Annotated in this window: 107 protein-coding genes and 1 tRNA gene (2 of these 108 cut by a window edge); 36 read left to right on the top strand and 72 right to left on the bottom strand. The window is 56.7% G+C overall.

What is annotated here, in order from left to right; all coding sequences use genetic code 11:
- The 3 genes in view from hpxO to RTM13_RS04705 are tightly spaced (at most 38 nt apart) and all read left to right on the top strand, a layout consistent with a single transcriptional unit that may run on beyond the window.
- Positions 1-1,000, top strand: partial view of an FAD-dependent urate hydroxylase HpxO gene (hpxO, locus tag RTM13_RS04715; protein ID WP_312210549.1) — the 3' portion only. Its footprint begins 155 nt before the window's first position; only the last 1,000 of its 1,155 coding nucleotides appear in the window; its start codon lies off the left edge, out of view; it ends in the stop codon at positions 998-1,000.
- A 38-nt stretch (positions 1,001-1,038) separates the two neighbouring features.
- The gene (gene hpxD / locus RTM13_RS04710; protein ID WP_312210547.1) at positions 1,039-2,076 is read left to right on the top strand and encodes a molybdenum cofactor-independent xanthine hydroxylase subunit HpxD; all 1,038 of its coding nucleotides are present in this window, start codon (positions 1,039-1,041) and stop codon (positions 2,074-2,076) included.
- A gap of 13 nt (positions 2,077-2,089) precedes the next feature.
- Complete coding sequence (locus tag RTM13_RS04705; protein ID WP_312210545.1) at positions 2,090-3,058, top strand: PDR/VanB family oxidoreductase; 969 nt, start codon at positions 2,090-2,092, stop codon at positions 3,056-3,058.
- A gap of 28 nt (positions 3,059-3,086) precedes the next feature.
- Here RTM13_RS04705 and RTM13_RS04700 read toward each other — a convergent pair whose 3' ends face one another.
- Positions 3,087-3,638, bottom strand: a complete 552-nt coding sequence (locus RTM13_RS04700) for a recombinase family protein (RefSeq protein ID WP_312210543.1) — start codon at positions 3,636-3,638, stop codon at positions 3,087-3,089.
- Positions 3,639-4,126: 488 nt separating this feature from the next.
- Between RTM13_RS04700 and RTM13_RS04695 the strand changes: the two genes are divergently transcribed.
- Entirely contained in the window at positions 4,127-4,555 is a 429-nt protein-coding gene (locus tag RTM13_RS04695) for a tail fiber assembly protein (RefSeq protein ID WP_312210541.1), read from the top strand.
- Here the strand turns inward: RTM13_RS04695 and RTM13_RS04690 are convergent.
- The 23 genes from RTM13_RS04690 to RTM13_RS04580 all read right to left on the bottom strand — a co-directional run bounded on the left by RTM13_RS04690 (position 4,527) and on the right by RTM13_RS04580 (position 20,283).
- Positions 4,527-4,946 carry a tail fiber assembly protein gene (locus RTM13_RS04690; protein ID WP_312210539.1) on the bottom strand — a complete coding sequence of 140 codons (420 nt, stop codon included), beginning with the start codon at positions 4,944-4,946 and terminating at the stop codon, positions 4,527-4,529. The genes RTM13_RS04695 and RTM13_RS04690 overlap by 29 nt on opposite strands.
- Positions 4,947-4,948: 2 nt before the next feature.
- A complete protein-coding gene (locus RTM13_RS04685) occupies positions 4,949-5,581 on the bottom strand; it encodes a hypothetical protein (RefSeq protein WP_312210537.1) in 633 nt (210 codons plus the stop codon).
- Complete coding sequence (locus tag RTM13_RS04680) at positions 5,581-6,261, bottom strand: DUF2612 domain-containing protein (RefSeq protein WP_312210536.1); 681 nt, start codon at positions 6,259-6,261, stop codon at positions 5,581-5,583. The genes RTM13_RS04685 and RTM13_RS04680 overlap by 1 nt, the downstream gene beginning before the upstream one ends.
- Entirely contained in the window at positions 6,258-7,457 is a 1,200-nt protein-coding gene (locus RTM13_RS04675; protein WP_312210534.1) for a baseplate J/gp47 family protein, read from the bottom strand. The genes RTM13_RS04680 and RTM13_RS04675 overlap by 4 nt, the downstream gene beginning before the upstream one ends.
- Positions 7,457-7,810, bottom strand: coding sequence for a hypothetical protein (locus tag RTM13_RS04670; RefSeq protein WP_312210532.1), 354 nt, complete (start codon positions 7,808-7,810; stop codon positions 7,457-7,459). Before RTM13_RS04670 ends, RTM13_RS04675 begins: the two co-directional genes overlap by 1 nt.
- Positions 7,810-8,565, bottom strand: coding sequence for a Gp138 family membrane-puncturing spike protein (locus tag RTM13_RS04665; RefSeq protein WP_312210530.1), 756 nt, complete (start codon positions 8,563-8,565; stop codon positions 7,810-7,812). Before RTM13_RS04665 ends, RTM13_RS04670 begins: the two co-directional genes overlap by 1 nt.
- 66 nt (positions 8,566-8,631) lie before the next feature.
- Positions 8,632-9,591, bottom strand: coding sequence for a baseplate hub protein (locus RTM13_RS04660; protein ID WP_312210528.1), 960 nt, complete (start codon positions 9,589-9,591; stop codon positions 8,632-8,634).
- A gap of 5 nt (positions 9,592-9,596) precedes the next feature.
- Entirely contained in the window at positions 9,597-9,899 is a 303-nt protein-coding gene (locus RTM13_RS04655; RefSeq protein ID WP_312210526.1) for a phage baseplate plug protein, read from the bottom strand.
- A gap of 2 nt (positions 9,900-9,901) precedes the next feature.
- Positions 9,902-10,459 carry a phage baseplate protein gene (locus RTM13_RS04650; protein WP_312210524.1) on the bottom strand — a complete coding sequence of 186 codons (558 nt, stop codon included), beginning with the start codon at positions 10,457-10,459 and terminating at the stop codon, positions 9,902-9,904.
- Complete coding sequence (locus tag RTM13_RS04645) at positions 10,459-12,114, bottom strand: lytic transglycosylase (protein WP_312210523.1); 1,656 nt, start codon at positions 12,112-12,114, stop codon at positions 10,459-10,461. Before RTM13_RS04645 ends, RTM13_RS04650 begins: the two co-directional genes overlap by 1 nt.
- On the bottom strand, positions 12,104-12,280 hold the full coding sequence (locus tag RTM13_RS04640) for a DUF6889 family protein (RefSeq protein WP_072015259.1): 177 nt from the start codon (positions 12,278-12,280) through the stop codon (positions 12,104-12,106). Before RTM13_RS04640 ends, RTM13_RS04645 begins: the two co-directional genes overlap by 11 nt.
- Before the next feature lie 11 nt (positions 12,281-12,291).
- A complete protein-coding gene (locus RTM13_RS04635; RefSeq protein ID WP_312210521.1) occupies positions 12,292-12,744 on the bottom strand; it encodes a phage tail assembly chaperone in 453 nt (150 codons plus the stop codon).
- Between the two features lie 3 nt (positions 12,745-12,747).
- Entirely contained in the window at positions 12,748-13,188 is a 441-nt protein-coding gene (locus tag RTM13_RS04630; RefSeq protein ID WP_312210519.1) for a DUF3277 family protein, read from the bottom strand.
- A gap of 11 nt (positions 13,189-13,199) precedes the next feature.
- Positions 13,200-14,345 carry a DUF3383 family protein gene (locus RTM13_RS04625; protein WP_312210518.1) on the bottom strand — a complete coding sequence of 382 codons (1,146 nt, stop codon included), beginning with the start codon at positions 14,343-14,345 and terminating at the stop codon, positions 13,200-13,202.
- Between the two features lie 3 nt (positions 14,346-14,348).
- Positions 14,349-14,894, bottom strand: coding sequence for a hypothetical protein (locus tag RTM13_RS04620; protein ID WP_312210517.1), 546 nt, complete (start codon positions 14,892-14,894; stop codon positions 14,349-14,351).
- A gap of 161 nt (positions 14,895-15,055) precedes the next feature.
- A complete protein-coding gene (locus tag RTM13_RS04615) occupies positions 15,056-15,445 on the bottom strand; it encodes a DUF2570 domain-containing protein (protein WP_312210516.1) in 390 nt (129 codons plus the stop codon).
- Entirely contained in the window at positions 15,442-15,969 is a 528-nt protein-coding gene (locus RTM13_RS04610) for a lysozyme (protein WP_312210514.1), read from the bottom strand. Before RTM13_RS04610 ends, RTM13_RS04615 begins: the two co-directional genes overlap by 4 nt.
- A complete protein-coding gene (locus tag RTM13_RS04605; protein WP_312211010.1) occupies positions 15,953-16,267 on the bottom strand; it encodes a hypothetical protein in 315 nt (104 codons plus the stop codon). Before RTM13_RS04605 ends, RTM13_RS04610 begins: the two co-directional genes overlap by 17 nt.
- A 221-nt stretch (positions 16,268-16,488) precedes the next feature.
- Positions 16,489-17,067, bottom strand: a complete 579-nt coding sequence (locus tag RTM13_RS04600; protein WP_312210513.1) for a DUF1133 family protein — start codon at positions 17,065-17,067, stop codon at positions 16,489-16,491.
- Between the two features lie 210 nt (positions 17,068-17,277).
- On the bottom strand, positions 17,278-17,469 hold the full coding sequence (locus RTM13_RS04595) for a hypothetical protein (RefSeq protein WP_312210511.1): 192 nt from the start codon (positions 17,467-17,469) through the stop codon (positions 17,278-17,280).
- A gap of 235 nt (positions 17,470-17,704) precedes the next feature.
- Positions 17,705-18,190 carry a hypothetical protein gene (locus tag RTM13_RS04590; RefSeq protein ID WP_312210509.1) on the bottom strand — a complete coding sequence of 162 codons (486 nt, stop codon included), beginning with the start codon at positions 18,188-18,190 and terminating at the stop codon, positions 17,705-17,707.
- A 39-nt stretch (positions 18,191-18,229) separates the two neighbouring features.
- The gene (locus RTM13_RS04585; RefSeq protein WP_312210507.1) at positions 18,230-19,618 is read right to left on the bottom strand and encodes a DnaB-like helicase C-terminal domain-containing protein; all 1,389 of its coding nucleotides are present in this window, start codon (positions 19,616-19,618) and stop codon (positions 18,230-18,232) included.
- A complete protein-coding gene (locus tag RTM13_RS04580) occupies positions 19,615-20,283 on the bottom strand; it encodes a helix-turn-helix domain-containing protein (RefSeq protein ID WP_312210505.1) in 669 nt (222 codons plus the stop codon). The genes RTM13_RS04585 and RTM13_RS04580 overlap by 4 nt, the downstream gene beginning before the upstream one ends.
- Before the next feature lie 209 nt (positions 20,284-20,492).
- Between RTM13_RS04580 and RTM13_RS04575 the strand changes: the two genes are divergently transcribed.
- Together RTM13_RS04575 and dsbG are read left to right on the top strand one after the other, a co-directional pair.
- A complete protein-coding gene (locus tag RTM13_RS04575; RefSeq protein WP_312210503.1) occupies positions 20,493-20,948 on the top strand; it encodes a helix-turn-helix domain-containing protein in 456 nt (151 codons plus the stop codon).
- 397 nt (positions 20,949-21,345) lie between these two features.
- Positions 21,346-22,095, top strand: coding sequence for a thiol:disulfide interchange protein DsbG (gene dsbG / locus RTM13_RS04570; protein ID WP_312211008.1), 750 nt, complete (start codon positions 21,346-21,348; stop codon positions 22,093-22,095).
- Between the two features lie 92 nt (positions 22,096-22,187).
- On the opposite strand, the gene RTM13_RS04565 is transcribed toward dsbG, so the two are convergent.
- The 3 genes from RTM13_RS04565 to RTM13_RS04555 form a co-directional block, all read right to left on the bottom strand.
- A complete protein-coding gene (locus tag RTM13_RS04565) occupies positions 22,188-22,361 on the bottom strand; it encodes a hypothetical protein (protein WP_312210501.1) in 174 nt (57 codons plus the stop codon).
- 183 nt (positions 22,362-22,544) lie between these two features.
- The gene (locus RTM13_RS04560) at positions 22,545-23,084 is read right to left on the bottom strand and encodes a hypothetical protein (RefSeq protein ID WP_312210499.1); all 540 of its coding nucleotides are present in this window, start codon (positions 23,082-23,084) and stop codon (positions 22,545-22,547) included.
- A gap of 134 nt (positions 23,085-23,218) precedes the next feature.
- Positions 23,219-24,058, bottom strand: a complete 840-nt coding sequence (locus tag RTM13_RS04555; protein WP_312210497.1) for a DMT family transporter — start codon at positions 24,056-24,058, stop codon at positions 23,219-23,221.
- Positions 24,059-24,305: 247 nt separating this feature from the next.
- Between RTM13_RS04555 and RTM13_RS04550 the strand changes: the two genes are divergently transcribed.
- Entirely contained in the window at positions 24,306-24,647 is a 342-nt protein-coding gene (locus RTM13_RS04550) for a hypothetical protein (RefSeq protein WP_312210495.1), read from the top strand.
- 16 nt (positions 24,648-24,663) lie between these two features.
- Here RTM13_RS04550 and RTM13_RS04545 read toward each other — a convergent pair whose 3' ends face one another.
- The gene (locus RTM13_RS04545) at positions 24,664-25,980 is read right to left on the bottom strand and encodes a colicin-like pore-forming protein (RefSeq protein ID WP_312210493.1); all 1,317 of its coding nucleotides are present in this window, start codon (positions 25,978-25,980) and stop codon (positions 24,664-24,666) included.
- Positions 25,981-26,299: 319 nt separating this feature from the next.
- On the opposite strand from RTM13_RS04545, the gene tolA reads away from it, so the two are divergent.
- The gene (tolA, locus tag RTM13_RS04540; protein ID WP_312210491.1) at positions 26,300-26,731 is read left to right on the top strand and encodes a cell envelope integrity protein TolA; all 432 of its coding nucleotides are present in this window, start codon (positions 26,300-26,302) and stop codon (positions 26,729-26,731) included.
- Positions 26,732-26,878: 147 nt separating this feature from the next.
- On the opposite strand, the gene RTM13_RS04535 is transcribed toward tolA, so the two are convergent.
- Both RTM13_RS04535 and RTM13_RS04530 read right to left on the bottom strand, forming a co-directional pair.
- A tRNA-Ser gene (locus RTM13_RS04535) sits at positions 26,879-26,966 on the bottom strand.
- 131 nt (positions 26,967-27,097) lie between these two features.
- A complete protein-coding gene (locus RTM13_RS04530) occupies positions 27,098-28,726 on the bottom strand; it encodes an ABC transporter substrate-binding protein (protein ID WP_312210489.1) in 1,629 nt (542 codons plus the stop codon).
- A gap of 272 nt (positions 28,727-28,998) precedes the next feature.
- On the opposite strand from RTM13_RS04530, the gene yccA reads away from it, so the two are divergent.
- Positions 28,999-29,658: an FtsH protease modulator YccA gene (gene yccA, locus RTM13_RS04525; RefSeq protein WP_312210487.1), complete on the top strand. Its 660-nt coding sequence runs from the start codon at positions 28,999-29,001 to the stop codon at positions 29,656-29,658.
- 87 nt (positions 29,659-29,745) lie between these two features.
- Entirely contained in the window at positions 29,746-30,075 is a 330-nt protein-coding gene (tusE, locus tag RTM13_RS04520) for a sulfurtransferase TusE (RefSeq protein ID WP_312210485.1), read from the top strand.
- On the opposite strand, the gene yccX is transcribed toward tusE, so the two are convergent.
- The gene (gene yccX, locus RTM13_RS04515) at positions 30,072-30,380 is read right to left on the bottom strand and encodes an acylphosphatase (RefSeq protein ID WP_312210484.1); all 309 of its coding nucleotides are present in this window, start codon (positions 30,378-30,380) and stop codon (positions 30,072-30,074) included. The genes tusE and yccX overlap by 4 nt on opposite strands.
- A gap of 54 nt (positions 30,381-30,434) precedes the next feature.
- Entirely contained in the window at positions 30,435-31,100 is a 666-nt protein-coding gene (locus tag RTM13_RS04510) for an EAL domain-containing protein (RefSeq protein ID WP_312210482.1), read from the bottom strand.
- 269 nt (positions 31,101-31,369) lie between these two features.
- Between RTM13_RS04510 and rlmI the strand changes: the two genes are divergently transcribed.
- Both rlmI and hspQ read left to right on the top strand, forming a co-directional pair.
- Positions 31,370-32,560, top strand: coding sequence for a 23S rRNA (cytosine(1962)-C(5))-methyltransferase RlmI (gene rlmI, locus RTM13_RS04505; protein WP_312210480.1), 1,191 nt, complete (start codon positions 31,370-31,372; stop codon positions 32,558-32,560).
- A gap of 59 nt (positions 32,561-32,619) precedes the next feature.
- The gene (gene hspQ, locus RTM13_RS04500; protein WP_312210478.1) at positions 32,620-32,937 is read left to right on the top strand and encodes a heat shock protein HspQ; all 318 of its coding nucleotides are present in this window, start codon (positions 32,620-32,622) and stop codon (positions 32,935-32,937) included.
- A gap of 44 nt (positions 32,938-32,981) precedes the next feature.
- Here hspQ and RTM13_RS04495 read toward each other — a convergent pair whose 3' ends face one another.
- Positions 32,982-33,395 carry a CoA-binding protein gene (locus tag RTM13_RS04495; RefSeq protein WP_312210476.1) on the bottom strand — a complete coding sequence of 138 codons (414 nt, stop codon included), beginning with the start codon at positions 33,393-33,395 and terminating at the stop codon, positions 32,982-32,984.
- Positions 33,396-33,562: 167 nt separating this feature from the next.
- Between RTM13_RS04495 and csgI the strand changes: the two genes are divergently transcribed.
- Together csgI and mgsA are read left to right on the top strand one after the other, a co-directional pair.
- Entirely contained in the window at positions 33,563-34,219 is a 657-nt protein-coding gene (gene csgI, locus RTM13_RS04490) for a curli synthesis inhibitor (protein WP_312210474.1), read from the top strand.
- A 111-nt stretch (positions 34,220-34,330) separates the two neighbouring features.
- Positions 34,331-34,789 carry a methylglyoxal synthase gene (gene mgsA, locus RTM13_RS04485; RefSeq protein ID WP_042392495.1) on the top strand — a complete coding sequence of 153 codons (459 nt, stop codon included), beginning with the start codon at positions 34,331-34,333 and terminating at the stop codon, positions 34,787-34,789.
- 80 nt (positions 34,790-34,869) lie between these two features.
- Here the strand turns inward: mgsA and helD are convergent, their stop codons facing one another.
- Positions 34,870-36,924 (bottom strand): DNA helicase IV, encoded by a 2,055-nt coding sequence (helD, locus tag RTM13_RS04480; RefSeq protein ID WP_312210472.1) that lies wholly within the window; start codon positions 36,922-36,924, stop codon positions 34,870-34,872.
- Between the two features lie 123 nt (positions 36,925-37,047).
- On the opposite strand from helD, the gene RTM13_RS04475 reads away from it, so the two are divergent.
- Complete coding sequence (locus RTM13_RS04475; RefSeq protein ID WP_312210470.1) at positions 37,048-37,491, top strand: YccF domain-containing protein; 444 nt, start codon at positions 37,048-37,050, stop codon at positions 37,489-37,491.
- Positions 37,492-37,511: 20 nt separating this feature from the next.
- Positions 37,512-39,644: a YccS family putative transporter gene (gene yccS, locus RTM13_RS04470; RefSeq protein WP_312210469.1), complete on the top strand. Its 2,133-nt coding sequence runs from the start codon at positions 37,512-37,514 to the stop codon at positions 39,642-39,644.
- Here the strand turns inward: yccS and RTM13_RS04465 are convergent.
- Positions 39,629-40,258, bottom strand: a complete 630-nt coding sequence (locus RTM13_RS04465) for a TfoX/Sxy family DNA transformation protein (protein WP_312210467.1) — start codon at positions 40,256-40,258, stop codon at positions 39,629-39,631. The genes yccS and RTM13_RS04465 overlap by 16 nt on opposite strands.
- A 217-nt stretch (positions 40,259-40,475) precedes the next feature.
- Between RTM13_RS04465 and sulA the strand changes: the two genes are divergently transcribed.
- Together sulA and ompA are read left to right on the top strand one after the other, a co-directional pair.
- Positions 40,476-40,985, top strand: coding sequence for an SOS-induced cell division inhibitor SulA (gene sulA, locus RTM13_RS04460; RefSeq protein WP_312210465.1), 510 nt, complete (start codon positions 40,476-40,478; stop codon positions 40,983-40,985).
- Positions 40,986-41,339: 354 nt separating this feature from the next.
- Complete coding sequence (gene ompA / locus RTM13_RS04455) at positions 41,340-42,398, top strand: porin OmpA (RefSeq protein WP_268108475.1); 1,059 nt, start codon at positions 41,340-41,342, stop codon at positions 42,396-42,398.
- A 76-nt stretch (positions 42,399-42,474) separates the two neighbouring features.
- Here ompA and matP read toward each other — a convergent pair whose 3' ends face one another.
- Positions 42,475-42,927, bottom strand: coding sequence for a macrodomain Ter protein MatP (gene matP, locus RTM13_RS04450; protein ID WP_312210461.1), 453 nt, complete (start codon positions 42,925-42,927; stop codon positions 42,475-42,477).
- A gap of 185 nt (positions 42,928-43,112) precedes the next feature.
- Here matP and RTM13_RS04445 point away from each other — a divergent pair, with 185 nt between their 5' ends.
- Positions 43,113-44,873 carry a Lon protease family protein gene (locus RTM13_RS04445; RefSeq protein WP_312210459.1) on the top strand — a complete coding sequence of 587 codons (1,761 nt, stop codon included), beginning with the start codon at positions 43,113-43,115 and terminating at the stop codon, positions 44,871-44,873.
- 68 nt (positions 44,874-44,941) lie between these two features.
- Complete coding sequence (gene fabA, locus RTM13_RS04440; protein ID WP_312210457.1) at positions 44,942-45,463, top strand: bifunctional 3-hydroxydecanoyl-ACP dehydratase/trans-2-decenoyl-ACP isomerase; 522 nt, start codon at positions 44,942-44,944, stop codon at positions 45,461-45,463.
- Between the two features lie 55 nt (positions 45,464-45,518).
- Here fabA and rmf read toward each other — a convergent pair whose 3' ends face one another.
- From rmf to rlmKL, 6 genes are all read right to left on the bottom strand, one after another.
- Positions 45,519-45,686 (bottom strand): ribosome modulation factor, encoded by a 168-nt coding sequence (gene rmf / locus RTM13_RS04435; protein ID WP_072015258.1) that lies wholly within the window; start codon positions 45,684-45,686, stop codon positions 45,519-45,521.
- Between the two features lie 280 nt (positions 45,687-45,966).
- Complete coding sequence (gene pqiC / locus RTM13_RS04430) at positions 45,967-46,548, bottom strand: membrane integrity-associated transporter subunit PqiC (RefSeq protein WP_312210455.1); 582 nt, start codon at positions 46,546-46,548, stop codon at positions 45,967-45,969.
- Positions 46,545-48,185 carry an intermembrane transport protein PqiB gene (gene pqiB, locus RTM13_RS04425; protein WP_312210453.1) on the bottom strand — a complete coding sequence of 547 codons (1,641 nt, stop codon included), beginning with the start codon at positions 48,183-48,185 and terminating at the stop codon, positions 46,545-46,547. Before pqiB ends, pqiC begins: the two co-directional genes overlap by 4 nt.
- Before the next feature lie 3 nt (positions 48,186-48,188).
- Positions 48,189-49,442, bottom strand: coding sequence for a membrane integrity-associated transporter subunit PqiA (gene pqiA, locus RTM13_RS04420; RefSeq protein WP_312210452.1), 1,254 nt, complete (start codon positions 49,440-49,442; stop codon positions 48,189-48,191).
- 14 nt (positions 49,443-49,456) lie between these two features.
- The gene (locus RTM13_RS04415) at positions 49,457-51,364 is read right to left on the bottom strand and encodes an ABC transporter ATP-binding protein (protein ID WP_312210450.1); all 1,908 of its coding nucleotides are present in this window, start codon (positions 51,362-51,364) and stop codon (positions 49,457-49,459) included.
- Between the two features lie 15 nt (positions 51,365-51,379).
- Positions 51,380-53,488, bottom strand: coding sequence for a bifunctional 23S rRNA (guanine(2069)-N(7))-methyltransferase RlmK/23S rRNA (guanine(2445)-N(2))-methyltransferase RlmL (rlmKL, locus tag RTM13_RS04410; RefSeq protein WP_312210449.1), 2,109 nt, complete (start codon positions 53,486-53,488; stop codon positions 51,380-51,382).
- A 99-nt stretch (positions 53,489-53,587) separates the two neighbouring features.
- Here rlmKL and RTM13_RS04405 point away from each other — a divergent pair, with 99 nt between their 5' ends.
- Positions 53,588-54,697, top strand: a complete 1,110-nt coding sequence (locus tag RTM13_RS04405) for a YcbX family protein (protein ID WP_312210447.1) — start codon at positions 53,588-53,590, stop codon at positions 54,695-54,697.
- Here the strand turns inward: RTM13_RS04405 and zapC are convergent.
- The 3 genes from zapC to pepN form a co-directional block, all read right to left on the bottom strand.
- Positions 54,694-55,230, bottom strand: a complete 537-nt coding sequence (gene zapC, locus RTM13_RS04400) for a cell division protein ZapC (RefSeq protein WP_312210445.1) — start codon at positions 55,228-55,230, stop codon at positions 54,694-54,696. The genes RTM13_RS04405 and zapC overlap by 4 nt on opposite strands.
- A 167-nt stretch (positions 55,231-55,397) precedes the next feature.
- A complete protein-coding gene (gene pyrD, locus RTM13_RS04395; protein WP_312210443.1) occupies positions 55,398-56,408 on the bottom strand; it encodes a quinone-dependent dihydroorotate dehydrogenase in 1,011 nt (336 codons plus the stop codon).
- Between the two features lie 167 nt (positions 56,409-56,575).
- Complete coding sequence (gene pepN / locus RTM13_RS04390) at positions 56,576-59,188, bottom strand: aminopeptidase N (RefSeq protein ID WP_312210441.1); 2,613 nt, start codon at positions 59,186-59,188, stop codon at positions 56,576-56,578.
- Positions 59,189-59,450: 262 nt separating this feature from the next.
- On the opposite strand from pepN, the gene pncB reads away from it, so the two are divergent.
- The 4 genes from pncB (at position 59,451) to aspC (ending at position 65,252) form a co-directional block, all read left to right on the top strand.
- Positions 59,451-60,653, top strand: coding sequence for a nicotinate phosphoribosyltransferase (pncB, locus tag RTM13_RS04385; protein WP_312210439.1), 1,203 nt, complete (start codon positions 59,451-59,453; stop codon positions 60,651-60,653).
- 163 nt (positions 60,654-60,816) lie between these two features.
- Positions 60,817-62,217, top strand: coding sequence for an asparagine--tRNA ligase (gene asnS / locus RTM13_RS04380; protein WP_312210437.1), 1,401 nt, complete (start codon positions 60,817-60,819; stop codon positions 62,215-62,217).
- Between the two features lie 596 nt (positions 62,218-62,813).
- On the top strand, positions 62,814-63,875 hold the full coding sequence (gene ompF, locus RTM13_RS04375; RefSeq protein WP_312210435.1) for a porin OmpF: 1,062 nt from the start codon (positions 62,814-62,816) through the stop codon (positions 63,873-63,875).
- Positions 63,876-64,061: 186 nt separating this feature from the next.
- Positions 64,062-65,252 (top strand): aspartate transaminase, encoded by a 1,191-nt coding sequence (gene aspC, locus RTM13_RS04370; RefSeq protein WP_312210433.1) that lies wholly within the window; start codon positions 64,062-64,064, stop codon positions 65,250-65,252.
- A gap of 84 nt (positions 65,253-65,336) precedes the next feature.
- On the opposite strand, the gene RTM13_RS04365 is transcribed toward aspC, so the two are convergent.
- The 7 genes from RTM13_RS04365 to cmoM form a co-directional block, all read right to left on the bottom strand.
- Positions 65,337-65,984 (bottom strand): MBL fold metallo-hydrolase, encoded by a 648-nt coding sequence (locus RTM13_RS04365; RefSeq protein ID WP_312210432.1) that lies wholly within the window; start codon positions 65,982-65,984, stop codon positions 65,337-65,339.
- A 27-nt stretch (positions 65,985-66,011) separates the two neighbouring features.
- Positions 66,012-66,560 carry a YcbK family protein gene (locus RTM13_RS04360; protein ID WP_312210431.1) on the bottom strand — a complete coding sequence of 183 codons (549 nt, stop codon included), beginning with the start codon at positions 66,558-66,560 and terminating at the stop codon, positions 66,012-66,014.
- 183 nt (positions 66,561-66,743) lie between these two features.
- The gene (gene ldtD, locus RTM13_RS04355) at positions 66,744-68,522 is read right to left on the bottom strand and encodes a L,D-transpeptidase (RefSeq protein WP_312210430.1); all 1,779 of its coding nucleotides are present in this window, start codon (positions 68,520-68,522) and stop codon (positions 66,744-66,746) included.
- 179 nt (positions 68,523-68,701) lie between these two features.
- Positions 68,702-73,156: a chromosome partition protein MukB gene (gene mukB, locus RTM13_RS04350; RefSeq protein WP_312210429.1), complete on the bottom strand. Its 4,455-nt coding sequence runs from the start codon at positions 73,154-73,156 to the stop codon at positions 68,702-68,704.
- Positions 73,156-73,860, bottom strand: coding sequence for a chromosome partition protein MukE (mukE, locus tag RTM13_RS04345; RefSeq protein ID WP_312210428.1), 705 nt, complete (start codon positions 73,858-73,860; stop codon positions 73,156-73,158). Before mukE ends, mukB begins: the two co-directional genes overlap by 1 nt.
- Entirely contained in the window at positions 73,841-75,163 is a 1,323-nt protein-coding gene (gene mukF / locus RTM13_RS04340) for a chromosome partition protein MukF (RefSeq protein ID WP_144812946.1), read from the bottom strand. Before mukF ends, mukE begins: the two co-directional genes overlap by 20 nt.
- Positions 75,156-75,950, bottom strand: coding sequence for a tRNA uridine 5-oxyacetic acid(34) methyltransferase CmoM (gene cmoM / locus RTM13_RS04335; RefSeq protein ID WP_312210427.1), 795 nt, complete (start codon positions 75,948-75,950; stop codon positions 75,156-75,158). The genes mukF and cmoM overlap by 8 nt, the downstream gene beginning before the upstream one ends.
- Before the next feature lie 118 nt (positions 75,951-76,068).
- Here cmoM and elyC point away from each other — a divergent pair, with 118 nt between their 5' ends.
- A complete protein-coding gene (gene elyC / locus RTM13_RS04330; protein ID WP_312210425.1) occupies positions 76,069-76,848 on the top strand; it encodes an envelope biogenesis factor ElyC in 780 nt (259 codons plus the stop codon).
- On the opposite strand, the gene RTM13_RS04325 is transcribed toward elyC, so the two are convergent.
- From RTM13_RS04325 to RTM13_RS04265, 13 genes are all read right to left on the bottom strand, one after another.
- Entirely contained in the window at positions 76,825-77,718 is an 894-nt protein-coding gene (locus tag RTM13_RS04325; protein ID WP_312210424.1) for a YcbJ family phosphotransferase, read from the bottom strand. The genes elyC and RTM13_RS04325 overlap by 24 nt on opposite strands.
- A gap of 140 nt (positions 77,719-77,858) precedes the next feature.
- The gene (gene kdsB, locus RTM13_RS04320) at positions 77,859-78,605 is read right to left on the bottom strand and encodes a 3-deoxy-manno-octulosonate cytidylyltransferase (protein WP_312210423.1); all 747 of its coding nucleotides are present in this window, start codon (positions 78,603-78,605) and stop codon (positions 77,859-77,861) included.
- On the bottom strand, positions 78,602-78,784 hold the full coding sequence (gene ycaR, locus RTM13_RS04315; RefSeq protein WP_312210421.1) for a protein YcaR: 183 nt from the start codon (positions 78,782-78,784) through the stop codon (positions 78,602-78,604). Before ycaR ends, kdsB begins: the two co-directional genes overlap by 4 nt.
- A 52-nt stretch (positions 78,785-78,836) precedes the next feature.
- Complete coding sequence (locus tag RTM13_RS04310) at positions 78,837-80,069, bottom strand: winged helix-turn-helix domain-containing protein (RefSeq protein ID WP_312210420.1); 1,233 nt, start codon at positions 80,067-80,069, stop codon at positions 78,837-78,839.
- Between the two features lie 41 nt (positions 80,070-80,110).
- Positions 80,111-81,088 carry a tetraacyldisaccharide 4'-kinase gene (gene lpxK / locus RTM13_RS04305; RefSeq protein ID WP_312210418.1) on the bottom strand — a complete coding sequence of 326 codons (978 nt, stop codon included), beginning with the start codon at positions 81,086-81,088 and terminating at the stop codon, positions 80,111-80,113.
- Complete coding sequence (gene msbA / locus RTM13_RS04300) at positions 81,085-82,833, bottom strand: lipid A ABC transporter ATP-binding protein/permease MsbA (protein WP_312210416.1); 1,749 nt, start codon at positions 82,831-82,833, stop codon at positions 81,085-81,087. Before msbA ends, lpxK begins: the two co-directional genes overlap by 4 nt.
- Positions 82,834-82,869: 36 nt before the next feature.
- Complete coding sequence (locus RTM13_RS04295; RefSeq protein ID WP_312210414.1) at positions 82,870-85,134, bottom strand: ComEC family protein; 2,265 nt, start codon at positions 85,132-85,134, stop codon at positions 82,870-82,872.
- Positions 85,135-85,308: 174 nt separating this feature from the next.
- Complete coding sequence (gene ihfB / locus RTM13_RS04290; protein WP_103819646.1) at positions 85,309-85,596, bottom strand: integration host factor subunit beta; 288 nt, start codon at positions 85,594-85,596, stop codon at positions 85,309-85,311.
- Between the two features lie 125 nt (positions 85,597-85,721).
- Positions 85,722-87,395: a 30S ribosomal protein S1 gene (gene rpsA / locus RTM13_RS04285; RefSeq protein WP_312210412.1), complete on the bottom strand. Its 1,674-nt coding sequence runs from the start codon at positions 87,393-87,395 to the stop codon at positions 85,722-85,724.
- A gap of 136 nt (positions 87,396-87,531) precedes the next feature.
- Positions 87,532-88,215, bottom strand: coding sequence for a (d)CMP kinase (gene cmk, locus RTM13_RS04280; protein WP_312210411.1), 684 nt, complete (start codon positions 88,213-88,215; stop codon positions 87,532-87,534).
- 184 nt (positions 88,216-88,399) lie between these two features.
- The gene (gene aroA / locus RTM13_RS04275) at positions 88,400-89,683 is read right to left on the bottom strand and encodes a 3-phosphoshikimate 1-carboxyvinyltransferase (protein ID WP_312210409.1); all 1,284 of its coding nucleotides are present in this window, start codon (positions 89,681-89,683) and stop codon (positions 88,400-88,402) included.
- A 68-nt stretch (positions 89,684-89,751) separates the two neighbouring features.
- The gene (serC, locus tag RTM13_RS04270; protein ID WP_312210407.1) at positions 89,752-90,840 is read right to left on the bottom strand and encodes a 3-phosphoserine/phosphohydroxythreonine transaminase; all 1,089 of its coding nucleotides are present in this window, start codon (positions 90,838-90,840) and stop codon (positions 89,752-89,754) included.
- Positions 90,841-91,001: 161 nt separating this feature from the next.
- Positions 91,002-91,694, bottom strand: coding sequence for a DUF421 domain-containing protein (locus RTM13_RS04265; RefSeq protein WP_312210405.1), 693 nt, complete (start codon positions 91,692-91,694; stop codon positions 91,002-91,004).
- Positions 91,695-91,832: 138 nt separating this feature from the next.
- On the opposite strand from RTM13_RS04265, the gene ycaO reads away from it, so the two are divergent.
- The 4 genes from ycaO to pflA all read left to right on the top strand — a co-directional run bounded on the left by ycaO (position 91,833) and on the right by pflA (position 98,115).
- Positions 91,833-93,599, top strand: a complete 1,767-nt coding sequence (ycaO, locus tag RTM13_RS04260) for a 30S ribosomal protein S12 methylthiotransferase accessory factor YcaO (protein ID WP_312210403.1) — start codon at positions 91,833-91,835, stop codon at positions 93,597-93,599.
- Positions 93,600-93,997: 398 nt separating this feature from the next.
- Complete coding sequence (gene focA / locus RTM13_RS04255; RefSeq protein ID WP_141092946.1) at positions 93,998-94,855, top strand: formate transporter FocA; 858 nt, start codon at positions 93,998-94,000, stop codon at positions 94,853-94,855.
- A 51-nt stretch (positions 94,856-94,906) separates the two neighbouring features.
- Entirely contained in the window at positions 94,907-97,189 is a 2,283-nt protein-coding gene (gene pflB / locus RTM13_RS04250; RefSeq protein WP_312210399.1) for a formate C-acetyltransferase, read from the top strand.
- 185 nt (positions 97,190-97,374) lie between these two features.
- Entirely contained in the window at positions 97,375-98,115 is a 741-nt protein-coding gene (pflA, locus tag RTM13_RS04245) for a pyruvate formate lyase 1-activating protein (RefSeq protein WP_312210397.1), read from the top strand.
- 52 nt (positions 98,116-98,167) lie between these two features.
- Here the strand turns inward: pflA and RTM13_RS04240 are convergent, their stop codons facing one another.
- The gene (locus RTM13_RS04240; RefSeq protein WP_312210396.1) at positions 98,168-99,316 is read right to left on the bottom strand and encodes an MFS transporter; all 1,149 of its coding nucleotides are present in this window, start codon (positions 99,314-99,316) and stop codon (positions 98,168-98,170) included.
- Between the two features lie 313 nt (positions 99,317-99,629).
- On the opposite strand from RTM13_RS04240, the gene ycaC reads away from it, so the two are divergent.
- Entirely contained in the window at positions 99,630-100,262 is a 633-nt protein-coding gene (gene ycaC, locus RTM13_RS04235) for an isochorismate family cysteine hydrolase YcaC (protein ID WP_312211007.1), read from the top strand.
- Positions 100,263-100,328: 66 nt separating this feature from the next.
- Here ycaC and serS read toward each other — a convergent pair whose 3' ends face one another.
- The 5 genes from serS to lrp form a co-directional block, all read right to left on the bottom strand.
- Positions 100,329-101,621, bottom strand: coding sequence for a serine--tRNA ligase (gene serS, locus RTM13_RS04230; protein ID WP_312210395.1), 1,293 nt, complete (start codon positions 101,619-101,621; stop codon positions 100,329-100,331).
- A 91-nt stretch (positions 101,622-101,712) separates the two neighbouring features.
- Positions 101,713-103,056: a replication-associated recombination protein A gene (locus RTM13_RS04225; RefSeq protein WP_312210393.1), complete on the bottom strand. Its 1,344-nt coding sequence runs from the start codon at positions 103,054-103,056 to the stop codon at positions 101,713-101,715.
- A gap of 8 nt (positions 103,057-103,064) precedes the next feature.
- Positions 103,065-103,676, bottom strand: coding sequence for an outer membrane lipoprotein chaperone LolA (gene lolA / locus RTM13_RS04220; RefSeq protein ID WP_312210392.1), 612 nt, complete (start codon positions 103,674-103,676; stop codon positions 103,065-103,067).
- Positions 103,677-103,816: 140 nt separating this feature from the next.
- Positions 103,817-107,701, bottom strand: coding sequence for a DNA translocase FtsK (gene ftsK, locus RTM13_RS04215; RefSeq protein ID WP_312210391.1), 3,885 nt, complete (start codon positions 107,699-107,701; stop codon positions 103,817-103,819).
- 120 nt (positions 107,702-107,821) lie between these two features.
- On the bottom strand, positions 107,822-108,316 hold the full coding sequence (lrp, locus tag RTM13_RS04210) for a leucine-responsive transcriptional regulator Lrp (RefSeq protein WP_000228469.1): 495 nt from the start codon (positions 108,314-108,316) through the stop codon (positions 107,822-107,824).
- 559 nt (positions 108,317-108,875) lie between these two features.
- On the opposite strand from lrp, the gene trxB reads away from it, so the two are divergent.
- From trxB to infA, 5 genes are all read left to right on the top strand, one after another.
- On the top strand, positions 108,876-109,844 hold the full coding sequence (gene trxB / locus RTM13_RS04205; protein ID WP_312210390.1) for a thioredoxin-disulfide reductase: 969 nt from the start codon (positions 108,876-108,878) through the stop codon (positions 109,842-109,844).
- A gap of 113 nt (positions 109,845-109,957) precedes the next feature.
- A complete protein-coding gene (gene cydD, locus RTM13_RS04200) occupies positions 109,958-111,724 on the top strand; it encodes a heme ABC transporter permease/ATP-binding protein CydD (RefSeq protein WP_312210388.1) in 1,767 nt (588 codons plus the stop codon).
- Positions 111,725-113,446 carry a heme ABC transporter ATP-binding protein/permease CydC gene (gene cydC, locus RTM13_RS04195; protein WP_312210387.1) on the top strand — a complete coding sequence of 574 codons (1,722 nt, stop codon included), beginning with the start codon at positions 111,725-111,727 and terminating at the stop codon, positions 113,444-113,446. It begins immediately after the preceding gene.
- Positions 113,447-113,515: 69 nt separating this feature from the next.
- Positions 113,516-114,220 (top strand): leucyl/phenylalanyl-tRNA--protein transferase, encoded by a 705-nt coding sequence (gene aat / locus RTM13_RS04190; RefSeq protein ID WP_312210386.1) that lies wholly within the window; start codon positions 113,516-113,518, stop codon positions 114,218-114,220.
- 285 nt (positions 114,221-114,505) lie between these two features.
- Positions 114,506-114,724, top strand: coding sequence for a translation initiation factor IF-1 (gene infA, locus RTM13_RS04185; RefSeq protein WP_001040187.1), 219 nt, complete (start codon positions 114,506-114,508; stop codon positions 114,722-114,724).
- Positions 114,725-114,969: 245 nt separating this feature from the next.
- Here the strand turns inward: infA and clpA are convergent, their stop codons facing one another.
- Positions 114,970-115,343 carry the 3' portion of an ATP-dependent Clp protease ATP-binding subunit ClpA gene (clpA, locus tag RTM13_RS04180; protein ID WP_103819666.1) on the bottom strand. 1,903 nt of this gene lie beyond the right edge of the window, so only the last 374 of its 2,277 coding nucleotides appear in the window; its start codon lies off the right edge, out of view; it ends in the stop codon at positions 114,970-114,972.

Raw genomic sequence — 115,343 nt, 5'->3', positions numbered from 1 at the left:
GAACCATCTTGGCATGGGCGAGATTATAGAGACCTGGGGCGGCCCGCTGCGCTTTATGGCCTATAGGGATCACCGCCAGGGTGAGAACCTGACCCAGTTTAGTCTTGCCCCGCTAATTGCCCGTACCGGGAGCCGCCCCTGCCCCGTCTCCCGGTCTGAGCTACAGCGAGAGATGCTTGATTTCTGGGGGCGTGAAAGCGTGCAGTTCGGCAAGCGAGTCGTGCGCGCAGAAGAGAGCGATGCGGGTGTCACCGTCTGGTTTACCGACGGCACCACGGCGCACGGTGACTTTCTGATTGCCGCCGATGGTAGTCACTCGGCGCTGCGTCCCTACGTGCTGGGCTATACCCCCGAGCGCCGCTACGCGGGCTACGTCAACTGGAACGGGCTGGTGGCGATAGATGAAAGCATTGCTCCGGCAGACCAGTGGACCACCTTCGTTGGCGAAGGCAAACGCGTTTCGCTGATGCCGGTCTCCGGCGGACGCTTCTACTTCTTCTTTGACGTTCCCCTTCCCGCCGGACTGGCAGAGGACCGCAGCACTCTACGCGCGGATCTGACCCGCTATTTTAGCGGCTGGGCACCGCAGGTGCAGACGCTTATTGCTGCTCTCGATCCCGACACGACCAACCGCATTGAGATCCATGATATCGAGCCGTTCGACACGCTGGTGCGCGGCAAGGTGGCGCTGCTGGGCGATGCCGGGCACAGCACCACGCCGGATATTGGTCAGGGGGGCTGCGCAGCGATGGAGGATGCAGTCGTGCTGGGGGAAATTTTCGGTGAAACCAAAGACATCACTACCGCGCTGCGTCAGTACGAAGCGCGTCGCTGTGACCGGGTGCGTGATCTGGTACTAAAAGCCCGCAAGCGGTGTGATATCACCCACGGCAAGGATATGGCTCTGACCCAGGCCTGGTATGCCGAGCTAAAGGAGGAGACCGGCGAGCGCATCATCAACGGTATGTGCGACACCATTCAGGGCGGGCCGTTAGGCTAGCGCTCTGCTTTAGAAACCTTTGTGAGCAGGAAGAAAATATGAAAAGAGAACGCCCAACGCCACCCGCCCACTGCACCTTTGAGCCAGAGGACTGGCTACGCCTGGCTAAATGCTGGCATCCGGTTGCCCGCGCCTGCGATGTTGGCCCTGCACCGGTAAAAGCCACCCTGCTGGATGAGCAGTTGGTTATCTATCGTATTAAAGATCATGTCGTCGTGGCTCGTGACGTCTGCCCCCATCGCGGCGTCCCGCTGAGCCTCGGTTTTCATGATGAAGAGGGGATCGTCTGCCCCTATCACGGGCTACGCTTCGGGGAGGATGGCCGCTGCAATCGCATCCCCTCCAGTCCTGGCCAGGCGGTACCGGCTAAGCTTAACCTCACCAGCTATGCGGTAGAGGAGCGCTTTGGATTGATATGGACCTGTCTGGACTTCGATCCGGAGAGCCCGATGCCGTTGCCAACCATGCCCCACTGGGATGACGAAGGTTTCCAACAGATCAACTGCCCCGCTTTTCAGGTCAACGGCTTTGCCGGTCGCCAGGTGGAGGGCTTTCTCGATGTGGCTCACTTCGCCTGGGTGCATACCGATACCTTTGCCGATCCCAATAACCCGCTGGTGCCGGACTACATTCCTCAGGAGACGCCGTTCGGCTTTGTCGCCGACTACTGGAGCTCGGTAAGTAACTACGCCCCCAACGCACGCGACCGTGCTCCAGAGGGATTCCAGTGGCTGCGCCGTTTTGAGATGCACCTGCCCTTTACCGCGACGCTGACGATCCATTTCCCCGGCGAGGATCGTTTGGCGATCATGAACGCCGCCTCACCGGTCTCATCTCGGGTGACGCGGATGTTTGCCCCCATCGCACGTAACTTTGATCTGCATATTCCGGTCGAGGAGGTCCACGCCTTTAACCTGCGCGTGTTTGAGGAGGATCGGCTGATGGTGGAGACCCAACGTCCGGAGCGTCTGCCGCTGGACTTGACCCTTGAGGCGCATATTCCTGCCGACCGTAGCTCGATTGCCTATCGGCGCGGCTTGAAAAAGATGGGTTTTGGTGAATTTTTTCTGGTGTGACGGAGGGAGCGTGATGAGCGACGTACTGGAGGTGATTGTCGATGGGATCTGGCGTCAGGGGGAGAGAAGCCTGGCGATCAGGCTGGTGGCGGAGGATGGTACGCCCTTACCCGACTGGCAGCCGGGGGCGCATATTGACGTGCATCTGCCCTGCGGGATTATCCGCCAGTACTCCCTGACCGGAGCCTGCACGGCAGCAGAGAGTTACCTTATCTGCGTGGCGCGGGAGAGCGTATCCCGGGGCGGCTCGCGCTATATTCATGAAATCCTGCGGCCTGGTCAGCGGCTGCTGATCTCCCCGCCACGCAACCTGTTTGCGTTGCAGGAGGCGGATCGGGTCCTGCTGCTGGCGGCCGGGATTGGTATCACGCCACTTTATGCGATGGCGCTACATCTGGAAGCGGCAGGCAGACCGTTTGAGCTGCACTACTATGTGAAAAGCCGTGCAGAAGCGGCGTTTATACGGGAACTGACGCAGCCGCTGAGCCATGGCGTTTGCGTTATCCACCGTTCGGATGATGGGCAAAGCCCGCGTCTGACCCTTGCCGACGCGATTAGATCCCCCGAGGGCAGCCCGCGACTGTACGCCTGCGGACCTGCTGGGTTTATGGCGGCGGTACGCGAGGCGGCTTCAGCTATCGGCTGGCCTGAGACACAGATCCACACCGAGGCCTTTCAGCAGGTGGCTCCGCCTGCAACTCGTGCAGAGGCAGAAACTTTTACCATCACTTTGGTGTCATCAGGCCAAAGCTGGCCGGTCCCGGCCCATAAGAGTATTGCCCAGGTTCTGATGGATAACGGCGTTGCTGTTCCGCTCTCCTGCGAGATGGGGATCTGCGGTGCCTGCCTGACGCCGGTAATTGATGGCGTTGTCGACCATCGGGACACGGTACAGTCCGATGCGGAGAAAACCGCCGCCAGACAGCATATTGCGCTCTGCTGCTCCCGGAGCAAGTCGGGGAACGTGGTGATTGATCTGTAGGGGAGCGTGTTGGCAATGCTGGCATGTTTTACCCGTTCGCCGGGAATTTTTTATACAGCGTCGATATACCGACATCGTAAATGATAGCGACCTGCTGCCGGGGCTGGCCTGCGGCAATCAGCCGTCCGGCCTGCGCCCACTGATCGGGTGTTAGCTTAGGGCGACGTCCGCCCACTCTTCCCTCAGCTCGCGCAGCGGCCAGGCCTGCGCGGGTACGTTCGACGATCAGCTCACGCTCCATCTCCGCCAGCGCCCCCATGACGTGGAAGAAGAAACGTCCCATTGGCGAGGAGGTATCAATACTGTCGGTCAGGCTACGAAAATTAACGCCTTTCTCGCGAAGTTCTTCAATGAGGCCGACAAGATGCCGCATGCTGCGTCCAAGCCGATCTAACTTCCAGACGACCAGCGTATCCCCTGCCGATAGCGTCCGGAAGATCTTTTTTAACCCTGGCCGATCTGCCGTTTTACCGCTGATCTTATCTTCAAAAATAAGCTCGCATCCTGCGCACTCCAGCGCGTTTCGTTGCAATGCCGTGTTCTGCTCATTTGTTGACACCCGTACATAGCCGATCAGCATGATAACCCGCTCCATAAAAAGCCGGGATCATGCCATTTGCAGGCAGAACAGTCATTTTCTTAAACCTTGGTTTAGGGGAAGCCGCAAAGCGGAGTGTAGGTAATACCCCTGGACAGATACCTGATATGAGCTTTTTTCCGTCGTTCGGCAGTGAGAACGGATGGACACGATTACCTAATAACGTCATATGTCAATGGGGCTTTGCTAATTTCGCAGGAGCCGGGAGCGGCTCAGACATTGGGGTCTTAAATTATTATCCAGTTCCTTTTCCTAATAAATGTTTGATGATGGTTGTGTCTCATACTGGATATTATCCACAGAATGCCGGAGTTTTATCTTACATTGGAATGAATAATAGCCAATTTAGAGGTTATTCGTCTGTAGCGACAGTCGAGACGGGAGCTGTAACTGGTGCATGGATAGCAATCGGGATTTAATTTTTAAAACCCTAATTTAAAATTATATCTGTAATCATCAGAGGTGAAGCAATGTATTTTTTTAGCGCAAAAACGTTACTCTTTTACCCTAAAAACATGATGGGTGAATACAAGGCATCCGGTTCGTGGCCGAACGATGCTATTGAAATATCGGAAGATATCTATAAGGAATTTTTGATTTCACCAATAGGAAAAACGAGGTCGGCTACAAGTAATGGAACTCCCTGCTGGATAGATGTTCCACTTCCCACATATGAAAATTTAGTTTCGCTTGCTGAACAGAAAAAAAACCGACTTTTTGCTGAAGCTAATATAGCAATAGCACCACTACAGGATGCGCAAGATCTGGATATGGCTACAGATGATGAACAGGATTTGTTGTTAGCCTGGAAAAAATACAGAGTGCTGTTAAATCGTGTTGATACGTCAACAGCACCTGGTATCGAATGGCCTACACCTCCGGCTGAAGAGGCCATATAATATTAGGGGCCGTGGAGATATCCACGGCTTTAACTTCCCGTTTATAGGCCATCCATGCAGAAAATTTTTCTCTGTTCACATCGCTGATTTCATCTAATAGCAGTTCTGTTCGCCAGTCTGCAGTAATCTCGTCAGCCTGTTTTAACAGCGCTTGCCGATAGAGTTCTGCCTGCTCAATGCGTTGAGCGTTTGTAGGTGGCGGTAAATCGATCCAGGCAGGCTTGCCGTTATTTAATCCAATAATTTTATCGTTTGGAACCGGGAACAGAACGTCATGTTCGCTCTCTGTAATTTCGATGCCGTCCGAGGGCCAAAGATTTGCCATAATAAAAATCTCTTTATCGGCGAGTGGAAAAAAACCGCCCGCTGACGGACTATATAAATAATTCATACTTAGTACCCCACCGCAATATAATCAACGTTGTATCCGCCGACCCCAGCTTGCCAGGCCTGGAACCCCGTTGTGGTTCTGGTCGTGGCAACGGTAGCAACCGCGGCTGGCTCCGTTTTTGTGGTAGTGTTGCCGAAATTTCGGTCGCTCCACGTCATTACGACAATATATTTATTTGTTGTGAACGCACGTGGTAGCGTCACGTTGGTTTCAGTGGTGCCAACGTTATATCCAAAGGTTCCGCGCTGTACGATCAGACCACCAGGAGTTTTTGACCAGTTGGTGCCTTCCTGAAAACCAAGGTATGTGAGAAGCCCAGCCACGGATTTACCGCTAAGGTTGGTCAGCGTGGCATCTGCTGGCTGGAAATCTTTCCCCAGGCCGCTGACCAGCTTGGCGATGAATCCAGCCAGATCGCCGTCGTCCAGCACGTCCTGCCCGCTTTTATTGGCGACATATTGCGCCAGGGCGGCAGAGATAAAGCTGGCCTGGCGAATCGCTTTATTCACCTGAGCGCTGGACGCTTTGCCAGATTGAAAACCGGTAAACAGTGCCGGAAGCGATGCCCACTCTGCCTGCGCCGTTACGTTAGCACCTGCCCCTGTTGCGAAGGGCTTAAAGTCATTTGTAGCCATTAGAGTTTTACTCCCCATGCGCCGCTATCGAAGCCGACGATATAGTCGTTGTCCATGTCGAAGCCGAAAAATGTCGAACCTGTTGATGGAGTGAGAATGGATGGTGTTTGAATATCGCCAGCCCAGACGCCAGCGGCCTTTACGGTTAAATATCCCTGCTTGATTGCGGCAATCAGCTCTAGCGAGACGTCTGCAATATCCGTCTCGGGAAAAACCCAGACTGCGATGGTCATATCCTGATTATCAACAATCTGCATACGCAGCCCTGAGCCGTTGGTAGCCGCATCGAGAATGACAGGCAGCGAGTCGTTCTGTCCGTCCCAGCTGTTAATCGCAATTTTGGCTTTCAGGATGATGCGATAGGTCTCATCGCTAAGGGTGGTATAGCCCGCGTCAGGATCGTAGGGACCTTGCCACACCCCCTGGTCGTAGCCCAGGCCATCGGTATCCCAGCAGAAGTAGACCCCGGATATCGGCTCGCTCACCTGCCGCGATCTGCCGATCCACAGCCCCAGCGTATCGAGCTGCACGCCGGTCGCATGGTCAATGTCAAACGCCTCGATAAGCCCCTGAATTGCACTCGATGTGTCAATCAGCGGCCGCGTGCTAAGATCGATATGGCTAACAAAAAGCGGCCGGGTAGCGTGATAGTTGGTGATGAGGTCGGTGTACTTACTCATGACGCCACCGTTATCGCAATATTGGCCGCGCTGCACGAGGCCGACTCGTTATAGGCGATGACAATATTGGCGGCCACCACGCTGGCAGACGATCGACCGATCCGCAGCGCGTTGATGTCGTAGTATCGGCTGCTTCCTCCGCTGACCACGCCAAGGTTAGCCGGCGAATACACGCGGCTCAGCAGCACATCATCGCCAATGCCCAAGCCGTTAACGTAATCAGCGATAGCCTGTTTAATCTGCTCTCCCACCTGAGTGGTGTACCCGGAAAAGACGCTTAAGGTTATTGCCACGTAAACAGGCACGTTCGTTGAGCGGGAAAAGCGGATAACATGCGGGTTGCCATAGAGATCGGCAACGGTAACGGCTGTCGATCCAAAGGTGCTGACGCCCTGGCCCTTCTTGCCGCGAAGGGTCTGCGCGATGGCCGTCACGTCTCCCCCGTCCACGATCGCCGACAGAGAGTGCGCCGGTAGCCCGTTGGCATCCGCCGCCCCCGTATCGTTTTCATAAAGCTTGTGACGCGTTACTCCGGCCACGTTAGCAATCGCCCCCTCCAGCGCCTCGAAAGGGGTAATAGATGAAATGGCTACGCTCTGCGCCTGGCGGATGCGGATCTGCGCATCCCGCTCGGCCTCCACGCCCGGCGTGGCCGACACGGCGTTCGATACCGTGAACCAGCCCAGCGTAGGGGTGGCGATGCGGGTGATGCTGCCCGCCAGCGCCTCCACGGCACCTGCGGTCACACACGTGGCGGTGGCGGTAACGGTGCCGCCGCTGCCAATCGTTACGCTGGTCGGAAGCGTCCAGACCACCCCCCGGCTATCTTTTACGGAACCGTTGGTAACGATGGTTCCCGTCTGGCCAGTGAGCGTAACGTCCACCGTCGAGTGGGTGGCCGCCTTACGCACAATCCCGTTGATTTTAACGTTGCGCGTCAGGGCATCGCTCATGGCGGTGGCTGGCGAAAAGGAGTTATAGACCTGAATAGCCGTGTTGTTGGCATCGTGCACCGCCAATGCCACCAGCGCCACCATCTGCCCATCTTTGCTGTCCGGCTCAAGGTACGCATCCGTACCGTAGATCTGCTGAAAGTAGCCGGTAATGCCAGCGAGAATTGCCTGATAGTCAGGCGCGCTGATCCCCTGGTCAGTTACCCTTGCGGATAACCCCAGCGTGTCGAGATTAAGTGCCATTATGCCTCGCTTGTGACGGTGGTGATCCCGTAGCGGGTGTCAATTGTCGCGGTGAATATTACGCGGCGGGATGAGGTGTTGAGCGTGGTATCGAACGCCTGAATGGCGTTTACGCCCTGGGTTTCTAGTATGCGCTGGCGAACAGCAAGGCTGTAGACCTCCGGACTCTGCTTGCCCAGCACGGACTGGATCCACGGCATTCCCTCGGTGGTATTCAGGAACCACTGCCCATACCAGAGCATAAAACGGGTTTTTACGGCTTGGGCCACCGCCTCCGGTGAATCAATGAGCCAGCTATCGTCACCGCTGCCGAAGGTATAGTCGCCGTCAGCATCCTCCTGTCGGTACTGCATCAGTTGGGTCCTCCCGTATTGCCGCCGCCGGTCTGCACGCCGCTGTGGGTATGCGTCATCACGCTTTTACCACCCGCCGTCACATCGTTCGTCACCGTGACGGGACCACGCAGCGTCGCCGTACCGCCTGCGGCCCCCATTCCCTGCGACAGGCTGCCGTTGATCGTGACGTTGCCGTTAAGGGTAATAGTGGGTGAAGTCACAATGGTGCCCCCCTGCGCGGTAGCGCTAAGCTTGCCGGGGGTGGTTATTGTGATGTTATGCCCAGCAGCCACTTCGACAAACGCCGCCCCGTCGTCGGTACGCAACTGCGCGGCGCGGGTGCTGATATTGCCGATCTTTTGCGCCTGAGACATCGGGCCAACAAAACAGATCGCATCAGAAAGATCGTGCATGCGATCGTCCACCGGCTCCTGCACGCCGCCACTCTGCCACCAGAAATCGATACAGCGATCGTTAAAGATCAGCTCGCACTCGTCGCCGGGCCGCACGGGAAAGGTCAGCGTACAGCCGCCGCCGCGGGGAAAGGCCACCGGCACGTCCACCAGCAGGGGGTAGTCTTGCGTTGTTCGCTTGCCGTTGATATCAATATGCACATAGCGAATAGCGGGCTGTACCACCGCGGTGACGGCATCAGGATTGAAAGATTGGATAATGCCCGGCATGGCGACGCGGAGCTGGTTTTTGATGGTCTCCCGCTCAGATTTAAAGACTTCGGCGAGCTCGCCGCTGCGGGTCTGGTCTGATATGGACATAGGATAAGCTCCAGAAAGCAAAAACCCGCCGGGTGGCGGGCTGTTTATCATCGGGTAGGCGCAATCTTAAGCGCTGTTTGGCGGCGTCGCCTTCGGAGAGGGATCTTCGACGCCGGGCGGCCTGCAAACCATCTCCATGTACCACTGCTGCCCCCTGGTGTCGCCGGTATAGAGGATCTCGCGCACGCTATAAACACCGTTCGGCACTGCGGGAAACGGTATATGCTGGTCAAGCTGCACCAGCCCCATCATGCGGATGTTGGGGTTAATCAGCATCTTCACCTTTATACCGTCGTCAATCGCCGTCGGGGAACCAATCAGCCCGGTAGTGCTGCTCAGCAGGATCGCCTCATGAACATACTCATGATCGGCAATCATCTGCCGCTTACCATCCACGAACTGCCAGGTTGCGGTGCACTGGGCGGCCAGGTTATCCATAAGATGCCGGGTCATGCCAAACAGTACCCGGCCACGCGGATAGACCGTGGTGGGCATTTTCGGCTTCAGCCCTTCAGTAATACCGTCGACAGAAAAATCCTTCATTAACAGGCGATCGATATCCTCAGGCGTATAGCCCGCTGACAGTGTCCGGGCGGTAGTGGTGGTGATCAGCGCTTTGTCACTGTCCGTGGCTTTAATCTGTACCCAGGTAGAGAGCGTCTCCTTCTCCTCTCTTCCAGTCTGCGTGGCGCTAATTTCACCGCTAAAGATCATACCGTAGTTGCGGCCGTCGCTCTGCCCTACCGCTGCTGCATTCACCTCTCGCGCCTGACCCACGCTGCTAGCCGCTACGTCCGGGGCGATGCCGTCGTAACCAGCAACAATTCGAATGCGGGTAAACGCTTTTCCGGCGATCCGGCTTACCGTTTCCGCTTTAAGGTTATAAATTTTAACCTCTGCGGTTCGCGGCATGCTGCTGTTGTACCAGTTACACGTGAAAAACACCTTAAATTCGCTAAAGTCGATCCACTCCCCGTCTTTGTCAGCAAGCTGTAATTCGAAGTGGCGCATCCAGTTCTGTGCCATGCTGCTTACTCCGTAATAACCAGTAGGTGACTGTTGCTGCCCAGATCGGTCTGCGTGGGATACTCCTGGCCACTGGCGTCGCAGACAACCATCAGCTTAAAGCCCGGCTGCAGGCAGGCATACTGCGCCAGCAGATCCCCCCCGGCGACCAGAGGCAGGCCGGAAACTAATGCTTCTCCCCTCTCATCCTGCAGATCCATAACCCAACACCTGTCCCGCCAGATAATACGCACCTGCCAGGTCGTGCCAGCAAGAGTGATACTGAACTGCTGGTTATCTGCGGTAAGCGGGATCTCTTCAATTGTCATCGTTACCCTCCTGCAGCTAACGCAACGCCGCCTGCCGGCTTGGTAGTTTTGATGCCAGTATTGTGCACCTCAGCCGTATTGACGCCCGTCTTCATCTCACTCTTCTCCGCCACGTAGACCTTTTTGGTCTGGACGAGAATGACCTCTTTCAGCGTCAGATCAGCAAAAAGGACGTTTTCGCTCGTTTTATCCGTGGTCACGCTCAGCGTGGCGATCAGCATATTTTTGTACTGCCGCTTTCCGGTGGTGACGTTGAACGGCATTCGAGACGCCTGCAGATCCAGCAGCTGCTGGTAGGTCTCCTGTGGGCTCAGCCCTAACAGACTGGTAGCAGTAAGGCTGCCGGCAAAGTCCAGCAGCGCACCACCGCCGGCAAAACCGACCTTCATCGTCAGCTCTGCCGGTTTTTTATAGGCGTGATCGGCAATCACCGCACCATCCTCAATCGGATGCTCGGTAATCGTCAACGTATCGGTGTGCGTTTCAGAGGTGACGACGCTGGGAATAATCACGCCGATTTGTCGCGTATGATGATGAAACAGCGTTGAAAGATAATCCATTAGCCCACCTTTACCTGGTTGCTGCGCATAAACTGTGCGTTGGCGGAGAGCTGACGCTGCTCCACCTCGGTCCCGATCTGCTGCGCGCTGCTGCCGTAGATGTGGTAGCTGTTGTGTTGTTCAAGCTGCGGCCCGGCAACGTTCGTCGCGATGGCGGTAGCCCGCTCCTGTTCGATCAGATCGCGAGAGTAGATGCTCCGGTTATTCTCCGGGTTGAGCACAGCAGCCTTATCACCCTCACCCCAGTCCATAATCGTTTTACCGACGTTTCGCGTATCAATATGAAAATGTTCCTTAATCCAGTCGGCCACTTTGTTCGCACTGTTCGTTACCGCAGGCAGCGCATCAGGCTTATCGCTACCCTGCTTAAACATGCTCTTACCGATTTCAACGGCGTCGGACCAACGATTTTCACCCACGGCTTTCAGCAGCTCGGCGAGCATTTTAAGCATCTGGTTGAACTCACCCAGCTGCGCAATCGCATTGCTGAAGTCCCATTTTAGTGACCACGTGCCCAGGTCAATGTTAAGCAGCCCGGCGACAGCATGTACGAGACTGCTGATGGCGGTTTTGAAATCGCTGATAAGTGCTATCGCGTCATCAATGACGGGCTGCCATTCACCCCAGTTGATAAAGCTCTGCCCGCCCTCGGTCCATTTTTTGTAGTCGTCCCACAGCAGCGCAATGGCCGCTGCCAGAGCGAGGATAAGCCCGACAGGTGACATTAGAAACGCACTATTCAGTCCGCTGAGGGCGAGGGCCAGCCCGCCCAGCAGCGTGATGAGATCCTGGGTCTGCCCATCAAGCGCGCCCCACCAGTCAGCAAGATCTAACGCGCCTTCGAGGATCCCCAGAAACAGGGATATGAGGGTATCACCCAGGGCCACGATCCCGTCGACGATCCCGAGCAGCGCCTGCTCAATACGCGGATAATTATCGAGAATGAAGTGGCTTAGTGTGTCGAGCCAGCCCGCCATCCCCCCGGCAAGGCGGGAGCCGATTTTCTCCTGCACCATGTCAACCACGGCGCTGACCTCCCGTAGGGAGGTCATGAACCGGTTAGCGTCTGCAGCAGCGTCATCAGCGTTAAAGCCAAGGGTCTTCGCCATGACGCTATGCTGCGCTGAGAAGCTGCTCGCCCCGCCGCGCATCGCCGCCAGGGTATCATCACTGATGCCCAACGTTTTTGCGCGCTGGCTGGCGAGAGGTAGCGGTATCGCGCCGAGTTTCTGGCCCACTTCGGTAAAGATAACAGCCGTATCCCGTGGGTGACCGGACGCATCGCGTACCTGAATATCCAGCTGGCTGAGAAAACGCTCTGCCCCAGGCGCCTGCTGCACAAAGCGGGACAGGTTCTCAAGCGAGCCGCGTGCGTCATCGACGTTGCCTCCCGCCTGCGATACCCCATAGCCGATGGATTCGATCCCCTCTACGCTCGCCCCCGTGCGCTGGGAGATAGCATAGAGATTATCCAGTCCGGTTGCGGTGGTGAGCGTAAAATCATAGATCGACAGCGCAGTGTCTTTTACCGCCAGACCCAGCTTAAGCGCACCCTGCGCGGCACCTGCCAGCAGCGATTCAAGGCTTTGCCCGCCGCCCTCCCCGGACGGCACGCCGAGAGAGCCGAGGAGGGCCACAATCATATTAGGATTCATTACTCTCTCTCCATTTCTCAATGCGATAGTGGTTATCCGCTTTGACGGCCAGATGGTCATTCATCAGCGCGACGTCACACAGATCGATCGATCCATCTTTCAACGCGCTGTAGGGAATTAACCCGGCGTCAACCGGGTCAAGAAGGTATGAAAGCCCATCCGGCAGGCTATTGAGCGTCAGGCTTGATGCAGGTCCGGCGTCGCGCTGGTAGGGAGTGCGGGCAAAAAATTTCCCAGCGAGTCGGCGACCACCCGCGCCACCAGCTGGAGCATGGTGAAGAGGTCGATATCGTCAAACATCAGTTCGCCGCCGGTAAATACCGCTGTCCAGCCCTTGCCATTCTGGCGCGCAACGACGCCAAGACAGGGATGGATAATGGCACTGGTATCCTCCTCGCTCAGGGAGGAGAGCGCATCGGCAAGGCGCGGCAGCACCTTTTCAAACACCGGTGCCAGCGCATCCCCCTGCGCACCGTCCATTTTCCCTTCAGCAGGCAGCAGCGCGCGCAGGCTGCCCACGTCCGCCATCATCCCGGCCAGCACCGGCAGCAGTTTGCGGGTGACCTTCAGCTGATCGAAGACGGTAAGCTTTGCCACGCGATACGCGTGGCCTTTGATTTCAAACTCCATCGATTAAAACTCCCCAAGCAGCTGATCAATTTTGCCGCAGTTAAACTCCCACTTCACCACGCCAATATCTTTGGCATTGGAGACGTCCGGCTGTTTCGAGAACGCTACGCTGCGGGCCGTCACCGTTTCACCGCTGGCCTTGTTGCGGATCACGATGACATTTTTGCCCCAGGCCGCGGTGGAGAGGCTCTGAGCGTTATACATCAGGGAGAGCTTCCTGTTGACCGGGGAGGTTTTCAGCAGGCTGACGGCAATGGTGCCGCTCTTATTCGCATGCAGGCTGTGCATCACTTCGCCATCCAGACCCACGGTCATGGTGTTTTTTGATTCACCCATCGACACGACGATCCCCTCGTCGGCGTTAGCCGAGCCGTAGCCAAAATCGATTTCGCCAGTAGGTCCAACGAGAGAGGCGGTAACATCCATAAAAGAGTAAGTAGCCATTGAGTTTTTCCTTATCGAACAACGTTAATCTGTACGTCGGCGTAGTGCACGGCACCCGCCAGTTTGCACGCAACCTGAATTAATGGCGCTTTGCGCGCCTCGCGATCGGCCTGAGCCTGCTCGGCCAACGGCTGAGCATAAACGTAATAACCTTTGGTCAGCGTCTCCCCGGACGCCAGCTGGCCAACCGGGCCACCGCTCCAGATGCCCGGCGCAATCAGACCGTTGGTCACCGCCTGATCCATCGACTGTTCCACGTTGGCAAGCAGGCGAGTGACCCCCGCATCGGTCTGAGGTACCTTGCTGGTGCTGGTATAGAGCATGTTGAACAGGTTGGTCTGGACATAGTTCTGCAGCCAGTCCAGCCCGTGGCGCTCATCAAAGAAGTCGCCGTTAGCCATCACTCCCTGTTGCAGGATGGCCGTGTCGTTCTGGTAGTAGACAAAGACGTTGCAGTTTTTGCTATCCAGCGCCGCCGCCTGGTTCACGGTCAGCGCTTCATAAGTGATGCCAGGCTCCTGCTTGAACTTCAGGGTGATGGTGGTGTTGCTGCCGTTGAAGTCAACGGTAAACGCGCGGCTAAAGGCCGACAGCGCCGCATAGTTGCTGCTGGTGGAGTACTGCACAAAGGTGCGGGCGTATTTCGCCGCTTTCAGCCGGGAAGCAAGATCGGTGGTCGACGCGGCATCGAGAGTTTGCGGATCGCTGACGGTGATCGCCAGGATGCGGCTCAAGCTGGCGGATTCGATCGCTGAAGCGACATTCAGCCACTCGGCGTCGTCGATAGCCTCACTGTCCGCCACACCCAGTCCGTACCAGTTGGTATACTGCAGTACCGCGTTGACGGCCTCGGTGAGCGTCTCCGTCTCACCGCTCTCGGTGGTGGCCAGGGTTTTCGCCCAGCGGCCGATGTAGACCTCCTGCGGGGTTGGCGACTGCGAGAAGTAGACCGCTGCTGCCTGATATTCCGGGCTATCAACGCCAAAATCATCGCCGATATCTTCAGCCGAGGCGTAGAGGCGAATGCGCTCGCTAACTGGGATGGTTGTTGAGGAGCCAAGAATCAGTAGCGCACCAAAATTGCGACCCGCGGCCGCGCGTGGTGACATGATCACGTCGACGTTAACGACGTTAGATACAGGTAATCCCTGTGGCATAGTTTACTCTCCGAAGTAGTGTGTAGATGCAGATTTAAGTGCCCTGACGTTGTAGGTCCGGGTATTTTTGCGGGAGAGCGTTACGTTAAGGTCGTAACGCCGCACCCGCTGATTATCGATAAGCTCTGGCAGGCTCTGAATGGCCCCGGCGTCAACCAGCGACAGCCCGCAGACGTTCAGCTCAGCGTTGTTCTGCTCAATAAACATTCCGGCACGAAAGGTGGCGGACGTTGTTGCGCTTAGCGGGCCATAGAAGCTGCAGCTCACGGCGAGCTCTTCCCAAGTCCACTGTTCAGACTGCTCGTCTGAAACCTGGACATCAGACTGGCTTAAGGGGGGTGGCACGGTCGTAATGCTAAATTCACACCATGTCGTGCCGTCGGTATGTACAGGTGGCTGCGGCGCGTTCCAGAGAGGGAGAACCTGTTCGGCTGGCAGACCGGCAACGCCGCTTATCCAGCGGCCAATCTCCCGCTCTAACGCTTCGTCATACGCGGGGCCGTCTCCCACCGGTGTCAGGTAGCCGCGCGTGGTGCTGTCATTACTCACAGTAGATTCCTCACTTCAGACTGGTTTGCCGTTGAATTTCGATATCTCTGATATCGGCTTTGTCCCGGTTGCACTGGCCTAACGCGGCGAGCAGAGAAAGGTTCAGGTCAAGGCTTTGGCCCCAGCGCAATCTTCCGGGCGGGATGGCGGGCTGTGGGGTTTCAGCGGTCAAACTGGACGGGAGCGGGAGCGGCGGTGCGGGAACCCAGGCGGGTTGCGTAGTGCCGCAGCCGACTGTCTGCGTCAGCAGGAATAGTGCGAAGAGCGCACTCATCATTCGCCACAGCCGAGTGGATTTCACGCGCAGCGCTTGATACGTCCAGCGTAATCTGGTTTTTTGCATGCTGATTAGCCTCGGTGACGGTGTTGAAAATCGATACGGTACGCTGGAGGTTTGCAGCTACCGCAGCGGCGCTGCTTGCCAGACGATCGGCGTTATCCGCACGATTTTTCTCTCTGGCGTACTGGCTGCCATAATGAAAAACGGCGAGGCCTGCCGCTGCCAGCAGCGCTAACGCTGCGCCAGAAAAAAGGACTGCAAGGCGGTTCATGGCACGCCCTCCAGACAGAGCGCCCGCTCATTGCTGCGGCGCGTTTTCAGCCCCGCCAGCGGCACGCCTCCGGCATAGATCCAGCGCGTAAACTGCGCGCAGGCCTCGGACACTCTCTCCTGGCGTAGCAGCCTGAAGAGTGTGGAACGCTGCATCGCGCCACAGCCAACGTTAAAGGTCAGCGAAGTGACGGCGGCGAAGGTGTTATCGCTCAGGCGCTTTCCGGCGGCCCAGGCGTTGACGCACCGCTCTGCCGCCAGGATGTTTTTCTCCCAGTCGGCCGCAATCTGCGCATCCGTTTTCTGCACGCCGAGGTTGACGTTATGGGTATTACCGATGCCGTCGGTGAGCACCCCTGCCGGACAGAGGTAGGGATCCCGGCGGCAGGACTCGGCGTTGCCGATCAGCCTTAGCCCACGCTCGTTTGTCCGGACATGCCCGGCGTTGAGCACCATCGCGATAATCATCCCGACAGAGCAGACAACGCCAGCCGCCCCGCCCGCTTTTTTAATCAGCTGGGTCATGGCCAATCCTCCTCATTGCTTCGGTAATCACTTCGGCCGTTGCCGGTCGCTCATGGGCTGGTCTGGTCGCCATCTCGTTGAGATAGGCCTCCAGCAGCCGGGTACGTTTCTTTTCCTCTGCCAGTCGATTACGCTCATCGCGCCGCTTCGCGTAATACGTTTTAATCGTGAAATATGCCGAGATCGCTGCCCCGACGATGAAAACGTAATCCTGCAAAGAGAGAAGCGAAAAAACACCGAGCATCGACGACCACCAGTAAGGAAGGCTGTGTCCATCTGTAGGGTTCATACGCTGTATTTCCACGCCCGCGTAAAAGAGGACGCTATAGGGTAAGAGAGAGGGTCAGGCCCGCGGGCTCTGTTTAATAACGGGATCGTCTGATAGTGATTCCCGGGGCCTGAAATAAAAAAACCCGCACGGTGGCGGGTTATATCTGGCGGAAGCTGGAGAGGCTCCCGCGATAACTATTTTTTACGCTGTTGGTCGCAGCGGGTAAAACTTCACAAGCTTATCTGAATTCAACCAACACCCGCGCAACTTTGCAAACGAAATCTTTGCGGATTTTTATCAAATTGTACGCACATAGGCGAATACAGCATAAATTCAGCGAGTTGCAGATAGACATCGATGCGATTTTCGCAGGTACGGAGGCTCCATTCCGGGTGTTTTGCATTGAGCTGGCGAGCCATCTCTTTTTTACTCATCCGGTAGCGGTAGCGATCGTTAATGACCTTAAACAGCCCATCGTGCCCGGCCCGCACCAGCACTTCAGCAATGACGTTATCCATTATTAACCCTTCGCTATCCGTGCAGAACGCGAGGCTGGATTTTTGTTTGCCGCTCAGCAGATCGAGGAAGTAGGTTTTTAAATCCTGTTCATCCATGCCGGAAGCTTTTAAATGTGATAACACCTGCTGGATGGCCGTTTTAGATATTTTTGTCGACGTCAGCAGGGCATTAAACATATTGCCGGTATGGCCACTGCCTATAACTGACCAGCGTCCCCACATACGCAGCTTGCCCTGGATCCAGACTGACTCCAGAGTTAACAGCCGTGCCGCCTCAGCGGATTTTCCGGTTGCGTTTGGATAGATCATATTAATACCTCCTGTTCCAGATATGCTGTATACGAAACACCCCCGGCGCGACAGGCACGGACGTGTCACAATTAACAGAGGGGATAAAATCTGGCGGGATAAATATGCAGCTATGGCATAGTAAAAATATATATCGCGCCATCAATCATCCTTGTTAACGCCGCATTTGTTCAGAAACAGCACGTCGGGGTGTTCAAGCCCGCCGCGGAGTTACATCTCAGGATCGTCTTCCGGTACCACGGTATAGCCAGCCATCTTTACAAGTTCGATCAAGGCCTTAAGTGAGGCGACATGTTCATCGTCGTGGATGACTCTTGTCGCGGTAACCTTACCGTTTTTGCAGGTGAACAGTACTCGGCCGTCGTCAGGAAGATATCTTCCGGCCTCCTTCTTATCGAGCATGTTCACCTCCAGGTAATAACACTGTACAAATCTACAGTAGTTATACCCTCACCTCCCAATAAGTGCAAACTTTTAGATAAACGAAATTAAAAAACGCGATCTTTTTTCCTTTTGTATCCATATAGTTAACAAAAAATAACCAGGACTGGTTATTTTAGTGGCGTGCTGAGAGTTGATGCGGGTGGGCTGAAGGTGTGATTGCCGGGCAGTGAGTAATCAGCTGCCCGGTGAAGATTTATGTTCTGGCGTTTTTATCTGAGAGGGCGAAAAAGCGCGGATCGACGCTGTAAAGTGTAAAGTGCGTCACCGGCATATCGTCGTGGCGGCGAATGTCGACCAGGTTTGACTGCAGAAGCGCAAATACGCGCTTCTGCAACTGAGGCAGCGTGATCTTTATTTCACTGTGCTGCCTGGCTATAGCGGTAAGAATTGCCTGGTAAGAGAGCGTTCTCCCCTGCATGATGGCCACCAACTTTTGCGCCGACAGCGTGCTGGTTGCCGTCTCATTTTTCGTCTCTAACGCAGCTCTGCGAGTGGCAGCGCCTTTTTGCGCCATAACGGGTATGTACGGCGTCACTACCTGCACCGGATGCGGAGCCGGTACGAATACCGAGCGACTGCGAGCGCGGGCACCCGCGTTCATCTGCCAGAGAATAAATTCAGTCCAGTCGCAGCCGTCGTCGGTATACGTTGAACCCCGGATTGAGATTGTTTCGATCATAGGTCTTTCCTCGGTCTGTGTAGCGCTGGTCAGGCGCGTTTAAAATTTCTCACTGCTGTAAAGCTCGGAATACTTCCGCTGCGGCCTTCCTGCTCTTTCTGCCGCCAGCCGCAGGCGCGTTTTCTCTTTGCCAATGTGTTGATCGACGGGCAGAAAGTGGCCATGCTTAAATTGTTGATAGATAACGGTGCCCGCCGCGGCAAAGCGGCATTTGCCCAGGATCACCTCGGCAATGCCTGCGGCCGGGGTTTCGGGGTTATAGACTTCATCCCGATAGAGAAACAGAATGCTGTCCGCGTCCTGCTCGATAGCGCCGGAGTCCCGAAGATCGGACATCACTGGACGCCGCTGCGCGGCAGGTCGGGAGTCTACGGCGCGGGAGAGCTGGCTGAGCGCGAACGTTGGCGTATGAAGACGCATCGCCATGGTTTTCAGGTTGCGAGAGATATGGGCTACAGCGAGATCGTTGCGCTCAGCCTGCGGTTTTTTTATCAGCCCAAGGTAATCCACCACGATCGTGGCCAGATGCGAATAGCGCCGCTTATGGGTTTCGGCAATAGCCCTGATCTGCTCAATAGTCAGATCCGTGGCATCTACAATCCAGATATCACGGCTCGCCAGTTCACTGATTGCCTCCGTCAAACCTGTCCATTCACTGTCATTCAGCTGGTCAGGATTGCGTAACCGTGAGACCGGCATCGACTGGCTGTCTGCCAGGGCGCGCTCGGCAATCTGCAGGGCGGCCATCTCCATGCTGAAGATCAGCGCCCCGCCGCCCCTCGCAGTCACACCCGCAACGATTTTAAGCGCCAGCTCGGTCTTGCCCATTCCCGGACGCCCGGCTACTACCACCAGATCCTGTGGATTAATTCCCCCCATCGCGTCATCCAGCTCGTTAATACCGGTCAGCAGATTAGGTGATGAACTGCTCCCATCCAGACGCTTGTGCAGCGTCTCCTGGTAACGCGGCAGGAGATCGGCAATATGCAGAGGCAAAACGTTCCCGGTATCAGCGGTCATATCCAGCAGCTGGGCAACGGCTTTATCAATAAACAGATCGCGCTGCGCCTGGTTTACCGCAGTGCGGATAGCCTCGGCGCTCTCCTGCAACAGACGGGCTATTTCCCGGCTGCGCCACGCCTTAACCATTTTCCCGGCGTATCCCTTCAGGTTCGGTACCGTTGCTGGCAGCCGGGCAATTTCTGACAAATCGGCAAGGCTGGAGCCTCCCAGCGCTTCGCTGATAAACAGCATGTCAATAAGTCCGCTTCCCAGCGCCTGCTTTTTAATTTCACGAAAGGTGCGGCGGTAAAACACCGTGCAGAAGGCCTCATCAGGGGTGCCCGCCAGCACATCAAATGCGTCCGGCGTAGCGCCGCCGTTGAGCAACCCCGCCAGCACGCAGGCTTCCAGCTCCTGTGGCGTCATAGCGCCCCCTCGCGCGTTTTGCGCAGCGTTTCAGGTCTCATCAGGTAGTCGAAGCTGGCGCGCCAGCCGCTGCCGTCTTCTCCGCCGAAATAGAAATCGGGGGCGATGTTGCGAAATTTTTCGAAATAGCCCAGAAACGCGCCGGTACTTTTACGCGTCATGTGGGATGACAGGCGGCTGATCTGGCGGTGGCGATCGGCATCAAGCATCGCCGCAGGCAGCAGATCGGCAAAAATGTCGTTATATCCGTCGATTACCGCCTTAGGATCAATGATCGGATCAAAAGAGTGACTGATTCTGGTGCCGCTACATGACACAGGGGGTGTGCTTTCTGACGACACAGACCTGTCTGCAGGCTGCACAGCGGGTGTGCTTTTTGGTGGCACAGGGGAGTCAAGGTGGAGCGTATAGACATTTGACGCATTACCTTTCCCGTTATTGCTCCCGGTGCGGTTCACTTTTGCCAGCAGCCCCAGCGCGATTAACGCCCCGACATGCTCGCGTACCGCGCTCCGGCTGCATTCACAATGATCGGCTATATGCCGGTAAGATGGCCAGCACTCGCCGCTATCGTTGGCGTTATCGGCTAATTTAATCAGCACCAGCTTACGCAGCGGGTTACCTGTTTTTATCGCCATTGCTCTGGCCATCAACATCATGCTCATGATCACAGCCTCTGAGCCGTAGCCAGGGGTGGGTTTACAGCGTGCATTGCGATCTCTCCTCTGTACCAATGAAGTGCCGTCAGGGCAAAAAAAGGATGTCGGGATCTAAACTTCAGACTACCCCTCGCCAATAATATTAGTTATGCTAATATTATTGGTCAATAACGTTGGCCTTAGAACTTCATTAATTTTGCGAATACTATGCACTCATGAGAAAGAAAACCCTTGATGCAGCTGAAGCTGACGCAGCTAAACGTCTCCGCGACATTTGGGACGAGAAGAAAGTGACTTTGCGCCTTACGCAAGAGCGGGCTGCGGAGGCGCTTGGCTTTAGCACGCAGGCGTCGATAAGTCACTATCTCAACGGAACGACGCCGCTTAATACCGATGCAACGCTGAAGTTTGCTGCGTTGCTGGGGGTCAAACCGGAAGAGATTCGTCCCGATCTGGCAGAAGCAATGAACTACGTCAGAAAATCCGGTGCATACGTTGAAGATCGCACCGGGCCTGGCTGGACGCTGCTGGGGGCAGAACATACGGAGCTGGTTAACCTGTATGACAGGCTGCCGCAGAGTGAAAAAGAGAGACACCTGGCTGATTTGAAAGAGAAAGTTGACGGCTTCGACAGGCTGTTTAAAGAGTTGCTGGCGACCAGAAAACAGTAACTCCCCTTCTCTGACTCCCTTCCAACGCTGGGATTTATTTTTCTATATTTATCAACATTATACGCATTATATTACCATAATTAATATATTACCGTTGATTGCTATTATTATTGTCGCTAATATTTATCTATCAACCCTGCACTAACCCTGCGGCAGTTGTTCAGAAAAAACGTTCTGACAGCCTGGAAAGACGGGCAGCATCGAGACGTAAAAAAACCCACCGAAGCGGGTTTCTTTACCCGGGCGGTGACCAAACCTCCCGGTATAACTTTGGGGACCAACCCAAAGCGAGGAAAGACCAACGACCAACGCCGCCGATCGGTCTGTAGTATATACCAACGCACTCGTTTCCGGTGTTAACATCCCTGTTAATGGTTATGACATACGGAGATAGATGATGCTGCATAGATGTTTAGCACTGTTAAGCACGTTTCCACTGCTGGCCTTTGCCAGCGATTCGTTGCCGCCCGCAGTACAGCAGGTTGAAAAACAGGGCGTAGAGATTATTAAAGAGGTCAAATCCGAGGGTGGTTTACGCAGCTGGATCGGCAAATACCAGGGCGTCGGCGTCAACGTCTGGCTGACGCCGGACGGTAAGCATGCCATCTCCGGCTACATGTACGACGAAAAAGGAAATAATCTCAGCGAAGCACTTTTTAAGCAGGAGTTATATATCCCGCAAGGGCGTCAGCTATGGGAAAAGCTTACCAGCGCGAAGAGTATCAAAGAGGGCAACCCGACGGCACCACGAAAAATCGTCGTTTTTGCCGATCCATTCTGTCCTTATTGCAAACAGTTTTGGGCAGCAGCGCAGCCGTGGGTCACATCCGGAAAGGTGGAGTTAAATACGCTGCTGGTGGCGGTGATCAACCCCAAAAGCGGGCCATACGCCTCTGCAATACTGAATGCAAAGGATCCAGCTAAAGCATGGCGTGAATATGAGTTATCTAATGGGCAAAAAATCCCCACCGTCGCAGGCACCTCAAAGGAGACGTTTGGTATCCTGCAATATAACCAGCAGCTGATGGATGAAATGGGCGCAGCGGCGACGCCAGCAATTTACTACATGAATGACAATCGCGAGCTGCAGCAGGTCGTTGGCATGCCTGATGAGAAACAGCTCGAGGCGATGCTGGGTCCTAAATAGTCTTGTTGAGGTCCAGTGAGATTCACTGAACTTTTTGTTGGGCATAAAAAAACCCGCTCAATGGCGGGTTTTTCAAAAAGCACCAGCTATGTTTATGCTGCCTTACGACGACGCTGCTTACCTTGCTGTTCCTTACCCGAAACAGTAGCATGGTTGAACGCGGCAGGTGCAGCCTTCATCAGAACTTCAACCGCAGCACCCATACCTGCGAATGCTTTCATCGTGTCGAACGTTACCTGTGACTTGGTTGCTTTTTGAGTTTTCATAATGACTCCAGAGACCAATGTGTCTCGTAACTTCTTCAAATTAAAGGTAGCTGATAAAGCTAACCTTTACCAATCGCCTCTACCGATTGGTAACATCGTGAATGCATAACTGCTCAAAACGATGCGTTTGTTACCTGTCCGGTAAACAGGTAACCAATCCTACAATCACGGGCGGGATCCCGTCTACTCTAATTGTGCAAATTTGATAAATACATCTTCAAGCGCAGATACTGAATTTGACATGATGTAGCCACAACGTTCCATCACAAAGCCAAAAGACGCATAAAACTCGTGAAGATGCGGCACGGGTTCTACAATTTGCACAGTCTCACACTCAACTGCTTTACAGAAAATGTAGGCGCTCATAAGCGTAATTAATACCATTCGCCCATTTAGCGGGTGCTCTTCATCGTCTCGGGTGAATCTTTCAATGATGTGGATGTGAAAGGTCTTTTCTTCAATTCCATAAATGCATATTGCAGCACCTGCTGGTATCCCCTGAACAGCACCTTGCATAACGAGCTTTATACAAAACTCGAATTTGTCAGGATCGTTACCATAGGTATTTAGAGCATAGTCCCACTCAAGCTGACCATATCCGCCACATAGAACACGATAATCTTCATCGCTAATTGGCCCAATAGCTAAAGGTAAACCAATATGATCGATAACGAGCTGAACATTGTTACGGACTGATTGCCCAATTTCATCCAGGTTAAGCATCAGCACCTCATTCTCGGCGGCGGCAAGGCGCTGATTGTACCCTTTTTCAGGTAGTATTAGCAGCTAACATCTTGTAAAAATTACGTATAGGATAAGTGCTGTATAACCTGGTTACGGCGTTACCGCGCCAGATATCATCGAGCCACGGCACGATCGGCTGCAATCACAATCAGGATCCCGGCCAGTACCAGCATGGCGGCAATAACCATCCGGATGCTCGGGATCTCCCCCAGAAACAGGTTGCCTCCCAGCGCAGCCAGACAGGGTACGCTCAGTTGCAGAGTGCTGGCCGTTGCCGATGATATGCTGCGAACGATGACATACCAGAGAACGTAGGCAAGCCCAGAAGTTATACCACCGGAGATGAGGGCAAGGAGAATGCCCCATTGGTCTGCTAAAGCGCGATCCGGCGAGAGCAGAAACAGCGCGGCGATAATCGGCACGCTCAGGAGAAAGTTCCCGGCGGTGGCCCCGGTTGGGTCGGATACGCGCTTGCCTCTTACTGAATAAGCGCCCCATGCCAGCCCGGAGGCGATCATCATCACCGCGGGTACAGTAGAGGGCATGCTGGCGCCTGGCAGGAGCAAAATCGCTATGCCCGCGATGGCAACAGCAATGCCGGACATCTTACGCGGACCCGTTTTTTCCCCCTGCAATGCTCCCCACAGCACCATGCAGACCTGAACGGCACCAAAAAGCAGCAGCGCGCCGGTGGCGGTATCAAGATGAAGATAGGCGAGTGAAAACAGGAAAACATAGGCGGTGAGCAGGCCTGCGTTAACCACGTTCCAGCGAATGCCACCCCATCCACGTGAAGCCAGCTGGAGAAGAAGTAGCACAACCGCCCCTGCCAGCAGACGTAACGTGCTGAATGTTACGGGATCGGCATGGCCTTCGCGCAACGCAATGCGGCACAGAACAGAGTTCGCGGCGAAGGCCATCAGGGTAAAAACGATAAGCAGCAATTTTTTCATCAGTTCTCCTGCGCTGACGTCTCTGTCGGTCTAATCGCAGCGGCCTTAACGTCAGTTAGCGCCTCATCTTTCCTTAATCTTTATCACTTCGCACAAGCAGCTTCCAGTGAAAGCAGTTATATTTTCAGTCGCTACGTTATGAATAAGCGTTAATTGGCTCAGGAAGGCTTCGTCTTTGAGACGTTGAAACCAGCAATCTGCTCCACGTTATGATAAAATCTATCTACTATGATTTTAAGGAAGAACAATGAATACAAAATATTATATCAAGAAAAGCGGATGGGGTTTATTGATGTGGGGGATTGGTTTCTATCATACATTGTATAGCCGTAAATGGGATGAACTCACGGGCCGTGAACAAGGTTTTTTTATTCTTTCTTCCGTAAACTGTCTCCTCTTTCCCATCGCCTGGTTCGTCTTAGAAAAAGCAGGCATGAGATACACGCCTAATTTTTGGCAGAATCAAATCGTTAATGAAAGAACTGCAGCTAAGTTTTTTTCGGTCCTTATGCCTGTGATATGTTTTCTTCTGGCTATCCCTCTGGTAATTGTTGCACCATTTATTAAAAACAAGAAAAAGGCCAGATAACTCTGGCCTCGTGTCGTCACATCCCCAAAGATGTATTAATAACGCTTAGCACCGTTTCATTACTAAAAAAAGCACCACTGAGCATCATGACTACACCAAATCCGACCAGGCTCAGCGGCGAGCCTGCAACTGCAAATGCAACAGCGACCAGTTCCCCAGCAATTTTTCCGGCGGCTAGCGACTCAAACTTATAGATAGCATCCTTCCAGTCATCAGTAGTCACTCCCTTATATACCGCGTTATAAAGATCCACTAAGTCTGCAATCGTATTAAAGCGTCCAAACACCTTACTATATGCATAGAGTTGTTTTGCCATATCAGCATGGTCCAGCGACTTAAAAGCATTTGCAATAGCTTCTTTATCCGATACGCTCAACCTGGACAGAGCTGTTCCTTTATGCTTTTCAAACATTGCCAATGCTTCAGTTGCATTGCGAATAGTTTTTCCTCGCGCATCAGCAGCGAACTCCTGAGCAAGAAAAGCTGCCTTATCACCAAATTTTTTCGAAACATTCTCAAAAAACGTGGTGGCTGTAGTGATGGCATCTTTCATATCCGCTGCTGAAATTACCGCCAAATCAGCAGCTTGTTTTTCTGCATTAGCAGCAGTCACCGCATTGTAAGCATCATTGAGTGCTTGCTCAGCTCCCACTTTTTCATTAAGCGTATTGGTTAAGTTATTTTTAGCACCGTTTAGTGAATTTTGTGCCTTTTGCGCCTCAAAGCCAGCCTGCTGCCAGGCCCGGAACTGGGGAGAGATCGGCTCTGCATGCGCAAATGCGGCCAGAGATAAAGCTCGGGCGTTAGCAGCATCAAATACACTTTGAGCAGCGTTAACTTCAGCCTGTCGAAGTGGAATTGCATTATTCGCATTATTTAAGCGAGCCTGAGCCTGATTAATATTAGCGTTCGCCTGTGTGATATTCGCTGCAGCATTATTCGCCTTTTGCTGAGCACTCACGAAAGCGCTTGTAGCAAGCGCGATACGACTCGGTGTAGTAGCTGTGACTCCTGAGTTTACCCCTGGCTCAGGTTTCATAAAAGAGTGGTCAAGAATTGAATTCAAAACTCGGTACGTTGAACCGTTGTACTCCACCAGCGTCGAGTTATCGGTGGTCATTACAATACCATTCATTATCTGTTGAGCATTAGAGTTTACCGTTACGTTACCAAAAGGCGTACTGATAACACCTGGTTTATCTCCTGATAAAACAGGGTCATGATTGCCGCTATTACCTGGACCGTTGTCCGCCCCTGGATTCGTATCATTACCTCGTTCTGAACTCCAACCAGTACCATCACCAACACCACCGCCATAATTAAAACCGGGCATAATTTTTTCCTCTTAAAATTTGTATTTTCCACATACTGTATATCCATACAGTTAGGTGATGGTATTCCCACCTTTCTGCTGGCGCAAGAGCGAATTTAAGAAGATTACAAAAAATATTGTCTGTACCGTTTGTTAACGTCTAAATATTCCTGATAGCGAGCGCACCGTTCTGGCACTAAAATTGAAAACCACCTTATCAGGTTAATAAATCTCATTTTATGTAGCGTGGGCATTAGACAATGACGCTCAGAGTTTACTTTTACTAAAGAGATAAATTACTATTGAATGCTATCAATATTACCTATAGGGAAAGCCTACCATGCAGTTAAAACGTGTTATGCCACTTGTGCTAATGATGTCATTACAATTAGTGGCTTGTAACAGTGCAGGGAAGAGTGCTTCTGAGACTTCATCAGCGCGTTCAGGTGGCGATAGTGTACAAAATTTACAGTTTGCTGAGGGCAGACAACAAAAGTCTGAAATCAATAGCTATGCGGAAAAGATACACAGTGCAGTAAGAGAAAATCTCGATAACCCGAATTTATATCGAGGAAAAGTGTGCTCTATACGCCTTACGCTCCAACGAGATGGCACTGTAATCAGTGCAACAGCAGAAGGTGGGGATCCTGAGTTTTGCAAAGCTGCTCTTTTGGCAGTTAAACGTGCCAAAATTCCGGCCGCTCCTGATGAAAGAACGTGGCAAGTATTTAACAATGCGCTTCTGGATTTTAAGCTATCAAAAAAGCTATAGCGATCGGCGTCTCAGTCAGATAAAGGGTGTAGCGCGTGAAAAGCATCTCGCGCTTCATCTGTTACTGATAGCAAGCAATAACGGGCAAATTAAATCTCCCAAAGAAAAAAGCCCTGCGATATTGCTATCGCAGGGCTATTCCGCATTTGGCGGAAGCGCAGAGATTCGAACTCTGGAACCCTTTCGGGTCGCCGGTTTTCAAGACCGGTGCCTTCAACCGCTCGGCCACACTTCCGGAATGAGGCGCACTATAAACACCTCGATGCGCCGTGTAAACCCCTGTGCTATCTGTTTGCCTGAAAAACAAGCAATATGCTGCTAATCGGCTGAAAGAACAGCATATTGACCATTTAATCAGCACAATCCTCAATGTTTAGTGATATACAAATCCTTTGTAAAAACGTAGCCGAGGTTGCTGGGATCAAACCCGCCTACCCATGGTTTCACTAAACGCGCCCTGACATAGTGATAAACCGGGATAGCTGGTACGTCCTGCGCCAGAATCGCTTCCGCCTGCTGATAGTATTTTCCACGCTCGTTAGCGTCCTGCGCCTTTGCCGCACTCTGCATTAACTCATCATAGGCCGGGTTGCTGTACAGGGAGGTATTCTCGCTGTCGCCGGTGCGGAACGTATTCAGGAAGGTTGCCGCATCGTCGTAGTCCGCTATCCACGCGTAGCGCACGGCGTCGAAGTTGCCGGTGTGCATGGTATCAAGCATGGTTTTCCACTCCTGATTTTGCAGCTTCGCGGTCACGCCAAGGTTCTTCTGCCACATTGAGCTGGCGGCAATGGCGATGCGCTGGTGAGTCTCCATGGTGTTATAGAGCAGGTTAAAGGTTAGAGGATGCGCCGTGTCGAACCCGGCTTCCGCCAGCAGCTTTTTCGCCTCGGCAATGCGCTTCTCCCGTGGCCAGGAGGCGTAGTCCGGTGAGGCGATGGTCACACCGCCGATCTCCGGCTGGCTGATGACCCACGCCGGGCGCTGCCCCTGCCCCATCACCTTGTTGGCAATGATATCTTTGTCCAGCGCCATATTGAGCGCCCGGCGCACCCGTGCATCGTTAAAGGGCGGCTTCGTGGTATTAAACTGATAGTAGTAGGTCGCCAGCTGCGGCGTGATATGCACCTCTGCGCCGAGGGTCTTTTTCAACTGGGCAAACTGGTTAACCGGAATGGTGTTGGTCATATCGATTTCGCCCGCCTTGTAGCGGTTTACGTCGGCGGTCTCGGCGCTAATAGGTAGATAGGTAACGGTGTTAATGACGGTGTGCTTATCATCCCAGTAACGGGGATTGCGCACGGCGATAATCTTCTCGTTCACTACCCAGTCGTTGATTTTGTACGGTCCGCTGCCGACGAAGTGCTCCGGCTTAGTCCACTTCTCGGCAAAACGGCCAATCAGCACCTTATCAACCGGCACCAGCGACGGGTGCGCCAGCATGGGCAGGAAAGAGGCCGTGGGTTGGCTGAGCGTGACCTGTAATGTGGAGTCGTCCAGCGCCTTGACGCCCAGCGTATCCGGGGTCTTTTTGCCCTGCGCAATATCTGCTGCGTTGACGATGTGCATATTGCCCGGATAGGTGGCGTAGGGCGAGCCGGTAGCCGGATCCACCAGACGCTGCCAGCTCCAGACCACGTCCTGAGCAGTAATCGCCGTCCCGTCGGACCAGGTAATGCCCGGCCGCAGGTGGAAGGTCCAGACGGTGTTGTCCTGATTATCCCACTTCTCTGCTAATCGAGGCTCCACGCTGCCATCTTTTCTGATCGCCACCAGCCCATCGAATAAGTCGCTGATAATATCGAATTCGACGTTGCTTTCTACCTTATGCGGATCGAGAGACGCAGGCTCGCTGCCGTTGTTGCGGACCAGGGTTTGCTGCTCTGCCAGGGCAGTTCCTGCCGGAACCTGCGCCGCCAGTGTACCGGTGCTTATGCTTATTATGCCCGTTGCCAGTAGTGAAAGGGCAAAACGGTGACCTGTCTGTGGTTTCATATCCTTTGCCTTAATAGTGTACTGATTAACGTTACCTCTGACACTCTTAGCGCCCACCTGGCAAGAAGGCAATAGTTTTCAGGCACCTATAAGAGGTTGATCTGTTTACGATGCGCAAATGTTCAATTCTGCTAGCCAAAGTACAATTTAAAGCAGATTACGCCATGCGTAAGTTATTGTTGTTCAGGTAAAGATGGGTAAAACCGCTTTAAGCTGCCGCTCTGTTTACCTATCCTTCACCCTTAATTACATCTGTCATAAGAGAGTGACTCATGGATCGTATTGTTAGCGCTTCACGCGGGCGTACATCGCTGCTCAGCACGCATAAAGTGCTGCGAAACACCTATTTTATGCTCAGCCTGACTCTGGCATTCTCCGCGATCACCGCGACCGCCAGTACGGTGCTGGGCCTGCCGTCGCCGGGGCTGATCCTGACTCTGGTGGGTATGTACGGCTTAATGTTCCTGACCTATAAGCTGGCGGACAAACCCTCTGGTATCCTGGCCGCGTTCGCCTTTACCGGCTTCCTGGGCTATATCCTTGGACCGATGCTTAACGCTTACCTCTCGGCGGGCATGGGCGATCTGATTGGCCTGGCGCTGGGCGGTACTGCCCTGACCTTCTTCTGCTGCTCGGCCTACGTGCTAACCACGCGTAAAGATATGTCCTTCCTCGGCGGTATGCTGATGGCGGGGATCGTGGTAGTGCTGCTCGGCATGGTAGCCAACATCTTCCTGCAGCTGCCGGCTCTGCATCTGGCGATTAGCGCGGTGTTTATCCTGATCTCTACCGGTGCAATCCTGTATGAGACCAGCAACATCATCCACGGCGGCGAAACCAACTACATTCGCGCCACCGTCAGCCTCTACGTCTCGCTGTACAACATCTTTGTCAGCCTGCTGAGCATCCTGGGCTTCTCCAGCCGGGACTAACCGCTCAGGCATCACCTCAGGCCCCGCTTATGCGGGGCTTTGTTTTTTGCTACACTGCAGCGGTTTTTAGCTGACTCGTGAATGATTATGTTGAGCTTTGAAGGTAAAGAGATAGAGACCGATAACGACGGCTATCTGAAAGAGAGCAGCCAGTGGAGCGAAGGCCTGGCAGAGGTCATTGCGGCGCAGGAGTCCATTACCCTCTCGCCTGAGCATTGGGAAGTGGTGCGCTTCGTGCGTGAGTTCTATCTGGAATTTAACACCTCGCCAGCGATTCGCATGCTGGTCAAGGCAATGGCCAACAAGTTTGGCGAAGAGAAAGGCAACAGCCGCTACCTCTACCGCCTCTTTCCGAAAGGCCCGGCCAAGCAGGCCACTAAGATTGCTGGCCTGCCAAAACCGGTGAAGTGCATTTAGTAGCGGATACCAAAGTTGGTCCACTCTCGGGTGGGCTGATGCGGCTCGGTTAAGACGTTGTCGACCCGGGCGCTGCGCGGCCCCCCTGCTTTCAGCCACTCAAGCAGCTCGGCTATCTTCTCATCTTCGCCACAGGCCAGTACCTCAACGCTGCCATCGTCCAGGTTACGGGCGTAGCCAGTCAAACCAAGGCGATGTGCCTCACGCTGGGTGCTATAGCGAAACCCAACCCCCTGAACGCTGCCGTGAACCCAGCATTTGATGCAGGAGGAGGCTTTATCTTTTGTAACGTTCTCTTGGGCCATGATGACACTCCTTCTTTGATTCACTAAGGGTAGCGTATGCTGGCAAAATTTTTCTTACATTAACGTGTGTACTTTCAGGAAAGGGACCGGGCGATAAAACGTGCCCTGCACGCCCCAGATCCCCGCCTCCTGAAGAACTGGAATATAGCGCCTGTTTTCCAGGTCCTGAACAATAATCCGCTCGCAGTATTTTTTCAGGTTTTTGATCAGTATGGTAAAAGTCGGCTTAATAACTTCATCATTAAAAAAGGTGGTTTCCAGCTTTACGGCCTCGTAACGACAGGCGACCAGGCCCGATACATCCGCGCTACCCTTCCCAAGATCGTCCAGCCAAATGGCGTTAGACGTTCCCGTAATTTCATCCCGTACCGAACAGATCTTCTCAGAGAGCGCCAGCTTAACGAAGGGTAGGGCCGACAGCGCTCCGCGTAGGGCATTGTCATAGCTGAGCAGCACCGCCGACTCTTCATCATAAACGGGCAGCGAGACAAAGATGCCCCGCCTGCGGATCCAGGCCGCCTGCTTCGCAATTGCTGAAAGCTGAGCATAAAGGAAATTGCGTTTCGCCTCGGGACGCCACATGCTGATGATAAGTTCAGGATGCTGCGTGCGCAGACCTTTACTCTCCAGCTGAGTGCTTATCTCAACGCCCAGCAGCTGGCCCGTTACAGAGGTCACAGGCTCTGCCATAAACTGGTAGTGATACTCATCCGTCGCCATCTTTTCATCCATTGTTATCGGGGTATACAACAATGTTATTGAGGGCCGCGACAGGTTGTGTCACTCCGCAACGCTACTCTCAGATTTTTCCCTACATACCGCTTCGCTTTGCTGTACCAGACTAAAAGTATTAACTCTCATTGCCTGTCTGTCTTGCCAGTACCTTGATGGTACTGGCTTTTTTTTACCTGCCGATTGCTGAATTGCTTTTCCTGCTCTAACCCAGGAAAATGGCGGCCATTTTCTTCATAAAGACAATACAATTTATTATGAGCGTACGTTTAGTGTTAGCCAAAGGGCGCGAGAAGTCGTTGCTGCGCCGTCATCCCTGGGTCTTCTCTGGTGCGGTTGCCCGCATGGAAGGCAAAGCCAGCCTCGGTGAAACCGTTGATATTGTTGACCATCAGGGAAAATGGTTAGCCCGCGGCGCATACTCCCCTGCTTCGCAGATCCGTGCTCGCGTCTGGACGTTCGATAAAAACGAAAGCGTGGATATCGCTTTCTTCAGCCGCCGCCTGACCCAGGCCCAGCAGTGGCGCGACTGGCTGGCGAAGCGCGATGGCCTCGACAGCTATCGCCTGATCGCCGGTGAGTCTGACGGTCTGCCCGGCGTGACTATCGACCGCTTCGGCAACTTCCTGGTGCTGCAGCTGCTGAGCGCAGGCGCAGAGTATCAGCGCCCGGCGCTGGTAGCGGCTCTGCAGGAGCGCTACCCTGAGTGCGCAATTTACGATCGCAGCGACGTCGCGGTGCGTAAAAAAGAGGGTATGGAGCTGACCCAGGGGCCGGTGAGCGGTGAGCTGCCGCCGCCGCTGCTGCCGATCGAAGAGAACGGCATGAAGCTGCTGGTGGATATCCAGGCCGGACATAAGACCGGCTACTACCTCGACCAGCGCGACAGCCGCCTGGCGACCCGCCAGTACGTTGCGGATAAGCGCGTGCTGAACTGCTTCTCCTACACCGGTGGCTTTGCGGTCTCCGCGCTAATGGGCGGCTGCGCTCAGGTCGTGAGCGTCGATACCTCCCAGGAAGCGCTGGACGTGGCGAAGCAGAACGTCGAGCTGAACCAGCTCGATCTGAGCAAAGCGGAATTCGTGCGCGATGACGTCTTCAAACTGCTGCGTAAGTATCGTGATAGCGGCGAGAAGTTTGACGTGATTGTGATGGATCCGCCGAAGTTTGTGGAGAACAAAAGCCAGCTGATGGGGGCCTGCCGTGGCTATAAGGATATCAATATGCTGGCGATCCAGCTGTTGAACCCTGGCGGCGTGCTGCTGACCTTCTCCTGCTCTGGCCTGATGACCACCGATTTATTTCAGAAAATCATCGCTGATGCCGCAATAGATGCGGGTCGTGATGTACAATTTATAGAGCAGTTCCGTCAGGCCGCCGATCACCCGGTGATCGCTCCCTACCCGGAAGGACTGTATCTTAAAGGGTTTGCCTGTCGCGTCATGTAGCTTGAATTCTGGAACCTTATCCCCATATTGGGGATAAGAACTGTTTCCTGGAGGTGACTATGATTGCCAGCAAATACGGCATTGGCCAGCAGGTGCGCCACTCTCTGCTGGGATTTTTGGGCGTGGTAGTGGATATCGACCCGGAATACTCCCTTGACGAACCCTCAGCTGACGAGCTGGCCGTTAACCCGGATCTGCGCGTCGCCCCGTGGTATCACGTCGTGATGGAAGATGATGACGGACAGCCGGTGCACACCTACCTGGCCGAAGCTCAGCTTAGCAGCGAAGTGCAGGAGGAGCATCCGGAACAGCCCTCGATGGATGAGCTGGCGCGCTCTATCCGCAAACAGCTTCAGGCCCCCCGGCTGCGCAACTGACAAGACCCCGCCAGAGCGGGGTCTGTTTTTTTAATGGCCTGCCATTAGCGACTGAGGCCCAGGCGTGGGATCTCAATTGCCGGGCAGCGATCCATCACCACGTTTAGCCCCGCATCACGCGCCAGTACCGCAGCCTGCTCGTTGATGACGCCCAGCTGTAACCACAGCGTTTGCGCCCCGATAGCGATAGCCTCCTGCGCTACCCCCCAGGCCGCCTCCGACTGGCGGAACACGTCAACCATATCGACCTTCTCAGGAATTTCAGCCAGCGTCGCGTAGCCCTGCTGGCCCAGCAGCGTCTTCCCCGCCACCTTCGGCGACACCGGGATCACGTGATAACCCTGATCGAGCAGGTATTTCATTACCCGGTAGCTGGGTCGATCGGGCTTGTCGCTTGCGCCCACCAACGCAATGGTGTGGGTTGATTTCAGAATGCCAGCAATATCGGTCTCTTTCATAATCATCTCCAGGCTTTTTTCTCAAGTGTATGCCAAACCGGGACGGTCGACCATCTATCCCATACCTCTGCATGAGGGTAATAAGAGGCATAACTCTATATGTTACTAAACATACTTTTTGACATGTTCAGACACGCTTTTAACCCCTCAAAAACAGCGGAGATTTTATGAAAGCCGGCTTTGCCACCGCACTGATTGTCTGCTTAATGCCGGTTACCGCTTTCGCAACGACCCTGCGCCTGGCAACGGAGATCGATCTGCTGATCCTCGACGGTAAAAAGGTCTCCAGCTCGCTATTGCGCGGTGCGGGGAGTATTGAGCTGGAGAACGGCCCGCACCAGCTGGTGTTCCGTGTAGAGAAAAGCATCCGTATGACCAACCGTGAGCAGCGAGTGTGGATCTCCCCGCCGCTGATCGTCAGCTTTAACACCCGCTCCATTAACCTTGTTAACGTGACGCTGCCCCGGCTGGAGACGCAGCGAGAGTCGGAGATGTTTGACGCCGCGCCGCAAATTTCGCTATTAGATGGGCACGCGGTGCCTATTCCCGCCAGGGTGGATATTCTGCCGGTCACGCAGACGCCGGAGGGGATCGACTATGAGCGGGATACCGAACGCTATAACAAACAGGGGCATCATGCTTCACTGCCGCAGTTTGCCAATAAAATGGCGGATGATAGCACCCTGCTCTCGAGCGTATCGGAGCTGGACGTGCCACCGTCGCAGGATCTGACCGAGCAGCGGCTGAAGTACTGGTATCAGCAGGCCGATACGCAAACCCGCAGCCGCTTTATGGAGTGGGTAAAGCTACAGCCCCCCTCCTGAGAGTGCGATAAATCACATTCCCTTTTCCAGCCGCGCTTTTTTTACGCCTTTCTCTTGCAGCATCAAACGCTTCCAGTAATCTGTAGCAAAATTCAATAATGGAAACGGACTATGGAACTGACGACACGTACGCTTCCGGCGCGGAAACACATTGCGCTGGTGGCTCACGATCACTGCAAAACAATGCTAATGAACTGGGTCGAGCGCCATCACGCGCTGCTGGCCCAGCACGAGCTGTATGCCACCGGCACAACGGGTAACCTGATCCAGCGCGCCACCGGCCTGCCGGTAAACGCCATGCTGAGCGGACCGATGGGCGGCGACCAGCAGGTGGGTGCGTTAATCTCTGAGAGCAAAATCGACGTGCTGATCTTCTTCTGGGATCCGCTCAACGCCGTGCCGCACGATCCGGACGTGAAAGCCCTGCTGCGCCTGGCCACGGTGTGGAATATCCCGGTGGCGACCAACGTCTCTACCGCGGACTTTATCATTGAGTCGGCGCATTTCGGCGAAAGCTTTGATATACAAATCCCGGACTATCAGCGCTACCTTGCCGATCGCCTCAAATAATCTATCGCCGGGTGGCGCATACGCTTACCCGGCCTACGGGGTTTTGTAGGCCCGTGCAAGCACAGCGCCGCCGGGCAACATCATGGTTTGCGCACTACGGTCACCCCTAACTGCTTCAAATCTTCCACAAACGGCGACGGCGCGTCTTTACTGAACAGCAGCCAGACGCGCTTGCGGGCGCGGGTCAGGGCCACGTAGAGCAGACGACGCTCTTCGGCGTCCGGGAAATCCTCCGGTGCGGGCAGCAGCGCCTGCTCCATAATGGACTCCCGCGCCGGGGCCGGAAAGCCCTCTTTACCCTCCTGCAACCCCAGCACGATGACATAGTCCGCCTGCTGCCCCTTGCTGGCGTGGATGGTCATAAAGTCGAGCGTCAGCTGTGGCCAGCGGGTTGCGGCCTTCTCCAGCACCGCTGGCTTGAGATAGTGATAGCGCGCCAGCAGCAGGATCCGCTCGTCAGGCTTTGCGTAGCCGCTGAGCTTATCCAGCAGAGCGTCGAGCCGATCCTCAGCCAGCAGCGTCACCGCATTCTTCTCCCCTGCCGCCAGGCTATTGAGCGGCTTTCTGAGCTGGTGCGGGTTCTGCTGGATAAAGCGGTTGGCTACGTCGCCGATACGGTGGGTAAAGCGGTAGGTGGTATCCAGCACGCAGCTTTCACCCTCGCCAAAGTAGTGATGAAACGCGGTGGTCAGAGAGAGCTGCGCCCCGCTGAAGCGATAGATCGCCTGCCAGTCATCGCCGACGGCAAAGAGCGTAGTGTTTGAGTTGTGCTTGCGCAGCGCCGCCAGTAGCGCTGCACGCTGGGGAGAGATATCCTGGAACTCATCCACCAGAATATGCTTCCAGGGGCTGATAAAACGCCCCTTCTCAAGGATGTTGATCGCCTGATGGATCAGCCCGGAGAAGTCGACGGCATTTTCCGCCTTGAGCGCCGTTTTCCACGCCTTGAGCAGCGGAGCCATCAGCTTCACCCGCTTTGAGAACAGGTTACGCACCTCCTCCGGTGCGCTGGCGATCATCTCCGCCTGCGCGCCGCCGTGCATGCGCATCAGGCTAACCCAGCGATCGAGGCGTCCGGCGAGGCGACGCTGTAGTGCTTTATCGTCCCAGAAATTGCCTTCGCACACCTCCCACTCCAGCTCCTCTTCCAGCCACTGCCGCCAGCCTTTCGCCTGGGCTTTTTTCTCGCTGCACTGCTGCTGCCAGGCCTCAATAAACAGGGCCTGACGGGCATCGGTATCGCTCTCCAACGCGCTGACGGTGGGCACCTTTTTGCTGCCGTGCTGAATGATGGCGAGCGCCAGGGCATGAAAGGTCTGGGCGGCAATCTCATCAGTGTTCAGACGCTCGCGGATACGATCGTCCATCTCATCAGCCGCTTTCCGGCCAAAGGCCAGAAGCAGGATCTGATCCGCTGCCGCTTCACCACGCATTAGCAGCCAGCCCGCGCGGGCGACCAGCACCGAGGTCTTGCCGCTTCCCGCCCCGGCGAGTACCAGCAGCGACTGCTCGCCGTTTACCACTGCCTCCGCCTGGGCCGGGTTAAGCGGTGAGGATTCGACGCTGGCAAAAAACGGCGCGTACTGCACCAGCATCTTGCGGGTGTACTCCCGGTTATGCGCTGCCCGGCTGGCCTCGACGTCCACCAGCCAGCCCTGACACTGCCGCCACGCCTCGCGGCAGTTATCGAACTCCTCGAGACGGGCCAGCGGCAATGGCAGCGCCGCAAAGGCGTTACGGATCCGATCCTGCAGGCCCGTAGTCTGCTGCCGGGTGAGCCACCGGCTGGCCTTCATGCCGCTGGAGAGGGTCTCCACCGTCTCCTGCAATACGCCCGCGGCGACCTCGCTCATCTGGCTGCTCCATGCCTGCCAGTGGGCATTGAGATGCTGGTAGAACTGCTGGGTCTGCGCCCACTCGGTGCCGTGCAGGCGCACGACTTTGGCATCTGATAGCACGAACTCCAGCTCGCCCCAGACCAGCCCGCGTTTGCAGACAATCGCCAAAAGTTGATTATAGGGAATAAGATACTCATGGCGATCGCCGGAAACCTTTATGCCTGCGTGGAGCATGACAGCCCGGTCATAGGGGTGCTGGGCCAGACGTTTTCCGAGTGAAGTCGCTTTCAGTTCCATGATGTGCCGTTTCTCTGGTCATAACGTTGCCGTCAGTGTACCCGCCAGAGAATTCACGCTCCAGCGTAAAAAGACGTTACACTTAGCGGGCCTTTCTCGTTTGGCAGATAACTCCGAGGATTTATGCGTACTGTACTGAATATTCTTAACTTCTTCCTGGGCGGCTTCGCCACAACGCTGGCCTGGATCCTGGCAACGGTGATGAGCATCGTCTTTATCTTTACCCTGCCGCTGACCCGCTCATGCTGGGAGATTACCAAACTGTCGCTGGTGCCTTACGGCAACGAGGCCGTGCACGTTGATGAGCTTGATCCGTCCCGCCGTAACGTATTGTTGAACACCGGCGGCACGCTGCTAAACATTTTCTGGCTGGTGCTCTTCGGCTGGTGGCTATGCGTAATGCATATTCTGGCCGGCATCACCCAGTGTCTGACCATCATCGGCATTCCGGTGGGCATCGCCAACTTTAAAATCGCCGCTATTGCCCTGTGGCCGGTTGGACGGCGGGTCGTGTCGGTTGAGACGGCACAGGCTGCCCGTGAAGCTAACGCCCGGGCGCGGTTTTAATCAGAAAGGATGCGTAACTCATGTTAAGCCCCCTGCTTCGCCGTTACACATGGAACAGTGCCTGGCTCTATAACGTCAGGATTTTTATCGCCCTGAGCGGCACGGTTGCCCTGCCCTGGTGGCTAGGCGAGGTGAAGCTCACGATCCCGCTGACCCTGGGCGTGGTGGCTGCCGCGCTGGCCGATCTGGATGACAGGCTAACCGGACGGCTGCGCAACCTGGTCATTACCCTCATCTCGTTCTTTATTGCCTCGGCTTCGGTGGAGCTGCTCTTTCCCTGGCCGTGGCTGTTTGCCTTCGGGCTTATCGTCTCTACCTGCGGGTTTATCTTGCTGGGTGGTCTCGGGCAGCGCTATGCCACCATCGCCTTTGGCGCGCTGCTGATCGCTATCTACACCATGCTGGGGATCTCGCTCTTTGAGCAGTGGTACCAGCAGCCGCTGCTGCTGCTCGCGGGGGCGGTGTGGTTCAGCCTGCTGACGCTGGTGGGGCATCTGGTGTTTCCGGTGCGCCCTCTCCAGGACAACCTCTCCCGCTGCTATGGGCAGCTGGCGAACTATCTGGAGCAAAAATCACGCCTCTTCGATCCGGATTATGATGATGAGAGTGAGAGCGAAGCCCCGCTCTACGATCTGGCCCAGGCCAATGGCCAGCTGGTGACCACGCTCAACCAGACCAAAGCCTCGCTGCTGACGAGGCTGCGGGGGGATCGCGGCCAGCGCGGCACCCGGCGCACGCTGCACTACTATTTCGTTGCCCAGGATATTCACGAGCGCGCCAGCTCGTCGCATATCCAGTACCACGCCCTGCGCGAACGCTTTCGCCACAGCGCCCTGATGTTTCGTTTTCAGCGGATGCTCTCAATGCAGGCGCAGGCCTGCGCCCGCCTCTCTCGAGCTATTCTGCTGCGTGAGCCCTATCAGCACGACCCGCAGTTTGAGCGTGCCTTTACCCATCTTGATGCGGCGCTTGAGCACGCCCGCGCCCAGGGCATCTCTATTGACTCCATAGAGGCGCTGAGCTTTGTGCGCGATAACCTGCGGGCTATTGACGCCCAGCTGGCCACCATCGAATCTGAACAGGCGTTGATGCAGCAGCCGCAGAGCACCGAGAATGAACTCGCCGATGACAGCCTGACCGGCCTGGACGATATCTGGCAGCGTCTGAGGCGCAACCTGACGCCAGAATCGGCCCTGTTCCGCCATGCGGTGAGAATGTCAGTGGTGCTCTGCCTGGGCTACGCCTTTATTCAGCTCACCGGGCTACAGCACGGCTACTGGATCCTGCTGACCAGCCTGTTTGTCTGCCAGCCAAACTATAACGCGACCCGGCACCGGCTGACGCTGCGTATTATCGGCACGCTGGTCGGGGTGGCGGTGGGGCTGCCCATCCTGCTGTTTGTCCCTTCGCTGGAGGGGCAACTGGTGCTGATTGTCATTGCCGGGGTGCTCTTTTTCGCCTTCCGCAATGTGCAGTACGCCCACGCCACGATGTTCATCACCCTACTGGTGCTGCTCTGCTTCAACCTGCTCGGTGAGGGCTTTGAGGTGGCCATCCCGCGTATTATCGATACGCTGATCGGCTGCGCCATCGCCTGGGCGGCGGTGAGCTTTATCTGGCCTGACTGGCGCTTTCGCAACCTCCCGCGGGTGCTGGAACGTGCGCTGGAGGCTAACTGTCGCTATCTGGATGCCATTCTGGAGCAGTATCACCAGGGGCGCGATAACCGTCTGGCGTATCGTATTGCCCGGCGCTACGCCCACAACGGCGATGCGGAGCTGGCATCGGTCGTATCAAATATGTCCACCGAGCCGGACGCCACGCCGGCGATGCGCGACGTCGCTTTCCGCTTGCTCTGCCTGAACCACACCTTTACCAGCTATATCTCCACGCTGGGGGCACACCGGGAGCAGCTCCAGCAGCCGGAAATTTTGCAGCTGCTGGATGATGCCGTCTGTTATGTCGATGATGCCCTGCACCATCAGCCTGCCGATGAAGTGCGGGTTGGGCAGCAGCTTGCGGCGCTCTCAGAGCGTATTCGCCAGCTTGAACCCGATCCAAACAGCAAGGCCCCGCTGGTTCTGCAGCAGATAGGCCTGCTGATTGGCCTGCTGCCGGAGATCTGCCAGCTGCAACATCACGTTCCCCGCTGATTCAAGCTGCTCTCTGCCTGCAGCTCTTTGAACCAGAGGGTCAGCTCCCGGCGCGTATCTGCCGGGAGCGCCGCCTCATGCAAACCAGCGATAGCCCCTTCCAGCGCAAACAGCACCCTGATGCTCAACAGCGGGCTGCGCTCCTTTAACCTCAGCCAGCACGCCTTTGCGCCCAGCAGCTTCAGGCTGTGTTCATCCTTAACGCCCGCCTCCCACAGCAGCGTCTCCAGCTGAAAATTGAGGTTGGGCAGATCCCTGAGCCGCTTTTGCGCGTATCTCGCAACCTTCTCGCGCCGCGCTGCCGCCAGGGAGTAGTTGCCCAGCGTCAGTAGCGTTTCACGATCCTGCCACAGGCGATCATCGACCCGATAGTAGTTGAGCAGCACCGGCCTGCCCCGCTTCACAAAGGTGAGAAAAGGAGCCTGGGTGTTGACACAATAGGCGGCGCTCTCTTCACAGGCGCGCAGGTAGAGCGCCCCTTCGGCAACCATTGCAAAGACGGTATCCTCTATGGCGAGGCTGTAACCACCAAAGAGTGCACGATGGTGAATATGCCCCAGCGGCGAAAGATATTCCCGAGATTGATAGATCCTTTGATACGATACGTTTTTCATAATTATTCCTTTAAAATCAAGGCGTAAATATCTTCTATTTATTAAGCCATCCGTTAAAAAGGAACATAGGGAAGTTGCCCGGCATCAGCAAGATGATTTTTCTTCTCACCGCACGATCGGGTCATATTTGCGAGACGCTTTCAGAAAATGAGGTTGATCTTTAAACGCCCAGGGGGTACTGTATAGATATACAGTAACCCTCAGGGCTGGAATGACTATGTACACTTCAGGCTATGCTAATCGCTCATCTCAATACGCTTCTTTCGCAGGTAACCGCGCACAGGTTAATACGCCTGCTGCGGCCACCGGCCTTATCAGTGAGGTGGTCTACCGTGAAGACCAGCCGATGATGACGCAGCTGCTGCTGCTTCCCTTGTTACAGCAGCTTAGCCAGCAGTCTCGCTGGCAGCTCTGGCTGACGCCGCAGCAGAAGTTGAGTCGGGCATGGGTACAGTCCGCAGGCCTGCCCCTAAGCAAACTGATGCACATCAGCCAGCTCTCGCCGGATAGTACGCTGGATTCCATGATCAAAGCATTACAGACGGGTAACTACAGCGTGGTGATCGGCTGGCATGCACAGGAGCTGTCGGAAGATGAGCATCGCCGCCTCGTTGAAGCGGCCCAGGAAGGGAATGCAATGGGCTTTATTATGCGGCCGGTTCGTTTCGATCCTCAGGCTTCAGGACAGCCATCCGGCTTAAAAATTCATTCGAATTTGTTTCATTAAGTAAATTTAAGATAATTCCTGGGATCTATTTTGTGCCGATTCCAGGCTATTGGTCATTAAGCTAAATTCTCTCGCGAAGCCTGTCTGGCGCGGTAACTGCGATATTCCGATGGCGAATTTATCGTCATAAATGTTAAATATTGTGTCTACAACTCTTTTTTTTTCATATGCCTGACGGAGTTCACACTTGTAAGTTTCCAACTACGTTGTAGACTTTACATCGCCAGGGGTGCTCGGCATAAGCCGAAGATATCGGTAGAGTTAATATTGAGCAATGCCCCCGGTGAAGGATTTAACCGTGTTTTCTCTGGCGAGAATTTCATGGCGATTTTTGGATGATAACGAGGCGCAAAAATGAAAAAGACAGCTATCGCGATTGCAGTGGCACTGGCTGGCTTCGCTACCGTAGCGCAGGCCGCTCCGAAAGATAATACCTGGTACACTGGTGCTAAACTGGGCTGGTCCCAGTACCACGACAACGGCTTCATTCCTAATGATGGCCCGACTCGTGAAGACCAGCTGGGCGCTGGCGCATACGGCGGCTACCAGGTTAACCCGTACGTTGGTTTCGAACTGGGCTATGACTGGTTAGGTCGTGAGCCGTACAAAGGCGACAACGTAAACGGTGCTTTCAAATCTCAGGGCGTTCAGCTGACCGCTAAACTGGGCTACCCAATCACTGACGACGTTGATATCTACACCCGCCTGGGTGGTATGGTATGGCGTGCTGATGCTAAAGCTCAGGTTCCTGGCACTGGCGCATCCTTCAAAGACCACGATACCGGTGTTTCCCCAGTATTCGCTGGTGGCGTAGAGTGGGCAATGACCCGTGACATCGCTACCCGTCTGGAATACCAGTGGGTTAACAACATTGGCGATGCTAAAACTCTGGGCACCCGTCAGGACAACGGTATGCTGAGCGTAGGTGTTTCCTACCGCTTCGGCCAGCAGGAAGACGTAGCTCCGGTTGTTGCACCGGCTCCGGCTCCGGCTCCGCAGGTTTCTACCAAGCACTTCACTCTGAAGTCTGACGTACTGTTCAACTTCAACAAAGCGACTCTGAAACCAGAAGGCCAGCAGGCTCTGGATCAGATGTACACCCAGCTGAGCAACCTGGATCCGAAAGACGGTTCCGTTGTTGTTCTGGGCTTCACCGACCGTATCGGTTCTGACGCTTACAACCAGGGTCTGTCCGAGAAACGTGCTCAGTCTGTTGTTGACTACCTGATCTCTAAAGGTATCCCGTCCAACAAGATCTCCGCACGTGGTATGGGCGAGTCTAACCCGGTTACCGGCAACACCTGTGACAACGTGAAAGCTCGCGCTGCACTGATCGACTGCCTGGCACCGGATCGTCGCGTAGAGATCGAAGTTAAAGGCATCAAAGACGTTGTAACTCAGCCGCAGGCTTAAGTTCACGTCCTATAAAAAAACCCCGCCATGCGGGGTTTTTTATTGCCTGCTCTCTGCTGAAGCGCTGAGTGATGCGTTACTCTTTGCCCAGCAGCGCCTGCAGATCCTGCTTCAGGGTGCTCATCTGACTGGCATACTTCTCTTTATGCTCGGCATCTTCAATCAGCTGCACAATAGTCTCCGACAGGGTTTTCCCTCGCCGCTGGGCAAGTCCCGCCAGACGCTGCCAGACCATAAACTCCAGATCGATAGATTTTTTACGCGTGTGCTGGTGCTCGGCATTGAAGTGTCGCTTACGCCGGGCGCGGATGGTCTGCTTCATGCGGTTCATTAACGCGGCATTCATATGCTGCGCAATCCAGTCGTTGACGCGAACCGGTTCGTATTCGAGCTTCAGCAATAAATCGACAGCCTCTTTAGCCGCACTGGTTTCTAAATAGCGCGTGATGAGTTCACCTTCACGGTGCTTTTTCACCAGGTACTTCCATTTCCAGCCGCTTTCAAGATTTTCCAGTTGTTGATATTTCATTGCGATCTCAGTGTTACCGTGTAACTTAGTTCAGAATATCAGTTTTTTGCCAATCTGCTGAAAAGAAATCACATCCTGTGAGCTGAGCGGTACCCGGATAGCGGTAAAAGCATCTATTCCGCGTGTGCTGAATTGCCGCTTACGCTATAATTTCGCCCTTTACAGCTGATGATAAAACCTCGACTTTGACCATTACTAAACTAGCCTGGCAAGACCTTGTTCCTGATACCGATAGCTATCAGGAGGTGTTTACACCGTCTGACGTTGACCTTGAGTCTGAGCTTTCTCTTGGTGACACGCAACCTCGTTTGCAATACGCGCTGGAGCAGTTGCTGCATCCGTCTGCCTCTTCACGCTTTTTACTGGCTAAAGCGCCGGAGGAGCCGGAGTATCTGGCCCTGATCGCCGCCGCTGCCCGTGAACTCCAGCCCGCGACGTCGCCGGTTGTTGGCGTTGAGTACAGCGTTGCTGGCCGCACGGTGAGCGTAAAGCCTGCCACCAGCGCGCAGGCGAACTTTGCCGGGCAGAGCGACGTAGTGATTGCCGACTGGGTAGAAGCCGAGCAGCTATTCGGTTGCCTGCGCCAGTTCAATAATGAGATCGCTCTTGAGCCAGGGCTGGTGCATCAGGCCAACGGCGGCGTGCTGGTCGTATCTTTGCGCACCCTGCTGAGCCAGCCGCTGCTCTGGATGCGCCTGAAATCGATAGTCACCCGCCAGCGCTTCGATTGGGTCTCCTTTGACGAGTCTCGTCCCCTGCCCGTTAGCGTGCCGGCTATGCCGCTGACGCTGAAGGTTATTCTGGTAGGCGAGCGCGAGTCGCTGGCGGAGTTCCAGGAGATGGAGCCGGATCTTGCTGCCCAGTCTATCTACAGCGAGTATGAAGAGACTATCCAGATTACCGACGCAGAGGCGCTGGCCACCTGGCGTCAGTGGGTGATCCTGAACGCCGAGCAGGCCGGATTGCCTGTGCCTGCTGACGATGCGTGGCCGGTGCTGATCCGCGCCGCAGTACGCTATACCGACGATCAGGAGACGCTGCCCCTCTGCCCGCTGTGGCTGGGCCGCCAGCTGCGCGAGGTCTCCGCCTTCACCGAAGAGAGCACCTTTGACGCGGAGCAGTTGCAGACCATGCTGACCCAGCGCGAATGGCGCGAAGGCTACCTGCCAGAGCGTATGCTGGATGAGATCCTGCTCGAGCAAATTCTCATTGAAACCGAAGGCGAGCGCGTTGGCCAGATTAACGCTCTGTCGGTGGTTGAGTTTCCTGGTCATCCCCGCCCCTATGGCGAACCATCACGCATTAGCTGCGTGGTCCATATCGGCGACGGTGAGTTTCACGACATTGAGCGAAAAGCCGAGCTGGGAGGCAACATCCACGCGAAGGGCATGATGATCATGCAGTCCTTCCTGATGGCCGAACTGGAGCTGGAGCAGCAGATGCCGTTTACGGCGTCGCTGACCTTTGAGCAATCCTACAGCGAAGTAGACGGCGACAGCGCCTCGATGGCGGAGCTGTGCGCGCTGATCAGCGCCCTGGCGGATGTCCCCCTGCATCAGCATATTGCCATTACCGGCTCGGTGGATCAGTTTGGTCGGGCGCAGCCGGTGGGCGGCCTGAACGAGAAGATCGAAGGCTTCTTCGCCATTTGCCAGCACCGGGGCCTGACCGGCAAGCAGGGCGTGATTGTTCCCGCCGCTAACGTGCGCCACCTCTGTCTGCACCAGGATCTGTTGGACGCAGTACAGGCAGAACAATTTTCTATCTGGGCCATTGATGACGTGACCGATGCACTACCCTTACTAACAGACCTGGTGTGGGATGGCGAAGGGCAAACGACCTTGATCCAGACCATTCAGGAACGTATTACGCTGGCGACGCAGCAGGAAGCACGTCATCGTTACCCGTGGCCGCTGCGCTGGCTCAGCTGGTTTTCAGCCAACTGATCGGAGTTGTTCAGCGTACACGTGTTAGCTATCCTGCGTGCTTCACTAAAATAAGGCTTACTGAGAACATGGTAGATAAACGCAAAACCTCTTATACGAAAGAAGACCTCATTGCCTCTGGTCGTGGTGAACTGTTTGGCGAAAATGGTCCACCGTTGCCAGCAGGAAACATGCTGATGATGGATCGTGTGATCACAATGAGCGAGACGGGCGGCAATTTCGATAAAGGCTATGTTGAAGCAGAACTGGATATCAACCCGGATCTGTGGTTCTTCGGTTGCCACTTCATTGGCGATCCGGTAATGCCTGGCTGCCTGGGCCTCGATGCGATGTGGCAGCTGGTTGGTTTTTACCTCGGCTGGCTCGGTGGCGAAGGTAAAGGCCGCGCGCTCGGCGTAGGCGAAGTGAAACTGGCTGGCCAGATTTTACCGAATGCGCAGAAAGTTACCTACCGCATTCACTTCAAACGCGTCATCAACCGTAAGCTGATCATGGGCATCGCGGATGGTGAAGTGCTGGTTGACGGTCGTCAGATCTACACCGCAACCGATCTGAAAGTGGGTCTGTTCAAGGACACCTCCGCGTTCTGATCCCCCTGACAGGCGAAACCTCCGCAAGGCGGAGGTTTCATTTAAAGAGACAGAATCAGGCAATAACTACCCTGTCCTCCATGGCTTCTCGCCAGCCTCCAAGCCAGTATGACCTCTGATTCAGCGTCTGGTAAGGACACAACTCTTTTGAGCGTCCGGCAATGCCGGCCTGGTAACCACGTTGATGTGCCCGTTCCAGGCGATCTCGTTTTTGTCTCTTCATGCCTCGTTTCCCTCATTATTTGAGTCTGGTGGAAAAGAAAACAGTGGCTACAAAGTGTGCAACCACGTCTAACAAATAGCGCGATCGCCACGCGCAGTCAATGCACAAAATTCATACCAATGTCATAAATGTGAGATATACACAGGTTCGTTTGTACAAAAAATGTGAGCAGGCACAGGTTTATCCCCTGCCAGTAGCATAAAAAAAGCCACGCTACCGTAAACGAAAGCATGGCTTTTTAGGATTAGTTGCAGGCTGTAGTTGCAAACTTTAGTGCAGACTAGGGTAAGCGGTTTATCTCCTGGGCCATATTGCTGGCCTGCTGCGCCCACGCCTCGCCAAGCACCTTCACCATCGCGTCATAGCCATCCTGCGGCTGCGTCATCTCCACATAGAAAGGACGTTTGATCAGCGAGCCCTGGTGGTTAAGCAGCCACTCGCCGCTCACAATGACGTGCCCATCGTAACGACCATGGAAGCCGGTCACGGTGACGTTAAGGGTATCCTGTTCGCTGCCCAGCGGCTGGGAGGCCACCACCCAGCCCGGAAGATTGCGGCTGAGGTTGGCTACCAGCGAGGTACGCAGCTGCTGGTCGAGCGGACTGGCCCACAGGTTGTTACTGGCGATAACGTACTGCACGTCGCTGGTCTGGTAGACCACGCCGTTGCCAGCCAGGTAGTCCGGCACCGAGACCTGCTCGATCCACAGCTGGCGCTGCCCCTGTCCGGGGCTGGCGGCCATTATGCTCTGCGACGTGGCTACCGGCCGCGGATTTTCTGGCAGCTGATAGTAGCGAGTCTCCTCGCTGCTGCTGCATGCGCTGAGCAGCAGCACTGCCATGGCGATTATCCCTTTTTTCACTGTTTTGCCCCCTTCGGCTCAGGATCTTTTTTGCCCTTCGCCTCAAAGACCAGGGCGTTGCTCTTCTGGTTAAGGGTTTGCAGCACCGGCTGCAGCTCGCGCAGAACCTGATCCAGACGCTGCATATCCGCCACCATCTTGTTATAGGCTGCCGATCCCGGCTGGAAGCCCTGCATGCTGCGGTTCAGCTCGCGTAGCGTTTTCTGCATATCCTGCGGCAGACTCTGCACCGACTGGCTGGCGGTCAGCTTATTCAGGTTGTCCAGCGTTGCTTGCAGACGGCGCATGGTGCGCTGGCTCTCGGCAAGCGTGCCGGTTGCCTGCTCAAGCATCGGATTCAGCGGCAGGTTGTTGATCTTATCCAGCGTGTCCATCAGGCGCTGCTGGATCTGCGCCAGCCCGCTGCTAACCGTTGGAATAATACTGTAGCCGCCAAACTGGCGGATGCCGGTGATCGGCGGCGGTTTCGTGACGAAATCCAGATCCACATAGAGCGCGCCGGTGACCAGGTTACCGGTCTTCAGCGAACCGCGCAGGCCGCGCTCCAGCAGCTGAGGCAGGTTGGTAAGGATATCCGGACTTTCACCCATCTGGCTTGCAATCCGCTCTGGCTCAATGCGGATCAGCACCGGAATGCGGTAGTCCTCGTTCAATGCCTGACGCAGGCCCGGCATAAAGAACGGTACTTTGTCGACGGTACCAAGGCGCATGCCACGGAACTCCACTGGCGCGCCCGGTTGCAGGCCGCGAATAGAGTCTTTAAAGAACATCAGGAAATCTTTGTGCTCGGTGTAGAGCGACTCCTGAATGCTACGCTGGTTGTCATAGAGATCGAACTCCGTCTTCTCTGCTACCGGCTGGCCCAGGTCGTTGCCCTCGGGCACGTCAAAGCTGACGCCGCCGCCAAACAGGGTGGTCAGCGCCCCCATCTCTACGCGCATGCCCGCCGAGGTGAGATCCACGGCGATACCGCTGTCCTTCCAGAAGCGGACGTTGCTGGTCACCAGCCGATCGTTAGGCGCGTTGATAAACAGCTGATAGCTCATGGTGCGCTTCTGCGGATCGAACACGCTGGTCTCCACCGAACCAACGCGATAGCCACGGAAGAGCACCGGATCTCCCGGGGTGAGCTGGCCTGCTTTTTTGCTGTCGAGCACCACGCGAATACCTTTCGCATCCGGCGGTGCCAGCGGTGGCGAGTCCAGTAGCTGGTAATCGTCACGCACGCCGCCCTTGGTTCCCGGCTGAAGCTCAATATAGGCCCCGGAGAGCAGCGTGCCCAGCCCGCTGATCCCTTCCCTGCCGACCTGCGGCTTCACAACCCAAAATACCGTGTCGCCGTGCAGCAGCTTTTGCATATCGGCATTCAGCCGCGCCTTGATCTCAACGTGGGTCAGATCGTCGGTTAACGTCGCCGACTCCACCACGCCGACGTCAATGCTGCGGCTTTTAATAGTGGTTTTTCCCGCCTCAATGCCTTCAGCATTGGTGGTGATCAGCGTCACCTCCGGCCCCTGATGGCTGTAGTGATAAAAGAGGATCCATGCCCCGATCAACGCCGTGACAATCGGGAAGATCCATACCGGTGACCAATTTTTCACCTTCTGCACTTTGGCTTCCCCACCTTTAGTCTCCATGCTTTACGACTCCTCCTGGCTTGATTCTGGCTCACGATCCCACGACAGGCGTGGGTCGAAGGTCATAGCCGCAATCATCGTCATGATGACAACCAGCGCAAACATCAACGCGCCCATTGCGGGGTAAATATTCATTAATCCGCCCATGCGTACCAGGGCAGAGAGTACGGCGATGACGAAAACGTCAATCATCGACCAGCGGCCAACAAATTCAACCACTTCATAAATCAGATGCATGCGCTCGCTATCGCGCCTGCCGTGCCCTTTCGCATCCCAGCAGAGCCAGGCGATGGCGATCATCTTCAGCGTCGGCACCATGATACTGGCGATAAAGATCACCAGCGCTACCGGATAAGAGCCTTCGCTCCAGAGCAAGATCACCCCCGCCAGAATGGTCGAGGGCATCTTATCCCCGAGCAGATCGGTGATCATGATAGGCAGGATGTTGGCCGGTAGATAAAGCAGAATAGAGGTGACCAGCAGCGCCATCGTCAGCTGGATGCTGTTCCTGCGCCGGGCGTGGCCGTGGCTATGGCAGCGAGGACATACCGTCTGGTCGATGGGCAGCACCGCCGTGCAGGAGGCGCAGGAGCGTAGCCCCTGACGAATCCCCGGCACCCCAACCCGCAGCGGCTGGGCAAGCGCTGGTGCAGGGGCGATGTCGTCCCACAGCCAGCGCTTATCGACACACTGAAACGCGCGCAGATGCAAAATACAGAAGAGGCACCAGGGTATGAAGCTGCTGCCAACGCCGAGATCGCCATAGGCCAGCAGCTTCACGAAGCTGACCAGCACCCCGGCAAGAAAGATCTCCGCCATCCCCCAGTTTTTCAAAATAAAGAAGATGCGGGCCAGAGCGCGTTTCAGGCCATCGGGTAGCGGAACCTGGTTCACCAGCAGGATAACGGTGACCAGGCAGAACGCGGGCACAAACTGGACAAAGAGTAAGAAGAAGGTGCCGAGGCTGGCATAATCCTCCGAGAACATGACGCCGGGGATCTCCATCAGCGTCACTTCACTGGTGACCCCTGCCACCTTCATGTAGACAAAGGGGAAGAGGTTAGCCAGCGCCAGCATAAACAGCGCCACCACCGAGTAGGCCAGCGGGCGCTGCCGGGGAGCATCCCAGCGGGTGGTCAGCGTATGGCCGCAGCGCGGACAGGTTGCCTTATGCCCGTGCGCCAGCGGTGGCAGCGCCACCAGCAGGTCGCACTGCGAACACAAAATGTGTCGGGCATCATGATGTTGTTCGCACATGCGCACTCCCTGAATTACGTCGCGTTTTTAAGCGCCTCAAGCTGCTCCCACCGCTCAAAAGCCTCTTCCAGCGCCTGCTCAGCGGCGGCCATCTCGTCTAACACCTTTTGCGTCTGCTCATGGGGCTGGCTGAAAAAGGCCCCGTCAGCAACCTGCGCCTGCAGTGCGGTGAGATTCGCCTCCAGCTCTTCAAGCCGTTGTGGAAGCTGCTCAAGTTCCCGCTGCAGGTTATAGCTTAGTTTGCTCCCGCCGCGTTTGACAGTTTCTGCTTTTGCCGCCGGGGCGTCGGTCACCTTTTTAGTAACAGACTGTTTTTGCGCCTGAGAGGCAGCCTGCTGGCCTCGCGCATCCTGATAGCCACCCACGTAGCGGCCAATCCGCCCCTGGCCTTCAAAGATCCAGCACTCGGTCACGGTGTTATCGACAAATTGACGATCGTGGCTTACCAGCAGAACCGTACCCTGGTAGCCATCAATTAGCTCTTCCAGCAGCTCGAGGGTTTCAACGTCGAGGTCGTTGGTCGGTTCATCGAGGATCATCAGGTTGCTGGGCTTGAGGAACAGACGCGCCAGCAGCAGGCGGTTACGCTCCCCGCCGGAGAGTGCCCGTACCGGGGTCATCGCCCGTTTCGGGTGGAACAAGAAGTCCTGCAGGTAGCCCAGCACGTGGCGCGGCTTACCGTTGACCATTACCTCCTGCTTGCCCTCGGCGAGGTTATCCATCACCGTCCGATCCGGATCCAGCTCCGCACGGTGCTGGTCAAAGTAGGCTACTTCCAGCTTGGTACCGATATGAATACGCCCGCTGTCAGCCTGCAACTGGCCTAGCATCAGCTTCAGCAGCGTGGTTTTACCGCAGCCGTTCGGGCCAATCAGGGCAATTTTATCGCCACGCTGGACCTGGGCGGAGAAATCGGTAACCAGCTTTTTGCCGTCCACGCCGTAGTGCACGTTCTCCATCTCAATGACGATCTTGCCGGAGCGGGCGGCCTCTTCAACCTGCATCTTCGCGCTGCCCATCACCTCACGGCGTTCGCTGCGCTCGCGTCGCATCGCCTTCAGGGCACGGACGCGCCCTTCGTTGCGGGTACGACGCGCTTTAATGCCCTGACGGATCCACACCTCTTCCTGCGCCAGCTTGCGGTCAAATTCGGCGTTCTGTAGCTCTTCAACCCGCAGCGCCTCCTCTTTCTCCAGCAAATACTGGTCGTAGTTGCCCGGGTAGGTAACCAGCTTGCCGCGATCGAGATCGACAATGCGCGTTGCCATGTTGCGGATAAACGAACGGTCGTGGGAGATAAAGATAATCGTCCCGTTGAAGGTTTTCAGGAACCCTTCCAGCCAGTCGATGGTTTCGATATCCAGGTGGTTGGTCGGTTCGTCCAGCAGCAGCACGCGCGGGTTGCTTACCAGCGCACGCCCCAGCGCCGCCTTACGCAGCCAGCCGCCGGAGAGCGACGCCAGCGCCATATCGGCTTCCAGACCCAGCTGGGCCAGCACCTCGTTGATGCGGTTTTCCATCTGCCAGAGACCGTAGTGATCCAGCAGCTCTTGCAGGCGCGCCATCTCGTTGAGGTTTTTTTCGCTCGGATCGCTCATAACCAGATGGGAGATCTCATGATAACCCTTGAGGTATTCGGCCTGCTCCGAGATCCCCTCGGCAACAAAGTCGTAGACGCTACCGGCAACGTTACGCGGTGGATCCTGCTGCAGGCGCGCCACGACCAGATCCTGCTCATAGACGATACGGCCATCGTCCAGACCCTGCTCACGGTTGAGGATCTTCATCAGGGTGGATTTACCCGCGCCGTTACGTCCGACCAGGCAGACGCGCTCGTTGTCTTCGATATGAAGCTCGGCGTTGTCCAGAAGCGGCGAGTCGCTGAACGACAGCCAGGCACCGTGCATACTGATTAATGACATCTTGTTCTATTCCTCTCAGGCTGCGGTAATCAGCCAGCAGTTATGGATCTGACGGTTGCGGGCGAAGTCCTGCGACTGCGTTTTTTGGGTGATATCTTGTGCTTTCAGCCCCAGCTCAGCCAGCCCGTCGTGGTCCATGCGGAAACCGCGTTTGTTGTTTGAGAACATAATCGTGCCGCCTTTGCGCAGCATCCGTTTTAAGTCTTTCATCAAGCTCAGGTGATCGCGCTGCACGTCAAACGCTTCTTCCATTCGCTTGGAGTTGGAGAAGGTCGGCGGATCGATAAAGATCAGATCGAACTGCTCGTCGGTCTCCCGCAGCCAGCCCATCACGTCGGCCTGCATCAGGCGATGCTGGCGACCGGTGAGGCCGTTCAGGCGCAGGTTGCGCTCGGCCCACTCCAGATAGGTGCGTGACATGTCAACCGTGGTGGTCGACGCCGCCCCGCCGAGCCCAGCATGCACGCTGGCGCTGCCGGTGTAGGAGAAGAGGTTGAGGAAATCTTTGCCTTTGCTCATCTGGCCGAGCATTCGCCGGGCGATACGGTGGTCAAGGAACAGGCCGGTATCCAGGTAGTCGGTCAGGTTGACCCACAGGCGGGCGTTGTACTCGCTCACCTCCATGAATTCGCCCTTCTCGTTCATCTTCTGGTACTGGTTCTTGCCTTTCTGGCGCTCGCGGGTCTTCAGCACCAGCTTGTTAGGCGCGATCCCCAGCACCGCGATGGTGGCGGCAATAACATCCAGCAGGCGCTGACGGGCTTTCTGCGCATCGACGGTTTTCGGCGGAGCGTACTCCTGTACCACCACCCAGTCGGCGTAGCGGTCTACCGCCACGTTATAATCCGGCAGGTCGGCATCATAGAGGCGATAGCACTCGATCCCCTCCTGGCGCGCCCACTTCTCCAGCTTTTTGACGTTTTTGCGCAGGCGGTTGGCGTAATCTTCCGCCATGCCGCTGGCCTTGATATCACCGAAGTTTTCCGCAATGGAGTAGTTTTTCTGCACGCACTCCAGCGGACCGTTTTTGGCTTTAAACTGACGGTCGGCGCGCAGCTGCAGGCAGCTGAGCAGCTCCGGCGAGGCGCTGAACAGAGAGACGTTCCAGCCGCCGAAACTGTTTTTCAGCGTGCGGCCCAGCAGGCTATGCATGGCGATCAGCGCCGGTTCGCTCTCAAGACGCTCACCATACGGCGGGTTGCTGAGCACTGTACCGTGCGGCCCTTCCGGCAGCGGATTGGTCAGCTGGGCGACGTCTTTGACGTTAAAGTCGATCAGCTCGCCGACGCCTGCGCGACGGGCGTTGCTGCGGGCAATATCGATCACCCGGGGATCGCTGTCGGAGCCGTAGAAGCGCGAGCCGTAGTCTGCCAGCCCGCGACGGGCGCGGGTCTGCGCCTCGGCCTTAACCTCTTTCCACAGCGCGTCGTCGTGCTGCGCCCAGCCGCTAAAGCCCCAGTTCTGGCGGTGCAGGCCCGGCGCACGATCGGTAGCGAGCATCGCCGCCTCAATCAGCAGGGTACCGGAGCCGCAGAGCGGATCGAGCAGTGGCGTACCCGGCTGCCAGCCGGAGCGCATGACTACCGCCGCTGCCAGGGTCTCTTTCATTGGCGCAAGCCCGGCCCGGTCACGATAACCGCGCAGGTGCAGACCGTCGCCGCTGAGATCGAGGGCAATATGGGCGGTCTCTTTATTCAGCCAGACGTTGATACGCATATCTGGCTGCTCACGATCGACGTTCGGGCGCTCCATATTTTTACGCGTGAAGCTGTCGACGATGGCGTCTTTTACCCTCATGGCACCATACTGGCTGTTGCGGATCTCCTCATTCAGCCCGCTGAAGTGTACGGCAAAGGTTGCGCCGGGGTTGAAAATCTCCGTCCAGTCAATCGCCTGCACGCCCATATAGAGATCAAGGTCGCTGTAGACCTTGCACTCGTTCAGCGGCAGAATAATGCGCGAAGCCAGGCGACTCCACATCAGGCTCTGGTAAATGAGCCGGGTGTCCCCCTCAAAATGGACACCGCCCTGAACCACCTGGGCGTGCTGCGCCCCGAGGTTTTCCAGTTCAGTTTTTAACAGCTCTTCCAGCCCACGGGCCGTACTGGCAAACAGAGAATTCATATCGTCACTTTTACTCGCAGAAAATTGTTGCGCATTATAGCCAATATAAGTTGGATGTCATAAAGTTGAGACCCTATTTTCACACCCATGGAGGGCGCAGTGGCTATCCTGTCGCGGCTTTTTATTCATCCGGTCAAATCGATGCGCGGAATTGGCCTCACGCACGCCCTGGCCGACATCAGCGGTCTGGCCTTTGACCGCATCTTTATGGTTACTGAACCCGACGGTACCTTTATTACCGCCCGCCAGTACCCACAGCTGGTGCGTTTTATTCCGTCGCCGCTGCATGACGGCCTGCATCTCACCGCGCCCGATGGCAGCAGCGCGCTGGTCCGCTTTGCTGATTTTATCAGCGACGCCGCACCGACGGAGGTATGGGGAAACCATTTTACCGCATTAATCGCTCCCGCGGCGATCAACCAGTGGCTGAGCGGCTTTTTTAATCGCGAGGTGCAGCTGCGCTGGGTAGGACAAGAGCCGACCCGCCGCGTGAAGCACTTTGAGAGCGTGCCGCTCTCCTTTGCTGACGGCTTCCCCTACCTGCTCACCAACGACGCCTCGCTGCGCGATCTGCAGAGCCGCTGCCCGGCCAGCATCCAGATGGAGCAGTTTCGCCCGAACCTGGTGGTGACCGGAGCGCAGGCGTGGGAAGAGGATACCTGGAAAACCGTGCGCATCGGCGAGGTTATCTTTGATGTGGTTAAACCCTGTAGCCGCTGCGTATTTACCACCATCAGCCCCGAGCGCGGACAGAAGCACCCGGCGGGTGAGCCGCTGCATACCCTGCAACAGTTCCGCACCGCGGTTGATAATGGCGACGTCGATTTCGGCCAGAACCTGATTGCCCGCAACAGCGGCGTGATCCGCGTCGGTGATGAGGTGAGCGTGCTGGCGAGCGGTCCGGCGCGAGTCTATAGCGCAGGCGAGCCGGTCGAGACGCTGGAGGTTGAGAAGCAGGCAGCCTCGACGGTGACCATCGACTGGCAGGGAGAGCGCTTTACGGGGAATAACCAGCAGGTGCTGCTTGAGCAGCTGGAGAGCCAGGGGATCCGTGTGCCCTACTCCTGCCGGGCCGGGATCTGTGGCTGCTGCCGCGTACGTCTGGTGGAAGGAGAAGTCAGCGCCCTGAAGCAGTCCGCCATCGGCGACGACGGCACCATCCTGAGCTGCAGCTGCATTCCTAAAACGCCGCTGGTGCTGGAACCTTAAACTGCCTGCTCCAGGCTGAACATCTGGGGCAGCGGTCGCATACGATCGTTCATGATCTTGATCGCGTCACCGAGCTGCATCGTACGTCCGGCAATCACCACGCCGGGCTGTGCCAGCAGGCAGAGGGTGGCGTTATCACCCGGCTCCACCACCAGCAGGTTCACCTGCTCTGCGGTATCGCTAAGCCAGACGCTGGCGGCTTCGCCCAGCTCCGGCTGCCAGCTGTCGCCGTAGGAGTGGAAATGCCAGCTTTTTGGCATCTGCGGCTTCAGGAAGCGGATCGCTACCAGCGCATTCAGCACCAGCTCGGCCCGCTGCTCCCGGGAGAGGTCAAACTCGCGGCTGCGCTCCTCAAAGGAGAAGTAGAGCGCGGCGTCATCTACGCAAAAACCGGAAGGAGCGAACGCGTCCGGCGTCAGCATCCGACGGGCGTAACGGGAGCGAAACAGCATCCCATTGGCGAGATCGAGCATCATTCGATCGTGCTCTTCGTCGTAATACCAGCGCCAGTTATCGTCAGGTTTGATTCGCATTTTCCTCTCCGCTCCCCCTCAAGCGTCCTGCTGCTTTTGTGTCCGTTGCTAGCGTTCCGCTTACCACAAAAAGTCAATAATGAGAACGTTTAATAAACAACATCGAGGGGAATATAAAACAACCAGGGACGGAAATAAACCCCTGGTTAACATTTAGACGCAAAGGATTAGATATGGTTAACGATTTCTTTAATCAGCGGCGGGCCTTTAAATATAAAGCCGGAATAGATCTGCACCAGCGTTGCCCCGGCGGCGATTTTCTCCCGCGCGGCGATAACGGAGTCGATTCCGCCGACGCCAATAATCGGCAGTTGACCATTCAGCTCCTGCGCCAGACGGCGAATAATTTCGGTACTCTTTAGCTGCAGTGGGCGACCGCTTAAGCCACCGGTCTCATCACAGTGCCGCATTCCCTGCACCAGCCCTCTTTCAAGCGTGGTATTGGTAGCAATAACACCATCGATATTATGGCGAACCAGGCTGTCAGCCACCTGAATTAACTCCTCAACGGAGAGATCGGGGGCAATTTTCACCGCCACAGGGACATATTTATGGTGAATATTCTGCAGCTCGCGCTGCTTATTTTTAATGGCAGAGAGCAGATCGTCCAGCGCCTCACCGTATTGCAGCGAGCGGAGACCTGGGGTGTTTGGCGAGGAGATGTTAATCGCGATATAGCCCGCATAGGGATAGACTTTATCCATACAGATCAGATAGTCATCTTTACCCTGCTCCACCGGCGTATCTTTATTTTTGCCAATATTAATTCCCAGCACGCCGTCAAAATGGGCTTTTTTGACGTTCTCCACCAGGTTATCCACGCCGAGGTTATTGAACCCCATGCGGTTAATTAACCCCTCGGCCTCGACCAGACGGAAGATACGCGGCTTATCGTTGCCCGGCTGCGGGCGCGGGGTCACGGTACCAATTTCAATAGCGCCAAAACCCATGGCACCCAGCGCATCAATACACTCGCCGTTTTTATCCAGACCCGCTGCCAGGCCAAGCGGATTCTTAAAGGTCAGCCCCATGCAGGAGACCGGCTTTTGCGGCACGTTCTGGCGTACCAGCGCGGCTAAAGGGGTGCCGGAAATACGGCGTAACTGCTGAAACGTAAATTCATGAGCGCGCTCGGGGTCGAGCTGGAAAAGGGCTTTACGAACGAAGGGGTAGTACATGAACTCTCCTGGATTCCCGGTGTGCAAACCGGGGGCGTATTATGTGCGATTGCGATGCTAAAGGGAATTGACCTGGGGCAATTAATTCAGATAAAACGCAAACGATTTCCTGGAGAGAGGCAATAAAGGGGGAAAAACCGGGCAGCAGGCTGCTGCCCGGCGATTTATCAGGCCAGCGCCTTAGCGATCTTCTCGTAGAGATCGCCAGAGAGGTTTTCCAGGCCTTTCAGTTGCTCCAGCGCCGCACGCATCTGCGTCTGGCGTCCTTCATCGTAACGTTTCAGGCGGATCAGCGGCTCAATCAGACGCGACGCCACCTGCGGGTTACGGCTGTTAAGCTCGGTCAGCATCTCTACCATGAAACGGTAGCCGCTGCCGTCTTCAGCGTGGAACGCCGCCGGGTTGCTGCCGGCGAATGCGCCAATCAGCGAGCGAACGCGGTTCGGGTTGCTGAGAGTAAAGGAGCGGTGGTTAAGCAGGCCACGCACGGTCTCCAGCACGTTGCTGGCCGGGCTGGTGGCTTGCAGAATAAACCACTTGTCCATCACCAGACCATCCTGATGCCACTTATCGTCATACTCCTGCATCAGCGTATCGCGGCACGGCAGCTGCGCCGCGACGGCAGCAGAGAGCGCCGCCAGCGCGTCGGTCATGTTGTCCGCAGAGTGATACTGCTGGGTAACCAGAGTATCGCCCAGCTTAACGTCGCCAAACGCCAGGTAGCGCAGACAGGTGTTGCGCAGCGAGCGCTTGCCGATATCCGCATGCTCAACCCGGTAGGCGTCGAGCTTGTGGGCGTTGTAGACCGCAAGGAACTCGTCGGAAAGCTCGGTTGCCAGGGTGCGGGTTAGCGCCTCGCGGACGGCAACGATCGCTACCGGATCGATGATATCGAACAGCTCGGCCATTTCGCCTGCAGACGGCAGGGTCAGGATCTCTGCCGCCAGGGCCGGATCGATGTCGGCATCCAGCAGGATCGCCCGGAAGGCGTCGGCTACGTGCAGCGGCAGCGACAGCGGCTGACCCTGCTGGTGACGGGCCACGTTCAGCTTGATATAGGTCGCCAGCAGGCTCTGAGCCGCGTCCCAGCGGGAGAAGTCGTTGCGCGCATGGCGCATCAGGAACGTCAGCTGCTGATCGCTCCATTTATACTCCAGCTTCACTGGGGCGGAGAACTCGCGCAGCAAGGAGGGCACCGGCTGGAAATAGACCTTATCAAAGACAAAGGTCTGCTCCTCCTGGGTGACGTTGAGCACGTGGTGCACCGGGTGTCCCTCTTTTTGTAGCGGGATGACCTGGCCTTCGTTGTCGTACAGCTCAATATCAAACGGAATGTGCAGAGGCAGCTTCTCTTCCTGCTCGGCCGTCGGCGGCGTGCGCTGGCTGATGGTCAGGGTATACTGCTCGGTCTCTGGGTTGTAGTCGTCGCGGACGCTCACAATCGGTGTACCGGACTGACTGTACCAGCGGCGGAAATGGGAGAGATCGACGTTGGAGGCATCCTCCATCGCCTGGACAAAGTCGTCGCAGGTGGCGGCGCTGCCGTCGTGACGCTCAAAGTAGAGCTGCATCCCGCGCTGGAAGTTCTCTTCGCCCAGCAGGGTATGCAGCATGCGGATCACCTCAGACCCCTTCTCATACACCGTCAGGGTATAGAAGTTGTTCATCTCGATCACTTTGTCCGGGCGGATCGGGTGCGCCATCGGGCTGGCATCTTCCGCAAACTGCAGGCCGCGCATGGTACGCACGTTGCTGATGCGGTTCACCGCGCGGGAGCCGAGATCGGAGCTGAACTCCTGATCGCGGAACACGGTCAGCCCCTCTTTCAGGCTGAGCTGGAACCAGTCGCGGCAGGTGACACGGTTACCGGTCCAGTTATGGAAGTACTCGTGGCCGATAACCCGCTCAATGTCGAGGTAGTCTTTATCGGTGGCGGTATCGGTGCGGGCCAGCACATATTTGGAGTTAAAGACGTTAAGACCCTTGTTCTCCATCGCCCCCATGTTGAAGAAATCGACGGCGACAATCATATAGATGTCGAGATCGTACTCGAGACCAAAACGCTCCTCGTCCCACTTCATGGAGTTTTGCAGGGAGGTCATCGCCCACGGAGCGCGGTCAAGGTTGCCACGATCGACAAACAACTCCAGCGCCACCTCGCGGCCGGAGCGGGTGGTATAGGTGTCACGCAGCACGTCGAAATCACCGGCTACCAGCGCGAACAGGTAGCAGGGTTTCGGGAACGGATCCTGCCACTGTACCCAGTGACGGCCATTCTCCAGATCGCCCTCGCCTACGCGGTTGCCGTTGGAGAGCAGGAACGGATATTTACTCTTATCGGCGATGATTTTGGTGGTAAAGCGTGCCAGTACGTCCGGGCGGTCAAGGTACCAGGTGATATGACGGAAACCTTCGGCCTCACACTGGGTGCAGAGCGCTTCCCCTGACTGGTAAAGCCCTTCCAGCGCGGTGTTAGCGGCCGGGCTAATCTCGTTGACGATGCGCAGGGTAAAACGATCCGGCAGATTATTGATAACCAGCGCACTCTCTTCAATCTGATAATCTGACCACGGCTGACCATCCACGTGAAGGGAGACGAGAGTTAAATCTTCGCCATTAAGACGTAAAGGCTCGGCCGCTGCGCCCTGGCGGGAAATTTTGCTTTCAGCCGTGACGACGGTTTTAACAGCATCAAGATCGAAAGTCAGGTCAATGTCGCTAATCAGGTAATCTGGCGCACGGTAGTCGTGGCGGTATTTGGCTTGGGGCTGTTGAGTCATAAAAAACCTTTAGCATCTCAGTATGGTAACAGCTCAGTCTATTCCTGTTGCCCGGTTCGCGCCATGCGCAATAGTTATCTTTTCAGGGTAAAAAGCGCTGTTTGCTACATTTTGATAACAGGGGCACAAAATGCCCTCGACCATCTCACGCTGTTATGTTGTGATCCAGGTTCATTAAACCGATAATCAGGGTATACTCCTGCGTCTTTATCTGCTTTGGCTTTGATGGAAACGCTCAAGTGAGAGGATGCTACGGCGCACCATGACACAACTCGCTACCCCTATTCTGCAAACGCTGCTGGATACCGACGCCTATAAACTGCATATGCAGCAGGCGGTGTTTCATCAATATTATGATGTCCACGTGTCAGCAGAGTTTCGCTGCCGGGGCGACGACCTGCTGGGCATCTATGCCGATGCTATCCGCGAGCAGGTAGAGGCTATGCAGCACCTGCGCTTGCAGGATGATGAATACCAGTGGCTCTCCGGCCTCCCCTTCTTCCGCGCCGACTATCTCGACTGGCTGCGGGCGTTCCGCTATGACCCAGGCCAGGTGGTGATTACCAACGACCAGGGCAAGCTCTCTATTCGTCTCGCTGGCCCCTGGCGCGAGGTGATCATGTGGGAGGTGCCGCTGCTGGCAGTGATTAGCGAGGTGGTACACCGCTACCGCTCGCCGGATGCCGGCGTTAGCGAAGCGCTATCCACCCTCGAAGAGAAGCTGGCGAATTTCTCTCAGCTCACTGCCGGGCTGGATATGTCCCGCTTCCGCCTGATGGATTTCGGCACCCGCCGCCGCTTCTCCCGCGACGTACAGCAGGCCATCGTTGAGCGCCTGCAACGGGAGCCGTGGTTTGTTGGCACCAGCAACTACGATCTCGCCCGCCGCCTGGATTTGACCCCGATGGGTACCCAGGCGCACGAGTGGTTCCAGGCGCACCAGCAGATCAGCCCCGAACTGGCGACCAGCCAGCGCGCCGCCCTTGCCGCCTGGCTGACGGAATACCCGGACCAGCTAGGGATCGCCCTGACCGACTGCATCACCATGGACGCTTTTCTGCGCGACTTCGGTCCGGAGTTTGCCTCCCGCTATCAGGGCCTGCGCCACGACTCTGGCGATCCGGTTGAGTGGGGCGAAAAAGCGATTGCCCACTATCAAAAGTTGGGTATCGATCCGCTCAGCAAGGTGCTGGTCTTCTCGGACAACCTCGACCTGAAGAAAGCGTTGGATCTCTATCGCCACTTCTCCCCCCGGATCAATCTGAGCTTTGGTATCGGCACGCGCCTGACCTGCGATATCCCTCAGGTGAAGCCGCTGAATATTGTCATCAAGCTGGTGGAGTGTAACGGCAAACCAGTGGCAAAACTCTCCGATAGTCCGGGTAAAACCATCTGTCACGATAAAGCCTTTGTTCGGGCGCTGCGCGAAGCGTTCGATCTGCCGCAGGTTAAAAAGGCCAGCTAATCCGTGCAGGGAGCCGCTTCGGCTCCCTTTTCCTTATTAATTTCTTATTTCTTCCCTTCTTACTGTTAATTCTGCTTGTCTGATGGCGAACGCCAGGTAACATAGACAAACCGCCCATTGGGGTGGAATGCGTATTTTTCGGACAATTAACAGAGAGACTATTATGAGCGTTGTGCCTGTAGCCGACGTACTCCAGGGCCGCGTCGCCGTTGACCAAGAAGTCACCGTGCGCGGATGGGTACGTACCCGCCGAGATTCAAAAGCTGGCATCTCCTTCCTGGCCGTCTATGACGGTTCCTGCTTTGATCCTGTACAGGCCGTTATTAATAATTCTCTGCCCAATTACAATAATGAAGTCCTGCACCTGACTACCGGCTGCTCCGTGGTCGTAACCGGCAAAGTTGTCGCCTCTCCGGGCCAGGGCCAGAGCTTTGAGCTTCAGGCAAGCCATGTCGAAGTGACCGGCTGGGTTGAAGATCCGGACACCTACCCGATGGCGGCCAAGCGCCACAGTATCGAGTACCTGCGTGAGGTAGCACACCTGCGTCCGCGCACCAACCTGATCGGCGCGGTGGCTCGCGTACGCCACACCCTGGCGCAGGCGCTGCACCGCTTCTTTGATGAGCAGGGCTTCTTCTGGGTCTCTACCCCGCTGATCACCGCTTCCGATACCGAAGGCGCTGGCGAGATGTTCCGCGTCTCGACGCTGGATCTGGAAAACCTGCCGCGCAATGACCAGGGCAAGATTGATTTTGACAAAGATTTCTTTGGCAAAGAGTCCTTCCTGACCGTTTCCGGCCAGCTCAACGGCGAAACCTACGCCTGCGCCCTGTCGAAAATCTACACCTTCGGCCCGACCTTCCGTGCGGAAAACTCCAACACCAGCCGCCATCTGGCCGAGTTCTGGATGCTGGAGCCGGAGATCGCCTTTGCCGATCTCGAAGATAACGCCGCGCTGGCAGAAGCGATGCTGAAGTATGCCTTTAAAGCGGTGCTGACCGAACGTGCCGACGACATGAAATTCTTCGCTGAACGCGTAGATAAAGATGCCGTAACCCGCCTGGAGCGCTTCATCGAGGCAGACTTCGCCCAGGTAGATTACACCGACGCGGTCACCATTCTGGAAAACTGCGGTAAGACATTTGAGAACCCGGTTTACTGGGGTGTGGACCTCTCTTCCGAGCATGAACGTTACCTGGCTGAAGAGCACTTCAAAGCGCCGGTAGTCGTCAAAAACTACCCGAAAGAGATCAAAGCATTCTATATGCGCCTGAACGACGACGGTAAAACCGTTGCCGCCATGGACGTGCTGGCACCGGGCATCGGCGAGATCATCGGTGGCTCCCAGCGTGAAGAGCGTCTGGACGTGCTGGATGCACGTATGGCTGAGATGGGCCTCAATAAAGAGGACTACTGGTGGTACCGCGATCTGCGTCGCTACGGCACCGTACCGCACGCCGGTTTTGGCCTCGGCTTTGAACGCCTTATTGCCTATGTAACTGGCGTTCAGAACGTTCGCGATGTGATCCCTTTCCCACGCACGCCGCGTAACGCCACGTTCTAACACTCTTTGGGCCAGCACTCGCTGGCCCTTCTTCTACCCTACTTTGTCAACTTTCGTTAACAAAACGTCAGCAAAATTTCGTATCAACCCTTCCCGAGTTACCGTCTGTAAGACTATTTTTCAGAAATAATTTCGTACAGAAATCATACTGCCTAAAACTTGCACAAAAAAAAGCGCTTTGGCTTTAGCACATTTGGATAAAACACGCTCAGCTATCCAGATGTCTAAACACGAAGATGAGAAAACCTCTCACTGCGGCATTTTCTGAATAAGCATAAGCCTTAGCGAAATTAAACATAAGCAATTCATATATATAACAATGGATCCGTTGATTTTATCGGCAACTGTATTGGAAACATGAAGTGGTTCACAAAGTTCCTTCAAATACACAATTTCTTACACATAATTTCTTTTTGTTACCTCTTTAAGACATTTGTAGCACTTTCAAGGTAGCGAAACGTTTATATGAATGGAAAGATGCTTCTCAGACACAAAAAGACACCAAACTCTCATCAATAGTTCCGTAAATTTTTATTGACAGAATTTATTGGCGGCGGTGGCAGGTGTTATAAAAAACCTAATGAGGGTAATAAATAATGATGAAGCGCAATATTCTGGCAGTGGTTATCCCTGCTCTGCTGGTAGCCGGTGCAGCAAACGCTGCAGAAATCTATAACAAAGCCGGTAACAAATTAGACCTGTACGGGAAAGCAGTTGGTCTGCACTACTTCTCTAAAAATGACGGTAACGACGGCGACCAGACCTATGCGCGTCTGGGCTTCAAAGGCGAAACCCAGATCAACGACCAGCTGACCGGTTACGGTCAGTGGGAATATAACTTCCAGGGTAACAACTCTGAAGGCGGCGATGCGCAGTCCGGTAACAAAACCCGTCTGGCATACGCAGGTCTGAAATTCGCTGACGCAGGCTCCTTCGACTACGGCCGTAACTATGGCCTGGTCTATGACGTCATCGGTATCACCGATATGCTGCCTGAGTTCGGCGGCGACACTGGCGCGAGCGATGACTTCTTCGCTGGCCGTACCGGTGGTCTGGCAACTTACCGTAACAGCAACTTCTTCGGTCTGGTTGATGGCCTGAGCTTCGGCGTTCAGTACCTGGGCAAAAACGAACGTACTGATGCTACCCGCTCTAACGGCGACGGCTGGGCAACTTCTCTGAGCTATGAATTTGATGGCTTCGCAGTTCTGGGTGCTTACGGTGCCGCTGACCGTACCAATGCCCAGCAGACTCTGGATTTAGGCCAGGGCGATAAAGCTGAGCAGTGGGCAACCGGCCTGAAATATGACGCGAACAACATTTACCTGGCAGCTCTGTACGGTGAAATGCGCAACGCGGCTCGTCTGGGTGGCAATGGCTACGCCAACAAATCTGAAGATTTCTCAGTTGTTGCGCAGTATCAGTTCGACTTCGGTCTGCGTCCGTCCCTCGCTTACTACAAATCTAAAGCGAAAGACGTAGAAGGCGGTGTTGGTAGCGAAGATTTCATCAACTACGTTGATATCGGTGCGACCTACTACTTCAACAAAAACATGTCCACCTATGTTGACTACCAGATTAACCTGCTGGATGACGACAACAAGCTGGGCCTGAGCGATGATGACACCGTTGCTGTCGGTATCGTTTACCAGTTCTAATCTGTACACCTCGTTATTATATGCTTAAGAAACAGGGCCCCGGCCCTGTTTTTTTATGGCTGAAAATTCAATCAACCCCGCTTGCGGTCACACTCTGTTTCTTTTTGTCGCAAACGGTTGGCAATTGATAAATCTCCCGTTAACCTGATACGCAACGCCCTTCTGTCATCATAATGGAACCTCGTCATGTTTGAGAATATTACCGCAGCCCCTGCTGACCCTATTCTGGGGTTAGCCGATCTGTTTCGTGCCGACCAACGCCCGACAAAAATTAACCTTGGCATCGGCGTCTATAAAGATGAAACCGGCAAAACGCCGGTGCTGACCAGCGTGAAGAAAGCCGAGCAGTATCTGCTGGAGAACGAGACGACAAAGAACTATCTCGGCATCGACGGGATCCCGGAATTTGGTCGCTGCACCCAGGAGCTGCTGTTTGGTAAAGGCAGCGCGGTAATTAACGACAAGCGCGCCCGCACGGCACAAACCCCAGGCGGTACCGGTGCGCTGCGCGTGGCGGCAGACTTCCTGGCGAAAAACACCGACGTTAAACGCGTCTGGGTGAGCAACCCAAGCTGGCCGAACCACAAGGGCGTGTTTAACGCTGCTGGACTGGAAGTGCGCGAGTATGCCTACTATGACGCTGCTAACCATACGCTGGACTTTGACGGCCTGCTGGCGAGCCTGAACGAAGCCCAGGCGGGTGACGTAGTGCTGTTCCATGGCTGCTGCCATAACCCAACCGGCATCGATCCGACGCTGGATCAGTGGCAGACCCTGGCTCAGCTCTCCGTTGAGAAGGGCTGGCTGCCGCTGTTTGACTTCGCCTATCAGGGCTTTGCCCGTGGTCTGGAGGAGGATGCAGAGGGGCTGCGTGCCTTTGCCGCGCTGCATAAAGAGCTGATCGTTGCCAGCTCCTACTCGAAAAACTTTGGCCTCTATAATGAGCGCGTCGGGGCCTGCACGCTGGTTACCGCCGATGCTGACACTGCCGATCGCGCCTTCAGCCAGCTGAAGTCCGTGATCCGTGCCAACTACTCCAACCCGCCAGCGCACGGTGCCTCCGTGGTAGCGACCATCCTCAGCAATGACGCCCTGCGCGCCATCTGGGAGCAGGAGCTGACCGATATGCGCCAGCGCATTCAGCGCATGCGTCTGCTGTTTGTTAATACGTTGCAGGAGAAAGGCGCTAACCGCGACTTCAGCTTTATCATCAAGCAGAACGGCATGTTCTCGTTTAGCGGCCTGACCAAAGAGCAGGTTCAGCGCCTGCGCGAAGAGTTTGGCGTCTATGCGGTGGCATCCGGCCGCGTTAACGTCGCGGGCATGACCCCGGACAATATGGCTCCGCTGTGTGAAGCCATCGTTGCGGTACTCTAAGTAAAAAAAGCCCGGTGGCGCTATGCTTACCGGGCTTATAGATTACGTAGGTCGGGTCAGCGTAACGCCACCCGACACAATGTATTACCAGATCGGCTGCTCATCCTGCAAAAACGGGTTGTGCAGGCGCTCCTCCCCTAGGGTCGACATCGGCCCGTGACCCGGAATAAAGGTTACGTCATCACCCAGCGGCAGCAGCTTGCGCTTGATGGAGTCGATCAGCTGACCGTGGTCGCCGCGCGGAAAATCGCTGCGCCCTACCCCACCCTTGAAGATCACATCCCCGGAGACCAGCAGGCGCGACTGGGCGTCAAAGAAGACAATGTGCCCCGGCGTATGGCCCGGACAGTGCAGCACCTCAAGCGTCACCTTGCCGACGGTCACGCTTTCGCCTTCGTCCAGCCAGCGATCGGGCGTCAGGGGCTGACACTCCTCGAGGCCAAACATACGGCTCTGGGCAGGAAGACCCGTCAGCCAGAACTCATCCTCTTTTTCCGGGCCGACGATCGGCACACCGTAGTGCTGCGCCAGCTCGGCGGCGGCCCCCACGTGATCGAGATGACCGTGGGTGAGCAAAATCTGCGTCAGCGTGATGTCAGAGGCGGCAACCACCTCTTTGATGCGCTCGGCGTCACCGCCGGGATCCACCAGCGCGGCCTCTCGGGTCTCCTCACACCAGATCAGCGAACAGTTCTGGGAAAAGGCGGTAACCGGAATAAGACGATAGTTCATACTGCTCCTTTTTCATTAAGCCCTGGGCTACCAGTGCCGAACCGGCCCGGTATCAATATGCACAAAGTTGCTGCGTGGGTAATATCCTACACCACCTGCACCCATAGATAACGCGGCTTTGCGAATATTGCTTAATGCGAGGCCGTCGATATGGAAATCCATCGCCTGGCCTTTGGTGTGATAACTCTTCTTCGCCACGCCGCTGCTGTGGGCGCGAAGTTCATTGTTGGTATCGATAGAGCGATAGCCAGAGATAAGCTGAACCGGCTTGCGCGTACCGAGCAGTCCCTGCAGGCGATAGAGCTGGTCGAAAAGTTTGGGGTCAATGGACGTCACTTTATTGGCGCGAAAATCGCGGAAAAAGTGGTTAAGTTTGGCTAATTCATCCTGAATATAGCCCTTGCCGTCGAAAAACTCGGCTTTGATTGACTCTCCGGTGTGTAAGTTATTGAGAGTCAGGATCCGTGGGCGTGGCGTAGAGAGAGTAGCGAACGCAGGCGTTGGCAGGATGGCTGCACCAAGTGCAACACCACCTAACGCCAGCAGTTTGCGGCGATTAGCGTCAAATTTATCCATGATAATCAGGTCTACAGGTAAAAAGTTTGCTTAATTAATGCACTTCTGGCGCGTGAAAAAGCACATTACCGGGCAAAATTTCTTACGTCAAGGAAGGTCAAGCCCGGTAAAGACGGGCCGTGTAGCCTGGGCAGCCCGTTTTTACCAGTAATTTAGAGAATGGATTAATCTGAACTACTTCATTTATCTGATTAATTGTTCCGCCTTCGGCAAAACTTCCGCTCCGGAACGCGCGGTCAGATCGTAATTGTAAATATCTGTACGATACTGAGTGCGCCCGTCGCTACCGACAAAGGCGGTCAGATAGTAGAGGTTCACCGGAATATTCTGCCGAATATTCACGTAGCGTGTGTTCCCCTCCTGCAGAGCGCCAGAGATACGCGTGTCGTTCCAGCCCGCGTCCTGCAGCAGCATGCTGGCCAGCTCAGACGCTTTGTTCACGCGCACGCAGCCGGAGCTAAGCGCCCGCTCGTTCTTCTGGAACAGATTATGATTCGGCGTATCGTGCAGATAGATTGCATCCGAGCTGGGCATATTAAACTTATAGCGCCCCAGCGAGTTGTGCGCCCCAGGTGCCTGCTGGAAGCGGAATGGCAGATTGGATGGGGTGATGGTGCCCCAGTCAACCCGCCACGGATCGATGGTCTCTTTGCTGTTCCAGCCGCGTAGCACAACATAGTTATGCCGCTCCAGATAGCCCGGATCGTTCCACACCTTCGGCAGAATATCCTTGCGCGCCAGCGTCGGCGGCACGTTCCACGGCGGATTGACGACAACGTTATTGAGCGCGCTGCTCATCATCGGCGTTTTGCGATCGGGACGGCCAACGATCACCCGTGACGCCAGCACCTCGCTACCCTGCTGGTAATAGACCAGCGAGTAGGCCGGAATGTTAACCATAATGCCGGTCGAAACCGTTCCCGGCAGCAGGCGCAGACGCTGGATATTGAGCGCCAGCACCCCTGCGCGCTGGGCAGGCGTAACGTTTAGCCAGTCGCGAGTAGACTGCCCGATAGCGCCATCGCTACCCAGGCCTTGCCAGGTCTGGAAGCGTTTAACCGCCGCGACCAAATCACCATCGTAGTAACCGCCGCGCACGGGCTTCGCCTTCTTCGGCTTGTCGCCCGGCAGAACGATGTTCTCGGCGCCATCCAGCATCCCCGTGCGGGAGAGAATTTCGCGCAGGGCCGGAATATCGTTGCTCCACTGTCCTAGGCGCAGCGTGGCGGTACTCTTTAGCTCCGGCCAGGGCCGGTTATCCCCCAGCAGCTTGAGCAGCGACTGGTGCATAGAGGTGTACTGCGCGTGCTGCGGTGCGAGGCTGTCAACGAATTGCGCCAGCTGGCCGTTATCCAGCGCCAGCTGCCACTGGTTAATCACGGTCAGCGGCGGCGTCGCCAGCTGATACGGTTTCGCACTGTAGAGCCAGCTGTTGCCCTTGACGGGGATACCAGCGATAAAGTGCAGGTAGCCCAGCATGGCATCGGAAAGCACCACATCCCGGGCCTGGCCAGTAACGGCAGGATCGGTCAGCAGCTCAACCCATTTGGTGAACTGCGGCTGGAAACCGGCGATAGCCACCTCGGCCAGCTGCTGCTGAAACGCTTTAACCGCAGCGCGATCGTCCCACATCGCCTTCTGCTCGCGTGCGGCATAGATCGCAACAAGCTGGTTCATATAGGCCGGGGTATAGTCTGCCGGCAGCAGGGCCTGGATATCGGCGCGGGTTTTAGCCATCAGGCCAGGATCGGCCAGCGTCTCCACCCCCGCCATGACGGCGGTAGCATGGGACTGCATCAGCGGCTCGGCCAGCGCCGTTGGCTGCACCCCCACGCTGGCAGAGCTATCAGAAGGAACAACCTCTGGCTCATCGGCCATGGCGCTAAACAGCGGAGCAAATGCGAGCGCCAGGCACAAACTGAGTGCGGACATCCGACGACTCTCTTTTTTCTTCAGCAACATCCCTTGCCCCCTGTTTAAAAACGAATCGATTAATCCGTCTGGTTCTATGAGTATATAAAGACAAAAATACATTTGCCCGGCTAAATGTAAAGAAGATTAAAGATTGATCTCGATCTGGTTGGGCCAGCGGGCAATAAAAAAGGGCGGCTCTGCTGCCACCCTTTTGTCCTATTCACCTATCAGGTTACGCTGGCATCCGCCGTGCCGGGCAGCGGCTCGGGCAGCTGCGGCGCAAAGCCGCGCAGGCCAACCACGTGTACGTGCTCCTGATTGTTGAACACCTTACGCACCAGCTTGTAGGTAGTGCCTTTCTCCGGGCTGATGTTTTCCGGTGCGGCGATAATGAGCTGCATCTCCAGTCGCTCGCATAGCTCAAACAGCGTGGCGATAGAGCGGGCATCAAGACGGGCAGCTTCATCAAGGAACAGCAGGCGGCACGGAGAGATATCTTTACCGCGCAGACGACGGGCTTCATCCTCCCAGCTCTGCACCACCATCACCAGAATCGACATCCCGGTACCGATCGCTTCCCCGGTTGAGAGCGCGCCGGATTCAGCGCGCAGCCAGCCATCAGAGCCACGGTTAACCTCAACCTCCATCTCCAGATAGTTGCGGTAGTCGAGCAGCTCTTCACCGATGGTCTGCGGCGTGCGCTGGCCCATGTCTATCTGCGGGTTCAGACGCTGGTAGAGCTTCGCCAGCGCTTCCGAGAAGGTCAGGCGATTGCTGTTGAAGAGATCCTGATGCTGCTCGTGCTGCTCGGAGAGTACGTCCAGCAGGGTAGCGTGAGTCTCGCGCACGTTCACGTTGAGACGCACGCTGTTCACCTGGCCAAAAGAGACGCTCTGCAGTCCCTGGTTGAGCTGGCGGATACGGTTCTGCTCGCGCTGAATGGTCTTGCGAATGATGTTCGCCGCGCTACGGGAGCTAATGGCCAGCTTCTGCTCGCGGGAGGTCAGCTCTTCGGTCAGACGGCCCAGCTCGATCTCCATCTGCTCAATCGCTTCAACCGGATCGTCAGTGCGAATGATATCCTGACGGATACGCTCGCGCAGATGCTGGTAGACCGCGACAAAGAACTGGATCTTACGTTCAGGACGCTTCGGATCTTCCGACATGCGCAGCACGTCGCGCAGGTGTTCGTTATCCGCCACCGCCAGACGCAGCGCACCCAGCGCCTTATCCGACATCGAGCGCAGCTCGTCAGCGGAGAGATAGGCCAGCTCGCGACGGTGCAGGCGGCGTTCAACGCCGTTATCTTTCACCATCCGCATCACTGCGCACCAGCCTGCTTTGGCCGTCACCACCTGCTCGCGCTTCTCATGATAGTCACGTTCAAGACGCTTGAGCTTGCGGGTCAGGTTATCCATCTCCGCTTCGCAGAAGGTCAGGGCTTTCTCCAGCTGGTTGCGGCGCGCGCGGTTGCCAGAGAGCTGGGCGTAAAGCTCATCGCGACGGATGCGCGCCCGCTCTTCCGAGCCGCTGTCTGCCCGGACGCCAATCTCCTGCAGCTCTTTATGCAGATCGTTCAGCAGCTCTTTCTTGGTGTCGTAAGAGCTTTTCAGCGAGGCCTGCACCTGGCCATACTGGCTAAGCTGGGCGGCGTGGCTGCGCAACGCCTCACGGGCGCGGGCACGTTCGCTCTCCGCCTGCTCCAGACGCTGGCGCAGCTTCTCATTAAGATCGCTGTTGCCGGTGAGCATCGCGGCGGAGTCGCTGTAGCTGAAGTGGGCGCGACGCTGCACGACTTCGGTGAGGGCAAACGCCTGCTGGCGAGCTTCACGCTGCACCTGTTGCGAGTAAGCGTAGTCCTCTTTCAGCTGTTCAAACTGCTCCGGGTCGCTCTGCAGAACCGAGACCACCGGCTCCAGCTTCGCCAGCTGGTTGCCGTACTGCTGAATAAAGCGTGCCGCTTCCTGGGCTTCATCAAGACGCTCGCGGATCTCATCCACACGATCGGCAAGAGTGTCATCAGCCAGCAGGTTGATGCGGGGCAGCAGGCGGTTAAGGGCGCTGACGCCCTCCTTCGCCTGATCGTACTGGACGCGGCTCTGCTGGTTATCACTCTCATGGGCGCTGATGGCCCGCTCAAGCTCGCCCCGACGGGTGGTCAGGGTACGGATCTCCGCCTCCGGATCGTCCTCGAAGGCCACCGCCAGATGGCTACCGATAAAGCGGCTGAAGGCCTGGTGCAGACGCTGGGTCTTCTGAACATCAAACGACAGGGTGGCAAAGCGCTCCGCCAGCGTTTCACGCTCGGCGTGCAGGCTCTCAATACGGTTCTCGCGTGCGGCACGGCCAAACAGCGGCAGCGACGGGAAGCGGGAATAACGCCACTGGCGATCGGCAACCTTAACGATCACCGCTTTTTCCAGCTCGTCGACGGCAAAGACGCTGTCATCAAAGGACTGCGGATCCCCCTCGATCAGGTAGAGATCTTCCGGGCAATCGGTCAATCCTTCCAGCTGGTCGGCGATCAGGGAGAGATCCGGCACCACGATGGCGTGACGCGACGGACCATACAGCGCCGAGTAGTAAGGGGCATCGTCAAGGCTGACGTCGTCATAGATTTCAGAGAGCAGCACCCCGCCGAAACGTTCCGCCAGCGCATTAAGACGGGCATCTTCTGCACCACCCGGCTGGCTCAGACGCTCAATCTCATCGTCCACCGCCTGCTTGCGGGCACCGATTTCATCCCGCTCAACAATCGCTTCGCGCTCGCGCTCCAGCAGCTGTTGCAGGTACTCGGTGACATCCTGGCTCGATTCAAACTCTTGCCCGCTCTGCTCACAGAGCTGGTTGAGGCTATTCTGCGCGGCCAGCCAGACCGGGGCGCGCTTCAGCAGGCGCTGAATACGTGCCTGCAGCTGCTCCAGCTCCTGACGCAGGGCCATGCGCTGTTCACCGGCGTTGGCAACGGTCTCAGAGAGAGCGGCAATCTGGGCTTCAAGCTGCTGATGCAGAGCCTCCAGCTCGTCGGCATCGACGCGCTTGTTGTGACGCTTGCAGAATTCAGCCAGCAGACGCTCGGCCTCCTGCTGCTCGCGCAGGCGCTGCTCCAGCTCGTTAAGACGCATCCGCAGCGGCTGCACCTGTTCGGCCAGATGGCGCTGGTTTACGGCATCGCGCAGCAGCTCGCGGGCTACGCTCCAGGCTTCGTCTCGGGACAGCGGGCCGTTAATGGCCGCCACCAGCTGGTATGCCTGTTCAAACTGGCTGTGCGCGGTCTGGGCCACGCTCATCTTCTGCTCCAGCGAAAGCAGTTTTTCGGTTGCTTCCTGCTCTTTGGCCTGGAAGGTCTCCTGCCACTGCTGGGCGCTCTCCGGCGTCAGATCCGGAATGTGGCACAGGGCCTGAGCGCGCTCCAGCGCGGCCAGAGCCTGGTTGTACTGGATAGCACGGGTCTGCTGCACGTCGAGGGCCTGCTGATAGTTGGCAAGCTGGCTCTTCAGCTCATCCACCTCCAGCTCGGCGGCTTCCGCCCGGGCCTCATTCTCCTCCTGGCGGTCGGCGGCTTCTGCCACCACCTCGTTCTGCTCCTCCAGACGGATTTGCAGCTCGTCGAGATCCGCTTCGTAGCGCTCAATTTTCTCCTGCTGACGCAGCGCGGTCTGGACCAGGTTCAGATGGTCGCTGGCAGCCTGGTGATCCGCTTCGAGATCCCCCTCGGCACCGGTATGCTCATGCAGCTCCCGCGCCATCTCAACGTGCTTGTACTGCTCGGCGGCCAGCTGTGAGCGGGAGGTGAAGAGATCCCGACGGAAGGCCAGAGCCTGATCGAGATGCACCCGACGCTCGTTGGCGTGGCGCATGTAGTCTGAGGCCACGTAGTTGGTGGCTTCGCTGATCAGGTGCTTGAAGAGATCCCTGTCCGACTGGGTAACGCGGATCGCCTCGAGCGTCATGCGGTTCTCCCGCAGCGCGGCTTCCATATCCTGGAATGCCTTCCGCACCCCGCCGTTTTCCGGCAGCAGGTAGTCGCGCAGCGAGCGGGTAATAGCGCTGGAGATCCCGCCGTAGAGCGAGGCCTCGATCAGACGGTAGAACTTGCTGCGATCCGAGGCGGAGCGCAGGCGACGGGCCACGATGCCCAGATCGAACATCAGGGCGTGGTAGTCTGTAATCGAGTTGAACTGCTTGAACTGAACGCCTTCGATCTCGTCCAGCTTCTCTTTCAGCTCGTTCAGGGTCAATACGCGCGCCTGGCGCTCGTTGAGGGTTTCGGTCAGCAGCGTTGTTGGCTGGATGCTGGTTGGCAGGCCCTGAATCGCAAAGGGTTTAATGTCCACCTTGCGGTCGCGCCCGGCGACCTGCTGCAGGCGCACACCCACTACCACGCGCTGGTTACGTGAGTTGATCACGTCCAGCACCGAATAACAGACGCCCGCCTTCAGCTTGCCGTGCAGGCCCTTGTCGCGCGAGCCGCTGGTGGCCCCCGCTTCGGTGGTGTTACGGAAGTGCAGCAGGGTCAGATCCGGGATCAGCGCCGTAACAAAGGCCGCCATGGTGGTGGATTTACCCGCCCCGTTACCGCCGGAGAGCGTAGTGACCAGCTCGTCCAGGTCAAAGGTCCGGGCAAAAAAGCCGTTCCAGTTAATCAGCGTTAGCGAGCGAAATTTACCGCGATCAATCATTACTCTTCCTCCGCACTGTCCGGCTGATTCTCGTCTTGCTCATCATTGAGCTGCAGGTGGTTCTCTACCGGCATGGCCTCGCCGTCGCGGATCATGCGCAGCTGCGCTTCACGCAGGTCGTCCCCGCCGCGCACGTCAGCGCCGAAGCGGAACACCGACTCGGTGATACGGAACTTGCTGCTGTCGTTGCCCATAAACCAGACCATGCCCAGGCGGCGCAGACGGTTTAGCGAGGAACGCACCTTCTCCTGAAGTTTCTGGCGATCGACGTCAGATCCAGTGGAGCGGTTGTTGACCAGCTTCAGCAGTTTGCTCTCGTCCGCCAGAGACAGCAGCTCGTCGTAGAGCTCCTGCTGGGTAAAGATGCCTTCGTTAGCCAGGCGCTCCGGGCTGAGATAGAGGTAGCAGAGGATCTTGCCGACCATCATATCCAGCTCTGAAAGCACCGAGCGCGGGATCAGCGTTGTGGAGCGCGGGCGCAGGTAGAAGAACCCTTCCGGCGCGCGGATCAGCTCCACGTTATAGCGAGCGTAAAACTCCTCCAGATACTCCTGGAAGTCCATTAAAAATGCGTGATTGTCCAGCTCATCAAGACCAATGTGGCGACCGGCGCGCAGCTGACTGTCCAGCGCCGGGAACAACGGGTTAGCCAACGCCTGCGCCAGCTTGACTGGCATCACTTGTTCAATATTTGTCAATGACATGCGCCTGTACCCTGGCTCCGTAATCATTAATTGGCTGCCATTTTGCTGGCAGCCCGGTGAAATCGCCCTGCGCTACGCCGAGACGTACCGCCTGATCAACCACAATTCGCGCAACGTCAAAGTGACGCGCCCGCGGATATTGCGCCAGATATTCGCGCACCACGAGACCGAGATCCAGTGGCACTTCTCTGGTTTTATACACCGCCAGCTGCGCTTCAATCATGGCGGCAAGCTGCTCGCGAATTTCGTTAAACTCTTCGAACTCAAGATCCGGCGGCAGTTCGCCGGTCACCTCTTCATCGCGCAGCGTCATCTCTTCGTCGCGCATATCCAGCAGACGATCGGCGCTGGCGTAGGTCAATGCCCATGGCGCATCGAAGTAGGACTGCACCGACTGGCGCAGGCGCTGGGCAAAGACGCGGTTTTTATCCATATCAATAGCGGTACGGATAAACTTATGCACGTGGCGGTCGTAGCCAATCCACAGATCGATAGCCTGCTGACCCCAGCTGATGATGCGATCCAGCTTGCTTTGCAGATCGAACACCAGCCGATCGACAAACTCGAGATCGTTATGGGCAAGGGTCGCATCCTGGATGCGCAGCAGGTTGGCCTGCAGCTTATCCCCCGCCGCCTCCAGCGTGTCCTGTAACTCGCGCAGGGTCCCGGAGGTCTCTGACAGCAGCAGCTCACAGCTGGAGATCGCCGCCCGCCAGTCTTTGTTCAGCAGCTGGGCGATGTCATCCTTCACCAGCTGCTGCTGCTCATCCATAATGCGCTGGGTCAGATCGATACTGTCGAAAATCTCAGCGACGGAGTATTTGAGCGGCGCGTAGACGTGACGATGCCAGTGGAACTCGTCTCCGCCTTCGGCCGCAGCGTCAGCGGCGCGTTTCAGCTCGCTGGCAACGATAGAGAGCTGCATTGAGAGGCGCAGGGTAGAGAACTCGCGCTGGCGAATGTAGTAGTCCGTGATGCCGATACCGAGAGGCGTCAAACGGTAGATAGCGTTCCCCTCAGCCTGCTCGCTGGTAAAGCGGTTCAGCAGGCGCTGGCGCACCATATCGTTGATGGCGTTATTGGCGCGCACGCCGATGGTTTCGCTGGTCTGCTCAAACGCCTCGCTGACGTGACGAAACGCGTCGATCAGCTCCCCTTCGCTCATCTCACCGTCCAGCCGCTCGCCGTTAAGCGTGGCGACGGCCAGCAAAAAGGAGAGCCTGTCTACCGGCAGCGCGATCGAGAAATCGTTTTTTCTGGCCCAGGCAACCAGTTCGGGGACTGTCTGGGAAAATTCACTCATCGTTAATCCTTGTATCTACCTGCGGCTTCTGCGCGGTAACGTGTATATAGCGGCCCAGGCTCAGGTAAGGCTCCTGGCGGCAGTAACGCGTCTCTAACTCTACTAATGCAGCAAAACAGTCATGCTGTTTTTGCTTATCGCGCAGATAGTCGTGAAAAACCCTGATACCGGTTTTACCGGTGATCTGCCAGCCCATCTCTTCGAGCCAGCCGTAGACCTGCTGCGGATCGCGCGGAAAGTCCGGTGAAAGCGTCCGTCGTTTCTTTTTGTACATGCCCTGCTGCACATAGCCAAAGTTGCCCACCAGCACGTTCCGCATCAGCAGGCCGTTGGCATTGTAAAACATCAGCGACAGCGCGCCGCCGGGACGCAGCGCTGACCAGAGCGTCTGCAGAACAGCAACCGGCTCGGCGACCCACTCCAGCACGGCATGGAACAATATCAGATCGACCGGCGATTCCAAATGCTGGGCAATGTCCTGAGCGGCGCAGTGGATAAAATGCATGTTGTCGATCACACCTTCCGTCTCTGCCGCCGCGCTGGCCCGGGCGACCATCTCACCCGACAGATCGCAGAGCGTGACGTGATGGCCTAGCTTCGCCAGCCGGATGGCCGTCTGCCCCTCTCCGCCACCGGCATCAAGAATGCGCAGCGGCCGTGGACCAAAGGTCGCGAGCAGAGCGTTAAGATCCTGCCACAGGATCGCCTGGCGTAGCTGCCCTTTCGTGGTGCCATATATATTGCGGGAAAACTTCTCCGCGATGTCATCGAAATTGCGATCCTGCATCTGCTACTCCGCGATCCTGGCAAAACCGCTATTTTGTCACACCCACGTTAAGAAGGAACCTATCTGGTGTAAGATCCACAGAATAACCTGCTGTATGGTCAAAAAGGAAACGGAAGCCATGCTTTTTACGCTGAAGAAATACATTGGTGGGATGCTGCTGCCCCTGCCGCTGCTGCTTTTGCTGATGGGGATTGGCCTGGCGCTGGTCTGGTTTACCCGCTACCAGAAGTCAGGTAAGGCGCTGATGAGCGCAGGCTGGCTGGCGCTGGTGCTGATCAGCCTGCAACCGGTGGCGGACGGTATGCTCAGGCCGATAGAGCAAACTTACCCTACCTGGCGCGGCACCCAGCAGGTGAAATACATCGTGGTGCTCGGCGGGGGCTACACCTGGAACGATACGTGGGCGCCCAGCTCGAACCTGATCAACAACAGCCTGCCGCGCCTCACGGAGGCGGTACGCCTGTGGCGGCAAAATCCGGGGGCTAAAATGATCTTCACCGGCGCACCGGCGGTGACAAACCCGGTCAGCACCGCCGAGGCCGGGGCGCGGGTGGCTGAAACCCTGGGCATCCCTCGCAGCGACATTATGACGCTCGACAGCGCTAAGGATACCGAAGAGGAGGCGGCAGCGGTGAAACAGGCCATCGGCGAGACGCCGTTTTTGCTGGTGACCTCGGCATCACATCTGCCTCGGGCGATGATCTTTTTCCGTCATGCAGGGTTAAATCCCCTGCCCGCTCCGGCTAATCAGCTGGCGATCGACTCGCCGCTTAACCCCTGGGAGCGCATTATTCCCTCCCCGGTGTGGCTGATGCACAGCGACCGGGTCGGGTATGAGACGCTGGGTCGCGTCTGGCAGTGGCTTAAAGGTTCGTCAGGCGATCCACGGCAGGAGTGATTTTGCGGCGAGATCAAAATTGCTGCGGCTGAAATGACCGGTATTGACCAGCTGCGCTACCTCGTCCCAGAGGGTGTAGAGCCAGCGACGCCAGATAAACGCCTCGGAAACCGGGGCGTGCTGGAGATAGTGCCACAGCAGCCCTTCCGCCAGCGCACTGTCGGAGAGGCGAAACAGCTCGTATTCGCGCGGCGCCCAGAGCATGACGCCCGGCCCCACCACCGCCAGTAGCTGATCGGTGCGGGCATCTTTTAACATGCTGCGCAGGTTGAGATTGCCGTGCACCAGCACGCAGTTGTCGTTAAAGCCTGCAAACAGTTTCGGCAGGCACTCACGGGTGCGAAACAGGATCCGTTTATCCTGCATCGTCAGGCCGGTATTTTTAAACTGGTTGAGGGTGTTCCACAGCACCTCGACCCGCTGGCGATACCATGAGGGCCAGATATTCTCCTGGGTGCTGTCCACTACACCAACGCAGCCGTGGCTGTCCTGCCGATGCCAGGCGAGCAGCGCCTCAACAATTTGATCCTTAAGCTGCTCCCAGCGCTCCGGCGTACGGGCCGGGGCTTCAACGGGGACGCCGTGCAGGCGCTCGATCAGCAGCACGTCAGGGCCGGGGTGCTCATCATGGGTCATTACCCCGTAGACCACCGGCATGCGTACCGTACCGCTGCGGGCTAGCATCGACATCTTCCATGCCAGCTGGCGCGCTAGCCCCGGCGTGGTAAAGCTTCTTGCCAGCAGCGGCATAGGGTGGCCGTGGCTGTCATAAAGCGACCACAACGCGGTATCCGCCTTCTCGTTGACACACTCCACGCGGCTGAGTTTCTCCCCCAGCAGGTGGCTCAGTTCGGCACGCAGCTGTTCCATTTACGCTACCTCTCAGGAATACCCTTACGCAGACTACACCTTTTATAATGGGCGTCCGTCACAGAGATGTCACCCCGATCAGATCAAAACAGCGGCAGAAAGTGAAGAAATTCCCCTCCGGACGGAGGGGAGAGAGGAAACTAGCGGAGTTCAGCGCGCACGCGGGCCAGATCCTCTGCGGTATCTACCCCGGTGCCCGGGATGGCCTGCGCCACGGCAACGTGAATTTTTTCGCCGTGCCAGAGCACGCGCAGCTGTTCGAGCATCTCGATCTGCTCGAGCTGGCTCGGTTGCCAGGTGACGTAGCGGCGGATAAACCCGGCCCGATAGCCGTAGATACCGATATGGCGCAGGAAGGTGTCGCCGATGGCATCACGCGACTGGGCGAAGCGGTCGCGGTCCCAGGGAATGGTCGCCCGGGAGAAGTAGAGCGCGTAGCCCTCGCTGTCCATCACCACTTTTACCGCGTTAGGGTTAAACGCCTCCTCCGCACTGTGGATCGGCACGGCCAGCGTCGCCATACCCACCTGGCGCTGGGCCAGATTCTCCGCCACCTGGCGAATAATCGCCGGCGGGATCATCGGCTCGTCGCCCTGAACGTTAACAATGACCGTGTCATCGCTAAAGCCGCACGTCTCCACCACCTCGGCCAGCCGCTCGGTGCCGGACTGATGATCGGCGCGGGTCATGCACACTTCGCCCCCGGCTGCCTCAACCGCCAGCGCCACGTCAGGGTGATCGGTGGCGACAATGATCCGCGCTGCCCCGGACTCGCGCGCCCGCTCCAGCACGTGCACGATCATCGGCTTGCCGTTGATATCCACCAGCGGCTTACCCGGCAAACGGGTGGAAGCATAACGCGCCGGAATAATAACAACGAAACTCATGGACGGCTCTCTTCAGCAGCGAGCGCACGGGCTTCGTTTTCCAGCAGTACCGGAATGCCTTCCCGCACCGGGAAAGCGAGGCTGTCGACTTTGCAGATCAGCTCTTGTTTATCCTGGCTGTAGTAGAGCTTACCGTTGCAGACCGGGCAGGCAATGATTTCAAGTAGACGGTGATCCATAGTTCCTCCTGAGGGACCGAAAGGGGTATGCCTTAAATGTTACCATATTCCCCTAATCCGCAGCGGCAATTTCCCACCCGCCTTGCCTGTCGGTAAAGAGACCGTCCGGGAGGCGTTTGCAGACTACCTGCTGCGCGCCCTGCCAGCGGGCAAAATTGTCAATGGCCGTTGCCAGGCCGCTCTCCAGTCTGCGGCCCGGCTTGATGTCCGGCTCCAGATAAAGGGCGATAATTTCCAGCACGCCTGTTTTGCGATGCATCTTGGCGTCCATCCGCCCCACCAGTTGCCCGCAGTGCAGCAGCGGCAGGACAAAATAGCCATACTGGCGCTTCGGTGCTGGGGTGTAGCACTCCAGCCGGTAGGTAAAGTTAAAGAGCTGCTCGGCGCGCTTGCGATCCCAAACCACCGGATCGAAGGGCGACAGCACCGCACTGTGGGTGGCGTGCAGCCTGCCCGCCTGCGCCAGCTCAAGCTCCGGCAGCAAGTCGGTGTGAACAAACGCCTCTCCCAGCGTTTCAACCTCTACGCGCACCACCTTCTGCTCAGACTGCCAGCGCGCCATCAGTGCGGGCAATACGGGCTGGCGCAGACGATAGTAGTCTGCCAGCCAGACGGGGCGAAAAAGACCTAAGCTACGGGCGCTCTTCTCCAGCATCCGATCCTCCGCCACTGCCTGGGCGAGAAGATCCCGCTCGTCATCCCAGTGGGGCATGACGCGGTGGGTCAGATCGTAGACGCGCTGAAAGTTGCGCCGCTCCACCACCATCACCTTACCGGCGGTGAACAGCCCCTCAAGGTGCCGCTTGTGCGGCTTCCACGCCCACCAGCCGCTGGCCCCTTTGCGCGGATGATCGAAATCCGCCGAGCGCACCGGGCCATTCTCATGGATATAGGCAATCAGCTGCTCAATTTCATCCGCGTGCTCATCCATCCAGGCCGCACGGTATTTCCAGCCCATATTTTCCGGCGCCAGCATCCGGTGGCGCACCAGGGCAAAATCCTCACGCGGCAAAAAGCAGGCCTCGTGCGCCCAGTACTCCATCAGCTCGCCCCGGCGCAGCGCCTCATCGAGCCATGACGGCGAGTAGTCGCCGAGGCGGCTGAACAGCACCAGGTAGGGGCTGCGGGCCACGATATTAATGGTGTCGATCTGCAGGAGCGACATCCGCTGAATGGAGGAGAGAATATCGGCAGGCCTGGCGCGGCGGCGCGGCTTTTTCAGCAGGCCCTGCGCGGCAAGATGGAGATGACGGGCGGCGGTGAGCGAGAGTTGCGGCACAGACATACGGTTCCCGTGGTTAACAGGGCGCTGTCGGCACTGTGCCGCTAGCGCACCAGAGTGAGCAGTTCCTGCAGCAGGCGTTCGGGTTGATCGCCCTCCAGACAGGCGTCAACGGGCAGATACCACCAGCTATCGTCAGCAAAGGCGCGGCACTTGACCGCATCCTTCTCGGTCATTACCAGCGTCTGGCCGGGTTTAATAAACCCGCTCACCTGCGGATAGCTGAGCGCCTGATGATCGGCCAGCGCAACGGTGTTTTCTACTGCTACGCCGCAGTCGGTCAGGGTTTGAAAGAAGCGCGGCGGATGACCAATCCCGGCCATCGCCACCACGGCGGGTAGCGCATTAACCGGTCGGCGCTCGCCGCTCTTCAGGTTCACGGCCAGGCCAGGCTGCAAACGCATCGGGATCTCCCCTGCCCGCGCTTCGCCGCCGTTGGTTATCACCGCATCGACGGAGCGCAGACGCGAGGCCCGCTCACGCATCGGCCCGGCAGGCAGCCACCAGCCGTTGCCAAAGCGGCGCACGCCATCGATCACCACGATCTCTTTATCGCGGGCGAGACGGTAGTGCTGGAGGCCATCATCGGTCACTATCAGCTGAAGATCGTGCGCGGCGAGCAGGGCTTTTACCGCGTCGCTGCGCACGGGAGAGACCGCTACCGGTGCACCGGTGCGCTGATAGATCAGCACCGGCTCGTCACCGGCCTGCTCCGTCGTCGTCTGTTGGTCAAGCAGCAGCGGATAGCGATCCGCCTTGCCACCGTAGCCCCGAGAGACCACGCCAACCCGTACGCCGCGCTGGCGCAGCTGCTCAACCAGCCAGATCACCACCGGCGTTTTGCCGTTGCCGCCTGCCGTGAGATTGCCCACAACGACTACCGGCACCGGCGCACGCCAGGCTTTTTTAATGCCCAGCCGGTAGCAGAGACGAATTGCCCCGCTCACCAGGCCATAAAGCCAGGAGAGCGGCAGCAGCAGCAGCCACAGCGGTGATTCGCCTGACCAGATGCGGGCTATCATGCGCCAAACTGCATCTTATGCAGCTGGGCGTAGACACCCTGCTGCGCCAGCAGTTCGGCATGGCTACCGCGCTCAACGATACGGCCCTCTTCAACCACCACAATCTCATCCGCCTTCTCAATGGTAGAGAGTCGGTGGGCGATCACCAGCGAGGTGCGGTTTTTCTGCAGCTCGTCCAGCGCAGCCTGGATAGCGCGTTCAGACTCGGTATCCAGCGCGGAGGTAGCCTCGTCGAGGATCAGGATCGGGCTGTCGCGCAGCAGGGCACGGGCGATGGCGATACGCTGACGCTGACCGCCGGAGAGCAGCACGCCGTTCTCACCGATGATAGTATCGAGGCCGTTATCCATCTTGCTGATAAAGTCCATGGCATAGGCCATACGGGCAGCGGTTTCGATCTGCTCCCGGCTGTACTCTTCCGTGCGGGCGTAGGCGATGTTATTCGCCACCGTGTCGTTAAACAGGTGCACGTTTTGCGATACCAGCGCTACCTGATTACGCAGCGAGTGCAGCTTGTATTCGCGCAGATCGTGGCCGTCCAGCAGGATCTCGCCGCTGTCGGTATCGTAGAAGCGGGTGATCAGGCTGGCCAAGGTCGATTTACCGGAGCCTGAGCGACCCACCAACGCCACGGTTTTACCTGCGGCGATGTTCAGGTTGATATCACGCAACGCCGGGGTTTCACGCCCAGGATAGGTAAAGGTGACGTTGCGGAACTCCACGTTGCCTTCGGCACGCTCAATTTCGCGCTTGCCTTCATCCTTCTCCTGCTCGCTGTCGAGAATAGCAAACAGCGTCTGGCAGGCTGCCATCCCGCGCTGGAACTGGGCGTTAACGTTGGTCAGCGACTTCAGCGGACGCATCAGGGCAATCATCGACGAGAAAACCACGGTAATGGTCCCGGCGGTCAGGGTCTCCATCACGCTGGGGAAGCTCGCCGCATAGAGTACAAAGGCCAGCGCCAGGGAGGCGATCAGCTGAATGATCGGATCGGATATCGACGAGGCGGAGACCAGCTTCATCCCCTGCAGGCGCATCCGGTTGCTCACCTTGTCAAAGCGCTCGGTTTCGACCTGCTGGCCGCCAAACATCAGCACCTCTTTGTGCCCCTTCAGCATCTGCTCTGCACTGGTGGTCACCTGCCCCATTGTATTCTGCATATTCTTGCTGATGTTACGGAAACGCTTCGATACCACGCGAATAGCAATCGAGACGATCGGGGCCAGCACGATCAAAATGATCGACAGCTGCCAGCTGTAGTAAAACATCATGATAAACAGGCCGATAATCGACGCCCCTTCACGCACGACGGTGATCAGTGCGTTAGATGAGGAGGAGGCAACCTGTTCAGAGTCATAGGTGATACGGGAGAGCAGCGTCCCGGTGGACTGCTTGTCGAAGAAGGCGACGGGCATGCCCATCATATGGCTGAACAGGCGGCGACGCATGCTCATGACCACTTTGCCAGAGACCCAGGAGATACAGTAGCTTGAGATATAGCTGGTGATCCCACGCAGGATCATCAGGCCGATAATCACCAGCGGCATCCATATCAGCACGGAGCGGTCCGTTTTACCAAAACCATCATCGAGCAGCGGTTTCAGAAGCGATAGCATAAAGGTATCGCTGGCTGCGTTGAGGATCAGTGCTACCCCCGCCACGAACAGACCCGCTTTGAAAGGTGCAATCATTGGCCAAAGGCGGCGGAACGTTTGCCACGTAGAGAGATCTTTGTCGTTATGCATTCAAAAAACCAGCACTTGTTGAAATAGCCGCATATTCTACCCGTTATCTGCAGGGACGCCAAACCGCTGATGATACCAGCGGGGTAAAAGTTGCTCGCGCAGGCTGAGGATCTTCCAGCCGTTAATGGAAAAATAGATGCTCGTTTGCCCCCCGTGCGGCGTGTCGTACCAGCGGTAGCCCTGCTGCCGGTAGCGGCGGATCACCTTTGTTGAGGGGAGTCGCCAGGCGTTGTAGCGCGACGCAGAGGCCAGCGCCGCCTGCCCGTTGACCCGCTGTAACAGCGGTAGCGATGAGGAAGTGCTGCTGCCGTGATGCGGGACCTGGATAAGTGTAGCCTGTAGATGCTGCCAGTAGCGGCTCAGCATGCGCCGCTCGGCAGGCGCTTCGATATCGCCGGTAAGCAGGATGCTTTGACGACCGTCATCGACTTTAACCACGCAGGAGCCGTTGTTTCCCTTCGCTACCTCCCCCGCCAGCGGCCAGTGAACGGTAAAGTTTAGCCCCTGCCACTGCCAGCGCTGACCGCGAAAACAGGGTAGATGCCCAGCCCACCCCAGCGGGCTGCGGACGGTCATCTCCGGCCACGCTTTTTGCAGCGTCTCCAGCCCACCCCGATGATCGAGGTGCTCATGGCTAAGGATAACGCCATCGGGTCGGAGATGGTGCCAGCGTAGCCAGGGAACGATCAGCTGCTGAGCACTGTCTCCGCCCGGCCACGCCAGCCCGGTATCATAGAGCAGGGCCCGCTGGTTACGAGTAATCACCATCGCCAGTCCCTGCCCCACGTCCAGCATATGCACAGCCCACTCATCGCTGCGGACAGGACGTCCGCGCGGCAGCGCCAGCAGCATGGCAATCGCCAGACACAGAAACGGCGCGTTGGTGTAGATGCGCAGCCGCCAAAGCACTATCCCCGCCCACGGGAGCCAGACCAGTCCCAGCCAGCGCCGATCAATCTCATACCAGCCGTCCGGCAGCTGACGTAAAAACCAGAACAGCAGCGCCAGGGTTTTGTCCGCCAGCAGCCAACTGCCGCTCTCGATTATCGCCGGCCCGCTCAGGTGCAGCACCATCCCGGCCAGAATCAGTGGCACGGTGACAAAGGTCACCAGCGGTACGGCGATCAGATTGGCAACGATCGAGGTCAGGCTAATACCATGAAAGAGGGTTACCTGGATGGGCAGGAGCAGGATCATCATTCCCACCTGCAGATGCAGCAAGCTCAGAATGCTGCGCACGATGCGCCCGCCGGGCAGGTGCGGTAACGGAAACCACTGATACCAGAAGATCAGGGCGGCGACGGCGAAGGCGGAGAGCCACAGGCTCTGAGAGAGGATGGCAACAGGATCGATAAACAGGATCGCCGCCACGCAGCAGAGCCAGACCTGCCAGGGCGACCACTGCCGACCCGAGAGGCGCAGCGCGCTCCAGACGGCAAGGGAGGCTACCGTGCGCAGCGCCGGAGGCTGCATACCGGTAAGCCAGGCGTAGTAAGCGGCGCAGGCAAGGCCAAACAGCAGCGGCAGCCGCCAGCTAATTCTGTTGCCGGGGAGAAAAAATTGCACGCCGCGCATCATCAGCCAGCCCAACGTCGCCGCCAGGGCAATATGCAGACCTGAAATCGCCATCAGATGCGCAGTGCCGGTCTCGCGCATCAGCGCTTTAACATCGGTACCGAGCGTGGTGCGCTCCCCCATCCCCAATCCCAGCATGACCGACTGCCAGGCGTAAGGGGCCAGAATCGCGCTCAGGGAAGCAAGATAGCGGGCGCGCAGATCGCAGCGGAGCTCGACCGGCCTGGCATGAATAAAACGTCCGGTAACGGGACGATGCTGGGCCAGGGCATAGCGCTGAGTATCAAAGCCGCCCTCGTTGAGTTGCCCGTGCACGGCACGCACCTTCAGCGTCATCTCCCAGCGCTGTCCGGCACAGCCCGGTTGCGGCAGATACTGCCCGTAGAGGTTGATACCCGGCGCGGGAAGAAGCCGCCTGCCGTCCAGCTGCTCGATAACGCCCCGGTGCGTGGTTATATTATCGGTAGCAATGATTTTTACCACCGCCTGCCGGGTCGCCCCTGGCAACGCCAGTGCTGGCCAGAGAGCCTCCTGCGCCGCCAGCAATCCCCAGGCAAAAAAGAGCAACCACAGCGCCAGCCAGCGTACGCTCCGCCAGCGCATAAAACTCAGCACGATCCCGACAGCCGCAATAGCTTCTATCCAGCCTGTCTCTGGCAGCCTCGGCAGCCACAGCAGGGGCAGAACGGCAGTCAGCAGACAAAATGCAACGACAGGCAAACCCATAGCCACCTCCTTGTGCCGCGATTATGCAGGCACCGGACGGTGCTGTCGGTATGAGCTTTGCAGTTTTACGAGGCGGCTTCAGAAAGAGAGAGAAATCGTGGGAGCGAGAAATGAAAAAAGCACCCGCAGGTGCTCTCTTCAGAGAAGTACGTCTTCGCCGCTGCGGCGCAAAACCTACCCTTCGTAAATGTTGGCGCGGTCGCGAAGTTCTTTACCCGGCTTAAAGTGCGGGACATATTTGCCTTCCAGATCCACTTTATCGCCAGTTTTTGGGTTACGCCCGGTGCGAGGTGCCCGATAGTGCAGAGAGAAGCTGCCGAAACCGCGGATCTCGATGCGCTCACCCTGGGCCAGGGTCGAGGCCATATGCTCCAACATCTCTTTCACGGCGTCTTCTACAGACTTAGCCGGAATATGAGATTGTTGGCTTGCAAGTCTTTCGATCAATTCTGACTTGGTCATGATTCCTCCGGTTTCCTTAATCAGGAATATTCACTAGCGGCAGATTAAACAAGGGCGGCCGTAGCCGCCCTTTGTTATTGATTACAGGATTAAAAAGCACTCCTGTCAAGCTACCCGAGGGTAACTTATTCGCCTTTCGCTGCTTTAAATGCTTCAGCCATAGCGTTAGAGAAGTTGCCTTCTTCCTGTTTGTTGTTAACAGAAGCGATTGCATCTTTCTCGTCAGCTTCGTCTTTAGCACGAACAGACAGGCTGATGGCGCGGTTCTTACGATCAACACCGGTGAACTTAGCTTCAACTTCGTCGCCAACGTTCAGAACCAGAGTTGCGTCTTCAACGCGGTCACGGGAAGCTTCAGAAGCGCGCAGGTAGCCTTCAACACCGTCGGCCAGCTCTACGGTTGCGCCTTTCGCGTCAACTGCAGTCACTTTACCGGTTACGATTGCGCCTTTCTTGTTCAGGGCAACGTAGTTGTTGAACGGATCTTCTGCCAGCTGCTTAACGCCCAGGGAGATACGCTCGCGCTCTGCGTCAACCTGCAGAACAACCGCAGCGATTTCGTCGCCTTTTTTGTATTCACGAACTGCTTCTTCGCCTGCAACGTTCCAGGAGATGTCAGACAGGTGAACCAGGCCGTCGATGCCGCCGTCCAGGCCGATGAAGATACCGAAGTCAGTGATAGACTTGATTTTACCTTCAACACGGTCGCCCTTGTTGTGGGTTTCCGCGAACTGCTGCCATGGGTTGTTTTTGCACTGTTTCAGGCCCAGGGAGATACGACGACGTTCTTCGTCGATATCCAGAACCATCACTTCCACTACGTCGCCAACGTTAACAACTTTGGACGGGTGGATGTTTTTGTTGGTCCAGTCCATTTCGGAAACGTGCACCAGGCCTTCAACGCCTTCTTCGATCTCAACGAAGCAGCCGTAGTCGGTCAGGTTGGTTACGCGACCGGTCAGCTTGGTGCCTTCCGGGTAACGTTTAGCGATAGCTACCCACGGATCTTCGCCCAGCTGTTTCAGGCCGAGGGATACACGGGTACGCTCGCGGTCGAACTTCAGCACTTTAACAGTGATTTCGTCGCCAACGTTCACGATTTCGCTTGGGTGCTTAACGCGTTTCCATGCCATGTCAGTGATGTGCAGCAGGCCGTCAACGCCGCCCAGATCAACGAATGCACCGTAGTCAGTGAGGTTCTTAACGATACCTTTAACTTCCATGCCTTCCTGCAGGTTTTCCAGCAGCTGATCGCGCTCTGCGCTGTTTTCAGACTCGATAACCGCACGACGGGAAACAACAACGTTGTTGCGTTTCTGGTCAAGCTTGATCACTTTGAACTCAAGCTCTTTGCCTTCCAGGTGCAGCGTATCGCGTACCGGACGCACGTCAACCAGGGAACCTGGCAGGAACGCACGAATACCGTTCAGCTCAACAGTGAAGCCACCTTTAACTTTGCCGTTGATAACACCGGTAACAGTTTCAGCGTCTTCGTATGCTTTTTCCAGCGTGATCCAGGCTTCGTGACGCTTAGCTTTCTCACGGGACAGCAGGGTTTCACCGAAGCCGTCTTCTACTGCATCCAGAGCAACGTCAACTTCGTCACCAACCTGGATTTCCAGCTCGCCCTGGGCGTTTTTGAACTGCTCAGCCGGAATGGCAGACTCGGATTTCAGACCGGCGTCAACCAGTACGATATCTTTGTCGATAGCAACAACAACACCACGAACGATGGAACCCGGGCGGGTTTCGATTTCTTTTAAGGATTCTTCAAAGAGTTGAGCAAAAGATTCAGTCATGTTTAATCTTCAGGTTAATATAACGTCCACCTGGCTCCATGCCGGATGGGGTTGTTTCACATACCCACTGTCACTCCGTTGCAGCGGGGGTACTACCTACTTACCGTATAATTCGGGTACTGCAAATTCGGTCGCTTTAAGCGAGAGCCAACTTTTGGCGCGCGTATTGTAACGCTTTTTCAATCACTTGCTCAATGCTTAAACTGGTGGAATCCAGAACTAATGCATCGGCAGCAGGGACCAGCGGCGCTACAGGGCGATTACGATCGCGATCGTCGCGTTCTTTGATCTCGGCCAAAAGGCGTTCAAAGTTAACACTAAAGCCCTTCTCCTGCAACTGCAGCATGCGGCGATGCGCGCGCTCTTCCGAGGAGGCATCGAGGAAAATCTTCACCGGCGCGTCCGGGAACACAACCGTACCCATATCGCGACCGTCGGCTATCAGGCCCGGCAGCTCACGGAACCCCCGCTGACGGCGCAGCAGCGCTTCACGCACGCGGGGAAATGCGGCGACCTGAGACGCGGCATTGGCCACCTCCTGGGTACGGATTTCACCGCTCACGTCTTCGCCCTCAAGGATCACCTCCAGCCTGCCGTCGGTGGATACAAAGCGGACGTCAAGATGGGCAGCCAGCGGGACCAACACCTCTTCCGAAGTGACGTCCACGTGATGATGCAGCGCAGCCAGCGCCAGCACGCGATAGATTGCTCCCGAGTCGAGAAGATGCCACTGCAACGCTTCTGCCATCGCCTTGCACAGCGTCCCTTTGCCTGCACCACTTGGCCCATCAATGGTGATTACCGGGGCAGTTGCCGCCATCTTTTTCTCCTTATTAAAGGCTTACCATGAACGTAAACGCCGCGCATTATACGCGCCAACGTACGCAACTGTTATCTTTGCGTGTAAATAACGGAATTTATGAGACTGAGTGTAGAAGAAATGGGCGAGGATGAGTGTGAGAAAGCGTAAGGAAATGCCGCATCGGAGGATGCGGCAGAGATAATCATGCTAAGGTGCTAATACGCGCCAGCTGGTCGAAATAGTCCGGGAAGGTTTTCGCAGTACACTTTGGATCCAGGATAGTGACCGGCGTGTCTGACAACGCCACCAGCGAGAAGCACATCGCCATCCGGTGATCGTTGTAGGTGCCAATTTCCGCGAACTGCAATTTCACAGGCGGCGTGACGCGAATATAGTCTTCGCCCTCTTCCACCTCCGCGCCAACCTTGCGCAGCTCGGTCGCCATGGCAAACAGACGGTCGGTCTCTTTCACGCGCCAGTTATAGATGTTGCGCAAGGTAGTCGTGCCGCTGGCAAACAGCGCGGCGGTGGCGATGGTCATTGCCGCATCCGGGATATGGTTCATATCCATATCGACAGCCTTCAGCTCACCGCGGGTGCAGGCGATGTAATCCTCGCCCCAGGTCACGATCGCGCCCATCTTCTCCAGCACGTCAGCAAAGCGGATATCACCCTGCACGCTGTTGCGCCCGATGCCGGTTACCTTAACGGTTCCACCTTTAATGGCCGCCGCCGCGAGGAAATAGGAGGCCGATGAGGCATCGCCCTCAACCAGGTAGTGGCCTGGGGAGCAGTACTGCTGCCCGCCGCGTACCACAAAGCGCTGGTACTGCTGGTTCTCTACCTCAACGCCAAAGGTCTTCATCAGGTGCAGGGTGATGTCGATATAGGGCTTCGACACCAAATCGCCTTTGATGGAGATTTCGGTGTCCTGAGAGGCCAGCGGCGCGGTCATCAGCAGCGCGGTTAAGAACTGGCTGGAGACGCTGCCGTCCACGGCCACCTGGCCGCCGGTAAAGCCGCCGCGCAGGCGCAGCGGCGGGTAGTTCTCCTGCTCAAGATAGTCGATCTGGGCGCCGCCCTGACGCAGCGCATCCACCAGATGGCCAATTGGACGCTCTTTCATACGCGGCTCGCCGGTCAGCACAATCTTGCTGCTTCCCAGACAGAGCGCAGCGGCTAGCGGACGCATCGCCGTACCGGCATTGCCGAGGAACAGCTCAAGCTCTTCAGCCGACCGTAACGCGCCGCCGTTGCCGGTCACTTCACAGCGGGTGCGATCGTCAGAGAGCGTGTAACGAACTCCCAACGCTTTCAGCGCATTGAGCATATGGCGCACGTCATCGCTGTCCAGCAGGTTAGTGAGGACCGTAGTGCCATTTGCCAGCGCTGCCAGCAGCAGAGCGCGGTTCGAGACACTTTTAGAACCTGGCAGATTAATGGTGCCGTCTACTCGCGCGATAGGTTGTAACGTCAGGGATTCCATGAAACTTAACTCTCAACTCAACATAATAAAAACCCCGCAGCAGAGGTGCGGGGGTGAAAACAGCGCGATTAACCGTGGCGACGTTCGAAGTCAATCATGAAATCGGTCAGCGCTTTAACGCCTGCCAGCGGCATCGCGTTATAGATGGAGGCACGCATCCCGCCTACCACGCGGTGGCCTTTCAGCGCGTGCAGGCCGGCAGCGAAGGACTCCTCCAGGAAGAGGCTGTCGAGCTTGCTGTCTGCCAGCTGGAACGGCACGTTCATGCGCGAGCGGTTCGCTACCGCCACGTCGTTACGGTAGAAGTCGCTGCCGTCGATAACGCCGTACAGCAGCTCGGCTTTCTGCTGGTTAATAGCATTCATTGCCGCAACGCCGCCGTTTTGCTTCACCCACTTGAACACCAGGCCTGAGAGGTACCAGGCGAAGGTCGGCGGGGTGTTGAACATGGAGTCATTGTCGTTCAGCACGCTGTAATCGAGAATCGACGGGCAGGATTTGTGGGCTTTACCCAGCAGATCGTCACGAACGATCACCAGCGTCAGGCCGGCCGGGCCGATGTTTTTCTGCGCACCGGCATAGATCACGCCGTAGCGGCTGACGTCAAGCGGCGCTGAGAGAATAGTCGAAGAGAGATCCGCCGTGACGATGACGCTCTCGTCAAAGTTCGGCTCTTCATGGATGGCAATACCGTCGATGGTCTCGTTCGGGCAGTAGTGGAGATACGCCGCATCGCTGGAGAGCTGCCAGTCACTCATCGGCTTAACGGCGCGCAGGCCGTCAACGGTCACTTTGGCATCAATAACGTTTGGCGTGCAGTATTTGTGCGCCTCTTTTACCGCGCTGGCGGCCCAGTAACCGGCGTCAACGTAATCTGCCGTGGTTTTGTCGCCCAGCAGGTTTAGCGGTATGCCCGCAAACTGGCCGCGGCCGCCGCCGTGGCAGAACAGAACCTTATAGTTCTCAGGGATGCTTAACAGATCGCGAAAATCTTGCTCCGCCTCTTCTGCGCACTGGATAAATGGCTTACCGCGGTGGCTAATCTCCATGACCGATGTGCCAAGACCCTGCCAGTCGCAGAGCTCCTGTTGAGCCTGCTTAAGCACCTCTGTCGGCAACATCGCCGGACCAGAACTAAAATTAAAGACCTGTGTCATTTCCTCTCACCACGCTGAAAGCAATAAGTTATTCCTGTGACATCGGTTGTACCATTGCGCGTCACCCGCCGCAACGGGTATTCCGGCGACGGGAAGAAATGTGCGCTCAGTCACATAGCAGAATATTTTGCGGCGTTCTGCGGCGGTGGCGAAAAACCCTGTCAGGTGATGCGAATTGCCCGACTGGCCTTCGTCCATTCTGGATTTTTGCAGCGTGGACAGGGTTGTTTCTCTCCTGCCTGCATCGCAATGACCTCGCTGCATTTTACGCAGGCGTAGTCGCCCGTCTCCGGCACGACCATAAAGCGCGGCACAAGCCCCGCCGGCAACAGCGAAAGCCCTGGGCGCACCTCCTCATCGCGGTAGTAGTAGGTACTGATCTGTCCGTTGGTCTCCATGATGGCCAGCCGAATCTGCCCCAGCTGCTCTACGCCGTTCACCCGTAGCTCCATAAAGAACTCTACCTCGGTGAGGTTAGCCGCTCTCAGTTTGTCCCACGCCAGCTCGCCCTCCTCCACAATGATAATCGGTTTACCTTCTAGCAGATCCTCCAGCCGCTCACTGTGGGACATCAGCCACATCACCAGCCGGTAGCAGAGCGCCAGCGAGATAAAGACCACCAGCACCGGCAGCATCGGCACGTCGTCATAGAAAGCGACGTCCCCGGCCGCCGAGCCGAGGGTCAGAATGATCAGCACCTCGAAGAGCGACATCTGGCGCACGCCGCGCCGCCCGGCAATCTTCAGGAACAGAAAAACGAGGATAAATGTGTAGAGACTTCGCAGCGCAACCTCTCCCAGAAAGTCGAGCGGCGCCTTGTCCAGCATCATGCGTTGTAAATCGAAAGCTTTCATTTTCTTGTTCCTAAACAGGACGTTAGTTTCTACAAGCATAGCTCGCGCTTTTATTTTCGTCCTCTGGCGCAGGAAGATAGCGCCGTTCAGCTAAAACCCGTATCATTGCGCGCTTTCCGTACGAATAAAGTGACGCTCATGACGCAAACATTTATCCCCGGCAAAGATGCCGCTCTGGAAGACTCCATCGCTCGCTTCCAGCAGAAACTGCTCGATCTTGGCTTCGATATTGAAGAGGCCTCCTGGCTGAACCCGGTGCCTAACGTCTGGTCCGTGCATATCCGCGATAAAGCCTGTGCGCTCTGCTTTACCAACGGTAAAGGCGCAACCAAAAAAGCCGCGCTGGCTTCCGCCCTCGGCGAGTATTTCGAGCGTCTCTCTACCAACTACTTCTTTGCTGACTTCTGGCTGGGCGATGAGATCGCTAACGGCCCGTTTGTTCACTATCCGAACGAGAAGTGGTTCCCGCTGCCGGAAGATGATTCTCTGCCGGAAGGCATCCTCGATGCCCGCCTGCGCGCGTTTTACGATCCGGAAGGCGAGCTGGCCGCCGGTATGCTAATTGACCTGCAGTCCGGCAACGAAGATCGCGGCATCTGCGGTCTGCCGTTTACCCGCCAGTCCGATCAGCAGACGGTCTACATTCCGATGAACATCGTCGGCAACCTCTACGTCTCCAACGGCATGTCTGCTGGTAATACCCGCAACGAAGCCCGCGTGCAGGGCCTGTCGGAAGTGTTTGAGCGTCACATTAAGAACCGTATCATTGCCGAGAGCATCAGCCTGCCGGAGATCCCGCAGGAGGTGCTGGCCCGCTACCCAGGCGTGGTGGAGTCCATTGCTACCCTGGAAGCGGAAGGTTTCCCAATCTTTGCCTACGACGCCTCGCTGGGCGGCAAATACCCGGTGATCTGCGTCGTGCTGTTTAACCCGGCTAACGGCACCTGCTTCGCCTCCTTCGGCGCACACCCGGACTTTGGCGTGGCGCTGGAGCGTACCGTGACCGAGCTGCTGCAGGGCCGTGGCCTGAAGGATCTCGATGTCTTTACCCCGCCGACCTTTGATGATGAAGAGGTGGCCGAGCACGCCAACCTGGAGACTCACTTTATCGACTCCAGCGGCCTGATCTCCTGGGATATGTTCAAGCAGGACGCCGACTATCCGTTCGTAGACTGGAGCTTCTCTGGTACGACCGAAGAGGAGTTCGCCACCCTGATGGCGATCTTCCGTGCCGAGGACAAAGAGGTCTACATCGCCGACTACGAGCACCTGAGCGTCTACGCCTGCCGTATTATCGTGCCGGGTATGTCCGACATCTATCCGGCAGAGGATCTCTGGCTAGCAAACAACAGCATGGGCAGCCATCTGCGCGAAACCATTCTTGCCCTGCCGGGCAGCGAGTGGGAGAAAGAGGCCTACCTCGATCTCATCGCCCAGCTGGACGAAGAGGGCCACGATGACTTTACCCGCGTGCGCGAGCTGCTGGGTATTGCCACTGGCAAAGACAACGGCTGGTACACCCTGCGTATTGGCGAGCTGAAGGCGATGCTGGCCCTGGCGGGTGGCGATCTCGATCAGGCCCTGATCTGGACCGAGTGGACGATGGAGTTCAACGCCTCCGTGTTTACTCCAGCGCGTGCGAACTACTACCGTTGCCTGCAGACTCTGCTGCTGCTGGCGCAGGAAGAGGATCGCCAGCCGCTGCAGTATCTCAACGCCTTTGTCCGTATGTATGGCGCTGAGGCCGTTGAGGCAGCCAGCGCGGCAATGAGCGGTGAAGCGCCGTTCTATGGTCTCCAGGCGGCAGACGGTACGCTGGAGGCGTTCCCGGCTCACCGCTCCCTGCTGGCAGCCTATGAGAAGCTGCAGCGAGCGAAGCAGGCTTTCTGGCCAAAAGAAGCGTAAATAACACTATAAGCTGTAGGCGTATTGCGGCAGCCAGGCTATATTACGGGGCAATTTCATTGCCCCGTTTTTCATATATATTGGCAAAGAATTATAAATGTAATAATTAGGTTACTCATAAGTAATATTGTTTATTAATACTCAGACATATTGTTACTTTTTGGCAGAATTACTCCATTGTAATTAACGCACCAGCGACGACAACAAAAAAATATTCAAAAGATTTTATAATTTTTAAAATATATTTATACTTTAAACATCAATAAGTTATCAATAAAAACACCTAAGACCACAGCATCAAAGAGGTTATAAGACGGGCGAGATATGATCCATATCAAGTTCTCTCCTATAATGCTTTGTTAGTATCTCATCGCCAACTTAATGAAGAGAGAGTTAGTGTGAAAGCTGACAACCCTTTTGATTTGATACTTCCCCCTGCGATGGCAAAAGTTGCCGAAGAGGCGGGTGTCTATAAAGCGACAAAGCGTCCGATGACGACGTTCTTCCTGGCAATCACCGCCGGGGTGTTCATCTCCATCGCCTTCGTTTTCTATATTACCTCCACCACCGGTACGGCCGCGATGCCTTACGGCGTTGCCAAACTGATTGGCGGGATCTGCTTCTCACTGGGCCTGATTTTGTGCGTTATCTGCGGTGCGGATCTCTTTACCTCGACGGTACTTATCGTGGTGGCAAAGGCCAGCGGCAAAATTACCTGGGGCCAGCTGGCACGCAACTGGATCAACGTTTACGTTGGCAACCTGGTTGGCTGTCTGCTCTTTGTGCTGCTGATGTGGCTCTCTGGTGAGTACATGACCGCTAACGGCGGCTGGGGGCTTAACGTCCTGCAAACCGCTGACCACAAAATGCACCATACTTTTATTGAGGCCGTCGCCCTCGGCATTCTGGCAAACCTGATGGTCTGTCTGGCCGTGTGGATGAGCTACTCAGGCCGCAGCCTGATGGACAAAGCCATGATTATGGTTCTGCCGGTCGCCATGTTTGTTGCCAGCGGCTTTGAGCACAGTATTGCAAACATGTTCCTGATCCCGCTGGGTATCGTGATTCGTGATTTTGCTACGCCGGAGTTCTGGACCGCAGTCGGTTCATCTCCAGACAATTTTTCTCATCTGACCGTGATGAACTTCATTACCGATAACCTGATACCCGTTACAATTGGGAACATTATTGGTGGGGGTTTACTGGTTGGGTTGACATACTGGGTCATTTACCTGCGTGGCGATAACCATCATTGATGGCTGTCCCAGGCAGTAAATAAAAAATCCACTTAAGAAGGTAGGTGTTACATGTCCGAGCTTAATGAAAAGTTAGCCACAGCATGGGAAGGTTTCGTTGAAGGTGACTGGCAGAAAGCGGTCAACGTCCGTGACTTTATCCAGAAAAACTACGCTCCTTACGAGGGCGACGAATCTTTCCTGGCCGGTGCAACTGAAGCTACCACCACGCTGTGGGACAAAGTGATGGAAGGCGTCAAGCTGGAGAACCGCACCCATGCGCCAGTTGATTTCGACACCTCTGTTGCTTCCACCATCACCTCTCACGACGCTGGCTACATCAACAAAGCGCTGGAGAAAATCGTTGGTCTGCAAACTGAAGCACCGCTGAAACGTGCCATTATCCCGTTCGGCGGTATCAAAATGGTTGAAGGTTCCTGCAAAGCGTACAACCGCGAGCTGGACCCGATGCTGAAAAAGATCTTCACTGAATACCGCAAGACCCACAACCAGGGCGTTTTTGATGTCTACACCAAAGATATCCTGAACTGCCGTAAGTCCGGCGTGCTGACCGGTCTGCCGGACGCCTACGGCCGTGGCCGTATCATCGGTGACTACCGTCGCGTTGCGCTGTACGGCATCGATTTCCTGATGAAAGACAAATATGCCCAGTTCGTCTCTCTGCAAGAGAAACTGGAAAACGGCGAAGATCTGGAAGCGACTATCCGTCTGCGTGAAGAGATCTCCGAGCAGCACCGTGCACTGGGCCAGATCAAAGAGATGGCAGCAAAATATGGCTGTGATATCTCCGGTCCGGCGACCACTGCTCAGGAAGCGGTTCAGTGGACCTACTTCGGCTACCTGGCCGCAGTGAAATCCCAGAACGGTGCCGCCATGTCCTTCGGCCGCGTCTCTACCTTCCTTGACGTTTACATCGAACGTGACCTGAAAGCCGGTAAAATTACCGAGCAGGACGCGCAGGAGATGATTGACCACCTGGTCATGAAGCTGCGTATGGTTCGCTTCCTGCGTACTCCTGAGTACGATGAGCTGTTCTCCGGTGACCCGATCTGGGCAACCGAATCCATCGCCGGTATGGGCGTTGATGGCCGTACGCTGGTTACCAAAAACAGCTTCCGTTTCCTGAACACCCTGTACACCATGGGGCCGTCTCCGGAGCCGAACATCACCGTACTGTGGTCTGAAAAACTGCCGCTGGGCTTCAAAAAATACGCAGCGAAGGTCTCTATCGACACCTCCTCCCTGCAGTATGAAAACGATGACCTGATGCGTCCTGACTTCAACAACGACGACTACGCTATCGCTTGCTGCGTAAGCCCGATGGTTGTTGGTAAGCAAATGCAGTTCTTCGGCGCGCGTGCTAACCTGGCGAAAACCATGCTGTACGCTATCAACGGCGGCGTTGATGAAAAACTGAAAATCCAGGTAGGTCCGAAATCTGAACCGATCAAAGGCGATGTTCTGAACTTCGACGAAGTTATGGATCGCATGGATCACTTCATGGACTGGCTGGCTAAACAGTACGTGACTGCTCTGAACATCATCCACTACATGCACGACAAGTACAGCTACGAAGCTTCTCTGATGGCGCTGCACGACCGTGACGTTATCCGCACCATGGCCTGTGGTATCGCTGGTCTGTCCGTTGCGGCTGACTCCCTGTCTGCTATCAAATATGCGAAAGTAAAACCGATTCGTGATGAAGACGGTCTGGCGACTGACTTTGCAATCGAAGGTGAATACCCGCAGTTTGGTAACAACGATTCACGCGTTGATGACCTGGCGGTTGACCTGGTTGAACGTTTCATGAAGAAAATTCAGAAACTGACCACCTACCGCAACGCTATCCCGACCCAGTCCGTTCTGACCATCACCTCTAACGTCGTGTATGGTAAGAAAACCGGTAATACCCCGGATGGTCGTCGCGCTGGTGCGCCGTTTGGCCCAGGTGCTAACCCAATGCACGGTCGTGACCAGAAAGGTGCCGTTGCCTCTCTGACCTCCGTTGCAAAACTGCCGTTCGCCTATGCTAAAGATGGTATCTCCTACACCTTCTCTATCGTGCCGAACGCGCTGGGTAAAGACGATGAAGTGCGTAAAACCAACCTGGCAGGCCTGATGGATGGTTACTTCCACCATGAGTCCTCCATTGAAGGCGGTCAGCACCTCAACGTCAACGTAATGAACCGTGAAATGCTGCTTGATGCGATGGAGCACCCGGAAAAATATCCGCAGCTGACCATCCGTGTTTCCGGTTACGCGGTACGTTTTAACTCCCTGACTAAAGAACAGCAGCAGGACGTTATCACCCGTACCTTCACGCAAACCATGTAATGGTTGACTGAAAAAGCGTACAATAAAGGCTCCACGATCGTGGGGCCTTTTTAGTAAACGCGCCCTCTCCTACGAGCCTGCTTTGCCAACTGTCCTGCCCGGGGCCGCTGGCAAAACAGACTTAAACATAGCGGAAAGCTGTGCAAATACAGGCCCGGGACGGGCCATATCCGGAGAACCTCGCAATGTCAGTTATCGGTCGCATTCACTCCTTTGAATCCTGTGGCACAGTTGATGGCCCGGGGATCCGTTTTATCACCTTCTTTCAGGGCTGCCTGATGCGCTGCCTCTACTGCCACAACCGTGATACATGGGACACCCACGGCGGCAAAGAGATCACCGTTGAAGAGCTGATGAAAGAGGTCGTGACCTATCGCCACTTTATGAACGCCTCCGGCGGCGGCGTAACGGCGTCCGGCGGTGAGGCTATCCTGCAGGCTGAGTTTGTGCGCGACTGGTTCCGCGCCTGCCATCAGGAGGGCATTCACACCTGTCTGGACACCAACGGCTTCGTACGCCGTTACGATCCGGTCATCGACGAGCTGCTGGAAGTCACCGACCTGGTGATGCTCGATCTCAAACAGATGAACGATGAGATCCACCAGAACCTGGTTGGCGTCTCGAACCACCGCACGCTGGAGTTCGCTCAGTATCTGTCACAGAAGAACGTTAACGTCTGGATCCGCTACGTCGTGGTACCGGGCTGGTCAGACGATGACGACTCGGCGCACCGCCTGGGTGAGTTTACCCGCGATATGGGCAACGTTGAGAAGATCGAGCTGCTGCCCTATCACGAGCTGGGCAAGCACAAATGGGTAGCAATGGGCGAAGAGTACAAGCTTGACGGCGTTCATCCGCCGAAGAAAGAGACCATGGACCGCGTGAAAGGCATCCTTGAGCAGTACGGCCACAAGGTGATGTATTAACGCAATCACGTCATGTAGGCCCGGTAAGCGTAGCGCCACCGGGCAAAAGAGTTTAGGCGTGCGCCACAGGCGTTGGATGCTGGCCCGCTTTGCGCAGCAGCATCATCAGATAGATAAACGACACGCTGGCAATCATGACAAAGAGCAGGTTGTCGGAATAGCTCTGCATCAGCATCGAGGTCAGGGTCGGCCCCAGCAGACTGCCCACGGTGTAGCTAAGCAGTAGCGCCTGGTTCATCGCCACCAGCTGATGCGGCTCCACTTTCTCACAGGCCCAGGCCATCGCTACCGGGTAGAGCGTAAAGCCAGCCGCACCCAGTACGAACAGCGCTGGTGCCATCGCGGCGTTACCGAGCATCGCCAGACAGCCGACGATCACCACAAAGACCTGCACACGCAGCACCAGCAGGCGGCCAAAGCGGTCCGCCAGCTTGCCCACCGGCCACTGACCGAAAATACCGGCGCTGATCAGCACCGCCATCCAGAAGCCGATCCCGGCATCGCTGACGCCGTGATGGTTCAGCCACAGCGGCATCAGACCATACAGCGAGCCAAGAATAATCCCTGAAATGACGCAGCCGTTAACGCCCAGACGCGCCTGGCGCAGTCTCAGCATCGGCCACATCGTCGTCGCCTCCTGATGCTCGCTATGTTCGTTGACGATGCGGGTAAAGAGCAGCGGCAGGATAGCGGCCAGGATCAGCGCGGTAGCCCACGGGAGAACCTGCATCAGCCCGGTCGGCAGTTTGCTGACCATCAGCTGGCCCAGTACCGTGCCGACGTAGTAGATCATCATATAGGCAGCCAGCAGGCGGCCACGGTTGCGGGAGGTGCCACTGCACATCAGGCCGCTCTCTACCACGACCCAGATCATCGCGCAGCCGACACCGGCTACAAACCGCCATACCATCCAGCTCCAGAAGCCCACCATCAGGCCCATCCCGACGCAGCCAGCGGCAAAAATCAGCGAGGCGATATAGTAGCTGCGGTTGAAGCCGAAGCGTTTGATCAGGCGTCCGCAGAGCAGCGTGCCCAACAGGTTGCCGGTGAAAAAGGCGGAGCCAACCATACCTACCTGCCACGTCGGCAAGTTTTCATGGGCGAGCCAAAGCGGCACGAGCGTATTTAGCGTCGCGATTGACAGAGTCAACAACAGCAGCCCACAGAGCAACATTAGCACCGGGCGGGTATAGATAGGCATGGATATAAACCGTGAGGAAGTTCTGATTTCGAGCGCATCATGCCACCGGCAAAAACATTGTCAATCGGCCTGAATGGCCGTGCCATGCCCTTTTCGAGCGATCGATTTGAAATACTGATTATCGCTCGCGAAATAACATGAGGGTTGCAACTCAACTCTTTGTTTTATTGATAGATAATAAAAATCCCCACGCTGCGCTTAGTCGAAAAATTTCATGGTTCCAGCAGCGTTTTTTTTCGGTATGCTATTTTGTGAAAGACAACGCATCTGCACGGCTTTTGGTATAAAAACTCACTCTCTAAAGGAGAAGATGATGACCAAACCTTATGTTCGTCTCGATAAAAACGATGCTGCGGTTCTGTTAGTCGATCACCAGGCCGGTTTACTCTCTCTCGTGCGGGATATTGAACCTGATAAATTTAAAAATAACGTTCTCGCGCTAGGTGATTTAGCAAAATACTTTAACCTTCCCACTATTCTCACCACCAGCTTCGAAAACGGTCCTAACGGCCCGCTTGTTCCGGAGCTAAAAGCGCAGTTTCCCGATGCCCCCTATATTGCAAGGCCCGGCAATATTAATGCCTGGGATAATGAAGACTTTGTTAATGCCGTCCGTGCAACCGGCAAGAAGCAGTTGATTATTGCGGGCGTGGTAACTGAGGTGTGCGTGGCGTTCCCGGCGCTCTCTGCCATTGAGGAGGGGTTTGATGTCTTTGTGGTTGCCGATGCCTCAGGGACGTTTAATGAGCTAACCCGCCAGGCTGCATGGGATCGCATGACCCAGGCCGGAGCGCAGCTAATGACGTGGTTTGGCGTGGCCTGTGAGCTGCATCGCGACTGGCGCAACGACGTAGAGGGGCTGGCGACGCTCTTCTCCAATCATATACCCGACTATCGTAACCTGATGACCAGCTACGATATCTTAACCAAAGGCAAAGCGTCATAGGCCTGGGCACGCTAAACCATAATAAAAAAGCGCCCGCAGGCGCTTTTTTTAACTCTGGTTCATCGTTTAGCCGATGTACTCCAGACCTTTCATGTACGGACGCAGCACCGCAGGGATCTCAATGCGTCCATCGGCCTGCTGGTAGTTCTCCAGCACCGCGACCAGGGTACGCCCTACCGCCAGACCAGAACCGTTGAGGGTATGCACCAGACGAGTTTTCTTGTCGGCTTTGCTGCGGCAGCGAGCCTGCATGCGACGCGCCTGGAAATCCCAGCAGTTAGAGCAGGAGGAGATTTCACGGTAGGTATCCTGCGCCGGCAGCCACACTTCCAGATCGTAAGTTTTGCGTGCGCCAAAGCCCATGTCGCCGCTGCACAGCAGCACTTTACGGTACGGCAGGCCTAACAGCTGCAACACCTTCTCAGCGTGGCCGGTCATCTCTTCCAGCGCATCCATGGAGTCTTCCGGACGCACGATCTGCACCATCTCAACTTTATCAAACTGGTGCATACGGATCAGGCCGCGAGTGTCACGACCGTAGGAGCCTGCTTCAGAGCGGAAGCACGGCGTATGGGCCGTCATCTTCAGCGGCAGCGCTTCCTCGTCGAGGATCTCGTCACGCACGAGGTTGGTCAGCGGTACTTCCGCAGTCGGGATCAGCGAGTAGTTGCTGCTCTCTGCCTCTTCGTCCAGAGGACGCGTATGGAAGAGATCGCCACCGAATTTAGGCAGCTGGCCGGTACCGTACAGCGTATCCTGGTTGACCAGGTACGGCACATAGTTCTCAATGTACCCGTGCTGTTCGGTATGCAGGTCGATCATAAACTGGCTCAGGGCGCGGTGCAGGCGGGCAATCTGCCCCTGCATCACCACAAAGCGGGAGCCGGTCAGCTTCACCGCCGCAGCGAAGTCGAGGCCTTTAGCCATCTCGCCCAGCGTAACGTGATCGCGGACTTCAAAATCAAACTTACGTGGCTCACCCCAGCGGCTAACTTCCACGTTTTCGCTGTCGTCTTTACCCAGCGGCACACAGTCGTCCGGCAGGTTCGGCAGGGTCAGCGCGATGTCACGGATCTCCGCCAGCAGCGTTTCCAGCTCGGCTTTGGCTGCATCCAGCTCTTCACCCAGCTTGTTCACTTCCAGACGTAACGGCTCAATATCTTCCCCACGCGCTTTCGCCTGGCCAATGGATTTCGATCGCGAGTTACGCTCCGCCTGCAGGTTTTCCGTGTTGACCTGCAAAACTTTACGACGCTCTTCAAGAGCGCGCAGTTTATCTACATCCAGCTTAAAGCCCCGGCGTGCCAGTTTTTCTGCGACTGCGTCTGGCTCGGTACGCAGCAGATTGGGATCGAGCATGCTTATCCTGTGCTTATCGAATTGATATTAGAGGGAGTGGCCGCAGACGCAGCCACAAGAATTCACAGGTAACCTTACCGCAACGCCTCAATTAGCGATAGCGTTTTGTGGGGCTTTTATTGTCCTGATCGGCCAGCCAGGCGAGCTTTTCGCCAATCTTGCCCTCAAGACCTCTGCTGGTGGGATGATAATAGCGCGTTTGTGCTATTTCGGGCGGGAAGTAGTCTTCGCCTGCCGCATAGGCGTTAGGCTCGTCATGGGCATAGCGATACTGCTGACCGTAGCCCATCTCCTTCATCAACCTGGTTGGCGCGTTGCGTAGATGGTCGGGCACATCGTAGTCCGGCTTGTCGCGGGCATCGGCCATCGCCGCTTTAAAGGCGGTATAGACGGCGTTGCTTTTAGGCGCGCAGGCAAGGTAGACGATCGCCTGGGCGATGGCTCGCTCCCCCTCTGCCGGGCCGACGCGGGTAAAGCAGTCCCATGCCGCGAGCGCGACCTGCATAGCGCGGGGATCGGCGTTGCCGACGTCTTCAGAAGCGATCGCCAGGCAGCGGCGTGCGACATAGAGCGGATCGCCCCCGGCGGTAATGATGCGGGCATACCAGTAGAGCGCCGCATCCGGTGCGCTGCCGCGTACGGATTTGTGCAGGGCAGAGATGAGATCGTAGAAGCGATCGCCTTTGTTATCGAAACGCGCGCTGCGCTCCCCGGCAATTTCGGTGAGCAGCTCGGGCTTGAGCACCCGCTTGCCGCCGTCATCGACTTCGGCCATATCAGCCATCATCTCCAGCGTGTTCAGAGCGCGCCGGGCATCGCCGTTGACCAGCTGAGCAATCGCCAGCCGGGTCTCGTCCGGCAGGACGATATTCTGCCCGCCGTAGCCGCGAGTCTTATCGCTGATGGCCTGATTCAGCACCTGCTCAATATCGTCAACAGAGAGGGATTTCAGCAGATAGACGCGGGCGCGGGAGAGCAGCGCCGAGTTTAACTCGAAAGAGGGATTCTCGGTCGTGGCCCCGATAAAGGTGATGGTACCGTCTTCAATATGCGGCAGGAAAGCATCCTGCTGGCTCTTATTGAAGCGATGGACTTCGTCCACAAACAGAATGGTGCGGCGGCCGGCATTGCGGCGCTGGCGGGCGCGCTCGATAGCCTCGCGGATCTCTTTAACGCCGGAGGTCACCGCTGAGATACGCTCGACGTCGGCGTTAGCGTAGTGAGCTATCACCTCAGCAAGCGTTGTCTTGCCGGTGCCTGGCGGCCCCCAGAGGATCATTGAGTGCAGCTGCCCGGCTTCGATAGCGCGCGGCAGCGGCTTACCCGGTGCCAGCAGATGCTGCTGGCCGATATACTGCGCTAAGTTTTCTGGCCGCATACGGGCGGCCAGAGGTTGAAACGCATTGTCTGAAAAATCGAGCGATAGATTGCTCACTCAGGCCTCTACTTGCGTTGATCGTCCACCGTTACGCCCTGCGGCGGGGTAAAGGTGAATTTAGAGGGATCGACAGCGCCATTCTGCTGAGACTGCAGCTGGTACAGGCTGCGCTGATCGTCCTGTTCAACGGCGCTGAACTGGTTAATGGTGCCGTTCTGGCTCACGTTAATGGTGAACTGTTTCAGGTTACCATTTTTGCTTTTTGGCGTGAGCACAAAGTCGTTACCGGTTTGCTTGATATTGTACTGCTGCCAGTCGCTGGTCTGGTTACGGGCGATCAGCATGAACGGCGTATTGCTGGTGGCCGCGCTGAGATTGGTGGCCGTCGCCTGCTCAACGAACGGGTTATAGAACCACAGGGTTTTGCCGTCGGAGACCAGAATGCTTTCGTCCGGCTGCGTCATGTGCCAGTTAAACAGGTTCGGGCGCTTAACCCATAAATCCCCCTGACCTTCCTGCACCGCCGCGCCGCTACCATCGGTTACTTTTTGCGTGAAGCTGGCATGGAAGCTGCCAACTTTATCGAGGCGGCTTTTCAGATCGCTGGCGGCATCAGCCCAGACGCTGCTCGCTACCAGTGAAGAGAGTAATGCACAGGTCATTGCGATTTTTTTCATTGTTAGTCCTTTTGCTACGTCTGCTACGTCGCTCCCGATCCGGGAGAACCTCTGACACTCATTGCAGGCTAAACCGGCAAAGAGTGAAAGAGGAAAAAGCTGATTTTTGACGAATTTACCCAAATTTGCACTCAGAGGCGCTACTCAAACGGCGGCGGAGCAAGCACCTCACGGTTGCCGTTATGGCCCGCCTCGCTGACGATGCCCTGGGCCTCCATCTGCTCGATGATACGCGCAGCGCGGTTGTAACCGATGCGGAACTGACGCTGAACCCCGGAGATTGAGGCTTTGCGCTTCTCGGTAACAAAGTTAACCGCCTGGTCAAAGAGCGGATCCAGCTCTTCGCCGGAGTCCAGCCCGCCGCCGCCGCCTTCGCTTTCGCTGTCGGAGGTGATGCCTTCGACATATTGCGGACGGCCGCGCGCTTTCCAGTCCTGCACCACGGCATGAACCTCTTCGTCACGGACAAAGGCACCATGCACGCGCACCGGAGCCGAGGAGGAGTTAGGCCCGGAGTAGAGCATATCCCCCATGCCCAGCAGCGACTCGGCGCCGCCCTGGTCGAGAATGGTGCGGGAGTCGATTTTGCTCGATACGGTAAAGGCGATACGCGTCGGGATGTTGGCCTTGATCAGGCCGGTGATGACATCCACCGACGGACGCTGAGTAGCCAGCACCAGGTGGATGCCGGCCGCACGCGCCTTCTGTGCCAGACGGGCAATAAGCTCTTCGACCTTCTTACCTACCGTCATCATCAGGTCAGCAAATTCGTCTACCAGCACCACGATATACGGCAGCTTCTCCAGCACCGGATGGGTAGCGTCCATGCTGTCGCCCGGCTTCCAGTACGGATCGGGGATTGGACGGCCCATGCGTGCGGCTTCAGCAATCTTCTCGTTGTAGCCCGCAAGGTTACGCACACCGAGCGCAGACATTAGCTTGTAGCGACGCTCCATCTCGTTGACGCTCCAGCGCAGGGCATTGGCGGCGTCCTTCATGTCGGTAACGACCTCGGTCAGCAGGTGTGGAATGCCTTCGTAAACCGACAGCTCCAACATTTTTGGGTCGATCATGATGAACTTCACGTCTTCCGGCGATGCTTTATAGAGCATGCTAAGGATCATGGCGTTGACCCCCACCGATTTACCTGAGCCGGTAGTACCTGCTACCAGCAGGTGCGGCATCTTAGCAAGGTCGGCAATAACCGGATCGCCCGAGATATCTTTCCCCAGCACCACAGTTAGCGGCGACGGGCTCTCGCGGAACTTGGCGCAGTCCAGCACCTCACGCAGGTAGACGGTCTGGCGTTTTTTATTCGGCAGCTCAAGGCCCACGTAGGGCTTGCCAGGGATCACTTCCACCACGCGGACGGCCACCGTTGACAGAGAACGGGCCAGATCGCGTGAGAGGTTAGAGATACGCGCTGCCTTCACGCCCGGCGCAAGGTTAAGCTCGAAGCGGGTAATCACCGGACCCGGCGAGTAGTTCACCACATCGGCTTTGATGCGGAAGTCGTTCAGGCGAGCCTCAACCAGGCGCGCCATCTGCTCCAGGGCAAAGGTATCCACCGGCTCCACTTCTGACGGCGGCCGGGTCAGCAGATCCAGCGACGGCAGCGGCGTTGTCGGCCGCTGCGTTGGGCGGCTGTCACCGTTACGCATCAGCAGCGGATGGAGTAGGCTATCCTGTGCGGCCGGCTGCGGCGGCACGGCGTCGGGTTGATGCGCAGGCTGATAGTGCTGCTGCGGCTGTTGCTGTACCGGCGCAGATGCGACAGGCTGCTGGTAGTGCGGCTGTTGCTGCACTGGCGCGGCAGGCTGCTGATAGTGCTGCTGTGGCTGTACCGGCGCAGGTGCGGCAGGCTGCTGGTAGTGCTGCTGTACAGGAGCCGACGGTGGGGCAGGCTCTTCCGGCGGCAGGGTAAAGAGCGGCTCGCTCGGGCCGTCGTCCACCAGCGTTTTCATTGGGGAAAATTCAAAGTCAGCCAGCGAGAACGGGTTTGCCGACGGCGGTTGCTCAGTTGAATAGCGCTGCTGCTGCGAGGCGGCAAACTGGCGGGCCAGCTCCGCTTCGGCGGCATCATCTTCATCATCCTGCCATTGCTCATCATGCACCGTGTCGGCGTGCACCTCATGCTGATACTCTTCGCCATAGCGCGACTGCTGGGAAGCAGCAAACTGGCGCGCCAGCTCGTCCTGATGCAGCGTATCGGCTTCATCATCGTTAAAGGACTCAGGCTGCTGACGCTCAGCTTCACGAGCGGCACGCTCTTCAGCGATACGCTGCGAAGGCAGCTTAATCCCGTAGGAGGCCAATTCACGGCGGGTCGGCACGCGTACCCGGTTAGGGCGCGGCAGCTGTGGGCCAATGCCCTCTTTGACCTGCGGACGCGGCGCGCCGCCGTCGGCCAGGCCGAAGGCAGGTGCAGCAGCAGCAGACGCGGCAGCTGTAGTCACCGCTGCCGCCGCCTGTTTAACATCCGGTACGGCTGGGGCAAAGGTCGGCTCTGCTACCGGCGGCGGCGTCATCGCAGGCGTCGCTGGTGCAGGAGCAGGAGCAGGAGCAGGAGCAAACGGCTCTGGCGCAGCGGGTTCGGGAACCGGCTGATACCAGGCAGCAAGCTGCTCGCGTTCGCGGGCGCGACGCTCCTCAACCTCTTCAAAATAGTAGAGTGGTGGACGGGTATGCTTAACCTCCTCCTCCGGCTCTGGTTCAGATACGAATTCAGGCGCGGGCACAACCGGCTCCGGCGCTGCGGCTGCGACTGGCTGCTGTTGCCAGACAGGCTCTGGTGACCAGGCTGGCTCCTGGGACCATACAGGCTCAGGCTGCGGCGCAACGTTGGCGACGTGCATCTCGGGTGGATTCTGCGCCTGCATCGGCGGAACATAGTGTTGCTGCGGCTCAGGGGCGGCAGGCTGCCACTGGGCTTCAGGGACAGGTTCAGACAGCGTTGCAGCGGCCGGGATCGGGGCCGTCTCGGTCACTGGCGGCGTTGGCATAACCGGTTGCGCTGGAGCAGCGTGCGCCTGGGCGTCAGCGGTCGCCAGCGCGGCGGCGGCAAGCGGTTCAGCCACGCTCGGACCGCTCAGCAGCGGATCGTATTCGTCATACGGCTCCCCCTGAGTAGCGCGATGGCCAGAGAAGAGCACGTCGTTAGGATCGGCGGCTACGCCCCGAGCGCTGTACTGCACCTCCTCCTCATCGTCCATGCGACGACCCGAGAAGAGCGCTTCATCGGTTTTACGGCCCAGCGGGTTAGCAAACTTCTCTGCCACACGCTTACGGCGGGCCAGTACCCCACGCATGATGCGGGTACGGCGAGACTCGCGCCGCTGCGCAGCCGGTTCATCGTCGTACTCCTCTTCATCCTCGTACTCTTCCTCATCGACCCAGGTGTCATCACGGCGGGTACGGTTGCTGGCGAAGGTGAGAATGTTGAGCAGCACGCTACCAATTTTCTCGGCGATGCTGACCCATGACCAGCCGGTGAACAGCGTCAGTCCGGCAGCCCAGACGCAGAGCAGCGCGATAGTGCCTCCGCTGCTGTGCAGCAGCGGCATCATGGTGGTACTGAGCAGGCTGCCGATCACACCGCCGGAGGCAAAGTACCAGATATCGTCGGCGTTAATGGCCGCAAGACCGCAGGAGGTGAGGATCAGGGCCAGCACGCCAATCAGGCGCAGCGAGACGGCGAAGTAGTCGATATAGTCGTCATTGGTGCGGTGCCGCCAGGCAAACCAGCAGCCGCCGACGATCATCACTGGGATGGTATAGGCCATGACCCCAAAGATGAAAAATAGCGTATCGGCAAGCCACGCCCCCGGCGCACCACCCAGATTATGGATGGGCTCATGCCATGCGGTTTGTGACCAGCTGGGATCGGAAGGGTTGAAGCTGAGCAGCGCGACCATCAGCCAGACTGCAAAAAGGGCGACAAGTATCAGTAACGCCTCAAGGAGCCGGCGTCCGCTGCTTAACTTGGTTAGTGTGACTTCTTTGTCTTCAGTATATTCCTGGCTCAAGAAAGGCTCTCCAGGTCCTTGTTGCTAAAACGGAGAACAGTGTCAGGTTGCCCCGACACTGCTGCTGTATGGATTACCAGGAGTGTAATCAAATTGCGTCGATTTTGCACCTGTTCCGTGTTAGCGGGTTTTAATAACCAGACGATTGCTCTGTTTGACCTCTTCCATCACCACATAGGTACGCGTGTCGTTGACGCCCGGCAGACGCAGCAGGGTTTCACCCAGCAGTTTGCGGTAGGCCGACATATCCGGCACGCGGGTTTTCAACAGGTAGTCGAAATCACCGGAGACCAGATGACACTCTTGAATCTCTTCAAGTTTTTGTACTGCGGCGTTAAATTGCTCAAACACATCCGGTGCGCCGCGATTCAGAGTAATCTCAACAAATACCAGAAGTGATGCATCCAGATAATGCGGGTTCAGCAGCGCTGTATAGCCCTGGATGAAACCCTGTCTTTCCAGCCTGCGCACACGCTCAAGGCACGGCGTCGGAGAAAGTCCCACTCGCTTTGAAAGCTCGACGTTAGAGATGCGCCCATCCTTCTGCAGCTCATTCAGAATGTTACGATCGATGCGGTCGAGATCTTTGCCAGGGCGCTTTTTGCTATCTACCATTATTATTGTCTCTCTGTATTCCTTCCCTACTCCTGTCTTGACCCTGTGCACTTCACTGTTCAGAGTCTTTGCCCGTCACCATACGCTCCGCATTATCATTATTTGCGCGGAGCATACTGGGGGCCTGCATTAAGAAGACGGTTGCCAGGCGCAGCCGGTAAGATTGCAAAGGGTGTCTGTCCACGCCCTGTACTATGTCACTGGTCCGGTCACTGGCCCGGTTAAGGGCATCTTTGTGCGTGATTTTTCCCCACGCGCGAAGCGCTGCTCTTGTCTTCTTCGAATGTTTTCGCAAATGCGCAGCGGATTGTCAAAGTAAAACATCTTTTTTTAGTACAACATGCCAGATATTCATCATCGACCCTGCCTAAAACTCATGTAATCCTCTTATAAAACTACCAATTTCAGTAGAATTAGTTATGGTCGCAATAAATGAAAGGTTGTAGATTATTGGCCCCGCCTATTGCACATATCGTTAACAAAACTGCCATGCCCTTTTTTTACCGCCGTAAATTCCCTACAATCCAGCCCATTGTCTGCCACCAACTATGGGGATCTCATGGGCACAGCTAAACATACTAAGCTGCTTATTCTTGGTTCTGGACCTGCCGGCTACACTGCCGCGGTCTATGCCGCACGCGCTAACCTCCAGCCGGTACTGGTGACCGGTATGGAAAAAGGCGGTCAGCTTACTACCACCACTGAAGTGGAAAACTGGCCGGGCGATCCGCACGATCTGACAGGTCCGCTGCTGATGGAGCGTATGCACGAGCACGCAGCGAAGTTTGAGACCGAAATCCTGTTTGACCATATCAACAAGGTCGATCTGCAGAACCGTCCGTTCCGCCTGACCGGCGACAGCGGTGAGTACACCTGTGATGCGCTGATTGTGGCAACCGGCGCGTCCGCCCGTTACCTCGGCCTGCCGTCAGAAGAGGCATTTAAAGGCCGCGGCGTCTCCGCCTGCGCAACCTGTGATGGTTTCTTCTACCGTAACCAGAAAGTTGCGGTCATCGGCGGCGGCAACACCGCCGTTGAGGAAGCGCTCTACCTGGCGAACATCGCCTCTGAGGTGCACCTGATCCACCGTCGCGATACCTTCCGCGCGGAGAAGATCCTCATTAAACGCCTGATGGACAAAGTCGCCAGCGGTAACATCGTGCTGCACACCCACCGTACCCTGGAAGAGGTGACCGGCGATCAGATGGGCGTGAGCGGCCTGCGCCTGCGTGATACGCAGAATGCCGACAACGTCGAGTCGTTAGAGGTCGCGGGCCTGTTTGTGGCCATCGGCCATAGCCCGAACACGGCAATTTTTGACGGTCAGCTGGAGCTGGAAAACGGCTACATCAAAGTGCAGTCCGGTATCCACGGCAATGCTACCCAGACCAGCATCCCGGGCGTCTTTGCCGCCGGGGACGTCATGGACCACATCTATCGTCAGGCGATCACCTCTGCCGGCACCGGCTGCATGGCCGCACTGGATGCAGAGCGTTATCTCGACGGACTGGCTGAACTTTCTAAATAATCTTTACAAGTCAGTAACAAAGGTAAAAAAGGCGACTATAAGTCGCCTTTATTTTTGTCCCGTTGTAACATTGCGCAGCTCAAAAATCTGACAGGCCACCTGCTAAGCGCGCAATGAATAAAACCCGTCAACAAGAATTAACCCGCTGGTTAAAACAGCAAAGTATTTTCTCCCGCCGTTGGCTGCTGGTGTCACGCCTGCTCGGCCTGGCGAGCGGTCTGCTGATTGTCGCCCAGGCCTGGCTGCTGGCGCGCATACTCAACCACCTGATCATCGAAAATATTCCGCGCGAAGCGCTGCTGATGCCGTTTATCCAGCTGGTGCTGGTGTTTGTGCTGCGCGCCTGGGTGGTCTGGCTGCGCGAGCGGGTTGGCTTTCATGCGGGCCTGCACATCCGGTATGAGATTCGCCGCCAGGTGCTCGATCGCCTGCAGCAGGCCGGGCCGGCATGGATCCAGGGGCGACCGGCAGGCAGCTGGGCGACGCTGATCCTTGAGCAGATTGACGATATGCATGACTACTACGCCCGCTACCTGCCGCAAATGGCATTGGCGGTGAGCGTGCCGCTGCTGATCGTGATTGTTATCTTCCCCTTTAACTGGGTTGCGGCGCTGATCCTGCTGGCGACGGCCCCGCTGATCCCGATCTTTATGGCGATGGTCGGCATGGGCGCTGCCGATGCAAACCGCCGCAACTTTAAGGCACTGGCCCGCCTGAGCGGCCACTTTCTCGATCGCCTGCGCGGAATGGAGACGCTGCGTATTTTTGGCCGCGGTGCGGCAGAGACGGACAATATCCGTAAAGCGTCGGAAGATTTTCGCAGCCGCACCATGGAGGTGCTGCGCCTGGCGTTTCTCTCCTCCGGCGTGCTGGAGTTTTTCACCTCGCTCTCCATTGCGCTGGTGGCGGTCTACTTTGGCTTCTCCTACCTTGGCGAGCTGAACTTCGGCCACTATGGCACCGGCGTAACGCTCTTCTCCGGTTTCCTGGCCCTGATCCTGGCCCCGGAATTTTTCCAGCCGCTGCGTGATTTAGGTACTTTTTATCATGCAAAAGCGCAGGCGGTCGGCGCGGCGGATAGCCTGAAAACCTTCCTGGAGACGCCGCTCGCTCATCCAGAGCGTGGCGAAGCAGTGCCTGACGACAGCGACGGCATCGGCATCAGCGCACGCGATCTGTGGATCACTTCCCCGGAAGGTGCGGTGCTGGCCGGTCCGCTCAACTTTACCCTGCCCGCAGGCCAGCGCGTAGTGCTGGTGGGTCAGAGCGGCTCGGGTAAAAGCTCCCTTATCAATACCCTCTCCGGCTTTCTCTCTTACCGGGGTTCGTTGCAGGTTAACGGTACGGAGCTGCGGGATCTCAACCCTGAAGCCTGGCGGCAACGCCTGAGCTGGGTGGGACAAAATCCGCAGCTTCCGGCGGCCACGCTGCGTGAAAACGTGCTGCTGGCACGCCCTGACGCCAGCGAAGCAGAGCTTAACGCCGCGCTGGAGAGCGCCTGGGTGAGTGAATTCCTGCCGCTGCTGCCGCAGGGGATTGATACTCCGGTTGGTGACCAGGCGGCACGGCTCTCAGTGGGTCAGGCCCAGCGGGTGGCGGTAGCGCGCGCCCTGCTCAACCCTTGCCAACTGCTACTGCTGGATGAGCCCGCCGCCAGCCTTGACGCCCACAGCGAACAGCGCGTGATGCAGGCGTTGAACGCCGCCTCCCTGCGCCAGACCACGCTGATGGTCACCCACCAGCTGGAGGGGCTTGCCGACTGGGATGCCGTCTGGGTGATGCAGAATGGGTCGATTGTCGAACAGGGCACCTTTGCCGAGCTTTCCGCCGCCAACGGCGCTTTTGCCGCCCTGCTCGCCCACCGTCAGGAGGAGATTTAAATGCGCGCGCTTATCCCTTTTCTCGCGCTCTATAAGCGCCATTTCTGGCTGCTGACGCTCGGCGTCGTGCTGGCCATCGTTACTCTGCTGGCGAGCATCGGCCTGATCACGCTCTCGGGCTGGTTCCTCTCCGCCTCGGCGGTAGTGGGCGTGAGCGGGTTGTACAGCTTTAACTACATGCTGCCCGCCGCCGGGGTGCGTGGCGCGGCGATTACCCGCACCGCGGGGCGCTACTTTGAGCGGCTGGTGAGCCACGACGCTACCTTCCGGGTGCTTCAGCACCTGCGCGTCTCGACCTTCAGCAAGCTGCTGCCCCTCTCTCCTGCCGGACTGGCACGCTTTCGCCAGGGCGAGCTGCTTAACCGCATCGTAGCGGACGTTGATACCCTCGATCATCTCTACCTGCGGGTGATCTCCCCGCTGGTGGGTGCGCTGATTACTATCGTAGTGGTGACCATCGGCCTTAGCATTCTCGATGCCACCCTGGCATTGACGCTCGGCGGCATTATGCTGCTGACGCTGCTGCTGCTCCCTCCCCTGTTCTATCGCGCCGGTAAGCCTACGGGCGAGAAGCTGACCACCCTGCGCGGCGAGTACCGCCAGCAGATCACCAGCTGGCTTCAGGGCCAGGCGGAGCTGACAATATTCGGCGCAAGCGAGCGCTATCGGGCGCAGATGGAGAACACCGAGCTAAGCTGGCACGACGCCCAGCGTCGTCAGTCAGAGCTTACCGCGCTGTCGCAGGCGGTGATGCTGCTGATCAACGCGGTCGCCGTGCTCGCCATGCTGTGGCTGGCGGCAGGCGGCGTTGGAGGCGATACCCAGCCGGGCGCGCTAATCGCCCTGTTTGTCTTCTGTGCGCTGGCCGCCTTTGAGGCGCTCGCGCCGGTAACGGGCGCTTTCCAGCATCTGGGCCAGGTTATCGCCTCGGCGGTGCGAATTACGCAGATCACCCAGTACCCGCCCGAGGTACGTTTTAGCGATAACCAGACGCCGCCGCCAGCGCAGGTGGCGCTGACCCTGGACAACGTTAACTTTAGCTATCCCCAGCAGCCGCAGAAGGCGCTGGACGGCCTATCGTTACAGATTAATGCCGGAGAGCACGTTGCTATTCTGGGCCGCACCGGCTGCGGTAAATCCACGCTTCTGCAGCTGCTGACCCGCGCCTGGGATCCTGCTGCGGGCGAGATCGCCATTAACGGTCAGCCGCTTGCCTCCCTGAGCGAGCTGACCCTGCGTGCGTCCATCAGCGTTGTGCCCCAGCGGGTGCATCTGTTTAGCGCCACCCTGCGCGACAACCTGCGGCTGGCCTCACCGACGGCGACGGATGAAACCCTGGCGGCAGTGCTCACTCAGGTGGGGCTGGAGAAGCTGCTTGAGGAGAGCGGGCTGAACAGCTGGCTCGGTGAAGGCGGCCGTCAACTCTCCGGTGGCGAGCTGCGACGACTGGCGGTGGCGCGGGCGCTGCTGCATGATGCCCCGCTGCTGCTGCTGGACGAACCCACCGAGGGGCTGGATGCTACCACCGAGAGCCAAATTCTTGATTTACTTGAACGTGTTACCATGGGCAAAACCGTGCTGATGGTTACCCACCGCCTGCGTGGATTATCACGCTTCGATCGCATTATTGTGATGGACAATGGTCAAATAATTGAGCAAGGTAATCACACAGCGTTACTGGCCAAACAGGGGCGTTATTACCAGTTTAAGCAGCGGCTGTAGACGACTGACCAGGCACCCGTTGCCTGGTTCTATGGATCAATCATTGTTGCGTTGCGGAGCGTTGTCGCCATGCGCCTGGTTCAGCTATCTCATCACTCTCTTGCTTTTCCCTCCCCGGAAGGGGCGCTGCGTGAACCAAACGGACTGCTGGCGCTGGGAGGCGATCTCAGTCCGGCTCGTCTGCTGATGGCCTACCAGCGGGGCATTTTTCCCTGGTTTTCACCCGGAGACCCAATCCTCTGGTGGTCCCCCGATCCGCGGGCGGTGCTGTGGCCTGACCGCTTTCACGTTAGCCGCAGCATGAAGCGCTTTCATAAAAACTCGCCCTACCGCGTGACGCTGAACCACGATTTTGGCCGGGTGATTGACGGCTGCGCTGCCGATCGCCATGAAGGTACCTGGATCACCCCCGCCGTGGTACTGGCCTACCATCGTCTGCACGAGCTGGGCCATGCTCACTCCATTGAGGTCTGGGAGGGAGACGAGCTGGTCGGAGGGATGTACGGTGTCGCCCAGGGCGCGCTGTTCTGCGGCGAATCGATGTTTAGCCGTCGGGTTAATGCCTCCAAAACCGCCCTGCTGGTATTTTGCGCCGAGTTTTTACGTCAGGGGGGCGAGCTGATTGACTGCCAGGTGCTGAACGAGCATACCGCCTCGCTGGGCGTGGATGAAATACCGCGTCGGGAATACCTTCAGCACCTCGATCGCCTGCGTCATCGGCCGCTGTCTCCCCGCTGCTGGCTGCCACGCACCTTATTTACGCCAGCCCTATGAATGTTTTCGGCATATTTTCTTCCAGAGTGCTATAATAGCGGCGCAGAGTAGCTTCTGCCTGTTGCCCCGCCGCCGCTTGGGAATAGCTCGAATCAGGTAACGCCCATCGTTTATCTTATCGCTCCCCTTTAGGTTTGCGCTTTTTTGCGCCGCTTCGCTGGCGCGAGGGTAATACGCCAAGGTTACTTTGCTGCGTTTTATAAGCACAAATCTTTACTTAACAGACGAACTTCGGCATTATCTTGCCGGTTCAAAAATTTTGGTAGTGATACCCCCGAGGACTAGATGGCCAAAGAAGACAATATTGAAATGCAGGGTACCGTTCTTGAAACGTTACCTAATACCATGTTTCGCGTAGAACTGGAAAACGGTCACGTGGTAACTGCGCATATCTCCGGTAAAATGCGTAAAAACTATATCCGCATTCTGACGGGCGACAAAGTGACTGTTGAGCTGACCCCGTACGACCTGAGCAAAGGCCGCATTGTCTTCCGTAGTCGCTAATCGCATCGCTGCTGTGCGGTAATGGCACAGAGTCTAAATAGTAAAAGGCCGGGAAATTTCCCGGCCTTTTTTATTGCTGTTATATCCGGTAGCACATGGCCCCTCGTAGGCCGGATAAGGCCATAGCCGCCATCCGGCATAGCGGGCCGCCGGGCGGCGCTGCGCTTGCCCGGCCTACGGTTCAGCCTCTGGATATAGAAAGGCCGGGAAATTTCCCGGCCTTTTTTATTGGCGTGAGTGAGAGATTAATGCGCCGCTTCCGGCTTGTGCTTCTGCGCACCCTGGAAGCCGTAGGTCAACTCGTTTTTCTCGACGTCCAGCTCGACCGTCACCTGACCACCGTCCACCAGTGAACCAAACAGCAGCTCGTTGGCCAGCGGTTTTTTCAGGTTGTCCTGAATCACGCGTGCCATTGGACGTGCGCCCATTGCGCGATCGTAGCCCTTCTCTGCCAGCCAGTCGCGTGCTTCCTGACTGACCTCCAGCGAGACGCCTTTCTGATCCAGCTGCACCTGAAGCTCGACGATAAACTTATCCACCACCTGATGAATAACCTCAGTAGAGAGGTGATCGAACCAGATAATGTTGTCGAGACGGTTACGGAACTCCGGCGTAAAGA

This window comes from Pseudescherichia sp. (assembly GCF_031979925.1).
Lineage (GTDB): Bacteria > Pseudomonadota > Gammaproteobacteria > Enterobacterales > Enterobacteriaceae > Pseudescherichia.
The sequence above is the reverse complement of the archived record's forward strand: the minus strand, read 5'-3'. Positions and strand labels throughout refer to the sequence as shown.

Bases quoted from the DNA above. Each gene is read 5' to 3' on its own strand.
- hpxD (WP_312210547.1), top strand. From the start codon at position 1,039: ATGAAAAGAGAACGCCCAACGCCACCCGCCCACTGCACCTTTGAGCCA.
- RTM13_RS04705 (WP_312210545.1), top strand. From the start codon at position 2,090: ATGAGCGACGTACTGGAGGTGATTGTCGATGGGATCTGGCGTCAGGGG.
- RTM13_RS04700 (WP_312210543.1), bottom strand. From the start codon at position 3,638: ATGCTGATCGGCTATGTACGGGTGTCAACAAATGAGCAGAACACGGCA.
- RTM13_RS04695 (WP_312210541.1), top strand. From the start codon at position 4,127: ATGTATTTTTTTAGCGCAAAAACGTTACTCTTTTACCCTAAAAACATG.
- RTM13_RS04690 (WP_312210539.1), bottom strand. From the start codon at position 4,946: ATGAATTATTTATATAGTCCGTCAGCGGGCGGTTTTTTTCCACTCGCC.
- RTM13_RS04685 (WP_312210537.1), bottom strand. From the start codon at position 5,581: ATGGCTACAAATGACTTTAAGCCCTTCGCAACAGGGGCAGGTGCTAAC.
- RTM13_RS04680 (WP_312210536.1), bottom strand. From the start codon at position 6,261: ATGAGTAAGTACACCGACCTCATCACCAACTATCACGCTACCCGGCCG.
- RTM13_RS04675 (WP_312210534.1), bottom strand. From the start codon at position 7,457: ATGGCACTTAATCTCGACACGCTGGGGTTATCCGCAAGGGTAACTGAC.
- RTM13_RS04670 (WP_312210532.1), bottom strand. From the start codon at position 7,810: ATGCAGTACCGACAGGAGGATGCTGACGGCGACTATACCTTCGGCAGC.
- RTM13_RS04665 (WP_312210530.1), bottom strand. From the start codon at position 8,565: ATGTCCATATCAGACCAGACCCGCAGCGGCGAGCTCGCCGAAGTCTTT.
- RTM13_RS04660 (WP_312210528.1), bottom strand. From the start codon at position 9,591: ATGGCACAGAACTGGATGCGCCACTTCGAATTACAGCTTGCTGACAAA.
- RTM13_RS04655 (WP_312210526.1), bottom strand. From the start codon at position 9,899: ATGACAATTGAAGAGATCCCGCTTACCGCAGATAACCAGCAGTTCAGT.
- RTM13_RS04650 (WP_312210524.1), bottom strand. From the start codon at position 10,459: ATGGATTATCTTTCAACGCTGTTTCATCATCATACGCGACAAATCGGC.
- RTM13_RS04645 (WP_312210523.1), bottom strand. From the start codon at position 12,114: ATGAATCCTAATATGATTGTGGCCCTCCTCGGCTCTCTCGGCGTGCCG.
- RTM13_RS04635 (WP_312210521.1), bottom strand. From the start codon at position 12,744: ATGGAGTTTGAAATCAAAGGCCACGCGTATCGCGTGGCAAAGCTTACC.
- RTM13_RS04630 (WP_312210519.1), bottom strand. From the start codon at position 13,188: ATGGCTACTTACTCTTTTATGGATGTTACCGCCTCTCTCGTTGGACCT.
- RTM13_RS04625 (WP_312210518.1), bottom strand. From the start codon at position 14,345: ATGCCACAGGGATTACCTGTATCTAACGTCGTTAACGTCGACGTGATC.
- RTM13_RS04615 (WP_312210516.1), bottom strand. From the start codon at position 15,445: ATGAACCGCCTTGCAGTCCTTTTTTCTGGCGCAGCGTTAGCGCTGCTG.
- RTM13_RS04610 (WP_312210514.1), bottom strand. From the start codon at position 15,969: ATGACCCAGCTGATTAAAAAAGCGGGCGGGGCGGCTGGCGTTGTCTGC.
- RTM13_RS04600 (WP_312210513.1), bottom strand. From the start codon at position 17,067: ATGATCTATCCAAACGCAACCGGAAAATCCGCTGAGGCGGCACGGCTG.
- RTM13_RS04595 (WP_312210511.1), bottom strand. From the start codon at position 17,469: ATGCTCGATAAGAAGGAGGCCGGAAGATATCTTCCTGACGACGGCCGA.
- RTM13_RS04590 (WP_312210509.1), bottom strand. From the start codon at position 18,190: ATGATCGAAACAATCTCAATCCGGGGTTCAACGTATACCGACGACGGC.
- RTM13_RS04585 (WP_312210507.1), bottom strand. From the start codon at position 19,618: ATGACGCCACAGGAGCTGGAAGCCTGCGTGCTGGCGGGGTTGCTCAAC.
- RTM13_RS04580 (WP_312210505.1), bottom strand. From the start codon at position 20,283: ATGAGCATGATGTTGATGGCCAGAGCAATGGCGATAAAAACAGGTAAC.
- RTM13_RS04575 (WP_312210503.1), top strand. From the start codon at position 20,493: ATGAGAAAGAAAACCCTTGATGCAGCTGAAGCTGACGCAGCTAAACGT.
- dsbG (WP_312211008.1), top strand. From the start codon at position 21,346: ATGCTGCATAGATGTTTAGCACTGTTAAGCACGTTTCCACTGCTGGCC.
- RTM13_RS04565 (WP_312210501.1), bottom strand. From the start codon at position 22,361: ATGAAAACTCAAAAAGCAACCAAGTCACAGGTAACGTTCGACACGATG.
- RTM13_RS04560 (WP_312210499.1), bottom strand. From the start codon at position 23,084: ATGCTTAACCTGGATGAAATTGGGCAATCAGTCCGTAACAATGTTCAG.
- RTM13_RS04555 (WP_312210497.1), bottom strand. From the start codon at position 24,058: ATGAAAAAATTGCTGCTTATCGTTTTTACCCTGATGGCCTTCGCCGCG.
- RTM13_RS04550 (WP_312210495.1), top strand. From the start codon at position 24,306: ATGAATACAAAATATTATATCAAGAAAAGCGGATGGGGTTTATTGATG.
- RTM13_RS04545 (WP_312210493.1), bottom strand. From the start codon at position 25,980: ATGCCCGGTTTTAATTATGGCGGTGGTGTTGGTGATGGTACTGGTTGG.
- tolA (WP_312210491.1), top strand. From the start codon at position 26,300: ATGCAGTTAAAACGTGTTATGCCACTTGTGCTAATGATGTCATTACAA.
- RTM13_RS04530 (WP_312210489.1), bottom strand. From the start codon at position 28,726: ATGAAACCACAGACAGGTCACCGTTTTGCCCTTTCACTACTGGCAACG.
- yccA (WP_312210487.1), top strand. From the start codon at position 28,999: ATGGATCGTATTGTTAGCGCTTCACGCGGGCGTACATCGCTGCTCAGC.
- tusE (WP_312210485.1), top strand. From the start codon at position 29,746: ATGTTGAGCTTTGAAGGTAAAGAGATAGAGACCGATAACGACGGCTAT.
- yccX (WP_312210484.1), bottom strand. From the start codon at position 30,380: ATGGCCCAAGAGAACGTTACAAAAGATAAAGCCTCCTCCTGCATCAAA.
- RTM13_RS04510 (WP_312210482.1), bottom strand. From the start codon at position 31,100: ATGGCGACGGATGAGTATCACTACCAGTTTATGGCAGAGCCTGTGACC.
- rlmI (WP_312210480.1), top strand. From the start codon at position 31,370: ATGAGCGTACGTTTAGTGTTAGCCAAAGGGCGCGAGAAGTCGTTGCTG.
- hspQ (WP_312210478.1), top strand. From the start codon at position 32,620: ATGATTGCCAGCAAATACGGCATTGGCCAGCAGGTGCGCCACTCTCTG.
- RTM13_RS04495 (WP_312210476.1), bottom strand. From the start codon at position 33,395: ATGAAAGAGACCGATATTGCTGGCATTCTGAAATCAACCCACACCATT.
- csgI (WP_312210474.1), top strand. From the start codon at position 33,563: ATGAAAGCCGGCTTTGCCACCGCACTGATTGTCTGCTTAATGCCGGTT.
- mgsA (WP_042392495.1), top strand. From the start codon at position 34,331: ATGGAACTGACGACACGTACGCTTCCGGCGCGGAAACACATTGCGCTG.
- helD (WP_312210472.1), bottom strand. From the start codon at position 36,924: ATGGAACTGAAAGCGACTTCACTCGGAAAACGTCTGGCCCAGCACCCC.
- RTM13_RS04475 (WP_312210470.1), top strand. From the start codon at position 37,048: ATGCGTACTGTACTGAATATTCTTAACTTCTTCCTGGGCGGCTTCGCC.
- yccS (WP_312210469.1), top strand. From the start codon at position 37,512: ATGTTAAGCCCCCTGCTTCGCCGTTACACATGGAACAGTGCCTGGCTC.
- RTM13_RS04465 (WP_312210467.1), bottom strand. From the start codon at position 40,258: ATGAAAAACGTATCGTATCAAAGGATCTATCAATCTCGGGAATATCTT.
- sulA (WP_312210465.1), top strand. From the start codon at position 40,476: ATGTACACTTCAGGCTATGCTAATCGCTCATCTCAATACGCTTCTTTC.
- ompA (WP_268108475.1), top strand. From the start codon at position 41,340: ATGAAAAAGACAGCTATCGCGATTGCAGTGGCACTGGCTGGCTTCGCT.
- matP (WP_312210461.1), bottom strand. From the start codon at position 42,927: ATGAAATATCAACAACTGGAAAATCTTGAAAGCGGCTGGAAATGGAAG.
- fabA (WP_312210457.1), top strand. From the start codon at position 44,942: ATGGTAGATAAACGCAAAACCTCTTATACGAAAGAAGACCTCATTGCC.
- rmf (WP_072015258.1), bottom strand. From the start codon at position 45,686: ATGAAGAGACAAAAACGAGATCGCCTGGAACGGGCACATCAACGTGGT.
- pqiB (WP_312210453.1), bottom strand. From the start codon at position 48,185: ATGGAGACTAAAGGTGGGGAAGCCAAAGTGCAGAAGGTGAAAAATTGG.
- pqiA (WP_312210452.1), bottom strand. From the start codon at position 49,442: ATGTGCGAACAACATCATGATGCCCGACACATTTTGTGTTCGCAGTGC.
- RTM13_RS04415 (WP_312210450.1), bottom strand. From the start codon at position 51,364: ATGTCATTAATCAGTATGCACGGTGCCTGGCTGTCGTTCAGCGACTCG.
- rlmKL (WP_312210449.1), bottom strand. From the start codon at position 53,488: ATGAATTCTCTGTTTGCCAGTACGGCCCGTGGGCTGGAAGAGCTGTTA.
- zapC (WP_312210445.1), bottom strand. From the start codon at position 55,230: ATGCGAATCAAACCTGACGATAACTGGCGCTGGTATTACGACGAAGAG.
- pyrD (WP_312210443.1), bottom strand. From the start codon at position 56,408: ATGTACTACCCCTTCGTTCGTAAAGCCCTTTTCCAGCTCGACCCCGAG.
- pepN (WP_312210441.1), bottom strand. From the start codon at position 59,188: ATGACTCAACAGCCCCAAGCCAAATACCGCCACGACTACCGTGCGCCA.
- pncB (WP_312210439.1), top strand. From the start codon at position 59,451: ATGACACAACTCGCTACCCCTATTCTGCAAACGCTGCTGGATACCGAC.
- asnS (WP_312210437.1), top strand. From the start codon at position 60,817: ATGAGCGTTGTGCCTGTAGCCGACGTACTCCAGGGCCGCGTCGCCGTT.
- ompF (WP_312210435.1), top strand. From the start codon at position 62,814: ATGATGAAGCGCAATATTCTGGCAGTGGTTATCCCTGCTCTGCTGGTA.
- aspC (WP_312210433.1), top strand. From the start codon at position 64,062: ATGTTTGAGAATATTACCGCAGCCCCTGCTGACCCTATTCTGGGGTTA.
- RTM13_RS04365 (WP_312210432.1), bottom strand. From the start codon at position 65,984: ATGAACTATCGTCTTATTCCGGTTACCGCCTTTTCCCAGAACTGTTCG.
- RTM13_RS04360 (WP_312210431.1), bottom strand. From the start codon at position 66,560: ATGGATAAATTTGACGCTAATCGCCGCAAACTGCTGGCGTTAGGTGGT.
- ldtD (WP_312210430.1), bottom strand. From the start codon at position 68,522: ATGTTGCTGAAGAAAAAAGAGAGTCGTCGGATGTCCGCACTCAGTTTG.
- mukB (WP_312210429.1), bottom strand. From the start codon at position 73,156: ATGATTGATCGCGGTAAATTTCGCTCGCTAACGCTGATTAACTGGAAC.
- mukE (WP_312210428.1), bottom strand. From the start codon at position 73,860: ATGTCATTGACAAATATTGAACAAGTGATGCCAGTCAAGCTGGCGCAG.
- mukF (WP_144812946.1), bottom strand. From the start codon at position 75,163: ATGAGTGAATTTTCCCAGACAGTCCCCGAACTGGTTGCCTGGGCCAGA.
- cmoM (WP_312210427.1), bottom strand. From the start codon at position 75,950: ATGCAGGATCGCAATTTCGATGACATCGCGGAGAAGTTTTCCCGCAAT.
- elyC (WP_312210425.1), top strand. From the start codon at position 76,069: ATGCTTTTTACGCTGAAGAAATACATTGGTGGGATGCTGCTGCCCCTG.
- RTM13_RS04325 (WP_312210424.1), bottom strand. From the start codon at position 77,718: ATGGAACAGCTGCGTGCCGAACTGAGCCACCTGCTGGGGGAGAAACTC.
- kdsB (WP_312210423.1), bottom strand. From the start codon at position 78,605: ATGAGTTTCGTTGTTATTATTCCGGCGCGTTATGCTTCCACCCGTTTG.
- ycaR (WP_312210421.1), bottom strand. From the start codon at position 78,784: ATGGATCACCGTCTACTTGAAATCATTGCCTGCCCGGTCTGCAACGGT.
- RTM13_RS04310 (WP_312210420.1), bottom strand. From the start codon at position 80,069: ATGTCTGTGCCGCAACTCTCGCTCACCGCCGCCCGTCATCTCCATCTT.
- lpxK (WP_312210418.1), bottom strand. From the start codon at position 81,088: ATGATAGCCCGCATCTGGTCAGGCGAATCACCGCTGTGGCTGCTGCTG.
- msbA (WP_312210416.1), bottom strand. From the start codon at position 82,833: ATGCATAACGACAAAGATCTCTCTACGTGGCAAACGTTCCGCCGCCTT.
- RTM13_RS04295 (WP_312210414.1), bottom strand. From the start codon at position 85,134: ATGGGTTTGCCTGTCGTTGCATTTTGTCTGCTGACTGCCGTTCTGCCC.
- ihfB (WP_103819646.1), bottom strand. From the start codon at position 85,596: ATGACCAAGTCAGAATTGATCGAAAGACTTGCAAGCCAACAATCTCAT.
- rpsA (WP_312210412.1), bottom strand. From the start codon at position 87,395: ATGACTGAATCTTTTGCTCAACTCTTTGAAGAATCCTTAAAAGAAATC.
- cmk (WP_312210411.1), bottom strand. From the start codon at position 88,215: ATGGCGGCAACTGCCCCGGTAATCACCATTGATGGGCCAAGTGGTGCA.
- aroA (WP_312210409.1), bottom strand. From the start codon at position 89,683: ATGGAATCCCTGACGTTACAACCTATCGCGCGAGTAGACGGCACCATT.
- serC (WP_312210407.1), bottom strand. From the start codon at position 90,840: ATGACACAGGTCTTTAATTTTAGTTCTGGTCCGGCGATGTTGCCGACA.
- RTM13_RS04265 (WP_312210405.1), bottom strand. From the start codon at position 91,694: ATGAAAGCTTTCGATTTACAACGCATGATGCTGGACAAGGCGCCGCTC.
- ycaO (WP_312210403.1), top strand. From the start codon at position 91,833: ATGACGCAAACATTTATCCCCGGCAAAGATGCCGCTCTGGAAGACTCC.
- pflB (WP_312210399.1), top strand. From the start codon at position 94,907: ATGTCCGAGCTTAATGAAAAGTTAGCCACAGCATGGGAAGGTTTCGTT.
- pflA (WP_312210397.1), top strand. From the start codon at position 97,375: ATGTCAGTTATCGGTCGCATTCACTCCTTTGAATCCTGTGGCACAGTT.
- RTM13_RS04240 (WP_312210396.1), bottom strand. From the start codon at position 99,316: ATGCCTATCTATACCCGCCCGGTGCTAATGTTGCTCTGTGGGCTGCTG.
- ycaC (WP_312211007.1), top strand. From the start codon at position 99,630: ATGACCAAACCTTATGTTCGTCTCGATAAAAACGATGCTGCGGTTCTG.
- serS (WP_312210395.1), bottom strand. From the start codon at position 101,621: ATGCTCGATCCCAATCTGCTGCGTACCGAGCCAGACGCAGTCGCAGAA.
- lolA (WP_312210392.1), bottom strand. From the start codon at position 103,676: ATGAAAAAAATCGCAATGACCTGTGCATTACTCTCTTCACTGGTAGCG.
- lrp (WP_000228469.1), bottom strand. From the start codon at position 108,316: ATGGTAGATAGCAAAAAGCGCCCTGGCAAAGATCTCGACCGCATCGAT.
- trxB (WP_312210390.1), top strand. From the start codon at position 108,876: ATGGGCACAGCTAAACATACTAAGCTGCTTATTCTTGGTTCTGGACCT.
- cydD (WP_312210388.1), top strand. From the start codon at position 109,958: ATGAATAAAACCCGTCAACAAGAATTAACCCGCTGGTTAAAACAGCAA.
- cydC (WP_312210387.1), top strand. From the start codon at position 111,725: ATGCGCGCGCTTATCCCTTTTCTCGCGCTCTATAAGCGCCATTTCTGG.
- aat (WP_312210386.1), top strand. From the start codon at position 113,516: ATGCGCCTGGTTCAGCTATCTCATCACTCTCTTGCTTTTCCCTCCCCG.
- infA (WP_001040187.1), top strand. From the start codon at position 114,506: ATGGCCAAAGAAGACAATATTGAAATGCAGGGTACCGTTCTTGAAACG.